General features: G+C 60.6%; 111 protein-coding genes and 2 pseudogenes (2 of these 113 running past the window's edge). 63 read left to right on the top strand and 50 right to left on the bottom strand.

The genetic code is table 11. The features are described 5' to 3' along the window. On the top strand, positions 1 to 926 hold the 3' portion of the coding sequence (locus BSK43_RS07575; protein WP_077468501.1) for an iron ABC transporter substrate-binding protein. The gene continues 100 nt to the left of window position 1, outside the view; only the last 926 of its 1,026 coding nucleotides appear in the window; the start codon falls outside the window, past its left edge; it ends in the stop codon at positions 924 to 926. A gap of 25 nt (positions 927 to 951) precedes the next feature. Further along, positions 952 to 1,476: a tRNA (N6-threonylcarbamoyladenosine(37)-N6)-methyltransferase TrmO gene (tsaA, locus tag BSK43_RS07570; RefSeq protein WP_077468502.1), complete on the top strand. Its 525-nt coding sequence runs from the start codon at positions 952 to 954 to the stop codon at positions 1,474 to 1,476. A 57-nt stretch (positions 1,477 to 1,533) separates the two neighbouring features. On the opposite strand, the gene BSK43_RS07565 is transcribed toward tsaA, so the two are convergent. The 3 genes from BSK43_RS07565 to BSK43_RS07555 form a co-directional block, all read right to left on the bottom strand. Further along, positions 1,534 to 1,743 (bottom strand): molybdopterin-binding protein, encoded by a 210-nt coding sequence (locus tag BSK43_RS07565; protein ID WP_068397781.1) that lies wholly within the window; start codon positions 1,741 to 1,743, stop codon positions 1,534 to 1,536. A 65-nt stretch (positions 1,744 to 1,808) separates the two neighbouring features. Continuing rightward, positions 1,809 to 3,323, bottom strand: a complete 1,515-nt coding sequence (betC, locus tag BSK43_RS07560) for a choline-sulfatase (RefSeq protein ID WP_077468503.1) — start codon at positions 3,321 to 3,323, stop codon at positions 1,809 to 1,811. A 19-nt stretch (positions 3,324 to 3,342) separates the two neighbouring features. After that, a complete protein-coding gene (locus BSK43_RS07555; RefSeq protein ID WP_136686806.1) occupies positions 3,343 to 4,275 on the bottom strand; it encodes a choline ABC transporter substrate-binding protein in 933 nt (310 codons plus the stop codon). 114 nt (positions 4,276 to 4,389) lie between these two features. On the opposite strand from BSK43_RS07555, the gene BSK43_RS07550 reads away from it, so the two are divergent. Then, complete coding sequence (locus BSK43_RS07550; protein ID WP_077468504.1) at positions 4,390 to 5,316, top strand: LysR family transcriptional regulator; 927 nt, start codon at positions 4,390 to 4,392, stop codon at positions 5,314 to 5,316. Here the strand turns inward: BSK43_RS07550 and otsA are convergent. Both otsA and otsB read right to left on the bottom strand, forming a co-directional pair. Further along, positions 5,288 to 6,679 (bottom strand): alpha,alpha-trehalose-phosphate synthase (UDP-forming), encoded by a 1,392-nt coding sequence (otsA, locus tag BSK43_RS07545; RefSeq protein WP_077468505.1) that lies wholly within the window; start codon positions 6,677 to 6,679, stop codon positions 5,288 to 5,290. The two genes, BSK43_RS07550 and otsA, sit on opposite strands and share 29 nt — an antisense overlap. 49 nt (positions 6,680 to 6,728) lie before the next feature. Further along, positions 6,729 to 7,523 (bottom strand): trehalose-phosphatase, encoded by a 795-nt coding sequence (otsB, locus tag BSK43_RS07540; RefSeq protein ID WP_077468506.1) that lies wholly within the window; start codon positions 7,521 to 7,523, stop codon positions 6,729 to 6,731. A 590-nt stretch (positions 7,524 to 8,113) separates the two neighbouring features. Between otsB and BSK43_RS07535 the strand changes: the two genes are divergently transcribed. Beyond that, positions 8,114 to 8,929, top strand: a complete 816-nt coding sequence (locus BSK43_RS07535; protein WP_077468507.1) for a class II glutamine amidotransferase — start codon at positions 8,114 to 8,116, stop codon at positions 8,927 to 8,929. Here BSK43_RS07535 and coaBC read toward each other — a convergent pair. Continuing rightward, on the bottom strand, positions 8,916 to 10,127 hold the full coding sequence (gene coaBC, locus BSK43_RS07530) for a bifunctional phosphopantothenoylcysteine decarboxylase/phosphopantothenate--cysteine ligase CoaBC (RefSeq protein WP_136686795.1): 1,212 nt from the start codon (positions 10,125 to 10,127) through the stop codon (positions 8,916 to 8,918). The two genes, BSK43_RS07535 and coaBC, sit on opposite strands and share 14 nt — an antisense overlap. Positions 10,128 to 10,310: 183 nt before the next feature. Between coaBC and BSK43_RS07525 the strand changes: the two genes are divergently transcribed. Beyond that, the gene (locus tag BSK43_RS07525) at positions 10,311 to 10,766 is read left to right on the top strand and encodes an ester cyclase (protein ID WP_077468508.1); all 456 of its coding nucleotides are present in this window, start codon (positions 10,311 to 10,313) and stop codon (positions 10,764 to 10,766) included. 92 nt (positions 10,767 to 10,858) lie between these two features. On the opposite strand, the gene BSK43_RS07520 is transcribed toward BSK43_RS07525, so the two are convergent. Then, positions 10,859 to 11,623, bottom strand: a complete 765-nt coding sequence (locus tag BSK43_RS07520; RefSeq protein WP_077468509.1) for an SDR family oxidoreductase — start codon at positions 11,621 to 11,623, stop codon at positions 10,859 to 10,861. Positions 11,624 to 11,742: 119 nt separating this feature from the next. On the opposite strand from BSK43_RS07520, the gene BSK43_RS07515 reads away from it, so the two are divergent. Further along, a complete protein-coding gene (locus tag BSK43_RS07515) occupies positions 11,743 to 12,645 on the top strand; it encodes a LysR family transcriptional regulator (RefSeq protein WP_077468510.1) in 903 nt (300 codons plus the stop codon). On the opposite strand, the gene BSK43_RS07510 is transcribed toward BSK43_RS07515, so the two are convergent. Next, a complete protein-coding gene (locus tag BSK43_RS07510) occupies positions 12,646 to 13,521 on the bottom strand; it encodes a LysR family transcriptional regulator (protein ID WP_068397967.1) in 876 nt (291 codons plus the stop codon). A gap of 96 nt (positions 13,522 to 13,617) precedes the next feature. Between BSK43_RS07510 and BSK43_RS07505 the strand changes: the two genes are divergently transcribed. The 5 genes from BSK43_RS07505 to BSK43_RS07485 all read left to right on the top strand — a co-directional run bounded on the left by BSK43_RS07505 (position 13,618) and on the right by BSK43_RS07485 (position 16,610). Next, on the top strand, positions 13,618 to 14,901 hold the full coding sequence (locus tag BSK43_RS07505) for an MFS transporter (protein WP_077468511.1): 1,284 nt from the start codon (positions 13,618 to 13,620) through the stop codon (positions 14,899 to 14,901). Positions 14,902 to 14,916: 15 nt separating this feature from the next. After that, positions 14,917 to 15,303 (top strand): VOC family protein, encoded by a 387-nt coding sequence (locus BSK43_RS07500; RefSeq protein ID WP_077468512.1) that lies wholly within the window; start codon positions 14,917 to 14,919, stop codon positions 15,301 to 15,303. Positions 15,304 to 15,392: 89 nt separating this feature from the next. Then, on the top strand, positions 15,393 to 15,734 hold the full coding sequence (locus tag BSK43_RS07495; protein WP_136686794.1) for a metalloregulator ArsR/SmtB family transcription factor: 342 nt from the start codon (positions 15,393 to 15,395) through the stop codon (positions 15,732 to 15,734). Further along, positions 15,718 to 16,200, top strand: coding sequence for an SRPBCC domain-containing protein (locus BSK43_RS07490; RefSeq protein ID WP_077468513.1), 483 nt, complete (start codon positions 15,718 to 15,720; stop codon positions 16,198 to 16,200). Before BSK43_RS07495 ends, BSK43_RS07490 begins: the two co-directional genes overlap by 17 nt. 5 nt (positions 16,201 to 16,205) lie before the next feature. Beyond that, positions 16,206 to 16,610: a GFA family protein gene (locus BSK43_RS07485; RefSeq protein ID WP_077468514.1), complete on the top strand. Its 405-nt coding sequence runs from the start codon at positions 16,206 to 16,208 to the stop codon at positions 16,608 to 16,610. A gap of 8 nt (positions 16,611 to 16,618) precedes the next feature. Here the strand turns inward: BSK43_RS07485 and BSK43_RS07480 are convergent, their stop codons facing one another. From BSK43_RS07480 to BSK43_RS07450, 7 genes and pseudogenes are all read right to left on the bottom strand, one after another. Continuing rightward, the gene (locus BSK43_RS07480; protein ID WP_136686793.1) at positions 16,619 to 17,287 is read right to left on the bottom strand and encodes a hypothetical protein; all 669 of its coding nucleotides are present in this window, start codon (positions 17,285 to 17,287) and stop codon (positions 16,619 to 16,621) included. Positions 17,288 to 17,356: 69 nt separating this feature from the next. After that, positions 17,357 to 19,018 carry a urocanate hydratase gene (locus BSK43_RS07475; RefSeq protein ID WP_077468515.1) on the bottom strand — a complete coding sequence of 554 codons (1,662 nt, stop codon included), beginning with the start codon at positions 19,016 to 19,018 and terminating at the stop codon, positions 17,357 to 17,359. A gap of 42 nt (positions 19,019 to 19,060) precedes the next feature. After that, the gene (locus BSK43_RS07470; protein WP_068397737.1) at positions 19,061 to 19,390 is read right to left on the bottom strand and encodes a TfoX/Sxy family protein; all 330 of its coding nucleotides are present in this window, start codon (positions 19,388 to 19,390) and stop codon (positions 19,061 to 19,063) included. 18 nt (positions 19,391 to 19,408) lie between these two features. Next, positions 19,409 to 20,509, bottom strand: a complete 1,101-nt coding sequence (locus BSK43_RS07465) for a DUF917 domain-containing protein (protein WP_077468516.1) — start codon at positions 20,507 to 20,509, stop codon at positions 19,409 to 19,411. 6 nt (positions 20,510 to 20,515) lie between these two features. After that, positions 20,516 to 21,786, bottom strand: a pseudogene (locus BSK43_RS07460) (Zn-dependent hydrolase); the annotation flags it as partial. Beyond that, positions 21,786 to 23,168, bottom strand: a complete 1,383-nt coding sequence (locus tag BSK43_RS07455; protein ID WP_077468518.1) for an amidohydrolase family protein — start codon at positions 23,166 to 23,168, stop codon at positions 21,786 to 21,788. The pseudogene BSK43_RS07460 and the gene BSK43_RS07455, both read right to left, overlap by 1 nt. Positions 23,169 to 23,209: 41 nt before the next feature. After that, a complete protein-coding gene (locus BSK43_RS07450) occupies positions 23,210 to 24,793 on the bottom strand; it encodes an aromatic amino acid lyase (RefSeq protein WP_077468519.1) in 1,584 nt (527 codons plus the stop codon). A gap of 201 nt (positions 24,794 to 24,994) precedes the next feature. On the opposite strand from BSK43_RS07450, the pseudogene BSK43_RS07445 reads away from it, so the two are divergent. Further along, a pseudogene (locus tag BSK43_RS07445) lies at positions 24,995 to 25,174 on the top strand (DHCW motif cupin fold protein); the annotation flags it as partial. A 101-nt stretch (positions 25,175 to 25,275) separates the two neighbouring features. Here BSK43_RS07445 and BSK43_RS07440 read toward each other — a convergent pair. The 3 genes from BSK43_RS07440 to ubiE all read right to left on the bottom strand — a co-directional run bounded on the left by BSK43_RS07440 (position 25,276) and on the right by ubiE (position 28,457). Beyond that, positions 25,276 to 25,779 (bottom strand): sugar O-acetyltransferase, encoded by a 504-nt coding sequence (locus tag BSK43_RS07440; RefSeq protein ID WP_246662512.1) that lies wholly within the window; start codon positions 25,777 to 25,779, stop codon positions 25,276 to 25,278. Positions 25,780 to 26,043: 264 nt separating this feature from the next. Beyond that, positions 26,044 to 27,618 carry a 2-polyprenylphenol 6-hydroxylase gene (gene ubiB / locus BSK43_RS07435; RefSeq protein WP_077468521.1) on the bottom strand — a complete coding sequence of 525 codons (1,575 nt, stop codon included), beginning with the start codon at positions 27,616 to 27,618 and terminating at the stop codon, positions 26,044 to 26,046. Positions 27,619 to 27,680: 62 nt separating this feature from the next. Beyond that, entirely contained in the window at positions 27,681 to 28,457 is a 777-nt protein-coding gene (gene ubiE / locus BSK43_RS07430; RefSeq protein ID WP_077468522.1) for a bifunctional demethylmenaquinone methyltransferase/2-methoxy-6-polyprenyl-1,4-benzoquinol methylase UbiE, read from the bottom strand. Between the two features lie 142 nt (positions 28,458 to 28,599). Between ubiE and mutM the strand changes: the two genes are divergently transcribed. The 4 genes from mutM (at position 28,600) to dnaA (ending at position 33,187) form a co-directional block, all read left to right on the top strand. Then, on the top strand, positions 28,600 to 29,490 hold the full coding sequence (mutM, locus tag BSK43_RS07425; RefSeq protein ID WP_077468523.1) for a bifunctional DNA-formamidopyrimidine glycosylase/DNA-(apurinic or apyrimidinic site) lyase: 891 nt from the start codon (positions 28,600 to 28,602) through the stop codon (positions 29,488 to 29,490). A 29-nt stretch (positions 29,491 to 29,519) separates the two neighbouring features. Beyond that, on the top strand, positions 29,520 to 30,293 hold the full coding sequence (locus BSK43_RS07420) for an enoyl-CoA hydratase (protein WP_077468524.1): 774 nt from the start codon (positions 29,520 to 29,522) through the stop codon (positions 30,291 to 30,293). Positions 30,294 to 30,485: 192 nt separating this feature from the next. Next, entirely contained in the window at positions 30,486 to 30,761 is a 276-nt protein-coding gene (gene rpsT / locus BSK43_RS07415; protein WP_068397713.1) for a 30S ribosomal protein S20, read from the top strand. 875 nt (positions 30,762 to 31,636) lie between these two features. Continuing rightward, on the top strand, positions 31,637 to 33,187 hold the full coding sequence (gene dnaA / locus BSK43_RS07410; RefSeq protein ID WP_077468525.1) for a chromosomal replication initiator protein DnaA: 1,551 nt from the start codon (positions 31,637 to 31,639) through the stop codon (positions 33,185 to 33,187). Positions 33,188 to 33,320: 133 nt separating this feature from the next. Here dnaA and gcvA read toward each other — a convergent pair whose 3' ends face one another. Beyond that, a complete protein-coding gene (gene gcvA, locus BSK43_RS07405; RefSeq protein WP_205910593.1) occupies positions 33,321 to 34,217 on the bottom strand; it encodes a transcriptional regulator GcvA in 897 nt (298 codons plus the stop codon). Positions 34,218 to 34,374: 157 nt separating this feature from the next. On the opposite strand from gcvA, the gene BSK43_RS07400 reads away from it, so the two are divergent. Further along, a complete protein-coding gene (locus BSK43_RS07400; RefSeq protein WP_068397707.1) occupies positions 34,375 to 35,301 on the top strand; it encodes a DMT family transporter in 927 nt (308 codons plus the stop codon). Positions 35,302 to 35,406: 105 nt separating this feature from the next. On the opposite strand, the gene hemW is transcribed toward BSK43_RS07400, so the two are convergent. From hemW to rph, 4 genes are read right to left on the bottom strand one after another with little or no spacing between them, the layout of a single operon-like run. Then, positions 35,407 to 36,600, bottom strand: coding sequence for a radical SAM family heme chaperone HemW (gene hemW, locus BSK43_RS07395; RefSeq protein ID WP_136686792.1), 1,194 nt, complete (start codon positions 36,598 to 36,600; stop codon positions 35,407 to 35,409). Between the two features lie 18 nt (positions 36,601 to 36,618). Further along, entirely contained in the window at positions 36,619 to 37,263 is a 645-nt protein-coding gene (gene rdgB, locus BSK43_RS07390; protein WP_068397958.1) for an RdgB/HAM1 family non-canonical purine NTP pyrophosphatase, read from the bottom strand. Positions 37,264 to 37,274: 11 nt separating this feature from the next. Further along, positions 37,275 to 37,691, bottom strand: a complete 417-nt coding sequence (locus BSK43_RS07385) for a VOC family protein (protein ID WP_077468528.1) — start codon at positions 37,689 to 37,691, stop codon at positions 37,275 to 37,277. A 12-nt stretch (positions 37,692 to 37,703) separates the two neighbouring features. Next, positions 37,704 to 38,420, bottom strand: coding sequence for a ribonuclease PH (gene rph, locus BSK43_RS07380; protein WP_077468529.1), 717 nt, complete (start codon positions 38,418 to 38,420; stop codon positions 37,704 to 37,706). Between the two features lie 172 nt (positions 38,421 to 38,592). On the opposite strand from rph, the gene hrcA reads away from it, so the two are divergent. Then, on the top strand, positions 38,593 to 39,681 hold the full coding sequence (hrcA, locus tag BSK43_RS07375; RefSeq protein ID WP_077468530.1) for a heat-inducible transcriptional repressor HrcA: 1,089 nt from the start codon (positions 38,593 to 38,595) through the stop codon (positions 39,679 to 39,681). A gap of 9 nt (positions 39,682 to 39,690) precedes the next feature. On the opposite strand, the gene BSK43_RS07370 is transcribed toward hrcA, so the two are convergent. Then, on the bottom strand, positions 39,691 to 40,125 hold the full coding sequence (locus BSK43_RS07370; RefSeq protein WP_077468531.1) for a GFA family protein: 435 nt from the start codon (positions 40,123 to 40,125) through the stop codon (positions 39,691 to 39,693). A gap of 215 nt (positions 40,126 to 40,340) precedes the next feature. Between BSK43_RS07370 and grpE the strand changes: the two genes are divergently transcribed. After that, the gene (gene grpE / locus BSK43_RS07365) at positions 40,341 to 40,979 is read left to right on the top strand and encodes a nucleotide exchange factor GrpE (RefSeq protein ID WP_077468532.1); all 639 of its coding nucleotides are present in this window, start codon (positions 40,341 to 40,343) and stop codon (positions 40,977 to 40,979) included. A gap of 137 nt (positions 40,980 to 41,116) precedes the next feature. On the opposite strand, the gene ptsN is transcribed toward grpE, so the two are convergent. The 6 genes from ptsN to lptC all read right to left on the bottom strand — a co-directional run bounded on the left by ptsN (position 41,117) and on the right by lptC (position 46,413). Continuing rightward, positions 41,117 to 41,581 (bottom strand): PTS IIA-like nitrogen regulatory protein PtsN, encoded by a 465-nt coding sequence (ptsN, locus tag BSK43_RS07360; RefSeq protein ID WP_077468533.1) that lies wholly within the window; start codon positions 41,579 to 41,581, stop codon positions 41,117 to 41,119. A gap of 90 nt (positions 41,582 to 41,671) precedes the next feature. Continuing rightward, a complete protein-coding gene (gene raiA / locus BSK43_RS07355) occupies positions 41,672 to 42,247 on the bottom strand; it encodes a ribosome-associated translation inhibitor RaiA (RefSeq protein WP_077468534.1) in 576 nt (191 codons plus the stop codon). 250 nt (positions 42,248 to 42,497) lie between these two features. Further along, on the bottom strand, positions 42,498 to 44,048 hold the full coding sequence (gene rpoN, locus BSK43_RS07350; protein ID WP_077468535.1) for an RNA polymerase factor sigma-54: 1,551 nt from the start codon (positions 44,046 to 44,048) through the stop codon (positions 42,498 to 42,500). A 195-nt stretch (positions 44,049 to 44,243) separates the two neighbouring features. Continuing rightward, entirely contained in the window at positions 44,244 to 45,023 is a 780-nt protein-coding gene (gene lptB, locus BSK43_RS07345; RefSeq protein ID WP_077468536.1) for an LPS export ABC transporter ATP-binding protein, read from the bottom strand. 47 nt (positions 45,024 to 45,070) lie between these two features. Further along, positions 45,071 to 45,730: an LptA/OstA family protein gene (locus BSK43_RS07340; RefSeq protein WP_077468537.1), complete on the bottom strand. Its 660-nt coding sequence runs from the start codon at positions 45,728 to 45,730 to the stop codon at positions 45,071 to 45,073. Further along, on the bottom strand, positions 45,727 to 46,413 hold the full coding sequence (lptC, locus tag BSK43_RS07335) for an LPS export ABC transporter periplasmic protein LptC (protein WP_077468538.1): 687 nt from the start codon (positions 46,411 to 46,413) through the stop codon (positions 45,727 to 45,729). The genes BSK43_RS07340 and lptC overlap by 4 nt, the downstream gene beginning before the upstream one ends. Before the next feature lie 325 nt (positions 46,414 to 46,738). Between lptC and sppA the strand changes: the two genes are divergently transcribed. From sppA to BSK43_RS07320, 3 genes are all read left to right on the top strand, one after another. Then, the gene (gene sppA / locus BSK43_RS07330; RefSeq protein ID WP_077468539.1) at positions 46,739 to 47,695 is read left to right on the top strand and encodes a signal peptide peptidase SppA; all 957 of its coding nucleotides are present in this window, start codon (positions 46,739 to 46,741) and stop codon (positions 47,693 to 47,695) included. Between the two features lie 26 nt (positions 47,696 to 47,721). Continuing rightward, positions 47,722 to 48,027: an integration host factor subunit beta gene (locus tag BSK43_RS07325; protein ID WP_004120746.1), complete on the top strand. Its 306-nt coding sequence runs from the start codon at positions 47,722 to 47,724 to the stop codon at positions 48,025 to 48,027. Positions 48,028 to 48,184: 157 nt separating this feature from the next. Then, positions 48,185 to 48,517, top strand: coding sequence for a LapA family protein (locus tag BSK43_RS07320; protein WP_068397669.1), 333 nt, complete (start codon positions 48,185 to 48,187; stop codon positions 48,515 to 48,517). Here the strand turns inward: BSK43_RS07320 and BSK43_RS07315 are convergent. Then, positions 48,509 to 48,967, bottom strand: coding sequence for a GNAT family N-acetyltransferase (locus BSK43_RS07315; RefSeq protein WP_077468540.1), 459 nt, complete (start codon positions 48,965 to 48,967; stop codon positions 48,509 to 48,511). The genes BSK43_RS07320 and BSK43_RS07315 overlap by 9 nt on opposite strands. Before the next feature lie 37 nt (positions 48,968 to 49,004). Then, entirely contained in the window at positions 49,005 to 49,457 is a 453-nt protein-coding gene (locus tag BSK43_RS07310) for a carbon monoxide dehydrogenase subunit G (protein ID WP_077468541.1), read from the bottom strand. A 115-nt stretch (positions 49,458 to 49,572) separates the two neighbouring features. Here BSK43_RS07310 and BSK43_RS07305 point away from each other — a divergent pair, with 115 nt between their 5' ends. The 5 genes from BSK43_RS07305 to BSK43_RS07285 all read left to right on the top strand — a co-directional run bounded on the left by BSK43_RS07305 (position 49,573) and on the right by BSK43_RS07285 (position 55,518). Then, the gene (locus tag BSK43_RS07305; protein ID WP_205910597.1) at positions 49,573 to 50,700 is read left to right on the top strand and encodes a class I SAM-dependent methyltransferase; all 1,128 of its coding nucleotides are present in this window, start codon (positions 49,573 to 49,575) and stop codon (positions 50,698 to 50,700) included. Continuing rightward, positions 50,697 to 51,557: an RNA methyltransferase gene (locus BSK43_RS07300; RefSeq protein WP_077468543.1), complete on the top strand. Its 861-nt coding sequence runs from the start codon at positions 50,697 to 50,699 to the stop codon at positions 51,555 to 51,557. Before BSK43_RS07305 ends, BSK43_RS07300 begins: the two co-directional genes overlap by 4 nt. Then, complete coding sequence (lspA, locus tag BSK43_RS07295) at positions 51,554 to 52,072, top strand: signal peptidase II (RefSeq protein ID WP_077468544.1); 519 nt, start codon at positions 51,554 to 51,556, stop codon at positions 52,070 to 52,072. The genes BSK43_RS07300 and lspA overlap by 4 nt, the downstream gene beginning before the upstream one ends. Positions 52,073 to 52,127: 55 nt before the next feature. After that, positions 52,128 to 54,410, top strand: coding sequence for a PAS domain-containing hybrid sensor histidine kinase/response regulator (locus tag BSK43_RS07290; protein WP_077468545.1), 2,283 nt, complete (start codon positions 52,128 to 52,130; stop codon positions 54,408 to 54,410). Between the two features lie 268 nt (positions 54,411 to 54,678). Further along, on the top strand, positions 54,679 to 55,518 hold the full coding sequence (locus BSK43_RS07285; RefSeq protein ID WP_246662520.1) for a GNAT family N-acetyltransferase: 840 nt from the start codon (positions 54,679 to 54,681) through the stop codon (positions 55,516 to 55,518). Positions 55,519 to 55,524: 6 nt separating this feature from the next. Here BSK43_RS07285 and BSK43_RS07280 read toward each other — a convergent pair whose 3' ends face one another. Continuing rightward, the gene (locus BSK43_RS07280; RefSeq protein ID WP_077468547.1) at positions 55,525 to 56,934 is read right to left on the bottom strand and encodes an adenylate/guanylate cyclase domain-containing protein; all 1,410 of its coding nucleotides are present in this window, start codon (positions 56,932 to 56,934) and stop codon (positions 55,525 to 55,527) included. Positions 56,935 to 57,014: 80 nt separating this feature from the next. Beyond that, positions 57,015 to 59,303, bottom strand: coding sequence for an NADP-dependent malic enzyme (locus BSK43_RS07275; RefSeq protein WP_077468548.1), 2,289 nt, complete (start codon positions 59,301 to 59,303; stop codon positions 57,015 to 57,017). 196 nt (positions 59,304 to 59,499) lie between these two features. On the opposite strand from BSK43_RS07275, the gene mutS reads away from it, so the two are divergent. The 20 genes from mutS (at position 59,500) to BSK43_RS07175 (ending at position 81,431) form a co-directional block, all read left to right on the top strand. Beyond that, complete coding sequence (gene mutS / locus BSK43_RS07270) at positions 59,500 to 62,157, top strand: DNA mismatch repair protein MutS (protein WP_246662519.1); 2,658 nt, start codon at positions 59,500 to 59,502, stop codon at positions 62,155 to 62,157. Between the two features lie 27 nt (positions 62,158 to 62,184). Continuing rightward, the gene (locus BSK43_RS07265) at positions 62,185 to 62,478 is read left to right on the top strand and encodes a hypothetical protein (protein WP_068397638.1); all 294 of its coding nucleotides are present in this window, start codon (positions 62,185 to 62,187) and stop codon (positions 62,476 to 62,478) included. A 148-nt stretch (positions 62,479 to 62,626) separates the two neighbouring features. After that, a complete protein-coding gene (locus BSK43_RS07260) occupies positions 62,627 to 65,542 on the top strand; it encodes a [protein-PII] uridylyltransferase (RefSeq protein ID WP_077468550.1) in 2,916 nt (971 codons plus the stop codon). After that, complete coding sequence (gene murJ / locus BSK43_RS07255) at positions 65,539 to 67,104, top strand: murein biosynthesis integral membrane protein MurJ (protein WP_077468551.1); 1,566 nt, start codon at positions 65,539 to 65,541, stop codon at positions 67,102 to 67,104. Before BSK43_RS07260 ends, murJ begins: the two co-directional genes overlap by 4 nt. A gap of 308 nt (positions 67,105 to 67,412) precedes the next feature. Next, positions 67,413 to 67,805 (top strand): VOC family protein, encoded by a 393-nt coding sequence (locus BSK43_RS07250; RefSeq protein WP_077468552.1) that lies wholly within the window; start codon positions 67,413 to 67,415, stop codon positions 67,803 to 67,805. A 171-nt stretch (positions 67,806 to 67,976) separates the two neighbouring features. Then, positions 67,977 to 69,041, top strand: a complete 1,065-nt coding sequence (gene trpS, locus BSK43_RS07245; RefSeq protein WP_077468553.1) for a tryptophan--tRNA ligase — start codon at positions 67,977 to 67,979, stop codon at positions 69,039 to 69,041. A 75-nt stretch (positions 69,042 to 69,116) separates the two neighbouring features. Beyond that, positions 69,117 to 69,608 (top strand): universal stress protein, encoded by a 492-nt coding sequence (locus BSK43_RS07240; protein WP_077468554.1) that lies wholly within the window; start codon positions 69,117 to 69,119, stop codon positions 69,606 to 69,608. Positions 69,609 to 69,723: 115 nt separating this feature from the next. Then, positions 69,724 to 70,290, top strand: a complete 567-nt coding sequence (locus BSK43_RS07235; protein WP_068397948.1) for a NifU family protein — start codon at positions 69,724 to 69,726, stop codon at positions 70,288 to 70,290. Positions 70,291 to 70,314: 24 nt separating this feature from the next. Continuing rightward, on the top strand, positions 70,315 to 70,971 hold the full coding sequence (gene tsaB, locus BSK43_RS07230; RefSeq protein WP_077468555.1) for a tRNA (adenosine(37)-N6)-threonylcarbamoyltransferase complex dimerization subunit type 1 TsaB: 657 nt from the start codon (positions 70,315 to 70,317) through the stop codon (positions 70,969 to 70,971). Between the two features lie 2 nt (positions 70,972 to 70,973). Continuing rightward, entirely contained in the window at positions 70,974 to 71,468 is a 495-nt protein-coding gene (locus BSK43_RS07225; RefSeq protein WP_068397615.1) for an N-acetyltransferase, read from the top strand. 38 nt (positions 71,469 to 71,506) lie between these two features. Continuing rightward, positions 71,507 to 71,935 carry a Fur family transcriptional regulator gene (locus BSK43_RS07220; protein WP_068397613.1) on the top strand — a complete coding sequence of 143 codons (429 nt, stop codon included), beginning with the start codon at positions 71,507 to 71,509 and terminating at the stop codon, positions 71,933 to 71,935. 30 nt (positions 71,936 to 71,965) lie between these two features. Next, positions 71,966 to 72,763, top strand: a complete 798-nt coding sequence (locus BSK43_RS07215) for a 1-acyl-sn-glycerol-3-phosphate acyltransferase (protein ID WP_077468556.1) — start codon at positions 71,966 to 71,968, stop codon at positions 72,761 to 72,763. Positions 72,764 to 72,823: 60 nt separating this feature from the next. Then, positions 72,824 to 74,236 carry a tRNA (N6-isopentenyl adenosine(37)-C2)-methylthiotransferase MiaB gene (miaB, locus tag BSK43_RS07210; RefSeq protein WP_077468557.1) on the top strand — a complete coding sequence of 471 codons (1,413 nt, stop codon included), beginning with the start codon at positions 72,824 to 72,826 and terminating at the stop codon, positions 74,234 to 74,236. A 30-nt stretch (positions 74,237 to 74,266) separates the two neighbouring features. Beyond that, on the top strand, positions 74,267 to 75,319 hold the full coding sequence (locus BSK43_RS07205) for a PhoH family protein (RefSeq protein ID WP_068397604.1): 1,053 nt from the start codon (positions 74,267 to 74,269) through the stop codon (positions 75,317 to 75,319). 18 nt (positions 75,320 to 75,337) lie between these two features. Next, entirely contained in the window at positions 75,338 to 75,844 is a 507-nt protein-coding gene (gene ybeY, locus BSK43_RS07200) for an rRNA maturation RNase YbeY (protein WP_077468558.1), read from the top strand. A gap of 25 nt (positions 75,845 to 75,869) precedes the next feature. Further along, a complete protein-coding gene (locus BSK43_RS07195; RefSeq protein WP_077468559.1) occupies positions 75,870 to 77,039 on the top strand; it encodes a hemolysin family protein in 1,170 nt (389 codons plus the stop codon). A gap of 78 nt (positions 77,040 to 77,117) precedes the next feature. Next, positions 77,118 to 78,719, top strand: coding sequence for an apolipoprotein N-acyltransferase (gene lnt, locus BSK43_RS07190; protein WP_077468560.1), 1,602 nt, complete (start codon positions 77,118 to 77,120; stop codon positions 78,717 to 78,719). A gap of 152 nt (positions 78,720 to 78,871) precedes the next feature. Further along, on the top strand, positions 78,872 to 79,291 hold the full coding sequence (locus tag BSK43_RS07185; protein WP_034489843.1) for a helix-turn-helix domain-containing protein: 420 nt from the start codon (positions 78,872 to 78,874) through the stop codon (positions 79,289 to 79,291). A 188-nt stretch (positions 79,292 to 79,479) separates the two neighbouring features. Then, a complete protein-coding gene (gene metK, locus BSK43_RS07180) occupies positions 79,480 to 80,733 on the top strand; it encodes a methionine adenosyltransferase (protein WP_077468561.1) in 1,254 nt (417 codons plus the stop codon). After that, the gene (locus BSK43_RS07175; protein ID WP_077468562.1) at positions 80,730 to 81,431 is read left to right on the top strand and encodes a tRNA (guanosine(46)-N(7))-methyltransferase TrmB; all 702 of its coding nucleotides are present in this window, start codon (positions 80,730 to 80,732) and stop codon (positions 81,429 to 81,431) included. Before metK ends, BSK43_RS07175 begins: the two co-directional genes overlap by 4 nt. A gap of 157 nt (positions 81,432 to 81,588) precedes the next feature. On the opposite strand, the gene BSK43_RS07170 is transcribed toward BSK43_RS07175, so the two are convergent. After that, positions 81,589 to 81,846, bottom strand: a complete 258-nt coding sequence (locus tag BSK43_RS07170; protein WP_068397582.1) for a DUF1150 family protein — start codon at positions 81,844 to 81,846, stop codon at positions 81,589 to 81,591. 45 nt (positions 81,847 to 81,891) lie between these two features. After that, entirely contained in the window at positions 81,892 to 82,323 is a 432-nt protein-coding gene (locus BSK43_RS07165; protein WP_068397579.1) for an Hsp20 family protein, read from the bottom strand. A gap of 230 nt (positions 82,324 to 82,553) precedes the next feature. On the opposite strand from BSK43_RS07165, the gene BSK43_RS07160 reads away from it, so the two are divergent. After that, positions 82,554 to 83,498 carry a nucleoside hydrolase gene (locus BSK43_RS07160; RefSeq protein ID WP_077468563.1) on the top strand — a complete coding sequence of 315 codons (945 nt, stop codon included), beginning with the start codon at positions 82,554 to 82,556 and terminating at the stop codon, positions 83,496 to 83,498. A gap of 71 nt (positions 83,499 to 83,569) precedes the next feature. On the opposite strand, the gene BSK43_RS07155 is transcribed toward BSK43_RS07160, so the two are convergent. The 3 genes from BSK43_RS07155 to BSK43_RS07145 all read right to left on the bottom strand — a co-directional run bounded on the left by BSK43_RS07155 (position 83,570) and on the right by BSK43_RS07145 (position 88,287). Next, complete coding sequence (locus BSK43_RS07155; RefSeq protein WP_077468735.1) at positions 83,570 to 85,915, bottom strand: methyl-accepting chemotaxis protein; 2,346 nt, start codon at positions 85,913 to 85,915, stop codon at positions 83,570 to 83,572. A gap of 194 nt (positions 85,916 to 86,109) precedes the next feature. Next, complete coding sequence (locus BSK43_RS07150) at positions 86,110 to 87,009, bottom strand: ribokinase (protein ID WP_077468564.1); 900 nt, start codon at positions 87,007 to 87,009, stop codon at positions 86,110 to 86,112. Positions 87,010 to 87,108: 99 nt separating this feature from the next. Next, positions 87,109 to 88,287 (bottom strand): DNA recombination protein RmuC, encoded by a 1,179-nt coding sequence (locus tag BSK43_RS07145; protein WP_077468565.1) that lies wholly within the window; start codon positions 88,285 to 88,287, stop codon positions 87,109 to 87,111. Positions 88,288 to 88,473: 186 nt separating this feature from the next. Here BSK43_RS07145 and def point away from each other — a divergent pair, with 186 nt between their 5' ends. From def to truA, 5 genes are all read left to right on the top strand, one after another. Further along, complete coding sequence (def, locus tag BSK43_RS07140) at positions 88,474 to 88,989, top strand: peptide deformylase (RefSeq protein WP_077468566.1); 516 nt, start codon at positions 88,474 to 88,476, stop codon at positions 88,987 to 88,989. 65 nt (positions 88,990 to 89,054) lie between these two features. Continuing rightward, a complete protein-coding gene (locus BSK43_RS07135) occupies positions 89,055 to 89,315 on the top strand; it encodes a plasmid stabilization protein (protein WP_077468567.1) in 261 nt (86 codons plus the stop codon). Between the two features lie 21 nt (positions 89,316 to 89,336). Beyond that, positions 89,337 to 89,756 carry a type II toxin-antitoxin system VapC family toxin gene (locus BSK43_RS07130; protein WP_077468568.1) on the top strand — a complete coding sequence of 140 codons (420 nt, stop codon included), beginning with the start codon at positions 89,337 to 89,339 and terminating at the stop codon, positions 89,754 to 89,756. Positions 89,757 to 89,832: 76 nt separating this feature from the next. After that, the gene (fmt, locus tag BSK43_RS07125; protein WP_077468736.1) at positions 89,833 to 90,780 is read left to right on the top strand and encodes a methionyl-tRNA formyltransferase; all 948 of its coding nucleotides are present in this window, start codon (positions 89,833 to 89,835) and stop codon (positions 90,778 to 90,780) included. Next, complete coding sequence (gene truA / locus BSK43_RS07120) at positions 90,780 to 91,586, top strand: tRNA pseudouridine(38-40) synthase TruA (RefSeq protein WP_077468569.1); 807 nt, start codon at positions 90,780 to 90,782, stop codon at positions 91,584 to 91,586. Before fmt ends, truA begins: the two co-directional genes overlap by 1 nt. Positions 91,587 to 91,630: 44 nt before the next feature. Here the strand turns inward: truA and BSK43_RS07115 are convergent, their stop codons facing one another. From BSK43_RS07115 to dapD, 3 genes are all read right to left on the bottom strand, one after another. Continuing rightward, a complete protein-coding gene (locus tag BSK43_RS07115) occupies positions 91,631 to 92,230 on the bottom strand; it encodes a hypothetical protein (RefSeq protein WP_077468570.1) in 600 nt (199 codons plus the stop codon). Next, a complete protein-coding gene (gene dapE / locus BSK43_RS07110; protein WP_077468571.1) occupies positions 92,217 to 93,410 on the bottom strand; it encodes a succinyl-diaminopimelate desuccinylase in 1,194 nt (397 codons plus the stop codon). The genes BSK43_RS07115 and dapE overlap by 14 nt, the downstream gene beginning before the upstream one ends. A 155-nt stretch (positions 93,411 to 93,565) precedes the next feature. Beyond that, on the bottom strand, positions 93,566 to 94,423 hold the full coding sequence (dapD, locus tag BSK43_RS07105; protein WP_068397555.1) for a 2,3,4,5-tetrahydropyridine-2,6-dicarboxylate N-succinyltransferase: 858 nt from the start codon (positions 94,421 to 94,423) through the stop codon (positions 93,566 to 93,568). A 212-nt stretch (positions 94,424 to 94,635) separates the two neighbouring features. On the opposite strand from dapD, the gene BSK43_RS07100 reads away from it, so the two are divergent. After that, complete coding sequence (locus BSK43_RS07100; RefSeq protein WP_068397553.1) at positions 94,636 to 95,508, top strand: LOG family protein; 873 nt, start codon at positions 94,636 to 94,638, stop codon at positions 95,506 to 95,508. 65 nt (positions 95,509 to 95,573) lie between these two features. On the opposite strand, the gene BSK43_RS07095 is transcribed toward BSK43_RS07100, so the two are convergent. Further along, positions 95,574 to 96,278, bottom strand: a complete 705-nt coding sequence (locus BSK43_RS07095) for an EF-hand domain-containing protein (RefSeq protein WP_077468572.1) — start codon at positions 96,276 to 96,278, stop codon at positions 95,574 to 95,576. A 113-nt stretch (positions 96,279 to 96,391) separates the two neighbouring features. Beyond that, entirely contained in the window at positions 96,392 to 97,096 is a 705-nt protein-coding gene (locus tag BSK43_RS07090) for a pyrimidine 5'-nucleotidase (RefSeq protein WP_077468573.1), read from the bottom strand. A 215-nt stretch (positions 97,097 to 97,311) separates the two neighbouring features. Between BSK43_RS07090 and BSK43_RS07085 the strand changes: the two genes are divergently transcribed. Next, a complete protein-coding gene (locus tag BSK43_RS07085; protein WP_077468574.1) occupies positions 97,312 to 98,082 on the top strand; it encodes an isocitrate lyase/phosphoenolpyruvate mutase family protein in 771 nt (256 codons plus the stop codon). Here the strand turns inward: BSK43_RS07085 and BSK43_RS07080 are convergent, their stop codons facing one another. Further along, complete coding sequence (locus BSK43_RS07080; protein ID WP_077468575.1) at positions 98,083 to 98,979, bottom strand: LysR substrate-binding domain-containing protein; 897 nt, start codon at positions 98,977 to 98,979, stop codon at positions 98,083 to 98,085. Positions 98,980 to 99,123: 144 nt separating this feature from the next. On the opposite strand from BSK43_RS07080, the gene BSK43_RS07075 reads away from it, so the two are divergent. Further along, a complete protein-coding gene (locus tag BSK43_RS07075) occupies positions 99,124 to 99,966 on the top strand; it encodes an oxidoreductase (protein ID WP_077468576.1) in 843 nt (280 codons plus the stop codon). A 54-nt stretch (positions 99,967 to 100,020) separates the two neighbouring features. Here the strand turns inward: BSK43_RS07075 and argB are convergent, their stop codons facing one another. Next, entirely contained in the window at positions 100,021 to 100,908 is an 888-nt protein-coding gene (gene argB / locus BSK43_RS07070) for an acetylglutamate kinase (RefSeq protein ID WP_068397540.1), read from the bottom strand. 181 nt (positions 100,909 to 101,089) lie between these two features. Between argB and BSK43_RS07065 the strand changes: the two genes are divergently transcribed. From BSK43_RS07065 to BSK43_RS07055, 3 genes are all read left to right on the top strand, one after another. Further along, a complete protein-coding gene (locus tag BSK43_RS07065) occupies positions 101,090 to 101,629 on the top strand; it encodes a sigma-70 family RNA polymerase sigma factor (protein ID WP_077468577.1) in 540 nt (179 codons plus the stop codon). After that, positions 101,626 to 102,339, top strand: coding sequence for an anti-sigma factor (locus BSK43_RS07060; protein WP_077468578.1), 714 nt, complete (start codon positions 101,626 to 101,628; stop codon positions 102,337 to 102,339). The genes BSK43_RS07065 and BSK43_RS07060 overlap by 4 nt, the downstream gene beginning before the upstream one ends. A 107-nt stretch (positions 102,340 to 102,446) precedes the next feature. Then, positions 102,447 to 103,004, top strand: coding sequence for a fasciclin domain-containing protein (locus tag BSK43_RS07055; RefSeq protein ID WP_077468579.1), 558 nt, complete (start codon positions 102,447 to 102,449; stop codon positions 103,002 to 103,004). Positions 103,005 to 103,078: 74 nt separating this feature from the next. On the opposite strand, the gene yihA is transcribed toward BSK43_RS07055, so the two are convergent. Then, positions 103,079 to 103,738, bottom strand: a complete 660-nt coding sequence (yihA, locus tag BSK43_RS07050; RefSeq protein ID WP_077468580.1) for a ribosome biogenesis GTP-binding protein YihA/YsxC — start codon at positions 103,736 to 103,738, stop codon at positions 103,079 to 103,081. 174 nt (positions 103,739 to 103,912) lie between these two features. Between yihA and BSK43_RS07045 the strand changes: the two genes are divergently transcribed. Together BSK43_RS07045 and BSK43_RS07040 are read left to right on the top strand one after the other, a co-directional pair. Further along, complete coding sequence (locus tag BSK43_RS07045) at positions 103,913 to 104,743, top strand: GyrI-like domain-containing protein (RefSeq protein ID WP_169055371.1); 831 nt, start codon at positions 103,913 to 103,915, stop codon at positions 104,741 to 104,743. A 110-nt stretch (positions 104,744 to 104,853) separates the two neighbouring features. After that, positions 104,854 to 105,828, top strand: coding sequence for an alpha/beta fold hydrolase (locus tag BSK43_RS07040; RefSeq protein WP_077468581.1), 975 nt, complete (start codon positions 104,854 to 104,856; stop codon positions 105,826 to 105,828). Between the two features lie 71 nt (positions 105,829 to 105,899). Here the strand turns inward: BSK43_RS07040 and yidC are convergent, their stop codons facing one another. The 3 genes from yidC to rpmH are packed head-to-tail and all read right to left on the bottom strand — an operon-like array spanning position 105,900 to position 108,269. Beyond that, positions 105,900 to 107,708: a membrane protein insertase YidC gene (gene yidC / locus BSK43_RS07035; protein ID WP_077468582.1), complete on the bottom strand. Its 1,809-nt coding sequence runs from the start codon at positions 107,706 to 107,708 to the stop codon at positions 105,900 to 105,902. Then, on the bottom strand, positions 107,708 to 108,109 hold the full coding sequence (gene rnpA / locus BSK43_RS07030; protein WP_077468583.1) for a ribonuclease P protein component: 402 nt from the start codon (positions 108,107 to 108,109) through the stop codon (positions 107,708 to 107,710). The genes yidC and rnpA overlap by 1 nt, the downstream gene beginning before the upstream one ends. Before the next feature lie 25 nt (positions 108,110 to 108,134). Beyond that, positions 108,135 to 108,269, bottom strand: coding sequence for a 50S ribosomal protein L34 (gene rpmH, locus BSK43_RS07025; protein ID WP_034488840.1), 135 nt, complete (start codon positions 108,267 to 108,269; stop codon positions 108,135 to 108,137). 456 nt (positions 108,270 to 108,725) lie between these two features. Here rpmH and BSK43_RS07020 point away from each other — a divergent pair, with 456 nt between their 5' ends. After that, positions 108,726 to 110,696, top strand: a complete 1,971-nt coding sequence (locus BSK43_RS07020; protein WP_246662511.1) for a methyl-accepting chemotaxis protein — start codon at positions 108,726 to 108,728, stop codon at positions 110,694 to 110,696. Positions 110,697 to 110,863: 167 nt separating this feature from the next. Then, a protein-coding gene (locus BSK43_RS07015) for a HAMP domain-containing sensor histidine kinase (RefSeq protein WP_077468585.1) crosses the window boundary here: on the top strand, positions 110,864 to 111,272 show its 5' portion. 1,112 nt of this gene lie beyond the right edge of the window; 409 of the gene's 1,521 nt are visible here — the first part of the coding sequence; it begins with the start codon at positions 110,864 to 110,866; its stop codon lies off the right edge, out of view.

Genomic DNA, 111,272 nt, shown 5'->3' with positions numbered 1-111,272 from the left:
CGGTGCCGGACAAGATCAACCGCATCGTCGTTGCCGGACCGCCGGCCGCCGTGCTGGTCTATGTTCTGGCGCCGGAAAAGCTGGCCGGCTGGGTGCACGCGCCTGATGATGCCGCCAAAGCCTATCTCATGCCTTCGGTCCAGGCGCTTCCCACCGTCGGTCGTCTGACAGGCAAGGGCGGCACGATCAGCGCGCAGGCCGTGATGGATGCCAAGCCGGATATCATTCTCGATGCCGGCACGGTCGACCCCACCTACAAGGCGCTGGCCGATAAGGTGCAGGTGGAGACCGGCATTCCCTATGTTCTGATCGACGGCAGCTTTGCCCGCACTGCCGATACGCTGCGTGACGTCGGGGCGCTCATCGGCGTTGGCGATCGCGCCAACAAGCTGGCCGACTACGCCGATTCGACGGTCAAGGACCTGAACGACAAGCTGGCGACGCTTCCCAATGATCCGCGGCCGCGCGTCTATTATGGTCGCGGCGCCGATGGTTTGGAAACCGGGCTTTCCGGCTCGATCAACCTCGAAATTCTTGATGTCGTGGGCACCATGAACGTCGCAGCCGCCGCCGGAAAAGGCGGATTGACCAAGGTGACGCCGCAACAGGTTGCCGGCTGGAATCCGGATATCATCATCGCCGATGATGAAAAATTCGCCGCATTGGCGAAGAGCGATCCGCAATGGGCTGCTATCAAGGCCGTCAAGGACGGCAAGGTCTTCGTGCCGCCGTCGCTACCTTTCGGCTGGTTCGATTCGCCGCCCGGCGTCAACCGGCTTCTCGGCGTGCGCTGGCTGGAAAAGCTGCTCTACCCGAAGCTCTTCAGGAGTAATTTCACCGATGACGTGAAGGCCTTCTACAAGCTGTTCTATCAGGTCGACCTGACGGACGATCAAGTGGCAACCCTGCTGAAGGGCTTGAAGTAGCCGGCATCGAAAGAGGAAGACGTTCATGGTGCGTGAGAACGAGATTCGCGAAAACGAGGTGGTCGTCGAGCCGCCTGCGGCCTCGGATGCCGGCCTCACCTTCATCGGTCGCATTTCCACGCCCTGGACATCCCGTATGGAAACGCCGCGCCAGGGGCGGCATGACGGGCCGATCTGCCGGATCGAAATCTTCGAGCCCTGGGTGCTGGCGCTGACGGGAGTGGAGGCTTTCGAGCGCCTGGAGATTCTTTATTGGCTGGATAGATCGCGTCGGGATCTCGTGCTGCAGAGCCCCGCGCGCAATGGCAAGGTGCACGGCACCTTCTCGCTGCGGTCGCCGGTGCGGCCCAACCCCATCGGCACGTCCATCGTCAAGCTGGAGGCTGTGGAAGGCGCCGTCCTGCTGGTGCGCGGTCTCGATTGCCTGGATGGAACGCCGTTGCTCGACTTGAAGCCGGACAGGACGCTGTTCAAACCGATCGCGCCGCCACAGCCTGGCGATTTCCAGACGGGTGACGGCGAGACGGCGCATTACTGCCAGAAGGCATAGGCATGATCCCGAAAAGTGCGAAGCGGCTTTCGGATAAGATCATGCCTGCTTTGGTTGTCAGTCGACGGCAACCATGACGTCGGATGCCTTGATGACGGCATAGGCCGAAGCGCCGACCGTCAGGCCAAGCTCGTCAACCGCTTCGTTGGTGATCGAGGACGTAACGATCGAGCCGTTGCCGATGTCGATGCGGACATGCGCTGTCGTCGCACCCTTGGTAACTTCGACGACCTTGCCCTTGAGGCGGTTTCTTGCGCTGATTTTCATGGATGTTTCTCCCTATTTGCGACGCGACAATATCGTCTCGACGGGCGGCGGGCTACCCCGAAACCCTATTCGCCGCGCGGAAAGCGCTGGTTTTCCTCCAGCACATTGAGATCCATGTGGTTGCGCATGTATCGCTCCGAGGCCTTCTGCAGCGGCTGATAATCCCAGGGATAATAGGCGCCGTTGCGCAGCGCCGCATAGACGACCCAGCGCCGCGCTTGGCTTTCGCGCACGGCAGCGTCGAAGCTTGCGAGGTTCCAGCGCTCCATGGCCTGCGCGCTCAACCGGTTCAGTGTTTCGGCGTAGGCGGGGTCGCCGGCGAGATTTTTGAGCTCCTTCGGATCCGCGTCGAGATCGAAGAGCATCGGCGGGTCCCTGTCGCAAAGCGTCAGCTTATAGCGACCGTCACGGAGACCAACGAGCGGGGCTTCGGACCCTTCGGCGGCATATTCCATCGGCACCGGGCTGCGGCTTCCCGTTCCGTGGGCGAGGGGAGCCAGATCCTCGCCGTCGGTCCAGCGGCGCAATGAGGTGATATCGAGCCCGGCCAGGCCCGCCAGCGTCGGTGTAACGTCGAGCGTCGACACCGGCTGGTCGATCCGCTTCGGCTGCCAGCCGGGGGCCGATATTATCAGCGGCACGCGGGCAGACCCCTCGAAGAAGTTCATCTTGAACCAGAGGCCGCGCTCGCCGAGCATGTCGCCATGATCGGAAACGAAGAGGATGACGGTGTTGTCGGCCATGCGGCCACGCTCGAGCGTTTCGAGGATCTCGCCGATCTTCTCGTCGACATAGGAGATATTGGCGAAATAGCCGCGCCGCGCCCGGCGTATCTGCTCCGGCGTGATGTCGAAGGCGGTATGATCGCACGCCGTCATCAGTCGCTGGGAGTGCTGATCCTGCTGGTCGAAGGGGATCTCACCGACCTCCGGATCGAGCGCCGGGCAATCCTCATAGAGATCCCAGAAGCGGCGGCGCGCGACATAGGGGTCGTGCGGATGGGTGAAGCTGATCGTCAGGCACCACGGCCGCCCGTCGTGCCCACGCGAGAGATCGAAGAGCTTGCGGTTCGCGTGGTAGGCGACCTCGTCGTCATATTCCATCTGGTTGGTGATCTCGGCAACGCCGGCACCGGTCACCGAGCCGAGATTGTGGTACCACCAGTCGATGCGCTCACCGGGCTTGGTGTAGTCGGGCGTCCAGCCGAAGTCGGCGGGATAGATATCGGTCGTCAGCCGCTCCTCAAAGCCGTGCATCTGGTCCGGGCCGACGAAATGCATCTTGCCCGACAACGCCGTCTGATAGCCGGCGGCGCGCAGATGATGGGCGAAGGTCGGAATATCAGAGCAGAATTCGGCGGCATTGTCGTAGACGCGGGTGCGGCTCGGCAGCTGCCCCGACATGAAGGAGGCTCGCGCCGGCGCGCAGAGTGGGCTTGCCGTGTAGCTGTTGGCAAAGCGCACGGAGCGTTTCGCCAAAGCTTTCAGGACCGGCGCATGCAGAAACTCGGCGGGCCCATCGGGAAAGAGCGTCCCGTTGAACTGATCGACCATGAGAATGAGAATATTCGGACGCGACATTCGGGTATTTCCTTGAAGATCAGAGGCCGATGGCGGCTTTGACGGCATCGAGACCGGGTTTGCCATCGATAGTGGTGACGCCGGTAAGCCAGGGCGTCAAGGCATCCGGGTGCGCCTTCAGCCAGGTGGTCGCCGCATCCTTGGCGCTCTCGCCGCCGAGGATCGAGCCCATCAGGGAATTCTCCATGCCGATATCGAAGGTCAGATTGTGGAAGAGCTTGGCGGCATTCGGGCATTGCGCCGCCCAACCGGTGCGCGCCAGCGTATAGACCTCGGCACCACCGTAGTTCGCACCGAAATAGGCATCGCCGCCCGCGAGATAGGCGATCCTGAACCGCTCGTTCATCGGATGTGGCGCCCAGGCGAGGAACACGATCGCCTGCTTGTCCTTGGAGGCGCGCTCTACCTGTGACAGCATGGCCTGCTCGCTCGATTCCACCAGCTCCCAGCCTTTCAGGCCGAAGTCGTTGGCATCGATCATCTTCTGGATATTGGCATTGGCGGGTGCGCCGGGCTCGATGCCGTAGATCTTGTGGTCGAAATCCCCGGCATGCTTCTGCAGGTCGGAGAAGTCCTTGATGCCCTTGTCGGCGACATAGGTCGGCACTGCCAGGGTGAATTTCGCGCCTTCGAGGTTGCGGTTCAGCACCTCGACAGCCTTCGCCTTGTTGAGGTCGTCAACGAAGGCCTTTTGCGCCGGCATCCAATTGCCGAGGAAGACATCGATCTCGCGGGTTTTCATCGCCTGATAGCCGATCGGCACGGAAAGGGTCTTGATATCGGGCTCGTAGCCGAGAGCGGTCAGCAGCACGCCGGTCACGCCGTTGGTCGAGGTAATGTCTGTCCAGCCCGGGTCGGACATATGGATCGTGCGGCAGCTGTCGCCGTCGGCGCGGGCGATGCCGGCAAAGGAAAGGATGGAGAGAAGGGCGCCGGCGGCGAGCCGACCCATTGCAGACATGCGCATGACGGTGTTTCCCTCTTGTTATTGGATTATTTTATTGAACATCACTAGAGTTCACGCTGTGAAGCAGGCATTTTTCAATAGATGCCAAAAGGAAATTTTATGGCTGAACGTTTGGTGGATCTTGGCTGGCTGCGTATTTTTGTAGAGGTCGGGCGCTCCGGTAGCCTCTCTTCCGCAGCTTTGGCGCTTGGGTTGACGCAGCCCGCCGTCAGCTATCAGATCCGCCGCATCGAAGAGCAGATGGGCGTTTCCCTGTTCCACCGCCAGCATCGCGGCGTCAAGCTTTCGCCTGAGGGGCGGCGCCTGTTCGAGATGGTTGAAAAAGCAGTTGGCGGCGTCGATACGCTGGTGCGCAGCTTTCGTGCCGAGGCGGAGCGGCCGTCCGTCCGGCTGAGAACGGACTATGCCTTCTCCGCTCTCTGGCTGATCCCCCGCATGCATGCCTTCCGGCTGCTCCATCCGGAGGTAGATATCCAGATCGTCGCGACGCAACGGCTGGATCGCGGTGCGCCTGATAATGGCGACATCGCCGTTTTCTTCGGATCGCGAAATGAATTCGGCCCGGGAGCGTCGCTGCTATTGCCGGAAAAGGTCGTGCCGATCTGCACCCGTGGCTTTGCCGAGCGTCACGGCCCGTTCACCGATCCCTCGCAATTGGCGCGCGCCACCCTCGTACATCTCGATTCAGAGATGCCATCGCCATGGTTCGATTGGGAAAGCTATCTCGCAGCATTCGGCATTGCCCATGACAACGCTGCCGGCCGTGGCGACCTGCGCTTCAATACCTACTCATTGGTCGTGCAGGCAGCGCTCAGTGAGCAGGGTGTGGCGATCGGCTGGATGGGCCTCGTCGATTCGTTACTCGCAGCCCGCACATTGGTGACGGCCGGTCCGATGCTGGAAGCACCGGAGCGCGGCTATTGGCTTCTGCCGCCGGCAGCGCCGAGTCCGCATGCGGAGCGGCTGGCGGAGTGGCTGCTGGCAGAAGCGGCTGCGGCTAAGCAGCCATCGCTTCCTCTGCCGTGAGATCAGCCAGGAAAGTCTCGCACCAGTGCAGGACATCGTGCTCCAGCAGATAATCCATCATGCCGCGCCAGCGTTCCTGCCGCTCCTGTAGCGGCATGTTGACGGCGCGCGCCAGGGCATTGGCGGTGCCGTCGACGTCATAGGGGTTGACCAGCAAGGCACCGTGCAGCTTGCGCGCCGCGCCGGCAAATTGCGACAGCACCAGCACACCGGGATTGTCCGGGTCCTGTGCGGCGACATATTCCTTGGCGACAAGGTTCATGCCATCACGCAGCGGCGTCACCAGTCCGACCTTGGCGAGCCTGTAGAGACCGGCCAGGATCGGGCGGCTGATCGAGCGGTTGATATAGCGGATCGGCACCCAGTCGACCGTGCCGATGGCGCCGTTGACCCGGCCGGCCTGTTCGGCCACGGCGTGCTGCATCGCCTCGTATTCCGGCACTTCCGAGCGCGATTTCGGAGTGATCTGCAGATAGGTGACGTTGCGTTGGTGCGCGGGGTTGTTGGTGATGAACCGCTCGAAGGCATCGATGCGCTGCGTGATGCCCTTGGAGTAGTCGAGCCTGTCGACGCCAAGGATCAGGTCGCGGCCCTCGATGCTCTTTCGCGCCTTTTGCACCATGCTGTGCGACGCGGCCCTGCGGGCGAAGGAGGCGAAGCCTGCCGTTTCGATGCCGATGGAATAGGCGCCGCCACGGAAGTCGTGGCCGTGGGCGCTGAAATGGCCAGGGCTTTTCTCGATACCCATGCCCTCGCGCTTCAGGCAGCCCGCGAAGTTTTCGAGGTCATGATCAGTCTGGAAGCCGAGCAGGTCGTAGGAGGTGAGGCCGCGCATGATCTCTTCATGCACCGGCATGGCCTGCACCACGTCGGCCGGCGGCCAGGGAATATGCAGGAAGAAACCGATGCGGTTCTTCAATCCCATCTGCCTGAGCTCGGCTGCCAGCGGGATGAGGTGATAGTCATGAACCCAGATGACGTCATCGGGCTCGATCAATGGCGCCAGCCTGTGGGCAAAGAAGCGGTTGACGCGGAAATAGCCGGTCATTTCCTTGCGGGCATATTCGGCAAGATCAAGCCTGTAATGGCAGATCGGCCAGAGCACGCGGTTGGCGAAGCCCTGGTAATATTCCTCGACATCGGTCTGGGTCAGATCGGTCAGGGCATAGGTGATATTGCCGTCCTGCGTCATCTCCAGAGGCTCCGGTTCGGCCTCTCCGCTCGATTTACCGGACCAGCCCATCCAGATGCCGCCGCGCTCGGCAAGGGCTGCCTGCAGCGCTACCGCAAGGCCGCCTGCAGCCGCAGCGCCCTTGTGATCAGGCACGGAAACACGGTTGGAAACGATGATAAGACGACTCACTGATTATTCCTTTCAAGAGGGCTGGGAGGGCGCCGCAATGATCGGTGGATCATTTGACGAGCGTTGCCAGCACGTCCCTTAAACGCGCGGGTGAGCCAATGGATGCACGAGCCAATGTTTTTCCGTTGCCATCGCTGATGCGCACGGATTGACCGCCGAGGCGATTGGCGGCGGCAAACATCGTCTCATCCGTCACGTCGTCGCCGATGGTCACGGGACGGCGGCCCTCGAAAGGCGCTTCGGTAAGGAATGCCTCGACAGCGCTTCCTTTGTTGGCGTGGGCAGGGCAGATCTCGACCACCATCTTGCCCCGCTGCAGGCTCCAGTCCGGCCCGGCTTCATTGAGGTAGCGTTGCATGGCCTCGACAATGTCAGCCTCGCTGCCGGGTGTTTGCCGGTAGTGGATGGTGACGGCCGCACCCTTGTCTTCGACAATGGCGCCCGGCCAGGCCAGGGCCTCACGGGCGATAGTCTGCTTCATCTCCTGGAAGGCAGGCGGGATATGCGTGCGCCGCAGCCGACCCGCCGCGTCGCGCCGTTCTGCGCCATGCAGACCAGCTACCGGAAAGCGGAAGGGTGCAAACAGCGGATCGACGAATTCGATCGACCGTCCCGTCACCAGCGCCAAGGCGCCACCGAGCTGGCGTGAAAGCGCATGGAGGGTCGCGGGAAGATCGTCGGGCACGACGATCGCCTCGGGCGTTTCGGCAAGATCGAGCAGGGTTCCGTCGATGTCGAGGAACAGGGCCCAATCGTGAGGATAAAGTGAGAGTGCGGTGAGGGCCGGCTCTTTCAGCGGCCTCGGTGTGGCTTCGCCCTGTTCGGGCTGTTCCTGAGAAGACATGCCGTCTTAGCTAAGGCGCTATTCTCATACGGCAAGGAAAAAAGCGAAATCATCATAAGTCAAAGCCAGCAGCGATCTGCTGAAATCGAGGTCCAGGAATGCAAAAGGGGCCGCGCTAGCGACCCCCCATGAGCTTTGGCCCGTAACTGGCCTGAAGCGCTGAGCGCTTCGGGAAGGTGTTGATCAGTGTGAGGGCTGCCTCACAACGTTCACGACCATTTCCATGCCATATACCAAGACCGAAATCCCACTAGACATTGGATCACCTTCCTTTCGTTACGTTTCAGACAAGCTAAACGTAGCTCAAATTTGAGCCGATGCAAGGGGTTCGTTGTTATGGAACTTCATTCTTCTTGTCGCAGCGAAATCTCCCGCATCGCCGCGTCGGCTGCCAGAGCCCGCCGCATCGGGCTTCACGAAGAAAATGTTGCGATGCGAAACGTGATCGGACGAAGCGTCAAATATCTGTCATCTTCGCCGTGAGGGCATGAAAAATTAAGAGTTTGTTACCCATTCCGCATCAACAATCGTCCAAGATTTGCCATTCTCCCGCGGGACAGGAAAACAACGGGAATCGGAGTTAGAGACGCATGTGTCGCTGGGCAGCCTATCGTGGAGACCCCCTCTATCTGGAGGAGCTGGTATCTTCGCCTGCCCACTCCCTGATCGAACAATCCCATTGCGCCACGCGCGCCAAGACGGCGACCAACGGTGATGGCTTTGGCATCGCCTGGTACGGCGACCGGCCGGAGCCGGGCCGCTATCGCGATATCCTGCCGGCCTGGTCCGATTGCAACCTCAAAAGCCTGGCACGGCAGATCCGCTCGCCGCTCTTCCTCGCCCATGTCCGCGCTGCCACCGGCGGCGGCACGCGGCGCGACAACTGCCATCCTTTCGTTCTCGAGAACTGGTCGTTCCAGCACAATGGCCAGATTTCCAACTTCGAGCGTCTGCGCCGTCCGATGGAAGCCATGCTCGATGACCGGCTGTTCCACGCCCGCAGCGGCACGACCGATTCCGAGCTCTTGTTCCTGCTGGCAATGCAATTCGGTCTGGTGAGTGATCCGGTCGCGGCGATCGCCGAGACCATCGGCTTTGTTGAAGGGCTGTCGATCGATCTGACCGGTTCGGCGCTGGTGCGCTTCACGGCCGCCTTCTCCGACGGCAAGTCGCTTCATGCGATACGCTATGCGACAGACCGCAAGGCGCCGACACTCTACGCATCGCCTGTTGGCTCAGGATATTGCCTGGTGTCGGAACCGCTGAACGATGATATCGACGCCTGGCGGGAAATTCCCGATGGCAGTGCCGTGCTGATTGACGATACCGGCGTGCATGTCACGCCCTTCCAGCCGCAGGAGCGCAGGGCCGACAAGCCCCGGATCGCAGCCGCTATCCCTGCTTGAACTGCTCTGATATCAATGCTGCCAGCCTGACAGCCACTTCGTCCTTGTCGAGATCGGGCCATTGTTCGACGCTGTCGTGACGGATGATCTTCACACGATTATGCGTGCCGCCCATGATACCGGTCGCGGGTGAGACGTCATTGGCGACGATCATATCGGCACCCTTGCGCTCCAGCTTCGCCTTTGCATTGCTCTCGACATCCTGCGTCTCGGCGGCAAAGCCGATGACAAGCTTCGGCCGTTGTGTGTGATGGCCGACCGTCTTCAGGATGTCGGGATTTTCGGTGAGTGCGAGCGTCGGGATGGATTCGCCCGGGTGCTTCTTGATCTTCTGGTCGGAGGCGGACGCCACCTTCCAGTCGGCAACGGCGGCCACCATCACGGCGATATCGGCCGGAAGAGCCGCCAGCACGGCATCGCGCATCTCATCGGCGCGTTCGACATGGATCACAAGCATGCCCGCCGGATCGGGAATGGTGACAGGGCCCGAGACCAGCGTGACGTCGGCGCCAAGGGCGGCGAGTGCTGCGGCTATGGCATGACCCTGACGTCCGGATGAGCGGTTGGCGATGTAGCGCACAGGGTCGATGGGCTCATGCGTCGGGCCTGAGGTGACGATGACTTTTTTGCCGGCAAGCGGCTTGGCGCCGTCATCCAGCCGCATCTCGGCGGCAGCGATGATATCGAGCGGTTCGGCCATGCGTCCCGCGCCCGCTTCGCCACTCTCAGCCATTTCGCCCTTCATCGGACCGATGAAGGCGATGCCGTCGCCGCGCAGCGTCTCGACGTTGCGCTTCGTTGCGGCATGAGCCCACATCTTCGGGTTCATGGCAGGTGCTGCCAGCACGGGCCTGTCGGTTGCGAGCAATATGGTCGAGGCAAGATCGTCCGCCAGCCCGTTTGCCATCTTGGCGAGCAGATCGGCCGTCGCCGGCGCGATCAGCACGAGGTCGCAGTCGCGCGCCAGCCTGATATGGCCGACATCCTGCTCGTCCTGGCGGGAAAACAGATCGGTGAAGACGTGATCGGCGGCCAAGGCACCAACTGCGAGTGGCGTGATGAACTCCTGGGCGCCCGCCGTCATCACGGGGCGCACGCTTGCCCCACGCTCGCGCAGCCGGCGGATGAGGTCGAGGCTCTTATAGGCCGCGATGCCGCCGGAGATGATGAGAAGGATGCGCTTTCCTGCGAGAACCATGGTTCAACCCGTCGCCTGTTCTTTTGGCAATTAGCCTAAGCCTTTGGCGGATAATAGGCAATCGCAGCGTGCGACTACGGGCACCCACGGGTCGGCGATCACATCGACATCAACTACTTGTCACTTGCTGTAGCTCTTCGGCTCGACAACACTGAACACGTTAACGATCGAAGGAGCAACGCCTTGAGACTGATGAAAATCGCAATGATCGCCCTGCCAATCATGGCCGCCGCCGCGCCGGCATTTGCCGAACGCGCCTATTCGCCGCAAGAGCAGAAGAACAAGGAGATCGTCCTGGATTTTTACCAGAAGGCGCTGAACGACAAGGACTTCGAAGCCGCCTCCAAATATCTCGGCAAATATATCCAGCACAATCCGATGGCCGCTGATGGTCCGGAAGGTCTGCGCGGCTTCCTCGATTACCTGAAGAAGAACTATCCGCAGTCGAAGAGCGAGATCAAACGCGTCATGGTCGACGGCGACTTTGTGATCCTGCGCGTCCACGCCATTCGCCAGCCGGGCGACCGGGGCAGTGCCATCGTCGACATTTTCCGCGTCGAGGACAACAAGATCCAGGAACATTGGGACTCGGTGCAGCCGATCCCCGAGACATCAAAGAACAACAATACGATGTTCTGAGTGAAAGGGCCGCAAGAGATCCAGCTCTTGCGGCCCGTTCTTACTCATTCAAAGCAGGCCGGCGACGATAATCGCGCCGTGAAAAGGCGCCGTCAGGTCCGCGTGATCGACAGACCGCCGTCGACGAGCGAAGCCGTACCGCTGACGAAGCTTGCGTCATCGGAGGCGAGATAGAGGACCGATCGCGCAATCTCTTCCGGACCGGCGACGCGCTTCAGCGCATGCAGGTTGGTTATAAAGGCCTGCTTTTCGGCCGTGTCGTTCATGTCGCGATACATGTCGGTATCGACGGCACCCGGCAGCACGGCATTGACGCGCACGTTCTGCGGACCGAATTCGGCGGCAAGTGTCTGCGTCAGGCCGATCAGGCCGGACTTGCTGGTGGCATAGGCCGCAACGCCCGGGAAGCTGACGGTATGGCCGACAAAGGTCGAGGTGAAGATCACCGAGCCGCCGCCGTGCTTTACCATTTCGCCAATCTGGTGCTTGGCGGCCAGGAACGATGCGGTGAGGTTGATCGCAAGTGCATCGGCAAAACCTGCCTCGGAAACCTCTGTACTGGGGCCCGATTCACCGAGCGTGCCGGCATTGTTGAAGGCAATATCGAGTTTGCCGTAGCGCTCGACCGCAAGGGCAACCAGCGCCTTGTGGTAGTCTTCCGAGCGCACATCGCCGGCCAATGCGGCGGCATCACCGCCTGCGGCTTTGATGTCGGCAACAAGGTTTTCCAGTTCCGCGCTGCGGCGCGCGCCGACGATAACCTTGGCGCCCTCTGCGGCGAAGAGCTTTGCAGTGGTGCGACCGATGCCGGAGCTGGCGCCGGTGACGATTGCGACTTTTCCATTCAAGCGGTTCATTGTTCCATCTCCTATATGAAGACCTGTCTTTGGGTCTGTACGATACACGGAAGATGGCCTTTTCCAATCGTTCGGATTAGTCTTCAAATCATGGAATTCGAATTCGGAATCACCGAACGATGCTAAAAATAGATGGAATTGTTACTTTCGTTGCCGTTGCCGAGGCGGGATCGATCAGCGAGGCGGCGCGACGTCTGCGTCTGTCGAAATCCGTCGTCAGCGAGCGCCTCTCGGAAATGGAGAAGGCACTAGGCGCAACCTTGCTTCACCGCACGACCCGCAAACTGACTCTCACTGAAGATGGGACCGCCTTTCTGGAGCGCGCGACCCGCATCGCACAGGAGGTGCGCGAGGCCGCCGCCGATCTCGCCGAACGGCGCGGCACTTTGATGGGACCGTTGCGCATTGCCGCCCCTGTCACTTTCGGCCGCAGGCATCTCGGTCCGGCTCTCTATCCGTTTCTATCCGATCATCCCGACATAGAGCTGACGCTTGATCTCGATGATCGCCGCGTCGATCCGTCATCGGATGGTTATGACGCGATCATCCGCCACGGCCTGATCGCAGACTCGCGGCTGGTCGCGTGGAAGCTTGCAAGCAGCCGCCGTCTCCTCGTGGCGTCGCCCGATTACCTGAGCCGCCATGGCAGGCCCGCCTCGCTATCAGACCTCGAGAACCATCGCGGTATTTTCTATACCAATCGCGGCGTGGCTGACTGGCGATTCCAGGGCGCGGACGGGGCTGTCGTCATCAGGGGGAGGCTGGCGCTGGGGGTCAACAATGGCGACGTCCTTCACGATGCGGCCATTGCCGGGCTCGGAATTGCTTTGTTGCCGACCTTCATCGTCGGACCCTCCGTCGGGGAAGGGCGGCTTGTCGAGATCGATATCGGCCATCGGCCCGAGCCGGAGTTCATCTTCATGGCCCATCCGGAGGGACGCAATCCCTCGGCGAAACTCAGGGCCATAGCTGAGCATCTGAAGAAGGCATTCGGCGATCCGCCCTATTGGGACCGGGGCTAGTTACGCTATCAGGCTCATGAGATTGGCAACGATGGGCGATCGCTGTGCCTTGAGGCTGGCAAGACCGAGACGTGCCACGATCGGCGGCCCATCGATCGGCCGATAGGCGACGCCGTCGAGCTTGATCTGCGCGATCGACGCGGGAACGATGGAAACCCCGAGATTGGCGGCAACGAGGTTGACGATCGACGGGATCTGCGGAGCCTCCTGCGTCACCACAAGCTCGAAACCCGCCTCGCGGCAGGCCGCGACGATATCGTCATAGAGACTGAGGCCGACCATGCGCGGAAAGAGGATAAAGGGCTCGCCGGCAAGCGCTGCAATCGGCACCCGATCTCGCGCCGCAAGGGGATGGCGGGCGGGCAGTGCAATCATCATCGGCTCGTCGGCAAAGCGCTTCAGCCGCACGTCGCGCGTATCTTCCAGGCCGGGTCGGATGAAAGCGGCATCGATCTCGCCGCGTACTAGCCGCTCCATCAGTGCATTGGTGTTCATCTCCGTCAGAGACAACAGCACGCCGGGCCAGTGATCGCGAAACTCTCGGATGGTCGCCGTGACGATACTGTTGAAGGCGGAGGAGGCGGTGAAGCCGAGCGAAAGACGGCCAATCTCGCCGCGATTGGCGCGCTGGGCCGCGAGCTTCGCTTTTTCCGCCGCATCGACAGCCGTCTTCGCCTCGGCCAGAAAGGCTTCGCCCGCGACGGTCAGTTCGGCGCCGTGGGGCACGCGGTGAAACAACTGCACGCCAACCTCGTTTTCCAGATCCTTGATCTGCTGGCTGAGCGGCGGCTGGCCGATGCCGAGATTGGCGGCGGCGCGGGTGAAATTTCCTTCCGCCGCGAGCGCCAGAAAGTAGCGGATATGACGCAGTTCCACGATATCTCCAAAACCTATTGAGATCGCCTGTTCCATATATTGGACTAATGAAGCGCTATTGAATAGATTCTGGGGGTAAGAAAGATTGGATGCCCCATGTTCCGCCCCGCCAACAGGCAAAAGACCACCGCCTCCGAAGTCCCGTCGCGTCCGGAATTGAAGCTTGTCAAAAGCGAGCCGCTGGCCGAGCCGCGCCAGTTCCTGACGCGTGGCACGCCCGCCTTCCGCCGCGCGACCATCGCCCTGTTCCTCTCCGGCTTCGCCACCTTCTCGCTGCTCTATTGCGTCCAGCCACTGATGCCGATCTTCTCGCAAGATTTCGGTGTCACGCCCGCCGCAAGCTCGCTGTCGCTGTCGCTTTCGACCGGTTTCCTGGCCTTTGCGATTTTCGGGGCAGCTGCCGTTTCCGAAAGCCTCGGGCGCCGCAGCCTGATGTTCATTTCGCTGCTGGGTGCGGCTCTTTGTACGCTTGTCTGCGCGGTATCGCCCAACTGGCATGTACTGCTGATTTTCCGCGCGCTCGAAGGCTTCCTTCTGGGCGGCGTGCCCGCCGTCGCCATGACCTATCTGGCCGAGGAAATCGAGCCGCGCGGTCTTGGCGGCGCCATGGGTCTCTATATCGCCGGCAACGCTTTTGGCGGTATGGCCGGTCGCGTTGTGACGGGTACGATCGCAGAATTCTTCAGCTGGCGGCCAGCGCTGGCAGCTGTCGGCATTCTCGGCTTGATCGCCGCCACCGGCTTTCTCTATCTGCTGCCGCCATCGCGCAATTTCACGCCGCGCAAAGGTTTCGATATTGCCTTTCATGTGAAGGCCTGGAGCGGGCATTTCAGCAATCCGGCACTGCCGCTGCTGTTCGCCATCGGCTTCCTGGTCATGGGCTCCTTCGTCACGGTCTATAATTATGCCGGATTTCGCCTCGTCGTCGCGCCGTATAATCTCAGCCAGACCGAGCTTGGCCTGATCTTCACCGCCTATCTATTCGGCATCGTTGCCTCTTGGGCCGCAGGTCTGCTTGGCGATCGCATCGGTCACTTCGTCGTGCTGCCGGCTGGTGTGTTGATTGCCGCTCTTGGCGCTGTCGTCACGCTCTCGACGTCGCTGCCGCTGATCATCCTTGGCATCATTCTGGTGACAATCGGCTTCTTCGTCACCCATTCCGTCGCCAGTGCCCTTGTGGGACGGCTTGCCCATGGCGCCAAGGGTCATGCTTCGTCGCTCTATCTGCTGGCATATTACCTGGGTTCCAGTATTGCCGGCTCGCTCGGCGGCTATTTCTGGCTTGCCGACGGCTGGAATGCCGTGGTTGCCTTCATCCTCATCATGCTGGCCATCTGCCTTGTCAGCGCCCTTGCGATCGCAAGGTTGGCTCGCCGCTAAGGCCGGAGATTGAAAATGATCCGCATCGACCATCTCGATCACCTCGTGCTGACGGTCGCAAGCATCGAGCAGAGCTGCGATTTCTACGCTCGGGTCCTTGGCATGGGCGTCGAAACCTTCGGCGAGGGCCGTAAGGCGCTGACATTCGGCAACCAAAAGATCAACCTGCATCGCGCGGGCCACGAATTCGAACCGAAGGCCAAGCGGCCGACGCCGGGCTCCGGCGATCTCTGCTTCATCAGCAAGACGCCGATCGAGGACATCATCGCTCATCTGCAGGTGGAAGCTATTGCGATCGAGGAAGGGCCGGTTCGTCGCACCGGTGCGACCGGCCCCATTCTCTCGGTCTATTTCCGCGATCCCGATCACAACCTGATCGAAGTCTCCAACGCCATCTCCTGAGATTGTGCGCCACTAGGTGCTTCTTGACATACTCCGCTTACGCGTATATTAAACCAATAGGTTAATTAACTTCTTGGTTTATGATCCTCATGGATACGTTGAGCATGACCCTCTCAGCCCTTGCTGACCCGACCCGCCGGGCAATTCTGGCGCGGCTTTCGAGCGGTGAGGCCTCGGTTTCCGAGCTGGCGGAGCCGTTCGATATGTCCTTGGTCGCCGTGTCCAAGCATCTGAAGGTGCTGGAGAAGGCCGGTCTGATCTCGAAAGGCAGGGAAGCGCAATGGCGTCCCTGCCGGCTGGAGCCCAAGCCGCTGAGGCAGGTGGATGACTGGCTGGAAACCTATCGCCAGTTCTGGAACGACAATCTCGATCGCCTGGAAGCCTACGCAGCTCTATTGCAAAAGGGAGGAGCCGATGACAGCAACAAATGATGGCGGTGACCTGCGCCCGCAGCGCGAGATCGTGCTGACCCGCGACATAGCCGCGCCGCGCGCATTGCTGTTTCGCCTCTGGACGGAGCCGGAGCATCTGATGCGCTGGTGGGGGCCGCAGACCACGACCGCCTCTTCCGTCTCCGTGGATTTGCGCGAAGGCGGCGCCTGGCGGCACTGCATTCTTACGGCAGAGGGTCGGGAATATTGGAGCCACGGACGCTATCTGGAGATCATTCCACCGGAACGCCTCGTATTCACCTTCGCCTGGGAAAACCGGGAGGGCAAGCCCGAGCATCCGATGCAGGTCACCGTGGAATTTCGTGAGCTTGGCGAGAAGACACGCCTCGTCTTCCGCAAGGCCCAACTGCCCGATGATACCGAACTGAAGCTGCAGACCGGCGGCTGGGAGCAGGCTCTCGACAAATACGTCGCTTACGCAGAAGCCACCTCAAGGGAAGGATGAGAGTGATGAAGAAGACCTATCACGGAAGCTGCCATTGCGGCGCCGTCAGCTACAAAGCCGATCTCGACCTGCAGGGCGGCACGTTCAAATGCAATTGCTCGATCTGCAAGAAGAAGCGGAATTGGTTGGCTGTCGCCACACCCGCCGATTTTCACCTGACCTCAGGTGAGGAGAGCATCGGCGAATATCAGTTCGGCCAACGCGTCCTGCATCACCTCTTCTGCAAGAACTGCGGCATCAGCTCCTTCAACTGGGGTGAAAATCCAGCGCTTGGCGGCAAGTTCTATGCGATCAGCATCAGCTGCCTGGACGATGCCAGCGACCAGGAACTGGCCTCGCTCCCCGTGGGGTACTTCGATGGCCGCGACGACCATTTTGACAGGGCGCCCGAGGAAACGCGCTATCTTTAACGTAGGACTTAGCCCTTGGTGGCCAGCCAGATGACATGACGCGCGCCGCTCTTGCCATTGGCGCGCGTATGGACCACTTCGGCGGCAAAGCCGCTCTCGCGCAGGCGCCTCGTGAAGCGCTCGTCCGGTCCGGAAGACCAGACCGCCAGGATGCCGCCTGAGCGCAGCGCGCCATGGGCAGCCTTCAGCCCCTGATAGTCGTATAGGCCGTCATTGGCCTCCGACGTGATGCCATCCGGGCCGTTGTCGACATCGAGCAGGATGGCGTCGTAACTCGCCTTGCTCGCGCGGATGAGCGGGCGGACGTCGCCCTCATGAATGGCGACGCGGGGATCGTCAAGGCAGCTGTCGAAGACCGTTGCCATCGGCCCGCGTGCCCATGCAACGACGGCCGGGACCAGTTCCGCGACAGTGACCTTGGCATCCGTGCCGAGTTCGCCGAGTGCCGCCCGCAGGGTAAATCCCATGCCGAGGCCGCCGATCAGCAGATGCGGCGCCTTGCGGCCCTTGATTTTCTCGCAGGAGAGCGTGGCAAGCGCGCGTTCAGAGCCGCTCAGGCGACTGTTCATCAGCTCGTTGGTACCAAGCATGATGGAAAATTCCTGGCCGCGCTGCTTTAGCCGCAGCTCGCCGCCGCCGGGGATTTTCGCAGTGTCGAGCAAGGTCCAGGGGATCACGGGCAACTCTCACGCTTGTTGGAATCGCCCGGGACCATAGTCTTTCAATGTCGGCAAGAACAGATGCCGCTATCCCAGCCGGATATAGGGCACATCCTTTTTCGCAACTTCATCAAGCGCTTCCTCATAGCCGGCATCGGCATAACGCATGACGCCGAGCGCCGTGTCGTTGGTCAGCGCGTGATCGAGTCGCTCATCAGCGGCTTGCGTGCCGTCGGCGACGACGGTTACGCCGCAGCTTGTCATGTAGCCGGCATAGCCGCCGCCGCCGGAATGGACGACGACGAGATCGGCCATGGACGAGCAGAGCATCATGGCGTCGATCAGCGGCCAGTCGGCAATCGCGTCGGAGCCGTCCTTCATGCCCTCGGTCATGATGTTCGGATGCGCCATGGCGCCGGCATCGAGATGATCGCGCGAGAAGGCGATCGGGCCCTTCAGCTCACCGCTTGCCACAAGCTCGTTGACGCGGCGGGCAAGTGTGGTGCGCTCGCCATGGCCGAGCCAGGCGATACGCGCCGGCAGGCCTTCGAAGGGCACATGCTCGCGGGCAAGGCGGATCCAGTTGGTGACGATCTTGTTGTCCGGGAACATTTCCAGCAGCAGGTCGTCGATGCGGGCGATGTCGCTTTCCTCGCCGGAGAGCGCCATCCAGCGGAAGGGGCCGATGGCGCGGCAGAAGAGCGGGCGCAGATAGGCTTCGGTGAAGATCGGAATGTCGAAGGCATTCGTCACACCGCCTTCCTTCGCTTGCGTGCGGATCAGGTTGCCGTTGTCGAAGACTTCGGAGCCCTTTTTCTGGAAGTCCAGCATGGCCTTCACATGTTCGACGATCGAGGCGCGGCTTGCCGCCATCAACTGGCCCTGGCCATCGTCGCGCAGGTCTTTGACTTGGGTGAGGCTCATGCCCTTCGGCACGTAACCATAGACGAGATCGTGGGCCGAGGTCTGGTCCGTGACGATATCGGGCACGATGCCGCGCCGGGCGATCTCGGGATAGATCTCTGCAGCATTGCCGACGAGGCCGACGGAAAGCGCCCGTTTCTCCTTGACCGCGGCGTCGATCATCGCCAGCGCGGAGTCGAGATCCGGCGCGATCTCCTGCAGATAGCCGATTTCCTGGCGCTTTCTGGCGCGCTCTGCATCGATATCGACGCAGAGGATCGCGGCACCCGCCATGCGGCCGGCGAGTGGCTGCGCGCCGCCCATGCCGCCAAGACCGGCGGTCAGAACGAAACGGCCGAAGAGGTCACCGCCGAAGCGGCGCTCGGCAATGCGCATGAAGATTTCATAGGTGCCCTGGATGACGCCCTGGCTGCCGATATATTGCCAGGCACCTGCCGTCAGGCCACCCCAGCAGATCAGACCCTTGCGCTGCAGCTCGTAGAACACCTCGGCCTTCGCCCACTGCCCGACGATGTTGCAGTTCGCCATGATGACCAGCGGCGCCTTGTCATGCGTGCGGATGAGGCCGATTGGCTTGCCGGATTGAATGAGCAGCGTCTGGTTTTCGTCCATCTCGGTCAGCGCCTTGACGATGCCCTTGTGTGCCGCCCAATTGCGCGCAGCTTTGCCAAGTGCGGCGTAGACGATAAGATTGTCCGGGTCTTCGCCGACCGAGAGCACGTTTTCAAGCAGGCGCAGCAGGGCTTCCTGCCGCCAGCCCTTGGCGCGCAGCTCCGGGCCGCCCGGTATAGGGAATTTCGGATGACGTGGATTGGCTTTCGGCATGGATTTCCCTTCCCTGTTTTCTTTGTTGTTTCGGTGGCCCGGCTATTTCGGCGGCAGGCCTTCGACGAAGTCCAGCGCGGCCAGAAGCAGCCGCTTGCGCAGCATGTCGTTGCCATAGGCTTCCGGCCCGGCACGCAGCCACCCCTTCATCTCGCGGCCGCCCATCAACATGGTTTTGACGTCATGCTGCTCCAGCGCCCAACTATCATTGCCCTTGCCGAGACGGATCAGCATCCCGTCGACACGGGCACCGCAGAATAGGTGGCCGTTGAGCAGAAAGGCCCAGCCGCCGAACATCGCTTTCTCGCTAAGCCCGGGGCGTTCCCCGAGCTCTTCTCTCAGCAGTTCTTCGAGACCGGCGTCGCGGGCCATTCAAGCCTCCTGCGCTCCTCAGCCCTTCTTGCCGGCGAGCGCGTATTTGGCGATCTCGATCCCCATGGCCTTTTCGACGGAAGGATAGACCGTGGGGTCGAGCACGCTGGCGGATAGCGGAATGATGTCCATCGGCACATGCAGGATGAAGACGTTCATGCCTTCGTGCAGCTGGCCGACGCTCAAGGGCTCGCCTTCCGGCGACAGCGTCGTGATGACGGAGGGGAAGGTTGCGAGACGCTTGCCGCCGATATCCTCAACGGCCATGTATTCGTTCATTACGTGCATGATGACGGCCTTGTCGCCGCTGCCGACCGTAACGGTGCCGATATCGAAGGCTTCCTTCGTGTAGAAGACTTCCTTCTTGGTGATGGTGCCTTCGGCCAGGATATGGCCGCCGGTCGTCTTGCAGATGGCGTCGATGACGGCGCTGCCGCCCTTCTTTTCCGCCTCGATGATCGCTTCGCCGAGCGAAAGCGCCATGGAGATGCCGCCGAGGGCTGCATGTGTGCGGACGTAAGAGGCGCGCAAAGGATTGCGACAGGAGGCAATGAAGCCGCCGGACTGATCGGATGCCGCGCGCAGGATCGGCGAAATCTTCGCCGTCGCACCCTTCACGACCAGCTCGATATAGCGGTTCTCGGCGCGGTTGCCGCCGACGGCGGTCTGGATCATCTGTTCAGGCGAACCGGCCATGCCGATCGAGCCCATATCACCGGTCGGATGGGCGCGGATATCGCCGACGGCATCCACGACCTTCGTTCCGAGGATGGCTGAAGGAAGCCAGCCGTTCAACGTCGAGGACTTGCCGTTCTGGCCGATGATCAGGCCGGAAAGCTTCTCGCCAAGCTCGTCCTGTAACAGCTGCGCGGCCTTGACGTAATCGATGCCCTGCATTTCCCAGGGAGTCGTGGAGGCCGGCGCGCCGATGGCGGCGGCCGTCGCGATCCAGTCGTTGTCGTTGAGCTCGTCGATCGACACCAGCTCGGGCTTGCCGACATTTACGGCTGCATAGCCGAGCATGCGGCCGTGATCGGCCCAACCGCCGCCGCCGGCGGCATAAACCGAGCCACCCTTGACGGCCGCTTCCACATCCTTGGCAACGAGTACGCGTCCCATTGGCTACTCCCGGTTCTGTTTGAGGTTCTTGTCCATGTCGCGCACCGCTTCGAAGAGCACGGCGGCACCCATGGCGATATCGTCATTCTCGGCCCATTCCTCGGCGCAATGGCTGCGGCCTTCCTTGCAGGGCACGAAGATCATGGCAGCTGGCGCGACCTTGGCGATCCAGGCCGTGTCGTGGCCGGCGCCGGAGGCCATACGACGATGCTTGGCACCAACGGTCTCGCAGGCGCGCTCGAGCGTTTCGAGCAGCACGGGAGCGCCCGGCGTCGGCATATTGTCGGAGACGCGCAGCGGCGGGTTGATCGTCACGCCATAATCGGCGGCGATGGTTTTCACCTCGCCGTCGATCCAAGCGAGGAAATCTTCCATGTCGCTGCGGATTTCGGCGCGTCCGTCGATCAGCAGCACGACCTTCGAGGGCACGACGTTGGCGGCATTCGGCTCGATGCGAAATTCGCCGACGGTTGCGGCGAAATGGCCCGGCGTCTTCGCCTGCTCAGCCGCCCTCTGCCGGATATCCAGCACGAGCTGCGAGGCTGCCACCAGTGCATCCGCGCGGCGATCCATCGGCGTTGTGCCGGCATGGTCGGCACGGCCTTCCACCGTGATCTCGATGCGGGTGATGCCGGCGATCGCGGTGACGATGCCGATATCCTTGTTCTCGGCTTCCAGCACCGGGCCCTGCTCGATATGCAGCTCCAGGAAGCCGGCGAGATCCGGGCGCTTCTGGGAGAGCAGCACGGAGGGATCACCGCCGACTTCGGCAATGCCCTGCGACAGCGTGCGGTCGCGCTCATGCGGGAGAGCCAGGCCTCGGGGATCTGCCCGGTCATGCCGCGGCTGCCGATGCAGGAGACGCCGAAGATGCTGACTTCTTCAGCCAGGAAATCGACGATCTCCAGATCATGGTCGAGTTCGATGCCGCGATCCTTCAAGGAGTGGGCGACTTCGAGCGCTGCAATGGTGCCGGCGATGCCGTCGAAGCGGCCGCCATCGGGAACGGTGTCGGAATGCGAGCCGACAAGGATCGTGCCGAGGCCGGGTTTCGCGCCGGCGCGACGGCCGATCAGATTGCCGGCGGCATCCATGCGCGTCGTGAGGCCGGCGGCCTTCATCCGCGCCTCGATATAGGCGCGGCCTTCCAGAAAGAGCGGCGAGAAGGCGCGGCGCGTCCAGGGATGGCCGGGCTCGGTAATGCCGGCCAGCGCATCGATATCCTCAGCGATACGGTCGGGGTTGACGGGCAGGTTGTGGCGCTTGGCGTCGGTCATCAGGCAGCATCTCCGGCAATGATTTGGCGAGGCAAGGGGCGCACGAAGCTGCCTGAGCCGGGCTCGGCCAGCACCTTCTGTCCCTCGGTGATCTGCTTGCCTCTAAGGTAGGCGGCCGACACAGTCCAGGGCAGGCGGATGCCATTATAGGGGCTCCAGCCGACGACATTGTTGCCGCTTGCGGCTGCGTCATAAACCATTTCGCGCGGCTCCAGCACGACGATATCAGCGTCCTTGCCGGGCGTCAGCGCGCCCTTGATGTGATCAAGACGGAAATGCTTAGCCGGATTCTCCGCCATCAGCTTTGCGGCCCAGGTGAGCGGCACACCGCGTTCGAGAGCCCCCTTGACGAAGAGCGGCACCATGACCTCCAGACCCGGCACGCCGGAAGCGTTTGCCAGCATGTCCGGATTGGTCTTGCGGTTTTCCGACCAACTGACATGGTCGGTCGAGACCAGCCAGACATTGCCTTCCGCCACCTTGCGCCACAAGGTTTCCACTTCGGCGCGCGGGCGGATCGGCGGATTGATTTTCGCCTTGCCGCCCAGACGCCGCACATCGTTTTCCTCGTCGAGCGTCAGATAGTGAATGCAGCATTCGACGGTTGCCTCGAAGCCGTCGCGGCGATAGGCGCGGGCAATATCGTAGCCGCGGCCGAGCGAGCAATGCACGACATGCGCCGGGCAGCCGGTATCCGCACCCGTCTCGAAGATCGTGTGCATGGCAAGCAGCTCGGTGATTGGCGGACGCGAGAGGCCGTGAGCGCGATAGTCGGTGACACCGCTTGCCTTCACCTGCTCCATGTAGGTGCGGACCGCCTCGTCATCCTCGTTGTGGACACCGGCCGTCAGCCCCGTCGGCGCAATCGCGGCAAAGCAGGCGTCGAGCAAGGCAGGCGGGATGCGTGGGAAGCGCTTGGGGTCGGTGCCGAAGGTCGAGAATTTGAAGGCGGCGACACCGGCCTCGACCATTTCGGCGATGCGCGCCGGGCCTTCTTCCGGGTCGATCGTGCCATAGAGGGCGAAATCGACGCGCGCCTGCGGAGAGGCGTGGTCGATCTTTTTCTTCAGGGATTCAGCCGAGCAGACGAGATTGCCTTCGTCATAGGGCATGTCGACGATGGTGGTGACGCCGCCGGCAGCCGCCGAGCGCGTCGACCAGATGAAGTCTTCCTGATCCTTCTGGGAGAGGGAGTGGGTTTGCGCGTCGATTGCGCCAGGCAGGATCAGCGCCTTGCCGAGCAGATGCCGCTCGCGCGCCGCTGGCGGCACGCCGATGCCGACTTCCGCGATCTTGCCATCGCGCACGGCGACATAACCCGCTTCCACGATGCGTTCAGGCAAAACCACGGTGCCCTGCAGAACAAGATCGAAATCGGCCATGTGCATTCTCTCCGCCGGTCGGTTGGTTCAAGTCTGTTGGTTCAGATGGCGACTGTGTCGCGATAAAGCCGCTCCTCGACACGCTCCAGCGAGCCGAGCGCGAAGAAATCATCATAGGCAAGGATCGGCTTGTGGGCGATCATTTCCGAAATGAAGGCCTCGGAAGCGAGTTCCTCTTCGATGGCCTCGACCTCGGCCGAAAGCGGGCGGTCGACCACATAGAAATCCGCATGCTTGCGCACGACGTCATAGAGCATGCGCGCCACGCCTTCCGGCTTGTCGCCGAGAATATCCATTGCCTGGGCTGAAAGCAGCGCCTCCAGAGCCGCCAGGCGCTTCAGCGCCCGCATCTGCCGCTCGAAGCGCTCGATGACCAGCGGCAGGAAGGCGGCCTCGTCTTCCATGCCGCCCGCGACGACAAGCGACTGCGCCGAGACCGGATTGGACATGGAGAGCACGCGCGAGAAGATCTCGCCCGCCAGCTTGATGATCGGCCCGAAGCCGGTGGCGATCTTGCCCTCTGGCACCAGATTAACCGGCAGGCCGCGCCGCTGGCCGTTGCCGAGCAGGACGCAGCGATTGAACGAGTTGCGGGCCGCGTGGGCCATGCAGATGACGGCAGCTTCCAGCAGAATGGTGACGTCGAGCGGCAGAGAGCCGCCTGATGTCATCACGCGTCCCTCGACGATGACGGGGTTGTCGTCGGAGCGGCCGGTTGCGGCCAAGATCTTGTGACCGGCCGTCAGCAGATTTTCGATGACGGCGCCGAAGACCTGTCCGATCATGCGCAGGCTCAGCGGGTCCTGCACATGGGTCGCGACCGGCCAGGGCCATTCGTCCGAGGCATTGCAAAGCCAAGCGCCGATCAGCGCTTCGCGGGCGGTGCCGACATGGCGCACCGCGATCCACGGATCGCGTGAGGCCCCCAGAGCGCCGGCAGCCATCATGGCAGTGGCAAGCAGCACGCGGATCGAGGAAGCGGCGTTACGGGTGGTCTCGGCTGCAGCGGCGAAGCTCACGGCATTGACGCTGAGCGAAGCTAGGCTGTCGCGCGGCAGCATCTTCACGGGAGCGATGCCGGCTGCATCGAAGGCATCGGCCGCCTGCATGCGGCGGCCGCGATAAACGGCTTCACCGACGCCGGTGAGGACCGCGCCGATCTGACCCATCAGACCGATATCGGCGCAGCCAATCGAGCCGGTGCGCCGGACCACGGGAGTGACATCGGCACGTAGCAGCTGCAGATAGGCGTCGATCAGCTCCTGCGAGCATCCGACTTGCCCCGTCAGAGCGGTGTTGACGCGGATCGCCATGGCATTGCGAACGACCGACATCGAAAAGGGGGCGCCCGTGCCGAAATGGTGGGCGCGCACCAGGCCGAGATTGAAGGCGTCGAGATCTTCCGGCGACCACTCGACATCCTTCATGGCCCCGACGCCGGTCGTGGAACCATAGACCGGCATGCCGGACTGGATGGTGCTTTCGAGGACGCCGCGCGCCAGGCGCACCCGCGCCATGCCGCTTTCCGATGCCGAAGGAAGCGCGACGCCTGCGCCGATCCGAACCAGATCGCTGAACCCCAAGGGCTGCCCGGTGAGTTCAATGCCGGCTCTCTGACGCTCCATTGTCGTTATTCTCCTTTTTCGCAAGGCTATGCGAGCCTCATCGCCAATGGGATATCCCAAATAGCGAACACCTCAATCGACGTGCATGGAAAAACACACGCAAGGCATGCTGTGGCACCAGCAAATACGCATTATAGCTGAAAACAGGTGCTGTATTGACCAATAGGTTTATCCGACTTTTCATCCCGCACCCAGTCATGCGCCGACCACTGGTGCCATCGCGGTCACATCATCTATGTGCTTGAGGGAGAATTGATCTCGGAACTGAAGGACGGCCGCGTCTCGATCCTGACGAAGGGTATGGGCTATCAGGTATCCGATTTCGGCGATGCCGCGCATCGCTCGTCGACAAAGACAGGCGCCAAGCTGTTCATCGTCGACCAGCGCCTCCGCATAGAAGTTTTAGCGATTTGGTTTGACGCACAGGCTTGCTTTCGAGCTGCTGTCCGCCGAGGCCGGTTGCGACCCCTCGCGGAGTTTCTTTAGTCCTCGGCGATGGAGCGAATGGCCCGCGCGGGATTTCCGCCGACGAGGGTATTCTCGGGAACGTCCTTGGTAACGACCGAACCCGCTGCGACGACCGAATTCTCGCCTATCGTGACGCCACCGACAACGATCGCACCGGTTGCGATCCATACGCCTTTCTCGATCACAATGGGTTTTCCGATTGTGGCGGCTCGCCGCTGCGAAGGTTCAAGAGGATGGCCCGCTGTGATGAGGCTGACGTTTGGCCCGATCATGACATCGTCGGCGATGTCGAGGCCGCCAAGGTCATAGAAAGTGCAGTTCTGATTTACGAAGACATTGTGCCCAACGCGGATTTCGTTCCCACCGGCGGTAAAAAATGGAGGAATCAGCAAAAAGCTTTCATCCACCTTTTTACCGATAAGTTCGCTGAACAGGATGCGGACTTCATCCATGTCGTTGAACGTCAAACGATTGAGTTTGGCGGTAATGGCCATCGCGCGTTTGACGTTCGCCAGCATTGCCGCCGATTCCGGCGTCCGGCCGTAAATTATCTTGGTGCGGTCGTCGTTTGGCATTCGCTATCTTCCTCAGACCACGGTGAGCTTGAGTTTCGCCGTACGATGGCGGCGATGTAGAGATTCATGAGCCTAGCCACAAAGTGGCGAGACCGGAATCCAACTTATGCCAAAACTCGACGGGCGCCAGACGCTTCAACTATGGAATGAGGAGCTCGATAATTAGCTCAAGCAAAGGCGCCTTAAGCGCCTGGCGCTCGAAACAGATCAGCTCAGATGCCAGGCGATATAGATAAGCGCCAATGCGATGACCCACAGCGCAAGGCGGCCGGAGCGGCTGTGCTTGGCCTCGGCCTTGCCGATCGCCTCGGCAGTCTGCACGTCGAAGCGCAGGCCGTTTTCGCTCATATGCAGCAATTCATGATGGAATTTCTCGGTCTTGGTGGCGATCTCAGGAATAGCCTCTGCCAGCTTCACGGCCGCCTTCAAGCCGTCCTTGAGGTCAGCTACGATGCGCTTGGGGCCGAGATTGTTGCGGATCCACTCGCCGACGACAGGTTCCGATGCCTTCCACATGTTGAAGCGCGGATTGAGCATGCGCGACACGCCCTCGACCACGACCATGGTCTTCTGCAGCATGACCAGCTCCGGCCGCGTCTCCATGTCGAAGAGCTCGGTGACCTCGAAGAGCAGCGTCAGCAGCTTGCCCATGGAGATCGTCTCGGCCGGCTGGCCATGGATCGGCTCGCCGATGGCGCGGATCGCCTGGGCAAAACTCTCGGTATTATGGTGAGCGGGTACATAGCCGGCTTCGAAATGCACCTCGGCGACGCGCAGATAGTCCCGCGTGATGAAGCCGTAGAGGATTTCGGCAAGGAAGCGCCGCTCCTTCTTTCCAAGGCGGCCGACAATACCCATGTCGACGGCGACGATCATGCCGGCGGCGTCAACGAAGAGATTGCCGGGATGCATGTCGGCATGGAAGAAGCCGTCGCGCAGCGTATGGCGAAGGAAGGACTGGATCAGCGTGTCGGCGAGCGTATCGAGATCGTGGCCGGCCGCCTTCAATCCCTCGACGTCTGACATCTTGACGCCGTCGATCCACTCCATGGTGATGACGTCGCGGCCCGTGCGCTCCCAATCGACCTTGGGAACGCGGAAGCCGGGATCTTTTTCGGTATTCTCGGCGATCTCGGAAAGAGCGGCTGCTTCCAGCCGCAGATCCATCTCGACCTTGGTGGTCTGCTCGAGCGTCCGCGTCACTTCGACCGGCCTTAGGCGCCGGCTGGAGGGGAGGAAACGTTCCTGCAGGCCAGCGACGAGATACATCGCCTTGATATCGTTGACGAAGCGCTGGCGGACACCGGGCCGGACGACCTTGACGGCCACGCGCCTGCGGCCTTCGGCGGTCTCGATTTCAGCCGGATGTACCTGCGCTATCGAGGCGGCGGCGATCGGCTCGCCAAAGCTGACATAGAGATTGTCGATCCGCCGGCCGAGCGAGGATTCGATTGCGGCAGTCGCCGTCGCCTGCGGGAAGAAGGCCATACGATCCTGCAGCTGCGACAGGTCGTTTGCCATGTCGACGCCGACGACGTCAGGCCGCGTCGCCAGGAACTGGCCGATCTTCACGTAGGAAGGTCCGAGCCGCTCGACGGCTTTTGCGAGCCGGTCGCTGCGGGCCTGGCTCTTGGCGCGCTTGCGGGCAAACATGCCGACAAAGGATTTGGCGAGGCTCACGGATGGCGGCAGGCCTTCCGATGGAAGCGAAATGACGACGCCTTCGCGCACGAGGACCCAGCCGACCCTGAGCAGGCCGAAATATGCGTTGAAGGAACTCATAGCGTCTCAAGGTCTCGGGGATGGGAGGCCGTCAGTCGCGCCGCGTCGCTGGACATCATGCTTCAGAGCTTCCAGCCGGAGTGTACTGCAGCGATGCCGCCGGTATAGTTGGTGAAGCTCACGCGTGAGAAACCAGCCCCGCGGATCATCGTCGCGAAGTCCTCCTGGTTCGGGAACTTGCGGATCGATTCCACCAGATACTGGTAGGGCTCGGCATCGCCGGTGATGGCCTTGCCGAATTTCGGGATGGCGTTGAAGGACCAGGCATCATAGACGCGGTCCAGTAGCGGCAGGTCGACTGCGGAAAATTCAAGCACGAGCAACCGGCCGCCGCGCTTCAGCACCCGATGGGCTTCCTTCAGTGCCACGTCGATATGCGGCACGTTGCGGATGCCGAAGGCGATCGTGTAGGCGTCGAACGAATTGGGCTCGAAGGGCAATTCTTCGGCATTCGCCTCGACGAAGGTCAGGTTGTCGGAGAGCTTCTTCTTTTCCGCGCGCTCAGCCCCAACGGCGAGCATCGAGCCGTTGATGTCGAGCACGGTCGCATGCGCCAGACGGTTGGAGGCCTCGACGATGCGGAAGGCGATATCGCCCGTACCGCCGGCAACGTCGAGTGTCTTGTAGGTCGCATCCTTGCGCGGATTGAGCGCCGATATCATCGCGTCTTTCCAGGCGCGGTGCATGCCCATGGACATGACGTCGTTCATGACGTCGTAGCGCTTGGCGACCTTGTGGAACACCTCGTTGACGAGGCCCTGCTTTTCGCCATCGGCTACTTCGCGGAAACCATAGGATGTTTCCATGCCGCCATCGGCGGAGGTGCGGCTGTCTGCCATCGGCTCAACTCCGTTACATAATTCAGTCGCGGACCATGGCGAAATCGCGTTTGCCACGCTATCTCATCAGCCAGATCACCATCCGCAACGCCTTGGGCTATAGCCCAGATCATAAGCGGTTGAAACATAAAGATGGATAGCCATGCCGGAATTACCAGAGGTCGAAACCGTCAGACGCGGGCTGGCGCCTTCCATGGAGGGCGCGGTTCTGCAGGCGCTGGAGCTGCGGCGCAACGATCTGCGCTTTCCGTTCCCCGCCGATTTCGCGCAGGCCGTGTCAGGCCGCGGCATCACGTCGCTGTCGCGCCGCGCCAAGTACCTGCTGATCGACCTGGAGGACGGGATGACGATCGTCTCGCATCTCGGCATGTCCGGCTCCTTCCGGGTCGAGGCTGATGTAGTGGCCGATGCGCCCGGCAACTTCCATCACCCACGCTCCAAGGACGAGAAGCACGACCACGTCGTCTTCCATCTGGCGGGTGCAAACGGTGGCGCACGCGTGATCTATAATGATCCGCGACGCTTCGGTTTCATGGATATCGTCAGGCGGTCGGATATTGGGAGCCACCCCTTCTTCCGCGATCTCGGTCCGGAGCCGACGGGCAATGAACTGGGCGCTGATTATCTGGCCGCGCGCTTTGCCGGCAAGGCGCAGCCGTTGAAGAGCGCCTTGCTCGACCAGAAGAACATTGCCGGCCTTGGCAATATATATGTCTGCGAGGCACTGTGGCGGTCTCATCTGTCACCCTTGCGCGCCGCCGGTTCGCTGGTCACCGACACCGGCGGGCCAACCGGGGAATTGCTGACGCTGGTCGCTGCCATACGCGATGTCATTGCCGATGCGATCGCTGCCGGTGGCTCGTCCCTGCGCGATCATATCCAGACGGATGGGTCGCTTGGCTATTTCCAGCATTCATTTTCCGTCTACGATCGTGAAGCCCAGCCTTGCAGTACGCCCGGTTGCAGCGGTACGGTCGGTCGCATTGTTCAGGCGGGGCGCTCCTCTTTCTATTGCGCCACCTGCCAAAGCTGATTGCCAAAGCTGATTGAAGGGAGAGAGACATGGCCTACGAAACCCTCATCGTCGAAACGCATGGGGCCGTTGGCCTCGTCCGGCTCAATCGACCGCAGGCGCTGAACGCGCTGAACTCCACCGTATTGTCCGAGCTGAAGCAGGCCTATGCCGCCTTCCATCAGGATGATGCGATCGGCGCGATCGTGCTCACCGGCTCGGAAAAGGCTTTCGCGGCCGGCGCCGATATCAAGGAAATGCAGCCGCTCGATTTCATCGATGTCTACAAGAACGATCTGATGAGCGGTTGGGACGAGGTCGCCAAGGTGCGCAAGCCCGTTATCGCGGCGGTCAGCGGTTTCGCGCTTGGCGGCGGCTGCGAGCTCGCCATGATGTGCGATTTCATTATTGCCTCCGAGACGGCGAAGTTCGGCCAGCCGGAGATCACCCTCGGCGTCATCCCCGGCATGGGCGGCTCGCAGCGGCTTACCCGCGCCGTCGGCAAGGCGAAGGCGATGGATCTGATTCTGACCGGCCGCATGATGGATGCCGCAGAAGCGGAACGTGCGGGCTTGGTGGCGCGTGTCGTACCGGCCGACAAGCTGCTGGACGAGGCACTGGCCGCTGCCGCCAAGATCGCGTCGCTGTCGCGTCCCTCGGTGCTCATGGCCAAGGAAGCGGTCAACCGCGCGCTGGAAACCACGCTTGAAGAGGGCTTGCGTTTCGAACGCCGCTTGTTCCACAGCCTGTTCGGCACGGAAGATCAGAGGGAAGGCATGGCTGCCTTCATGGAAAAACGTAAGCCTGCGTTCAAGAACCGGTGAGCGCAGGAATCCGGAATTACGAGCCTTCGGCAAGAATCCGCGTTGACGCCGGGGCTCATTCCGGTTATATGCCCGCCACAGTTTGGAAAGCCGCTCTGGTTTTCCGCAATTGCTCCCGCATTGCTGGATGAAGTGGCCGCAGGGCCCGCGCTGCAACGATGGAGTTATGTTCGAATTCTAAGAGAGGCATACATGGCCAATACTACCTCGGCGAAAAAAGCGACCCGCAAGATCGTACGCCGCACCGAAGTCAACAAGGCTCGTCGCTCGCGCGTTCGCACTTTCGTCCGCCAGGTCGAAGAAGCCATCGCATCGGGTGATGCAGATCTCGCAAAGGCAGCTTTCCTTGCCGCCCAGCCGGAACTGGCTCGCGCAGCCACCAAGGGCGTGCTTCACGCCAACACGGCTTCCCGCAAGGTTTCGCGTCTTGCCAAGCGTGTGAAGGCCCTTTCGGCCCCGACCGCATAACTTTCTATTAACGACTCGATCGTTAGACTTGAAGCCCGGCCCTTGCGCCGGGCTTTTTGGATTCTGACAAAAAAATGCCGTATTGCCAAAATCGAGTGCCTGATCATGTCATTGACGTGACAGAAATATACATTTGAAAACAAAGGCTTGCAGCAGGATATCCCAGCGCCGTGTGATCTGCATGACGCGTTGCCGGCTCACAAGTGAGTCAAGGGAATTTTTATTTTATTTGTTTTGAAAGGCGTGAGAATCGCGCTGAACGTGAATCTCTTTGATTCAACAGCGATTCTTTTTTGAAGGGCTTGTGACAGTCAAATATGGCTTCCGGAGTCAATGGCCGGCTCTTAATTTTGTGTAAAATTCATCGTTGATATCTGCCTCCGATCCTGCCTAAATGCTTTTCAACAAGGGGCGCGGATCTCACCTTAAACGGCTTCGGCGAACACCGTCACTAGCGGCGGCGTGGGTGGTTTTGTCTCTTGTGACGGAGCAGTTCAGCTCCGTTTTTTCAAACAGTTGACGAGTTAAAGCCGGAAGCGGCAACGCTTGCGGAACGAGGAAGCTTGTCTGTCCTTTGCAGCCTAAGTCAATGACGCGGCTGTGGGGAGGGGAGAAAAATTGACAGTCGTTGGAGCAGCCGGTCGGAAGACGAGGGCCGACTGATGCTCCGGTTACAGACGCCGAGACGAAGATCGCTTTAAAGAGCAGTTTTCGCCACAGTGTTCCTGTAAGGCCCATTGGCGGGGCTCGGCTGATGAACCGGTATGCGGCGCAGCTTGGGACAACGAGCGCGATAGTCATGCCATGGCGAAGACCTAGGGGCGGCGGTGCAACGCTGGTTCGCCCCATAAAGAGACTGTGGAAGGCGGCATTACATGCAGATACATACGAGGACGACGGGTGCGTTGGAAAATGGGGACAATGCGCAGGCGTTCGGTGCTGTTTGCCTAGAAGCGGCGGGGGAAAAAGGAGACGTGGCGCAAAACGTTTTGTTCGAGCGCGTCAGCGCGCGCTTGAAAGCTCAGGTCGGTCCTGATGTTTATGCCAGCTGGTTCGCGCGGCTCAAGCTGCATTCGGTATCCAAGAGCGTTGTGCGTCTTACCGTTCCGACGACCTTTCTGAAGTCGTGGATCAACAATCGCTATCTCGATCTCATCACCGGCCTGTTCCAGGCGGAAGATGCCGAGATCCTGAAGGTCGAGATTCTGGTGCGCAGCGCGACCCGTCCTGGCGTAAAGCCGTCGGTTGACGAACAGGCTGTCGTGCCGGATCAGGCTGCCGTGGCGCCGATCCGCCGTTCCGTTGCACAGCCAGCAGGCCATGCAGCTGCTCAGGCTGTCAGTGCGGCCGCTGCTGCCCGCCCGGCTTCGGCAGGTACGCCCTTGTTCGGCTCGCCGCTCGACTCCCGCTTTACCTTCGACACTTATGTCGAGGGCAGCTCGAACCGGGTGAGCCTTGCCGCCGCCAAGACCATTGCGGAAGCCGGTTCCGGCGCGGTGCGCTTCAATCCGCTCTTCGTTCACTCGACGGTCGGTCTCGGCAAGACACATCTGCTGCAGGCGATCGCCAATGCAGCCGTACAGAACCCGCGCAACCTGCGCGTCGTCTATCTGACCGCTGAATATTTCATGTGGCGCTTTGCCACTGCCATTCGCGACAATGACGCGCTGACGCTGAAGGATTCGCTGCGCAATATCGACCTTCTGATCATCGACGACATGCAGTTCCTGCAGGGCAAGATGATCCAGCACGAATTCTGCCATCTGCTCAACATGCTGCTCGACAGCGCCAAGCAGGTTGTCGTCGCCGCCGACCGTGCACCCTGGGAGCTGGAATCGCTCGATCCGCGCGTTCGCTCGCGTCTTCAGGGCGGCGTTGCTATCGAGGTCGAGGCACCGGATTACGAGATGCGTCTCGAAATCCTCAAGCGTCGGCTGGAAGCCGCCCGTCTGGAAGATCCGTCGCTGGAAATTCCGGCCGAACTTCTCTCGCACGTCGCCCGTAATGTCACGGCAAGCGGCCGCGAGCTGGAAGGCGCTTTCAATCAGCTGATCTTCCGCCGGTCTTTCGAGCCGAACCTGACGGTCGAGCGTGTCGACGAGCTGCTTGCACATCTGGTCGGCTCCGGCGAACCGCGCCGTGTCCGCATCGAGGACATCCAGCGCATCGTCGCACGCCACTACAATGTCTCGCGCCAGGAGCTGGTCTCCAACCGCCGCACCCGCGTCATCGTCAAGCCGCGCCAGATCGCCATGTATCTGTCGAAGACTTTGACGCCGCGCTCCTTCCCGGAGATCGGTCGCCGCTTTGGCGGTCGCGATCACACGACGGTGCTGCATGCTGTGCGCAAGATCGAGGAACTGATCTCCGGCGATAGCAAGCTGTCGCATGAGATCGAGCTGCTGAAGCGCCTCATCAACGAATAGGCGGCGGACAATATCCGCTCATCATTTCACGGCCGGCGTCATCGCCGGCGTTTTCGTTGACGCCTTGTTCGGCTTGATGCGGATGCTCAAGCGAGCCAGCGGCCGTCCATGCCGTGCTGAAGGCGACGTCAGCCTATGTCGGCGGCGTTGCCTGCGAGATTTCGGAAAATAGCCACGCGCGCAGCGCCGCAATCGCCGGCCGTTCGAGGGCGCCCGGCAGATAGACGAGGTGATAGGCGAATGCGCTGGCAAATCCTATCGGGAAGGGAGCGACCAGCGTGCCCTCCGCCAGCTCCTGTTCGACGAAGGAACGGCGCATGAGTGCGATGCCGAGCCCGGCCTGCATGGCTTGATAAGCCCCGGTACCGTCAGTGAAGACCGGCCCGCGCGTGGCGTCGACGCGGCTTGCACCCGCAGCCTGCAGCCAAAGTTCCCAGTCGCGCCGATAGACATCGTGGATCAGGGTGATCTCCGCCAGACTGTCGACGAGGGGCGAGGGGCCGAGTGACGCCGCCATTGCCGGCGTACAGACGGGCACATACTCGTCGTCGAGCAATCGCTCGCTTGCCAGACCCTCATAGCCGCCAAGGCCGTGGCGAATGGCGACATCTATTCCATCCCGCTGGAAATCCATGATGCGGTGAGAAGCGCTGATGCGCAGATCGATCTCGGGATGCGCCTGCTCGAAGCGGCGCAGCCTCGGCACCAGCCAATGGGTGGCAAAGCCGGCGGTGCAGGTAACCGTCAATACGCTGTCATTCGCGCGCATGGTCAGCGCCGCAGTCGCCTCGCGGATGAGGCGAAAGGCCGTCCGCATCGTTGCGAAATATTCGGCGCCGTCCGACGTCAATGCGAGGCTGCGTGTCCGGCGCTCGAAGAGCCGCACGCCGAGCGCGCTTTCGAGGTCGCGAACCTGCAGGCTGATGGCGCCGGGCGTCACATGCAGCTCGTTTGCAGCCAGCGTCATGCTAAGATGACGGGCCGATGCTTCGAAAGCCCTGAGGGCCGAAAGAGACGGCAACTGATCCATAATGATTGAGTTAAGCTAAACCATAAAATGAGAAAGAGTCGTTTGTCAGAAAGCGGATATTGAGAGATTATCCTAGTAATTCTGGTGTTTGGCAAGCAAGCGAAAATAGGCGCCTGACAAGCTGAACTCAATCATTCGAAAGTGGGGGTCGATCGTCATGCAGCAGAAATCCATGGGTGCGCTCGAGTGGGGCATGTTGGTGGCGCTATCATTGCTTTGGGGTGGCTCCTTCCTGTTCAACGGCATTCTGGTGCGGGAGTTGCCGCCCTTCACCATCGTCACGGCGCGTGTGGCGCTTGCTGCCATTGCTCTTCATGTCATCGTGCGCATGACCGGACATTCCATGCCGCGCGATCGCCAGGCCTGGCTTGCCTTCTTCGGCATGGGCTTCCTCAACAACGTCATTCCCTTCCTGCTGATCGTCTGGGGCCAGACGCATATTGCCAGCGGCCTCGCCTCGATCCTCAACGCAACCACACCGCTTTTCGGCGTCGTGGTCGCGCATTTTCTGACCGCGGACGAGAAGATGACCGGTAATCGCCTGATCGGCGTCATCGTCGGATTTGCCGGCGTGGCTCTGATGATCGGCCCGTCGGTGCTCGCAAGCCTGGGCGGCTCGAATGCACTGGCGCAGCTCGCCGTGCTAGCCGCTGCCTTCACCTATTCGCTTGCTGGTATATTCGGCCGCAGGTTTCGCCGCATGGGCTTGGCGCCGATCATTCCCGCTGCCGGCCAGGTCACCGCCTCGACCGTGCTGCTATTGCCGATCGCGCTCTTTGTCGATCGTCCGTGGACGCTGGCAATACCCTCGAGCGAAACCTGGCTCGCGCTTGCCGGCCTTGCCATCCTCTCGACTGCGATTGCCTATGTGCTGTTCTTCCGCATTCTGGCAACCGCAGGCGCCACCAATCTGATGCTGGTAACGTTCCTCATCCCCGTCAGCGCCATTCTGTTGGGCGCGCTTATTCTCGGTGAGGACCTGCAGATGAAGCATTTCATCGGCATGGCGATGATCGCGGTCGGCCTTGCGGCAATCGATGGGCGTTTGCTTACCCTCCCCTCGAGGGGGAGGGTCGGCACATAGTGCCGAGGCGGGGTGATCCGAGTAAACACTGAAGCCTCGATCGGCTCTTGAGGATTACCCCCACCCGCCGCTTCGCGGCGACCTCCCCCCTCAAGGGGGAGGTGACTAACAGGCGAGATCGGCGACGACAGAGTCGAGAACCAGCATTCCCGACGGCGTGCAGCGCAGGCGGGAATTGCCGATCCGCTCGATGAAACCGTGTTCCAGTAAAAACGCCTCGCGCTGCGGATCGGGATCGCGTCCCGAAAGCTCCTGCCAGCGCACGAGATCGATGCCTTCCTTCAGACGCAAGCCCATCAGCAGCAATTCGTCGGCCTGCTCGTCGAACCCCAGCATTTCCTGATCGACCATACCGTGGCCGTCACGCTCGACCATCTCAAGCCAGCTCTCCGGCTTGCGCTCGGTCGCTGTTGCAAGCTTTTGCGGTCCGTGAGTCAGCCGGCCATGGGCACCGGGCCCGATACCGGCATAGTCGCCATAGCGCCAATAGGTGAGATTGTGCCGGCTCTCGGCGCCCGGACGGGCATGGTTGGAGACCTCATACGCCGGCATGCCCTCGCGCTCGGTAATCTCCTGCGTCGCCTCATAGAGCAGCGCCGATTGATCGCCATCGGGCACGATCAGTTTGCCGGCCTTGTGGAGACCATAGAAGGGCGTGCCTTCCTCGATCGTCAACTGGTAGAGCGAGAGGTGATCGACGGCATAGGAGATCGCCTCCTTCAGCTCGCGTTCCCATTCCTCGACGGTCTGGTTCGGACGGGCATAGATGAGATCGAAGGACATGCGCGGGAAGATCTCGCGCGCCAGCTTGATCGCCTTCAGCGCATCGGCGACGTCGTGCAGGCGGCCGAGGAATTTCAGGTCGCGGTCGTTCAGCGCCTGCACGCCCATCGACACGCGATTGACGCCAGCCGCGCGATAGCCGCGAAACCGTTCGGCCTCGACGCTCGACGGATTTGCCTCCATGGTGATCTCGATGCCGTCAGGCATGTGCCAGGTCCGGGCGATGCCGTCGAGAATGGCGCCGACAGTCTCCGGCTTCATCAGCGAGGGTGTGCCGCCGCCGAGGAAGACGCTGGTCACCGTCTTCGGGCCGCTGATCATCCGTATCGACGCCATTTCCTTCAGAAAGGCGGCAGCGAAACGCTCCTGATCAACTGGCTGATGGCGGACATGGCTGTTGAAATCGCAATAGGGACACTTGGCCGCGCAAAACGGCCAATGCACATACACGCCGAAACCGGGCTCGCCGGTATCCGGTAGCAATTGCGCGCCGCGCATCAGCTGTTGCGAATCCATGATATCCACGAAGTAAGCTTACGCCTCCAGGCAGGTTTCGACAAAGACCTTGAAGGCCCGGGCGCGATGCGAGAGTGCCTGCGGATCGCCAGGCTTCCAGCCATGCTTCTCCTCGGCGCTCATTTCACCAAAAGTGGTGTCGTACCCTTCCGGCTGGAAGATCGGATCGTAGCCGAAGCCCTGGGTGCCGCGCGGTGGCCAGGCGACCGTGCCTTCGACCTCGCCGCGGAAAAGCTCGGTATGTCCGTCAGGCCATGCCAGGCAAAGTACGCTGACGAAGCGCGCCGTGCGGCTTTCCGGCGACGTAGCGCCGGCTTTCTCAAGAGCGGTCTCGACCTTCTGCATCGCCATCGCGAAATCGCGGGTGCCGTCAGCCGTTTCGGCCCAGTTGGCCGTGTAGACGCCCGGATCGCCGCCGAGTGCATCGATCACCAGACCGGAATCGTCAGACAATGCCGGCAGGCCGGAGGCATGTGCGGAGGCGAGCGCCTTGATCGCAGCGTTTTCCTCGAATGTTGTGCCGGTCTCGTCCGGCTCGATGAAGTTGAGGTCGGCAGCCGATTTGGCGGTGAAGCCGAAGGGGCCGATCAAGTCCTCGATTTCGCGGATCTTGCCGGCATTGTGGCTGGCGACGACGATGGTTTTGGTATCGAGCTTACGCATGTCCTGTTCCGTCATAGGCCCCAGATGCGGGGTTCTGCGCATTCCAGGCTGTTGCCGGCCGGATCGCGGAAATAGATCGAGCGGCCGCCGTTCGGCCAGTGAAAATCGGTTTCTATGGCAATGCCGGCAGCTTTCAGCCTCTGCGCCATTGCCTCGATGTCGTCACCGCCGACACGGAAGCACACATGACCATGGCCCGTCGTCCCATGCGAAGGCACGGGAAGGGCGTCCGGTTCCGCTGGCTTCATCGTCTCGGCCGGATTGAAGATCAGCAGCACGCCTGATCCGCAGCGGTAGAAGATATGGCGGTTGCCGCCGCGCGAGATCTTCTGCAAACCGAGAATGCCGCCGTAAAAAGCTTCGGCGGCATCGAGATCATCGGCATAGAGAGCCGTTTCCAGGATGCTTTCGAGGGCCGTGTCTGCCATTGCAAGATGTCCCTAGGCGATTGCCTGCTTCTGCAGATCCACCAGTTCGGCAATACCATTCTTGGCAAGGCCCAGGAGCGTGGCGAATTCCTCTTCGCTGAAAGGCGCACCCTCGGCGGTTCCTTGGATTTCAACGATGCCGCCCTTGCCCGTCATGACGAAATTGGCGTCGGTTTCAGCCGAAGAATCCTCGAGATAGTCGAGGTCGATGACCGGCTGGCTGGCGAAGATTCCGCAGGAAATGGCCGCGATATGATCCTTCAGCACTCGATCCACCTTGACCATGTTGCGGCTTTCCATCCACTTCAGGCAGTCGTAGAGCGCGATCCAGCCGCCTGTGATCGAGGCCGTGCGCGTGCCGCCGTCGGCCTGGATGACGTCGCAGTCGACGGTAATCTGGCGTTCGCCGAGCTCCTTCAGATCGACGACCGCGCGCAGCGAGCGGCCGATGAGGCGCTGGATTTCCTGCGTGCGGCCGCCCTGCTTGCCGGCAGCGGCCTCGCGCTTCATACGCTCGCCGGTGGCGCGCGGCAGCATGCCGTATTCGGCGGTGACCCAGCCCTTGCCGCTGTTGCGCAGCCATGGCGGCGTCTTGTCCTCAAGGCTTGCCGTGCAGAGCACATGCGTATCGCCGAACTTGACCAGGCAGGAGCCTTCGGCATGCTTGGAAAAATTGCGCTCGAACGACACTTTGCGCATCTGGTCGGTTTTTCTGCCTGAAGGCCGCATTCCACTCTCCTGAAAGTTTGTCGACCGCTTCTACGACCCGTAGGCGGCTTTTGCAAAGGAAAAGCAGGTCGAAAGGCCCGGCGGCGACGGCAGCAGCATTTTTCCCTTTCGCCATTGCTAACTGAATGATTATATTTTGGCCAAGGCTCAACGAAATGGATTAGACAGCGAAATGGTATTCACGACATCGTCGGTTTCGGATGTCATTGCTGCACTGGACGAACGATCCAAGGAAGTTTTCCGCCGTATCGTCGAGGGCTATCTTGAGAATGGCGAGCCGCTTGGATCGCGCAACCTCTCCCGCCTGCTGCCGATGTCCCTGTCGCCGGCCTCCGTGCGCAATGTCATGAGCGATCTGGAAGAGCTGGGGCTTATCTATTCGCCGCATATCAGCGCCGGCCGGCTGCCGACCCAGGTCGGGCTGCGTTTCTTCGTCGATGCCTTCATGCAGGTCGGCGATCTCTCGGCCGAGGATCGTGCCACCATCGACCGCCAGGTCCGCGGCAGCAATCGCGATCAGCCGATGGAATCTGTTATGACCGAGGCGAGCCGTATGCTCTCCGGCATTTCACGCGGCGCCGGGCTGGTGATTACCTCGAAGAACGACCCGGTGCTGAAGCACGTCGAATTCATCCGTCTGGAGCCGACCAAGGCGCTCGCCGTGCTCGTGGGCGAGCATGATCAGGTGGAAAACCGCATCATCGAACTGCCGGCCGGCGTCACCTCCTCACAGTTGACGGAGGCGGCGAATTTCCTCAATGCCCATATGACGGGTCAGACCCTGCCGGATCTGCGCCGTCAATTGCAGACGTTGAAGGAGAGCGTGCGTCACGAGCTTGATACGCTGTCGCGGGAGCTGGTCGAGCGCGGGATCGCCGTCTGGTCTGGTGGCGAGGACGAAGGCAAGCCGACGCAGCTCATCGTCCGCGGCCACGCCAATCTCCTGTCCGAAATCGCCGGCGCCGAGGATCTGGATCGGCTGCGCCTGCTCTTCGACGATCTCGAAAAGAAGGACAGCCTGATCGAGATACTCAATCTGGCCGAAAGCGGGCCGGGCGTGCGCATCTTCATCGGCTCGGAAAACAAGCTCTTTTCACTCTCCGGCTCGTCGCTGATCGTGGCGCCTTATCGCGACGACGACGATCGCATCGTCGGTGCTGTCGGCGTCATCGGCCCGACGCGGCTGAACTACGCCCGTATCGTGCCGATGGTCGATTATACGGCCCAGCTGATTTCAAGGCTGTCACGCTCAGGCATCTGACGCACGCGCCTAATCTGGAAGCAACGTTCCAGATCCGCCCATCTCGGCCGGAAAATCCTTCTGCTTCGGCAGTCCGTCCCGCAGATGCAGCACCGTCGTTTCATAATTGACGTGCAATGCCGGCTGAAAGTCGAGGGCGGGAAGGGTGGCCGCGTACACGTCGGTCACGCCCCACAAGGGATGCTCCGTCAGCAGATGGCCGCCACAGACAGTGCACCATTTGCGCACGCTCTTCTCGGTCTTCTGATAGCTGCCGATATGATCGGCACCCTTGGTGATGTGAACGGCTTCCGGTGGCCAGAGCGAAAAGGCGTTAACCGGCCCCGCCGACCACTCCCGACACGAGTCGCAATGGCAATAGCCCATCGCCATCGGTTCGCCGTCGACCGCGATCTCCACTGCGCCGCAAAAACATTTTCCTGAAAGGGATTTGCCACTAGACATGGATCTCACCTCGCATTGTGCTGAGATGAACCTCATCATATCACCACGAGAGAGCTCTGGATAGGCAAGGTTCCGATCGGAGTCTTTGATCGACGGGCTTTCTGATGCCGCGGCAATATCGGGAATTGGCTGTTCTTCTCGACAAAGCCTTGATTTTTTCCGGGTAAACCTCGATATCGGGCACATCCAAAAGACAAAGCAATTCGGAGACCGTCATGACCGACGAAACAACGAAAACCGGACCTGACGCCACGGCGGCCGACGCTGCTGCGGATTTCGCTCAAGAAGCAGCGGAAACCGTGGATGCGACGGAACCGTCTCAGCCCGACCCGGTTGAGCTGCTGAAGGCCGAAAACGGCGAACTGCGTGATCGCTATCTTCGCCTCGCCGCCGATATGGACAATCTTCGCCGGCGTACCGAGCGCGAGATAAAGGACGCAAAGTCCTACTCCGTGGCAAGCTTCGCCCGCGATATGCTGGCGGTGGCGGATAATCTGCGCCGTACGCTGGATGCCATTCCGGCCGAGGCCCGTGCCGGCGGTGATGCCGGCCTGACGACCCTGATTGAAGGTGTCGAGATGACCGAGCGTTCCATGCTCTCCGCCCTGGAGCGTCATGGCGTGCGCCAGATCGAGCCGGTCGGACAGAAGTTCGACCCCAATTTCCATCAGGCGATGTTCGAAGTGCCGAACCCAGAAGTGCCGAATAATACGGTGGTGCAGGTGGTGCAGGCTGGCTTCGTCATCGGCGAGCGCGTTCTGCGCCCGGCCATGGTCGGTGTCGCCAAGGGCGGCCCGAAGATCGTCGAAAATGCCGAGGGCGCCAATAGCCCGCTCGACGAAAAAGACGCCTGATCCACACACGGAAACAAAAAATAAGAGCCGGATGATTTCAGATCATCCGGCTCTTATTTTTGCCTTGGTCCGATGCGATCCAAACCGTCAGAGCATGACGCCGAAAAGTGTAAGCGGTTTTCGGGCGACATCCGGCTCTAGGCGGCGTTGGATGCCTGTTCCTCATTGAGGAATGAGTAGATTGCCGATGCGGAATCGGTAGCGCGCAGCTTGGCGACCAGGTCCTGGTCACGGAGCACGCGGGCAATACGAGACAGCGCCTTCAGATGATCAGCGCCTGCGCCTTCGGGCGCGAGCAGCAGGAAGACGAGATCGACGGGTTGATCGTCCAGAGCCTCAAAATCAACGGGCGCCTCGAGGCGCGCGAAAATGCCGGCGATGGACTTGATGCTGGCGAGCTTGCCGTGCGGGATGGCGATGCCGTTGCCGACGCCGGTGGAACCCAGGCGTTCGCGCTGCAGCACGACATCAAAAATCTCGCGTTCGGGAAGTCCGGTCAGTTTCGAGGCTTTGGCCGCCAGTTCCTGAAGCAATTGTTTTTTGGAATTTGCCCTCAAGGCGGGGATGATCGCATCTTGGTGTAGCAAATCTGCCAATGCCATTCTCTTTATCCTTCGTGTCGCCGAGAGCCGGTAACGGGAAAAAGCGGCGGCCGGGTGCTGTTACGCGCCGCCGCCGCTTATCTTCTATTCTCAGCTTTTGATATTGGCCGCGTCGATCCAGCCAATGTTACCGTCCTGGCGGCGGTAGACGATGTTCAAATGTTCCTTGCCGGGGCTGCGGAAGAGCAGCAACGGTTCATCGGTCATATCAAGCGCCATCACGGCGGTCGCTACCGACATGGTCTTCAATTGCTTCGTGCTTTCAGCAACGATCACCGGCGCAAAATCGGCGGCAATTTCCTCGTCGTCATCCGGCACGCCATCCATGACGGTATAGGCAACTTCCGCCTGACCGTTGATGTGGTTGCCGGCCTGATGATCCTTAAGCTTGCGTTTGTAGCGTCGCAGGCGTTTCTCGATGCGTGCAGATGCTGCGTCGAACGCCAGCTGCGGATCCATGGCTTCACCGGCAGCATGCAACACGACACCACTGTCGAGGTGAAGCTTGCAATCGGCCGCAAAGCGAGAGCTGGATTTCTGCACCGTTACCTGACCCGAATACCCCCCGTCGAAGTATTTCGTCACGGCCATACCGATCTGGTCCTCGATCCGCTGCCGGAACGAGTCACCAATTTCCATATGTTTACCGGAGACACGCACACTCATGGAGTTTCCCTTCTTGTAGTGGTTATTGCGCGTATCAGTTTACGCCAAGCCTCAAGCTCATCCAAGCACTTCACGCGGTCAAAGACAAATTGCGTATTTCGACCGCCTTCGGGATGATGGGGATAAGTTTCATGGTCGTGCTGTCCTGCAGCGATTGCGGCGGGCTTCTAGCCCCACCACATGGGAAAGTCAACTGCATCTTAACGGACTGTTAGGAGATCCGCACCCTGTGGTTGAAGATCGACAATCGTCAGAAACTGGCGACTTTTGCCAAGGCCCGCTTCTCTCGGCGTCGTTGCACGGACGATGGGATGTTCATGGCTTCCCGGTATTTTGCAACCGTGCGGCGAGCCAGCTCGATGCCGCCGCTTTTGAGCGTATCGACGATATCGTCGTCTGACAGAACCGCATCCGGGCTTTCGTTCGATATCAGCAGGCGGATCTTGTGGCGCACGGCTTCGGCCGAATGACCGTCGCCACCCTCGACAGCGCTGATCGAGACGGTAAAGAAATATTTGAGCTCGAACATTCCGCGCGGCGTCAGCATGTATTTGTTCGAGGTGACGCGGCTGACGGTCGATTCGTGCATCTTGATCGCGTCGGCCACGGTCTTCAGATTGAGTGGCCGCAGATGATCGACGCCATGGATCAGGAAGGCATCCTGCTGCCGCACGATCTCGCTTGCCACCTTCATGATGGTCTTGGCGCGCTGGTCCAGGCTGCGGGTCAGCCAGTTGGCGTTCTGAAGGCATTCCGACAGAAAAGCGTGGTCCTGGCTGGTTTTGGTGACGGAAGCGAAATAGGACTGGCTCACCAGCACCCGAGGAAGAGCATCGGGATTGAGCTCCACCAGCCAGCTACCGTCAGTGGAGGGGCGCACGACGATATCAGGCATGATCGCTTCGGACACGCTGGTCTCAAAGCAGCTGCCGGGCTTTGGGTTCAGCTGGCGGATTTCCGCCATCATGTCGAGCAGGTCTTCCTCATCGACGCCGCAGAGCCGCTTCAGCGATGCGAAATCGCGCCGCCCCAGAAGTTCCAGATTCTGGATCAGCCGCTCCATGGCCGGATCGAACCGATCCTTTTGCCGAAGCTGGATTTCCAGGCATTCGCTGAGGGAGCGGGCGAAGATGCCAGGGGGATCCAGCAGCTGCAAGGTAGCCAGCACGCGCTCCACATCCCCGATCGCCGAGCCAAGGCGCTCCACCGTCTCATTCAGGTCGGCACGGAGATAGCCGGCTTCATCGAGTTGGTCGACGAGGTGCTGTGCGATCAGCCGATCACCCATGGCGGGAAACGAAAATGGGATCTGTTCGTTCAGATGGTCGCGCAGCGATACCTGGCCGGCGACGAAATCGTCCAGATCAAAACTCTCGCCCGCTTCTCCGCCAGGCATGGATTTCCATTGACTTAGCAGCTCAGGCGCGTCGGCCCGCTGCGGGCTCCCGTCGTCGGGGAAGACATCGCTGAAATTGGTGTCGAGCTCGTTGTTCAGCCTGTCGGCATTGCCGGTATTTTCGTTCTCGTACCAGTCGCTCGCAAGGTCGCTGCTGTCGAAAGTCTCGTCGTGGCTATCGCCTACGGCCTCGAAGGAATCGTCCTTCGTCTCGCGATCGCCATGACTGCCCATATCTTCGTCATTTGACGCAAATTCCAGCAGCGGGTTTTTCTCGACTTCCTGGCCGATGAATTGTGTCAGTTCGAAATGCGTCATCTGCAGCAACTGGATGGATTGCATCAGTTGCGGTGTCATCACCAGGCTTTGGCTTTGGCGCAGGAAAAGATTGGCCGATAGTGCCATGGCGGACGCGAGACTCCCCTTGAACTCCTCGGGAATTCGCGTTTTCCGTCACTAAAATCTTCGCGAAATTCCAACTGGCCCAAAAATTGCTTTTTTATAAGATTTGGTCAAGTGGAACTGTGAAGCAAAGGTAAATTTCGGCCGCGCGGCAGTTTTATATAATATTAAAGCGCGAGCGGATCGAATTTCAGCCTATCAAAGGCTGAAATTGTCACCGAGATAGAGTTTCCGAACTTCCGGATTGCTGACGATATCGTTGGCTCTGCCATGGGTGAGCACTTCGCCGGCATGAATGATATAGGCGCGGTCGATCAGGCCAAGCGTTTCACGGACATTGTGGTCGGTGATCAAGACACCGATGCCGCGCGCCGTCAGATGGTGGACGAGGTTCTGAATGTCGGCGACCGAGATCGGATCGACACCGGCAAAAGGCTCGTCGAGCAACATGAAGGTCGGATCGGTCGCCAATGCGCGGGCGATTTCAAGGCGTCGCCGCTCGCCGCCCGAAAGAGCGATCGCGGGCACGGTGCGCAGATTGCGAATGTGGAATTCCTCCAGCAATTCGTCGATCTTGTGCTCCCGCTTTGCCTTGTCCTTTTCGTGAACCTCCAGCACGGCGCGGATGTTCTGTTCCACCGTCAGGCCACGAAAGATCGAGGCTTCCTGCGGCAGATAGCCGACACCGAGCCGCGCGCGACGGTACATCGGCATCGAGGTGACATTGTTGCCGTCGATCTCGATCGTGCCTTCGTCCACGGGCACCAGCCCGGTGATCATATAGAAACAGGTCGTCTTGCCGGCGCCGTTCGGTCCCAGCAGACCCACTGCTTCGCCACGCCGTACGACCAGCGAAACGCCGTTCACGACACGGCGTCTACCGTAGGTTTTGGTGAGGCCGCGCGCAATCAGGGTGCCCTGATAGCGCGCTTTATCCGCGGCCGGCGCACCGGATGTCGCAGAAGATGGCCCGGGCATACCGGGTAAGGTGGTGGTGGTCGATGTGGTCACGAGGGGGGCCAGTATCAGTTCTTGTTCTGTTGTTGCTGCACTTGCTGCGACTTCGGATCGAGCTGGATCTGGACGCGGCCCCCACAGGCATCCAGCTGTGCTTCACCCGTCGCCATATGCACGGTGAGCTGGCAACCCGTGAAAACATTCGGTCCGTCCGTCAGCACAACCTTCTTGCCCTTGAGGATGGCGAGCTGGTTTGCCATGTCGAAGGAACCGTCTTCGGCGGTCGCCGTCTGCGTGCCAGAAACGAGGTAGACCTTATCGGTGACCAGAATGTGGTCGATGTTCGCATCGCCGGAGACCAGAGATTCGTTCTGTTCCTTGGCGACCTTGGCGACGGGATTGTCCGCCGGCTTGGGCGCGTTGGCATCGGCCGGCTGCTTCTTCTTGTAGAAGACAGTCATCTTTCCAGCCTGCATCGTCGTGGTTCCCTGAACCACCTTGACGTTGCCGGTGAATACGGCCTGGCTCTCCGCATCATGGATTTCCAGCTTGTCGCTTTCGATCTGGATCGGCTGATCCTTCGAAATGGCGAGACCGGGCATCTTGCTTGTCGTTGCCTGCGCACCGGCTTCGGCGGCTGCAAAGAGAGCAAGCGCGCCGATGGCGCAGAAAAGGCCGGCTCTGCGCCGGCGGGAGTTGAAAATTGAATGTGTCCAATCGTTTATCATGAACCGCCCGGCTTCTTTTCGCTAGCTGAATTGTTGAGTGCGGACGGTTCGATATGCACCTGAACCTGCCCGTCGAGTTCGATTACGCTCCCCTTATCCGTCATCTTGAGCGAACGCGCAACAACCGACATGCCACCTCGAAAGATTGAAACCTGATCTTGGCTCGACAGGTCGCCCTTCTTGACGTCGAGGAACGCCGTCCTGAATTCGGCGCGCAAGCCATTGTCCATCACGATGGTGAAAGGTTCGGTCAGCTTCAGCGTATCGGCCTGTCGGTCGAAGTCCGCGCTTTGAGCGGTAACATGTGCGATCACGTCCGTATTGACGGGCATGGATGCCTTGATGGTCTTGAGCGTGATCATATTGGGGTTCTTGATATCCTGCAGCGCCTTTTCGGCGAGCAGGGAGTAATTGATGCCGTCCTTGTTGCGGCCGGCGATGGCCGGGCGCTCCATCACGACCTTGCCGTCCTCGATCTTGGCGCCTTCGATCTGGATCTCGGCCGGCAGATAGGCGCGGATCACCGAGACGCCAATGAAGATCAGCGAAATGATTATCGCGATCAGCGGCAGCAGCACCCTCAGTCTTCTCACGCGCGTCGAGTGGAAGATCGCGTCCTTATAGTGGCTTCGTTCCGGCAAAGCGCGGACGGTCTCGCCGGGGGTCTCGATCGTATTCAGCATGCAACAGGTCCGTCTTTTCTGATCCGGAGAACCGCATTGACGTTATGCGAGGCTGTGTCAAAAAGCCCATCGGATCGTTTCGCATTATTGCACTTGCTTGCCAATATGGATTTTTTTCTGCAACCAAGCAAATTTGGCGGAGAAATATGCCATAAGCCGGTTTCATCCGATCGGGCGATGCCCTATCTCATGAGCCAGCAGAGCGACGTGCCGCTGACGACATCGAAAACGGGAACAGCTTTTCTCTGAGGATTGTGCCTGTTTCAAGGTGTCATATATCCGGTTCGTATCGCATTCAGTTTGTTGCAGGGAGAAATAAGGCGTGATGGACAGTTCTGCAATCGCGGATCGGCGACAATTACGCCGCAGGCTTGGTTTCTGGCGCATTGTTGCCGTTTTGCTCCTCGTGGCCCTTGGTTTTGCGCTCTATCGCTTCATCGCCGGGGACTTGCCGGATGCGCGAGGACCACAGGTCGCTCGCGTTACGATCTCCGGGCTCATTCAGGATGATCCAGAGCTTCTGGAGCGATTGAAGAAGATCCGCGACAACGACCAGGTCAAGGCGCTGATTGTCTCGATCTCGTCGACCGGCGGAACGACCTATGGCGGCGAGCGCATCTTCAAGGCGATCCGTGCCGTCGCCGCCAAGAAGCCTGTCGTCTCCGATATCCGCACCGTTGCCGCCTCGGCCGGCTACATGATTGCCGCCGCCGGTGATGATATCGTCGCCGGTGACACCTCGATCACCGGCTCGATCGGCGTCATCTTCCAGTATCCGCAGGTCAAGGATCTGCTCGACAAGGTCGGCGTTTCCCTCGACGAGATCAAGTCGGCGCCGTTGAAGGCCGAGCCTTCGCCGTTCCATCCGGCCAGCGAAGACGCCAAGAACATGATCCGCAACATGGTCATGGACAGCTATGGCTGGTTCGTCGATCTCGTCGCGGATCGCCGCAAATTGCCGCGCGAAGACGTGTTGAAGCTCGCCGACGGCAGCATCTTCACAGGCCGCCAGGCGCTTCAGAACAAGCTGATCGACACGCTTGGCGGTGAAGACGAGATCCGCACCTATCTCGAAACGCGCAAGGTCAGCAAGGACCTGCCGATCGTCGATTGGAAGCCGGAAGACAAAAGCTCGTCCTTCTTCTGGCCAAGTGCTGCGGCCTGGTTGCTAAATGGCCTTGGTTATGGTGATTTTCTGAAGGCAGATGGCTTTCAGAAAGTCATGACAGAGAAGTTGTTTCTTGACGGCCTGCTTTCTGTTTGGCAGGGTGCTGCCAACTGATAAATCAATGATTTAAGGGGGTAGCCGTGATCAAGTCGGAATTGGTGCAGATTGTTGCCGCCCGCAACCCGCATCTCTATCACCGCGACGTCGAAAATATCGTCAACGCAGTCCTCGATGAGATCACCGATGCCCTCGCCGCCGGAAACCGGGTTGAACTTCGCGGCTTCGGTGCCTTCTCCGTGAAGAACCGTCCCTCCCGCTCCGGTCGCAACCCGCGCACGGGCGATACGGTATTTGTCGAGGAAAAGTGGGTTCCCTTCTTCAAGACCGGCAAGGAGCTGCGCGAGCGGCTTAATCCAGGCGCCGGCGACGAGGAAGACGACAACTGATCGTCTGGCTTCGGCCGAACTTTCCCGGGATGGCCCTTCGGACATGATTGTGCCGCGACGCGGTGGCACTTGAACTCGGCCGCGTCTTTTCTATTCTGCGGCTTAAGGCGGTGCGTGTGCGATCTACACGGCTACGCCCGGATAAAGGAGCTGCGCAATGGCCAAGAAGATCGTCAACCTGCTGATATTGCTGCCGCTCGGCATCATTTTTATCGTATTCTGCGTTGCCAACAGACAGTCGGTGACACTTGCGCTCAATCCATTCCGGCCGGACGATCAGGTGTTGTCGCTGCATGCGCCGCTTTTCGTCCTGCTGTTCGTGGCGCTGATCGTCGGCATGCTCGTCGGCGGCGCGGTGACCTGGTTCAGCCAGGGAAAGCATCGCAAGCGCGCCCGCAGCCAGTCGCTCGAGGCGGTGCGCTGGCAGGCGGAGGCCGATAAGCACCGCACGCGCGCCGAGCAGATTGCCGGGCAGCTTCCGTCAAAGTGACTGGATGCCGCGAAGCCGCATTTCCTTGTAGTCGCCTTCCGGCGAAGCTCCGTCGCCGATGATTTCGAAGCCGAGCGCCTGATAAAAAGCCATGGCATGCGTGTTTTTGACCAGGCATTTCAATCGATATCGGCGTTTCGGCCAATCCGGCAGGGCGGCAAGCAGGGCTTTGCCGGCACCGCGGCCCTGAAATGCCGGGAGAATATAGAGCATATGGATGAAGTCGTCCGCGTCCCATAGCGCCGCGAAGCCTGCGATCACACCATGCAGGTCCTCGCAAACCAGCAGGCGCTCGCCCGCCGAATGAACGGCGAAATCCTCAAGGTTGAAATGGCTGGGATCGACCCAGAGGAACGTCTGCCGGCGAACGCTCAGATAAATCTCGGCAAGAAGCGGCATATCCTGCTCGCGTGCCGGACGGATGGTCCAAGTCTCGGGTATCGTTGTCATGACTCGATTATATGGGCGCCAAATGTGATCGTGGCAATCAGGCTTTGGCTTGGCCGTTGATCGCTGCAGTGAGATCGGAAAAGAACTGCTGTGTAATCTTCTTGGCGCTGGAATCGACCAGCCACGAGCCAAGCTGCGCGATCTTGCCGCCGACCTGCGCATTGGCTTCATATTGCAGGATGGTCTCGTTGCCGTCTTCCTTAAGGACGACGTCTGCACCACCCTTGGCAAAGCCGGCAATCCCACCCTTTCCCTCGGCATAGATCGTGTAGCTTATCGGAGGGTTGATATTGGAGAGCGTCACATCGCCGTTGAAGGACGTCGAGAAGGGGCCGATCTTCAGCTTCACGGTCGCGGTCAGTTCCGTCGAGGAGACCCATTCGAGGCTCTCACAGCCGCGAATGCACTGCTTGAGCATATCGGGGTTGTTCAGAGCCGCCCAGACTGCGTCCCTGGGTGCCGCGATCCGCTGTTCGCCGGTCATGTCCATACGCAATCCTTCCAATGCGACATTATGAACATGGATCATCGCAGATCGGAAAGCGCTTTGCCAAGTGGCGGCCAGATGCTATTTGCACGCTCATATCAATTTTGAGACAAGCATGGTGAAACATAGGGAAAACCGGCCCGGCCAGAAAGCAGCGGGCGGTCTCGGGGCAAAACCCCGGCGTGACATGCCCGGCAAGCCGCCGGCAAAGCCCGCGCATGCCTTGCGGCCTGCCAAACCTTCGCGCGATCACGGCGAGCGGGTAACCGAGCCGCGTGTTGCCGCACCGGCGGCCGCCGCGCCCGAACGTCCGCTGATCGCCCGAACCGGCGAGCGGTCGGCAGAGCGCGTGCCAGTCATTCTCGAGTCGCTGGGCGCCGGGGATTTTCACCTTATCGACACTGGCAACGGTCTTAAGCTTGAGCAATACGGCCCTTATCGCATCGTGCGCCCCGAGGCGCAGGCGCTGTGGCCGCCATCGCTCGCCGCCCATCTGTGGGACAATGCCGATGCCATCTTCACCGGCGATACGGACGAGGACGGCATGGGCCGCTGGCGCTTTCCGCGCGAGGCGCTCGGCGAAACCTGGCCGCTGCAATTGCTCGGCGTCGATTTTCTCGGTCGCTTTACCGCGTTCCGCCATGTCGGCGTCTTTCCCGAGCAGATCGTCCATTGGGCGTGGATGAAGGGACAGGTCGAGGCGGCGAAACGGCCGCTGAAGGTGCTGAACCTCTTCGGCTATACCGGCGTGGCGTCGCTCGTCGCTGCCGCCGCCGGCGCGGAAGTGACCCATGTCGACGCCTCCAAGAAGGCGATCGGCTGGGCGCGTGAAAACCAGGCCCTGGGCCGCATGGAAAAGCTGCCGATCCGCTGGATCTGCGAGGATGCGATGAAGTTCATCCTGCGCGAAGAGCGCCGCGGCAGCAAATATGACATCATTCTCACCGACCCGCCGAAATTCGGCCGTGGCCCGAATGGCGAGGTCTGGCATCTTTTCGAACATCTGCCTTCCATGCTCGATATCTGCCGAGAGATCCTGTCGCCGAAGGCGCTTGGACTGGTGCTGACGGCCTATTCGATCCGCGCCAGCTTCTATTCGATCCATGAATTGATGCGCGAGACCATGCGCGGGGCCGGCGGTGTCGTCGAATCCGGCGAGCTGGTCATCCGCGAGGCCGGCCTTGATGGCCGCACGCCGGGCAAGGCGCTTTCCACCTCTCTCTTCAGCCGCTGGGTGCCGAAATGAATCAGGATTTCCGTAACGACGGCCCGCGCAGGGTCGGGCAGGTCAAGGAGGTCACCTCGCTTGCCAATCCGATCGTCAAGGACATCAAGGCGCTGACAGTCAAGAAATCGCGCGAGGAGAGCGGTGCTTTCCTGGCCGAAGGCCTGAAGCTGGTCATCGATGCCCTCGAGCTCGGTTGGACCATCCGCACGCTGGTCTACGCAAAGTCCGCGAAAGGCAAGCCTCTCGTCGAACAGGTGGCGGCAAAGACCGTGGCATCCGGCGGGCTGGTGCTGGAAGCGAGCGAAAAGGTCATTGCGTCGATCACCCGTCGCGACAATCCGCAGATGGTGGTCGGTGTCTTCGATCAGCGCTGGCGGCAGCTGAGGGACGTCAAGCCGCAAGTTGGCGAGACCTGGGTGGCGCTCGACCGCGTGCGCGATCCCGGCAACCTCGGCACCATCATCCGCACCGCCGATGCGGCCGGTGCCTCCGGTGTCATCCTCGTCGGCGAAACGACCGATCCGTTTTCGCTGGAAACCGTGCGCGCCACCATGGGCTCGGTCTTCGCGATGCCCGTCGTCAAGGCGACGCCTGAGGAGTTTCTGGCATGGAAGAAGAAGGCCGATGTCTCGGTCGTCGCCACCCATCTGGCCGGCGCGGTCGACTACCGGACCATCGATTACAAGAAGAAGCCCGTCGTCATTCTGATGGGCAACGAGCAATCCGGCCTGCCGGATGTCCTGGCGAAAGAGGCCGATGCGCTTGCCCGCATTCCGCAGGCCGGCCGTGCCGACAGTCTCAATCTGGCGGTTGCGACGGCGGTCATGCTGTTCGAAGCCCGCCGCCATATCCTGACCCTTAGCGAGAGCCGATGACCGAAAGCGAGACCAATCCACAGCCGCCTGTAAAGCCGGCGCTGTTTTCCCGGCCTTTGCCGATCCTGATCTTCATCGTCATCGCCGTCATCCTTGACCAGATCGTCAAGATCACGGTCGATCACTGGCTGCCGCTGCAGGAAATGGTTCCGGTCATTCCGATGCTGGCGCTCTATCGCACCTATAATCTCGGTGTTGCCTTCTCGATGCTGTCAGGCATGGACGGCTGGTTCATTGTCGGCATGCGGCTTGTGATCGTCGCCTTCGTGCTCTGGCTTTGGCGGCATACGCCCAATCATCGCTGGCTCGCCCATCTCGGCTTTGCCCTGATCATCGCCGGCGCTCTTGGAAACCTGATCGACCGCTTCCTCTACGGCCATGTGATCGACTATATCCTGTTCCATACGGAAACCTGGTCTTTCGCGGTGTTCAACCTGGCCGATAGTTTCATTACAGTCGGCGCGGCCTGCGTGATTCTCGACGAGCTTCTGATGCCGAAAAAGGCGAAAGCTTAAAATTCTAGCGAATCCCTGAAGGCATCGGGAACGTTGCCCATGCTAGCCAGATTGCATGAGCACGCTGGCAAATCTGCAGGAAAAGCTTGCCGCTGACATTACGCGCGGCCAAACCGGATCGATCGAAGGGCTGACCGGGAACGGGCCGCCCTTTGCCGAGCCGACCGAGACGCTGCAGGAAGCGGAGCGGCGCCTGACACCGTCGGCGCGTTGGCTGCAACGCCATTGGCTGAACGGCGGCGGTCTGATTGTCGGTATCATCTTGCTCGCGATCGGCTTTGCCGGAGGCCCGCTGACCCTGGCCGGCGTTCTGGCCCTCGTGGCGATTACCCTGATCGCTATCAGCGTCTTCAATATGTGGAAAGACGCGCACAAACCTGCCGCTGTCGCCGCCGATCTCAGCGAGAGCGAACATGACCGTCTTTGGGAGCGTAAGGAAAGCAACAGTCTGCTCGCCACCATTCATGATGCGCTCGGCGATATCACGGTCACCCGCAGCATCGATCGGCGGATTCTGGACGCCAACGCCACCTTCCGCAAGCTGACGGGCAAATCCAATCCCGAAGGTCTGACGCTGGAGGAGACCGGCCTGGTCTTCCGCGCCGTTACCGACGCAAAGCATCAGGATGCCGAGATATCGACGCCCGAGGGTCGTCGCATCTTTGCCTGGCATGATGTCATATTTCGCGATCCGTCGACGGGACAGTTGTGCATACAGAGTGTGGCGCGCGATGTGACGGAAGAACGCCAGACGACCCGCCTTCGCGAGGATGCGAGGCTGAAGGCCGAATATAACAGCGCCGCCAAGTCGCGGTTGCTGGCGACCGTCAGTCATGAAATCCGCACGCCCCTCTCGGGCATTCTGGGCATGAACCATCTGCTTGCCCAGACGCCGTTGACGCTGGAGCAGGCCAATTACCTGACGGGCATCCGCCAGTCGGGTCATGCGCTGGTGCAACTGGTCGAAGATCTGCTCGACTTTTCCACCATCGAGGTCGGTCGTTTCCAATTGCATCCCCGCAAGGAAGCTTTCCGGCCATTGCTGGAAGGCGTCGTCGAGATGCTTGCCCATCGCGCCCATGAAAAGGGCATCGAAATCGCCGCGACCGTTGCCGCCGATGTACCCGAGGCGATGGAGTTCGATCCGGCCCGACTGCGCCAGGTCTTGTTCAATGTCCTCGGCAATGCGGTGAAGTTCACCCAGACGGGCGGTGTGCTCGTGCGTGCCAGCCTGCAAGGGCGTAATCTCGCAATCTCGGTGCAGGATAGCGGCCCGGGTATGACGGAGGAGGAGCAGGCTCGTATTTTCGGAGAGTTCGAGCAGGCTGGCACCATCGTCGAGAGAAGCTCCGGCACCGGGCTCGGGCTTGCCATTTCGGCTCGTATCCTGCGCGAATTCGGCGGCGGACTGAATGTCGCCAGCGAACGCGGCAAAGGCAGCGAATTCACCGTCAGCTTCCCCATCGGGTTGGTTGCCGAAGAGGACGGAAACCTCAGGCGCGATGCCGTGCTCAAGGGGGCGCACGTCCTGCTGCTTGCCCCGGAGGGCGCGGCAAGCACCGCCATCGCGCAGACCATTCGCACGCTCGGCGGCCATTGCCGCCTGATCGGCGCCGACGATATCGATGTGCTGAAGCGGTCCTCTTCGACGCAGGAAGGCGGTGCCTGGACCGATCTCATCGTCGATCATCGCATGGCGCCCCTATATTTCAGGGAGGGCAACGAGCTCGCGATGCCGGCGCTGCGCAAGATTTTCCTCGTTAATCCCGAGGAGCGCAACACCCATCCGCTCGATCTCTTCGATGCCTGGCTCATTCGGCCGTTGCGCGAGCAATCGTTGATCGATGTGTTGAGCGGCCGCATGCGCGGCATGGAAAAGCGCGATGCCTTGATCGAAGCCGTGTCCGAGATCGGCATAACCACGCCTGAGGCTGAAGATCCCGCCCTCGAAATCCTGCTCGGCGAGGATGATCCGGTCAACGCCATGCTCATTCGCGCCATGCTTGCCAAGGCAGGCCACAGGGTCTGCCTGGTCGAGGATTTCGATGGTCTGCGTGCCCGCACGGAAAATGCCGAGCCGCGGCCTGATGTTATCGTCACCGACTTCAATATGCCCGGCGGCGCCGGTGCGGCCGTGCTGGCGCAGCTGCGCGCCCAGGAGCGCCGGCATGGGTTGCCCGCATTGCCGATCATCGTGCTGACGGCCGACAGCCGCGATGCGATCCGCCGCCAGGCCTTGCTTGCCGGCGCCGATGCCGTCATCGTCAAGCCCGTCGACCCCCAGCGATTGGTAACGACGGTGCAAAGCCTGTCGAAGCTGAGCTTCGAACGCGCCTAGCCGGCTATTTCGTTTTCGAAGGAAGATTGCGGCCCGGATTCATCAATGCCCGATAGCAGGCATTGATGGTGCTCAACCACAGGCAATCGGTGCTGTTAAGTTGGGGACTGTGCGTTCATTCGAAAATTGCAACGGGCACGCTTCTTGCTTTTAGGAATGCTGCATGTCACTTTCCTGTCGCATGAATTTGGTTTATGGCGCTATATCGGCCCGCAGGGGGAGAATCGCCATGTCCATCGAAATTTTGAATCGCGAAGCTCAGGGCGAAATGGTTCAGTCTTCAAAGGCAACGGTTGCGCCGGTTGCCAGCGATGTGCTTGGACGCATCGGAAATCTAGAAACTCGCCTTGCCCGTACGGCGAGCGAGATCGATGCCGCTCAGGCTGTCCGCTATCGTGTTTTCGTCGAGGAGATGAAAGCGCAATTGCCGGCTGACGCCATGCGTCGTCAGCGCGATATCGACGGCTGGGATGCCATCTGCGACCATCTGCTCGTCCTTGACCGGTCGCTCGAAGGCGATCCGGAGGACCAGATCGTCGGCACCTATCGCCTGCTGCGGCAGGAAGTGGCCATGGCCAATGGCGGTTTCTATTCTTCCTCGGAATTCGATCTGGATGCGCTGCTTGCCCGTCATCCCGACAAGCGTTTCATGGAGCTTGGCCGTTCCTGCGTGCTGCCGGAATACCGCAACAAGCGCACGGTCGAGCTTCTGTGGCAGGGCAATTGGGCCTATGCGCTGAAGCACGGCATGGGCGCGATGATCGGTTGCGCCTCTTTCCCGGGCGTCCTTCCGGAACAGCATGCGCTGGCTCTGTCCTTCCTCTATCACAATGTCCTTGCCAAGGATGAGTGGACCGTCGGCGCCTTGCCGTCGCTTGCTCGCAACATGGACCTGATGCCGGTCGAAGCCGTCAATCCGAAGAAGGCGTTGATGGCGCTGCCGCCGCTGATCAAGGGCTATCTGCGCCTCGGCGCCATGGTCGGTTCGACAGCCGTCGTCGATCAGGCTTTCAACACGACCGATGTCCTCATCGTTCTGCCGATCGCCAGCATCTCCGACCGCTACGTCAATTATTACGGCGCGGACGCGGGTCGCTTCGCCAGCTGACGGATCTCAAGGGATCGCGAAAATATCCATCGCATCCGTGATACCTCGAAGCGCGACATGGTGAGATTGCGGGGTGAGGCCGCGCGTTGTCATCAGCTCGGCGGCGCGCGGATTGTCGAGCACTGAGCTGGTTGCGAATATCTCGCGTGATGTGGCGAGGTGCTGGACGCGGGATGCGATATTGACCGTTTGTCCGAAATAGTCCTGCCGTTCGTTCAGACTGACCGCGATGCACGGTCCCTCGTGGATGCCGATTTTCAGAAGAAGATCGTCGCTGCCGCGCTCTTTGTTGAGGCTGAGCATGGCCTCGCGCATCCGCATCGCCGCGACCAATGCCCGATCCGGCGTCGGGAAGGTGGCCATGACGGCATCGCCGATGGTCTTGACGACTGCGCCGGCTTCTGCCGCCACGATCTCATGCAGGATGCCGAAATGGGTCCTGACCAGATCGAAGGCAGCGAGATCACCGACCCTTTCGTACAGCTCCGTCGAGCCGCGCAGATCGGTGAAGAGAAAAGTGAGGCTGGTAATCTTCAGCCGCTGGTCGATATCGATCGTGTCCGTGCGATAGATGTCGCGGAACGTCTGGTTGGAGAGCAGACGCTTGGCGGTCAGGAACGGTCGGCGTTGGCCGAGCAGGGTGTGGAGAGCCTCGTTGGCCACGCAGATCGATGGCAGCACGCGAAGATCCGTGTGATTCTCCATCATAATCCGCAGTGGGCCTGGTCGCATTTCGATCGCCTCGCTGTGTCGGTGCATGCGGTCGAAAACAAGCGAGAGAGTTTGCCTTTCCTTCGATGGTTCTCCCTTCACATCGAGGAATTGCGCGGCGTGCGTAACGGGCTCGAAGATGATGGTAAACTCCGCCGGCAACTGAAGCGATATGACGGCCTTCTCGCCGGGCGGCAGTTCCAGGGATTCCAGGACGAATTGATCGACCTTCTCTTCATAGCCCTCATCGGGAAGGTCGATACCCGAGCCCCAGTAGATCTGGCGGAAATATTCGAGAGGCGGCAGTTCATGCGGATTGTGAGCCTCGATGTGGCGTACGCGCGGACTGACGGTGAAAGTGACTTCGACCATCTCGTCGAGCGTTGGCTCGTAGCCGGCAGCGCAAAGCGTACAATTGTAGGTGTCGCTTTGCACTGTTTTCAGCGATGTATTGGCATCCAATACCCCGCCGCAACCTGGGCAGAGAACATTCCACGACATCTCGAACAGGCCGAGGCGCGAGCCATGCAGGAAGGTGTTGATGACCTGCTCTTCGTCGAAGCCTCGATCGGCCGCGAAGGCAAGAACATTCACGCGGTTGAGATTGCGGTCGGGTGCCTCAACAACGAGCCGCTCGATAGCATCGACAATATCCGACTGCGCTGAATGGCGCAGTATTCCGAACAGGACCTGAGCTTCACCCATTCTTACAGTCTACACCGAATTGATACGGCAGCCCATAACCTTTGTTGGTCATAGGCTCCGCAATCTGGTCGGCCTAGAGGCTAGGATCCCGCGCCGTAGGCAGCGATTGCGGCCATGTTGACGATATCGGAATCCTTCGCGCCCATCGAGGTGATCTGCACCGGCTTGTCGAGCCCGACGAGCAGCGGTCCGATCACGGTGGAGCCACCGAGTTCCTGCAGCATCTTGGTGGAGATCGCGGCCGAATGGAAGGCCGGCATGACAAGTACGTTTGCCGGTCCGGAGAGGCGCGAGAACGGATAGAGGCTCTCCAGGATCTTGCGGTTCAACGCCACGTCGGCTGCCATTTCCCCGTCGAATTCGAAATTCACATAGCGCTTGTCGAGGATGTTTACGGCCTCGCGCACCCGCTCGGAACGCTCGCCCGAGGGGTGGCCGAAGGTGGAATAGGCAAGCATGGCGACACGCGGCTCATAACCCATGCGTCGCGCGAACCCCGCTGCTTCCTCAGCGATATCGGCCAGCTCCTCGGCCGTCGGCATGTCGTGCACGGCTGTATCGGCGACGAAGACGGTGCGGCCGCGGGCGAGCACGATCGATACGCCGATGACCCGGTGCCCCGGTTTGGCGTCGATGCAGCGGCGCACGTCGCCGAGTGCCGTCGAATAGTTGCGTGTCACGCCCGTCACCATGCCATCGGCATCGCCCAGTGCCACCATGCAGGCAGCAAAGTGATTGCGGTCGTTGTGGATCAGGCGCGTCACGTCGCGGTGCAGGTAGCCCTGGCGCTGCAGGCGGGCATAGAGATAGTCGATATAGGCATCGACCCGCTTGGAAATGCGGGCGTTGACGATTTCGAGGCCGGGACGATTGAGGTCGATGCCGGCGCGTTCGGCGGTGGATTGGATCAGATCCTCGCGGCCGAGCAGGACGGCGGTGCCGAGACCCTGATTGGCGTAGGAGAGGGCGGCGCGCATGACCTGTTCTTCTTCGGCCTCGGCAAAGACGATGCGCTTCTGGTGCCGGCGCACGCGTTCATAAAGCTGCGACAGCGTCGAGGCGATCGGATCGCGGCGTGCGGAGAGCTCGCGGGCATAGGCGTCCATGTCGGGCATGTCGCGGCGGGCGACGCCGCTTTCAATCGCCGCCTTGGCGACTGCTACCGGGATTGCCGAGATCAGACGCGGATCGAACGGCACGGGAATGATATATTGTGCGCCGAAGCGCGGCCTTGCGCCTTGGTAAGCGGCGACAACGTCGTCGGGAACATCCTCGCGCGCCAGGCTCGCCAGCGCCCTGACGGCGGCGATCTTCATCTCGTCGTTGATGGTGGTGGCGCGCACATCGAGCGCACCGCGGAAGATATAGGGAAAGCCGAGAACGTTATTGACCTGGTTCGGATAGTCCGAGCGGCCGGTCGCCATGATGGCATCGTCGCGGATGCGGGCGACTTCTTCCGGCGTAATTTCCGGATCGGGATTGGCCATGGCGAAAATGATCGGCTTGTCCGCCATCGAGCGGATCATGTCTTCCGAGAAGGCGTCCTTCTGCGACAGGCCGAACACGACGTCAGCCCCCTTCATCGCCTCTTCCAGCGTCCGCTTGTCGGTCTTGACCGCATGCGCCGATTTCCACTGGTTCATGCCCTCGCTGCGGCCCTGATAGATCACGCCCTTCGTGTCGCAGAGAATGATGTTTTCCGGGTTGAAGCCCATGGCCTTGATCAGCTCGATACAGGCGATCGCGGCAGCACCCGCACCGTTGCAGACGAGCTTGGTGGTCTTGAGGTCGCGGCCGGTCAATTCCAGCGCGTTGATCAGGCCGGCCGCGGCGATGATGGCGGTGCCGTGCTGGTCGTCATGGAAGACCGGGATATCCATCAGCTCGCGTAGCCGCTGTTCGATGATAAAGCAGTCCGGCGCCTTGATATCCTCGAGATTGATGCCGCCGAAGGAGGGGCCGAGATAGCGCACGCAATTGATGAATTCATCGACATTCTCGGTGTCGATTTCGAGATCGATCGAATCGACGTCGGCGAAGCGCTTGAAGAGGACAGCCTTGCCTTCCATGACCGGCTTGGAGGCGAGCGCTCCCAGATTGCCGAGGCCGAGAATGGCCGTGCCGTTGGAGATGACGGCGACCATGTTGCCGCGTGCGGTATAATCATAGGCAGTGGCCGGATCGGCGGCGATCGCCTTCACGGGAACGGCCACGCCGGGCGAATAGGCAAGGGAAAGATCGCGTTGCGTCGCCATCGGCTTGGTGGGGTTGATCTCAAGCTTGCCGGGGCGGCCCTGCTTGTGAAAGTCCAGTGCCTCCTGATCGGTGATCCCGGTTCCCGGACGCGACTTGCTCTTGCTGTCAGCCATTTTTCCTCCAAACCTCCTGTGGGCGACCGGTCCCTCTTGCCCGATAGCTGTTGTCTTCTATACCGGCGCGCGGATAGGGTGACACCTCATTTTTTGGAAAAACTGCACCTCCGTGAACGAACGTAAAACCCACAGCGTCGATGCTTTCTCGGCCGCCGAGCTTGCCTCGGAGGAAAGTCGCGCATCCGCGACTCCGATGATGGAGCAATATATCGAGATCAAGGCGAACAATCCCGGTTCGCTCCTGTTTTACCGCATGGGCGATTTCTACGAATTGTTCTTCGAGGACGCCATCGATGCGTCGCGCGCGCTCGGCATCACGCTGACGAAGCGCGGCCAGCACATGAGCCAGGATATCCCGATGTGCGGGGTGCCGGTTCATGCCGCTGACGACTATCTGCAGAAGCTGATTTCACGGGGCTTTCGCGTCGCCGTCTGCGAGCAGGTGGAAGATCCGGCCGAGGCGAAGAAGCGTGGCGGCAAGTCGGTGGTTCGGCGCGATGTCGTGCGTCTGGTGACGCCGGGTACGATCACCGAGGAAAAGCTGCTCTCGCCCTCGGAATCTAACTATCTGATGGCGCTGACGCGCATTCGCGGCGGTGCCGAGCCGCAGCTGGCGCTCGCCTGGATCGATATTTCGACGGGCGTATTCCGGCTGGCGGAGACCGAGGCTTCGCGGCTGCTTGCCGATATCCTGCGCATCGATCCGCGCGAGCTGATCCTGCCGGATACGATGTTCCACGATCCAGAGCTGAAGCCGGTCTTCGACATTCTCGGCCGCACCGCCGTTCCGCAGCCTGCCGTGCTATTCGACAGCGCCAGCGCCGAAGGCCGCATCACGCGCTATTTCGGCGTATCGACGCTCGATGGGTTCGGCACGTTCAGCCGCGCCGAGCTCGCCGCTGCGGCAGCGGCTATCGCCTATGTCGAAAAGACCCAGCTTGCCGAACGGCCGCCGCTCGGACTGCCGGAGCGGGAAAGCGGTGCATCGACGCTGTTCATCGATCCCGCCACTCGCGCCAATCTGGAACTGGTACGCACGCTTTCCGGCGATCGCAACGGCTCGCTGCTGAAGGCGATCGATCGTACGGTTACCGGCGGTGGCGCCCGGCTTCTCGCCGAGCGGCTGATGTCGCCGCTCACCGATCCCCAGCGGATCAACGAGCGACTGGATTCGATCGGCTTTCTTGTGGAGGAGCCTTCGCTGAGCGGCGATCTGCGCTCGGCGTTGAAGCATGTGCCCGATATGCCGCGCGCCCTGTCGCGCCTGGCGCTCGATCGTGGTGGTCCGCGCGATCTCTGGGCCATCCGCCAGGGTCTCGGTGCCGCCGGCGATGTCGCCCGCATGCTCGGCTCGGCCCTCCTGCCTGAGGAATTGAAGGCTGCATCGGCAGGGCTCAGCGGCTTGCCCGCCGATCTCGAAGCACTGCTCGCCGCCATGCTCGCCGACGAACTGCCGCTGCTGAAGCGCGACGGCGGTTTTCTGAGGGAAGGGGCGAATGGCGAGCTGGACGAGGTGCGGGCGCTGCGTGACCAGTCACGCCGGGTCATCGCCGGCCTGCAGCTGCAATATGCCGAGGAAACCGGCATCAAGTCGCTGAAGATCAAGCACAACAATGTGCTTGGCTATTTCATCGAAGTCACGGCCGGCAATGCCGGTCCGATGACCGATACGTCCGAGGCCAAGGCGCGCTTCATTCATCGCCAGACCATGGCGAATGCCATGCGGTTCACCACGACCGAACTTGCCGATCTCGAAAGCCGCATCGCCAACGCCGCCGACAAGGCGCTCGCCATCGAGCTGAAAGCTTTCGACGAGATGGTCGCGGCCGTCGTCGCCAATGCAGAAGCGATCAAGGCCGGCGCTCGTGCGCTGTCGGTGATCGATGTCGCGGCCGGCCTTGCGCTGCTGGCCGAGGAGCAGGCCTATTGCCGCCCGCTTGTCGACGCGAGCCGCATGTTCGCCATCGAGGGCGGCCGCCATCCGGTCGTCGAGCAGGCATTGCGCCGTCAGGCCGGTGGACCCTTCGTCGCCAATAATTGCGACCTTTCGCCGACATCGGACGGCAAGGATGGCGCCATCTGGCTTTTGACCGGCCCGAACATGGGCGGTAAATCGACCTTCCTGCGCCAGAACGCGCTCATCGCCATTCTCGCGCAGATGGGTGCCTTCGTGCCCGCCGCTTCGGCCCATATCGGCATTGTCGACCGGCTGTTCTCGCGCGTCGGCGCATCCGACGATCTGGCGCGTGGCCGATCCACTTTCATGGTCGAAATGGTCGAGACGGCGGCGATCCTCAATCAGGCGACCGAGCGCTCGCTGGTCATTCTCGACGAGATCGGCCGTGGCACCGCCACGTTCGACGGCCTGTCGATCGCATGGGCCGCCGTCGAGCATCTGCACGAGGCCAATCGTTGCCGCGGTCTCTTCGCCACGCATTTCCATGAGCTGACGGTCTTGTCGGAAAAGCTCGGGCGGCTCTCCAATGCGACGATGCGCGTCAAGGAATGGGATGGTGACGTCATCTTCCTGCACGAGGTCGGGCCGGGGGCTGCCGATCGCTCCTATGGCATTCAGGTGGCAAGGCTTGCCGGCCTGCCGGCATCGGTGGTGGCGCGAGCCCGCGACGTTCTGACGCGGCTCGAGGATGCGGACCGTAAGAATCCGGCAAGCCAGCTCATCGATGATCTGCCGCTCTTCCAGGTCGCGGTTCGCCGCGAGGAGGCCGTCGGCCGGCGCGAGCCGTCCAAGGTCGAAGAGAGGTTGAAGACGCTCGACCTCGACGACCTTACGCCGCGCGGCGCCCTCGATGTGCTCTACGAGCTGAAGAAAACTGTGACCAAGGCCGGCTGACCGAAAGCGATTTCCAGGGACATTAGGATGCATATCGAAAATCTTCTCTCCGAGGTCCGCGTATTGGCCGATCGCTTTTCTCCCATCGCCGCTCGCGGCAAGATCTGCGGCGAGGGCGAGCCGCCGGATTGCGAGTCCGATCGCGGTCTTCTGAACATCGCTCTGTCCTGCAGCCGCATTTCCGACATCTGTTCGAAGATCGCCAAGGCCGGCTATTGGGAATGCGAGCGCGAAATGGTCATGCAGATTGGTGCCCAGTCGCGAAACATACTACATAGCTTGAACGAGCTTAGACGGGCGCTGGATATGCCGAGGCCCTAAAACTGCCGGTTTCTGCATCGATTGCCGTCACGCTTCGTCAACCTTGACCCGATAGAAATCCTGAGATCATGGATTCGGCTCAGGCTGGATTATGGGAATTTCGGTGCAGATTGCCTGTGTCAATCGCCGGGCAAAGAGGCTATAGCGCATGCAGACGAAAAGACAGGCGCGCCGCCAGTGGCCCGTGGTCAACGAACAGGAATCCGGTCGGCAGAGCATGGAAATGCATGACATCGATTTTCCGGCTATTCTCGACGTTCCCTCGCTGAGAGCGGAATGCGAGGCTCTTGCCAAGCGCAATCTGGATAAGAACGAGGAGCGGTCCGCTCTGCTTGCCCTGTTGAAGAAGGCAAGTCAGGAGGGACGAGAAGAGGCGCGCCGCCTGCTGGCCTTCCAGGGCAGTGGGCTCGATTGCGCCCACCGCATTTCCTGGCTGCAGGACCAGATCATCACGGTCATCTACGATTTCACCGTCCAGCACGTTTTTCCGAAGCGTGCCGGTAGCTTCTCCGTCACTGCCGTCGGCGGCTACGGCCGCGATACGCTGGCGCCGGGCTCGGATATCGACCTTCTGTTTCTCTTTCAGCCGAAACCGGACAGCGAAACGCATAAGGCGGTCGAGTTCATTCTCTACATGCTCTGGGACATGGGCTTCAAGGTTGGCCACGCCACGCGCACCGTCGAAGAGTGCATTCGCGAGGCCAAGTCCGACATGACGGTGCGCACCGCCATTCTCGAGACCCGCTATATTTGCGGCAATGCGCCGCTTGCCAAGGAATTGGAGGCGCGCTTCGACAAGGAGATCGTCACCAATACTGGTCCGGAATTCATCGCCGCCAAGCTGGCCGAACGCGACGAGCGCCACCGCAAGGCCGGCGACACCCGCTATCTGGTCGAGCCCAACGTCAAGGAAGGCAAGGGCGGCCTGCGCGATCTGCACACGCTGTTCTGGATCTCGAAATATTACTATCACGTCCGTGACCCCGTCGAGCTGGTGAAGCTTGGCGTGCTCTCGAAGCAGGAATATCGCCTGTTCGAAAAGGCCGAGGACTTCCTCTGGGCCGTGCGCTGCCACATGCACTTCCTGACCGGCAAGGCCGAGGAGCGGCTTTCCTTCGATATCCAGCGCGATATCGCCGCCGCGCTCGGCTATCACGCCCGCCCCGGCCTTTCCGCCGTCGAACGCTTCATGAAGCACTATTTCCTTGTGGCCAAGGATGTCGGCGATCTCACCCGCATCCTCTGCGCAGCACTTGAGGATCAGCAGGCCAAGGCGACGCCGGGGCTTACCGGCGTCATCAGCCGCTTTGCCAATCGCTCGCGCAAGATCCCCGGCACCGTCGAGTTTGTCGAGGATCGCGGCCGCATCGCGCTTGCCAATCCTGATGTCTTCAAGCGCGACCCGGTGAGTCTCATCCGCCTGTTCTTCGTTGCCGACATCAACGGACTGGAATTCCATCCGGATGCATTGAAGCGCGTCACCCGCTCACTCGGCCTGATCGACAACGATCTGCGCGAGAACGAGGAGGCGAACCGTCTTTTCCTCTCCATCCTCACGTCGAAGCGCGATCCGGCGCTGATCCTGCGCCGCATGAACGAGGCCGGTGTGCTTGGCCGCTTCATTCCGGAATTCGGCAAGATCGTCTCGATGATGCAGTTCAACATGTATCACCACTATACGGTGGACGAGCATCTGATCCGCGCCGTCGAGGTGCTGTCGGAGATCGACAAGGGCAAGGCGGAGGATATTCATCCGCTGACTAACAAGCTGATGCCCGGTATCGAGGACCGTGACGCGCTTTATGTTGCCGTGCTCCTGCACGATATCGCCAAGGGCCGCGAGGAGGATCACTCCGAAGCCGGCGCCAAGGTGGCCCGCAAGCTCTGCCCGCGCTTTGGCCTGTCGCCCAAGCAGACCGAGCTGGTGGTGTGGCTGATCGCCGAGCATCTCACAATGTCGATGGTTGCGCAGACGCGTGACCTGACCGACCGCAAGACCATCATCGACTTCGCCGATCGGGTGCAGTCGCTCGACCGCCTGAAGATGCTGCTGATCCTGACCGTCTGCGATATCCGCGCAGTCGGCCCGGGCGTCTGGAACGGCTGGAAGGGCCAGCTGCTGCGCACGCTCTATTATGAAACCGAGCTGCTGCTGGCTGGCGGCTTCTCCGAAGTGTCGCGCAAGGAACGTGCCGAGGCCGCTGCCCACGCGCTCGAACATGCGCTTGCGGACTGGAGCGAGAAGGATCGCGAGGCCTACGTCAAGCTGCACTACCAGCCCTATCTCCTGTCCGTGCCGCTGGAAGACCAGATCCGTCATACCCAGTTCATTCGCCAGACCGACAAGTCGGGCAAGGTGCTGGCGACCATGGTGCGCACCGACAGCTTCCACGCCATCACCGAGATCACCGTGCTCTCGCCCGACCATCCGCGTCTCCTGACCGTGATTGCCGGCGCTTGCGCGGCTGCCGGCGCCAATATCGCCGACGCGCAGATCTTCACGACGGCCGACGGTCGAGCCCTTGACACCATCCACGTCAGCCGCGAATTCGCCGATGATGCCGATGAGCTTCGTCGCGCGGGCACCATCGGCAAGATGATCGAAGACGTGCTGGCCGGCCGCAAGCGGCTGCCGGAAGTGATTGCGACGCGAACGAAGAACCGCCGCAAGAACAAGGCCTTCGTGATCCCGCCATCGGTGATCATTTCCAATAGCCTCTCCAACAAGTTCACGGTCATCGAGGTCGAGTGCCTTGACCGCACCGGTCTGCTGTCGGAAATCACGGCCGTTCTCTCGGATCTCTCGCTCGATATCCAGTCGGCCCGCATCACCACCTTCGGCGAGAAGGTCATCGACACTTTCTATGTCACCGATCTCGTCGGGCAGAAGATCTCCAACGAGAACAAGCGGGCCAATATCACCGCGCGCTTGAAGGCTGTCATGGCGGGCGAGGAGGATGAGATGCGCGAACGCATGCCCTCCGGCATCATCGCGCCTGCCGCCACGCGCTCGGCTGCCGCCGAGAAGTCAGATATCGAAAAGAAGGCCGGTTCTGCCGCATGAGCCTCGTTAAGAAATTCATCACCGTCGGTGGGGCGACGCTTGGCAGCCGCATCTTCGGCTTTGCCCGCGAAACCCTGATGGCCGCAGCGCTTGGCACCGGGCCGATGGCTGACGTGTTCTATGCCGCCTTCCGCTTTCCGAACCTCTTCCGCCGCCTGTTCGCAGAAGGCGCCTTCAACGCGGCCTTCGTGCCGCTCTTTGCCAAGGAGATCGAGGCGAACGGCATCGAGGGCGCGAAGCGCTTCTCCGAGGAAGTGTTCGGCGTTCTCTTTTCCGTTCTGCTGCTGATCACCATCGTCATGGAGCTGGCCATGCCGCTCCTGGTGCGTTGGGTCATCGCGCCCGGCTTCGCCGACGATGCCGAGAAATTCGACCTGACGGTCCGGTTGGCCGCCGTCATGTTCCCCTATCTGATGTCGATGTCGCTGACGGCGATGATGAGCGGCATGCTGAATTCGCTGCATCATTTCTTCGCTGCCGCCGTGGCTCCGATCTTCCTCAACCTGGTGATGATCAGCGCCCTGTTTTACGCAATCTATTACGGCGCCGACCCGCTGACCACTGCTTGGTACCTGTCCTGGTCGGTGCTGGTGGCAGGCGTGCTGCAGCTGGCCGTCGTCTATATCGGCGTGCGCCATGCCGGCATCAATATCGGCCTGCGCTTTCCGCGCTTCACGCCCAATGTCAAACGGCTACTGCTTCTTGCCATCCCGGCGGCCATCACCGGCGGCGTCACCCAGATCAATCTGGTGATCGGCCAGGCGATCGCCTCGGGCAAGGAAGGCGCGATCGCCGCCCTGCAATATGCAGACCGCATCTACCAGCTGCCGCTCGGCGTCGTCGGCGTTGCGGTGGGTATCGTGCTTCTGCCCGAACTGGCCCGCTCGCTGAAGTCAGGCCATATCGAGGAAGCCGCCAATACCCAGAACCGCTCGATCGAATTCGTGCTGTTCCTGACCCTGCCGGCCGCTGTTGCCCTCTGGCTTCTCTCTGACGATATCATCCGCGTGCTTTACGAGCGCGGCGCCTTTAATGCGGAAAATACAAAGCTGGTCGGCTCCATCCTCGCCATCTTCGGCCTTGGCCTGCCGGCTTTCGTGCTGATCAAGGCACTTCAGCCCGGCTTTTATGCCCGCGAAGATACGAAATCGCCGATGCGCTACACGGCCGTCGCCGTCGCCGTCAACTCGGTGCTATCAATCCTGCTTTTCCCGGTGCTGGCCGAACGAGGCATTGCGGTCGCCGAAGCGGTTGCCGGTTGGCTGAACGCCGTACAGCTCTTCGTCACGCTCTATCGTCGGGGACACCTTTCCTGGGAGTGGTCGCTGGCGCGCCGCACTGTGATGCTGCTCATCTCCTCCGCCGTCATGGGCGGCGTCATCGTATATCTGGCTGATCGCTGGGAACCGCTTCTGGGGGGGAGCTCGTCGCTGCTGACCAAAACCGGCGTTCTGGGCTTGCTCATATTGATTGCGATGGTGGTGTATTTCGTTGTCGCCTTCATCATCGGCGGCGTGGATTTGGGCATGATACGCCGCAAATTGAAGCGCAAGCCGGCATAGCCCGTTTCGGACACAGAGATCGTGAGCGGGGAGTAGGGGCAAATTAGAGGGCGGCTTATGCCTCGGCTATGGTACCCCCCTCTGTCACTTTCGTGACATCTCCCCCACAAGGGGGGAGATTGGTAACACGTTACAGCCTCGCGTAATCAGCTAAGGTCGCATCTATCGAATCTGAGCCTATTGTTTTTGTAGGATCTGCGGCAAACTCCCAACGATCTCCCCCCTTGTGGGGGAGATGTCACGAAAGTGACAGAGGGGGGTACGCACTCTCCGCATACTCAAAATCTATTTGCTCCCGGAGTCCTCCAATGCCCCAATCCCTCTTCCTCGTCGCCCTCGTCGTTGATGATTATGATCGCGCCAAGTCCTTCTATTGCGACGGCCTGGGTTTCGAGTGCCTGCAGGACGAAGTGCAGCCGGAGGGCAAGCGTTGGGTTGTCATCAAGCCGAAGGGCACGGAAGGGGCGGCGCTGCTGCTCGCTCAAGCCGCCGATGAAAGCCAGCGCGCTGTGATCGGCAACCAGACCGGCGGCCGCGTCGGCTTCTTCCTCAAGACCGATGATTTCGCCCGTGATCATGCCGCGATGCTTGGCAAGGGCGTGCGGTTCCGGGAAGAGCCGCGCCATGAAGTCTATGGCACGGTGGCGGTCTTTGCCGATCCCTACGGCAATACCTGGGATCTGATCCAGCATTCTTCGTGAGCCTCCAAGACATAGCCTCTTGATCCCGGCCTGTCTGCCGTGCATAAGCCGCTCGAAACCAAGGGTCGAGCGCGGCTCTGGAATCAAATAGTGGAGCATGATGTCGTCCGAAAACCGCTCACACTTTTCGGCATCATGCTCTAGGCCCTCCACAAGCCTTTCGAGGACGACATGACCGAATTCAAGCCGCTCGTATTCTCCGGCGTCCAGCCCACCGGCAACCTTCATCTCGGCAATTATCTCGGCGCGATCCGCAAGTTCGTGGCGCTGCAGGCCAACAACGACTGCATCTATTGTGTCGTCGACATGCATGCGCTCACCGCCCAGCTGGTGCATGAGGATATGCCGGGCCAGACGCGGTCGATCACCGCTGCGTTTCTGGCTGCCGGCATCGATCCGGAAAAGCATATCGTCTTCAATCAGTCGGCCGTCCCGGGTCATGCCGAACTTGCCTGGATCTTCAACTGCGTCGCCCGCATCGGCTGGATGAACCGCATGACGCAGTTCAAGGACAAGGCCGGCAAGGACCGCGAGCAGGCCTCCCTTGGCCTTTATGCCTATCCGAGCCTGATGGCCGCCGACATCCTGCTTTATCGCGCCACGCATGTTCCTGTTGGAGACGACCAGAAACAGCATCTGGAACTGACCCGCGACATCGCCATGAAGTTCAATCTGGACTACATGGAGCATATTCGCCGCACGGGCTATGGCATCGACATCACCGTCGGCGACGAGCCGGTGCATGCCTATTTCCCGATGGTCGAACCGCTGATCGATGGCCCCGCGCCGCGCGTCATGTCGCTGCGTGACGGCACAAAGAAAATGTCGAAGTCAGACGCTTCCGACCTGTCGCGCATCAACCTGCTCGACGATGAGGAGAATATCTCGAAGAAGATCCGCAAGGCCAAGACCGATCCGGATGGCTTGCCGAGCGAAGCCGAGGGTCTTGCCGGCCGCCCGGAAGCCGACAATCTGGTCGGCATCTATGCAGCGCTTGCCGACAAGTCCAAGGCGGAAGTTCTGTCCGAATTTGGCGGTCAGCAATTCTCGGTCTTCAAGCCGGCTCTGGTTGATCTTGCCGTGCACGTGCTTTCGCCGATCACCACCGAGATGCGCCGCCTGATGGCCGATCCTGGCCATATCGATAGCGTTCTGCGCGACGGCAGCGCCCGCGCCCGCGCCCGCGCCGACGTGACGATGAAGCAGGTGCGGGATATCGTCGGCTTCATCTACTGATGATCTTGTAGGGCAGGGCTCCCGTCGAAAAACGGGGGCTTGCAAAACGCCGTCTCCGGGTGTTTGAGTCGCCTCATGGTTTCAAAACGTCTCTCACGGCTCGAAGGTCATCGCCGCAAATTCATGGCGGTCATCGACGGCACACCGGAATGCCAGCGCGCCGTCCATTATGCCGGCCGGCGTGCCAAGAATTCCAATGGCGGCCTCGTACTCCTCTATGTGATCCCCGATGGCGACTTCCAGCAATGGCTTGGCGTCGAGGAGATCATGCGGGCGGAGGCACGCGAGGAAGCCGAAGCGGTGACGGCAAAGGCGGCCCAGACCATCCGCGAGACGGTCGGCATTGATGCGGAAATCGTCATTCGCGAGGGCGCGGCGGCCGAGCAGATCAATGCGGTGATCGAAGAGGATCGCGATATTGCGCTTCTCGTTCTCGCTGCCGGTTCTGCCAAAGAGGGCCCGGGTCCCCTGGTTTCGTCGGTCGCCGGGCGAGCGGCAGCTTTCCCGATCCCCGTGACGGTGCTGCCGGATACGTTGACCAACGAAGAAATCGACGCACTCAGCTGATGCGCCAGACGATTTCTTGAGAAACACTCTCTTGAATAAACTGGCCAAAAAGCCTATCTTCTTTTGAAATATTCTAAAGTCGGGACCGGGTTTTGCCCGCCGCATGGAGATCAAGATGTTCATTCAGACCGAAGCGACGCCGAACCCCGCGACCTTGAAGTTCCTGCCGGGCAAGGTGGTGATGGAAACCGGTACGGCCGAGTTCCGCAGCGCCGACGAAGCTGAGGCTTCCCCGCTTGCGGCTCGCCTCTTTGAAATCCCTGGCGTCACCGGCGTTTATTTCGGTTACGATTTCATTTCCGTCTCCAAGGAAGAGCAGGAATGGCAGCATCTGAAGCCCGCCATTCTCGGTTCGATCATGGAACATTTCATGTCGGGCAAGCCCGTCATGGGCTCGGCTTCGGTTCTGTCCGAAGTACAGGATGCCGGCGGCGAATTCTTCGATGAGGGCGACGAGGCGATCGTGCTGACCATCAAGGAACTGCTTGATACGCGCGTGCGCCCGGCCGTTGCCCAGGATGGCGGCGACATCACCTTCCGTGGCTTCCGCGACGGCAAGGTCTACCTCAATATGAAGGGATCCTGCGCCGGTTGCCCGTCTTCGACAGCGACGTTGAAGCACGGCGTGCAGAACCTGCTGCGCCATTTCGTGCCGGAAGTGCAGGAAGTCGAAGCCGTTTAATCCCGACGTTTCGGATAAGTTGACATGATCGTACTGGCGCTCGACACCGCAGGTGTGGATTGCGCTGCCGCAGTGTATGATAGCGGCAGTGATTCTGTGATGGGGGAGGTCACGGAAACGATCGGGCGGGGACATGCCGAGCATTTGATGCACGTGGTCGACGAGGCGCTGGCGAAAGCCGGTACAGCGCTCTCGGCAATCGAACGCGTCGTCGTGACCGTCGGGCCCGGTTCCTTCACCGGCATCCGCATCGGCGTTGCCGCCGCACGCGGTTTCGCACTTTCCCTCAATGTTCCTGCGGTTGGTGTTACGACCCTCGAGGTCATGGCAGCGACTGCACGAGATCAGAATCCTGGCAAGCCGGTTCTGGCCGCCATCGACGCGAAGCGCGAGGAGATCTATCTCCAGGGCTTCGACGCCAATGGCGACCCGCTGGACGAGGCGCGGGCCGTGACGATCGACGAGGCGCGGATAGTTGCCGGCGCTTTCGACGGTATCGTCACCGGAACCGCCGTCGCCCGGTTGAGCGACGCGCCGCCAGCGGAGCGGCCAGACGCATTTCCGATTGCCGTCATCGCCCGGCTGGGCGCTGCCAAACCTGTCAGCGAAAAGCCGAAGCCGCTTTATCTTCGCGGACCCGATGCCAGACCGCAGGCCGGATACGCAGTTGCCAGGCAATAGAAATGCTCGAATCCTATCTCACCTTGAAAGCCGAATACGAAATCATCCCCATGGAGCTGAAGGATTGCGTCGAGGTGGCGCTCCTGCACGGCGAAAGGTTCTCCCGCGTCTGGGACGAAAGTGAATTTCAGGATCTTCTCTCGCAGGAGACGACCTTCGGCTTCGTCGCCCGCCAGACCAATGCGATCCTGAAAAAGGCGCTTCCCGGCTTCGTACTGGCAAGGCATGTGGCGGGTGAGGCCGAAATCCTGACGATCGCCGTCAACGCCAAGCTTGGCCGCTCGGGCCTCGGCTGGCGGTTGATGCAGGCAGCCCTCCGTGAAGCGGGCAATCGCGGCGGCGAAACCATGTTTCTGGAGGTCGATGGCGGCAACCAGCCGGCTCTCGGCCTCTACCGCAAGCTTGGTTTCGAGACGGTCGGTGAGCGCAAGGCCTATTACGTCAACGACAATGGTACCAAGTCGACGGCGCTTGTCATGCGGCGCGTTCTTCGCTAGTCCGTTGTCACAGTCCAATAGACCGAAGACAGCAATCGATGGATGATGCCGTAAAATCCCTTGAGGAGCTTTGCGCCGAGCGTGGCATGCGCATGACCGAACAGCGTCGGGTCATCGCGCGCATTATCGAGACATCGGAGGATCACCCGGATGTCGAGGAGCTCTACCGGCGCTCCGTGCTTGTGGACGCGAAGATCTCGATCTCGACCGTCTATCGCACCGTCAAGCTGTTCGAGGATGCCGGGCTGCTCGCCCGCCACGATTTCCGCGACGGTCGTTCCCGCTACGAAACGGTGCCGGAAGAGCATCATGATCACCTGATTGATCTCAAGAGCGGTGAAGTCATCGAATTTCATTCGCCGGAGATCGAGGCGCTGCAGGAGCGCATTGCCCGCGAACACGGCTTCAAACTCGTCGACCACAGGCTGGAGCTTTACGGCATCCCGCTGAAGAAAGACGAAGGTTGAGGTGAAGGCTGTCGTGCAGGAGCGAATGATTTGATGACCTGGCTGCGCGTCGGCTGTGCCGCCATTGTCATCTGTGTCGTCAGCCTCGTGCTGGTGCCGCTGCAGATCCTTTGCCTGCGCTTCGACTGGAAACTCAGGCGGTATCTGCCGCGCTACTGGCATCGCATCGTCTGCTATTGGCTTGGCGTCCGTATTCATGTCGTCGGTAAGCTCGAGGCTGACAGGCCCTTGATGCTCGCCTCGAACCATTCTTCCTGGCTCGACATTCTCGTGTTGTCGGCGGTTGCCGATGTCGCCTTCATCGCCAAATCCGAGGTGAGGGACTGGCCGATCTTCGGCCTCTTCGCGCAATGGCAGAAGAGCGTCTTCATCGAGCGCCAGCAGAAGCAGAAGACCGGCGACCAGGTGAACGAGATCGCCGAGCGCATGGCCGCCGGCGAAATCATGGTGCTGTTCCCGGAAGGCACGACCTCGGATGGCAATCGCCTGCTCGAGGTCAAGTCCTCTCTGTTCGGTGCCGCCGCTGCCGCACTGCCGAAAACGCCGGATGCCGTCGTGCATGTGCAGCCCGTCGCGGTTGCCTATACCCGCATTCACGGTATCGCCATGGGCCGCTATTATCGCCCGATTGCGGCCTGGCCCGGCGATATCGAACTGGTGCCGCATCTGAAGGATATCGTTGCCTGCGGCGCAATTGATGTCGATGTCTGCTTCGGCGAGGCGCTGGACTACCGGGCCGGCTCCAACCGCAAACAAGTCAGCGCCACCATCGCCCGGCGCATCCGCAATATGCTCGCCAGCCGCCTGCTCGGCCGCGAGATCGCCTGATTTCCAGGTGGTTTCAACTTTTTCATTTTCTCCGCCAGCAAAAGTCACTACATAGCGGCCATGACCAAGGACAGCTTGACCCTCGACGCCCCGGCGACCGCTGCATTGCAGCTCGGTCTCCGCGATGGCTCCAACAGCCGCAAGGTTTTCATCAAGACCTACGGCTGTCAGATGAACGTCTATGACTCCACGCGGATGAGCGATGCGCTTGCCCGCGACGGCTATGAGCCGACCGAAGACATGGAAGAGGCCGATCTCGTCCTGCTGAATACCTGTCATATCCGCGAGAAGGCGGCCGAAAAGGTCTATTCCGCGCTTGGCCGCCTGCGCGACATGAAGAAGCGCAAGGCTGCCGACGGGCGCGAGATGATGATCGGCGTTACCGGTTGCGTCGCGCAGGCCGAAGGTGAGGAAATCCTTCGTCGCGCGCCCGCCGTCGATGTCGTCGTCGGCCCGCAGACCTATCACCGCCTGCCCGACGCGCTTCGCCGCGCCAAGGAAGGCCAGCGCGTCGTCGATACCGAATATGCGATCGAAGACAAGTTTCAGCATCTGCCGATTGCCGAGAAGGCAAAGATCCGCGCCCGCGGCGTCACCGCCTTCTTGACGGTGCAGGAAGGATGCGACAAGTTCTGTACGTTCTGCGTGGTGCCCTATACGCGTGGTTCCGAAGTCTCCCGTCCGGTCGCCCAGATCGTCGAAGAGGCCGAGAAACTTGTGGATGGCGGCGTGCGTGAAATCACGCTGCTCGGCCAGAACGTCAATGCCTGGCATGGCGCGGGGCCTAAGGGCGAAGCCTGGAGCCTCGGTGATCTGCTCTATCGGCTGGCGGAGATACCCGGCCTTGCGCGGCTGCGCTACACGACCAGCCATCCACGCGACATGGACGATCGGCTGATCGACGCGCATCGCGATCTCCGCACGCTGATGCCCTATCTGCACCTGCCTGTTCAGTCCGGTTCGGACCGCATCCTCAAGGCGATGAACCGCCGGCACACGGCTGTCGAATATCTGGCACTGATCGCAAAGATCCGCGCTGCACGGCCGGATATCGCACTCTCTGGCGATTTCATCGTCGGCTTCCCGGGGGAGACAGATCAGGATTTTGAGGATACATTGAGACTGGTCGAGGAGGTGAATTATGCACAGGCCTTCTCGTTCAAATATTCGACGCGTCCGGGCACGCCCGGCGCTGACTTGAAGGACCAGGTGGCCGAAGAGATCAAGGCGGAACGGCTGGAACGATTGCAGGCCCTGCTGTTGAAACAGCAGCATGCGTTTGCCGACACTTGCGTGGGCAAGGTTGTGGATATCCTCCTGGAAAAGCCGGGCCGCATGCCGGGTCAGCTGATTGGACGCTCTCCTTGGCTGCAATCTGTGAATGTTGATGCAAAAGCATCGCAAATCGGTGACATTATTAACGTACGAATCACCGGGACCAGCACCAACAGCCTTTTTGCTGAGCTGCTCTAGGTTCCGGACGGGCAAAAGGAGCCACACCGCTTGAACGGACAGGAATTGGTTTCTTCTTCATCGCGCCAGCCCCGCACCGCGAGCGACGCCAATCACTTCATCCTGACGTTCGAGAACAATCGGTTCGCCAGCGAGCTTTTCGGGCAGTTCGATCAGAACTTGAAGCTGCTTGAAGAGCGTCTCGGCATCGATGCCCGCGCCCGCGGAAACTCCGTCGTCATCACGGGCGATGTGCCGGCCACCAACCAGGCGCGCCGCACGCTCGATTATCTCTATGACAAGCTGCAAAAAGGCGGCAATGTAGAACCTTCCGACGTGGAAGGGGCAATCCGCATGGCGGTTGCCGCCGACGACCAATTGACGCTGCCGACCATGGAGAGAAAAGCCAAGTTGACGATGGCGCAGATTTCGACGCGCAAGAAGACGATCATTGCTCGCACGCCGACGCAAGACGCCTATATGCGGGCGCTGGAGCGCTCCGAGATGGTCTTCGGCGTCGGTCCGGCCGGTACCGGCAAGACCTACCTCGCCGTCGCCCACGCTGCCCAGCTTCTGGAGCGCGGCGCCGTCGAGAAGATCATCCTCTCGCGCCCCGCTGTCGAAGCTGGCGAGCGCCTCGGCTTCCTGCCCGGCGACATGAAGGAGAAGGTCGATCCCTATCTCCGTCCGCTTTATGACGCGCTTTACGACATGATGCCGGGCGACAAGGTCGAACGCGCCATCACCGCAGGCGTCATCGAGATCGCGCCGCTCGCCTTCATGCGCGGCCGCACGCTCGCCAATGCAGCTGTCATCCTCGATGAGGCGCAGAACACAACATCCATGCAGATGAAGATGTTCCTGACCCGTCTCGGCGAAAATTCGCGGATGATCATAACAGGCGATCCGAGCCAGATCGACTTGCCGCGTGGCGTCAAGTCCGGCCTGGTGGAGGCGCTGCAGCTGCTGAACGGCGTTGAGGGCATCACCATCGTCCGCTTCAAGGATACCGATGTCGTCCGTCACCCGCTGGTGGGACGCATCGTCCGGGCTTACGACTCGATGTATCCCGCCCCGGGCGAGGAAAACGACCCGCAGATCTGATCTGCGGTCTCAAAGCTCATGGCGGAACTCGATATACAGATCAGCGTGGAGGAGGGCGATTGGCCCTCCGAAGCCGACTTACAGGCCCTTGCCGAGCGCGTGCTCGGCGAGGCTGCGGCCTATCTCAAGAAACATGAGAAACAGCCCTTTCCGAAAACGGCGCCCGAATTGTCCTTGGTCTTTACCGACGACGCCTCCATCCGCGAGATAAACGCGGAATGGCGCTCGCAGGACAAGGCGACGAATGTGCTGTCCTTCCCCGCCTTTCCGCTGGAGCCGGGTGGCAAGCCCGGCCCGATGCTCGGCGATATCATCATCGCCAGGGAGACGGTGGAGCGCGAGGCAGTCGACCTCGAGAAGAGTTTTGACGACCATTTGACCCATTTGATGGTGCATGGTTTCTTGCATCTCTTCGGCTACGACCATATGAATAATAGCGAAGCCGAAAGAATGGAGGGGCTGGAGACTCGCATTTTGGCTGGTCTTGGCCTATCTGATCCCTACGCGGGACAAGATCCCATTTGACTTGAACCCTGTCTGACCAGGAACAATGAGCGACTTTACGACAAGATCGGCCCCCGAGGCCAAAGACAGCGCCGATGCGGCCTCCTCCGACGAGGTTGGCAGTAGTAGCAACGGCAAGCGATCCCAATCTTCATTCTGGGCGCGCGCTGCGCGCATTCTCCGCCCGGCGCAGGATGCCACGCGGCTGCGCGAGGATCTCGCCGACGCGTTGATGACCAACGCCACCGGCGACGATGCCTTTTCTCCCGACGAACGGGCGATGCTGCACAATATCCTGCGCTTCCGCGAGGTACGCGTCGAGGACGTCATGGTGCCGCGCGCCGATATCGAGGCGGTGGACCAGAATATCACCATCGGCGAGCTGATGATCCTGTTCGAGGAAAGCGGCCGTTCGCGCATGCCCGTCTATGCCGATACGCTGGATGATCCGCGCGGCATGGTGCATATCCGCGACCTCCTGTCCTATGTCGCCAAGCAGGCCCGCAACAAGCGCCGCAGCGGCACCGCCAAGGCTGCAGCAGCCGCGACGGCCGTGGCGACAACTGAGAAGGCGCCGCGCTCCGCCAAGCCGAATTTCGATCTTTCTCGTGTCGATCTGCAAAAGACACTGGCGGAAGCCGGTATCATCCGCAAGATCCTGTTCGTGCCGCCCTCCATGCTGGCCTCCGATCTCCTGCGCCGCATGCAGGTCAACCGCACGCAGATGGCGCTTGTCATCGACGAGTATGGCGGCACGGACGGTCTGGCCTCGCACGAAGACATCGTCGAAATGGTCGTTGGCGATATCGATGACGAGCACGATGACGATGAAGTCATGTTCAAGCGCGTCTCCGAAGACGTCTTCGTTGCCGATGCTCGTGTCGAGCTGGAAGAGATCGCTGCGGCGATCGGTCCGGATTTCGACGTCATGGAGCAGGTGGATGAAGTCGATACGCTTGGTGGCCTGATCTTCTCCGCGCTTGGCCGCATCCCGGTGCGTGGCGAACTCGTGCAGGCGCTGCCGGGCTTCGAGTTTCATATTCTCGATGCTGATCCACGCCGCATCAAGCGGGTGCGCATCACCCGCAAGCGGCATGCTGTCCGTCGACGGCCGTCAAAGGCAGATGGCGATGCCGGTCTATCCGAGCGCGGCCTGCCGTCGCCGGAAGCAATTGCCGAAGAAACTTCGACCGAACGCAACGCTGCCAGCCAATAAACGGCGCTTCAGCGGGACAAATCGCTGCTTTTTTGAAAGACTGCGGCCAGTTGATTCGCAGTTGAACGGAGCGGGCGTATGGAATGGCTTTCGGGCAGGGTGATCCTCGTCTGGGGTTTCAAACGCGCGTTGCTTGCGATTTTGGCGGGTGCGGTCGGTGTACTTGCGCTGCCGCCCTTCGGTTTCTTTGCAGCAATGTTCATTTCCTTCACGCTGCTCGTATGGCTGCTTGATGGTGTTGCCGCCGGTCCCGACAGCGGCTTTCTCGGTCGGCTATGGCCGGCCTTTTTCACCGGCTGGCTGTTTGGCTTCGGTTATTTCGTCGCCGGCCTGTGGTGGCTCGGCCATGCGCTGCTGATCGATGCCGACGAGTTTGCCTGGGCATTGCCGCTGGCGATCCTCGGCCTGCCGGCCTTTCTCGCGGTCTTCTATGGGGTGGCGACCGTCCTTGCCCGGATACTGTGGTCCGACGGCATGGGCCGCATCGCGGCGCTTGCCTTCAGCTTCGGGCTGCTAGAATGGGTGCGGAGCTTCCTCTTCACCGGCTTCCCCTGGAATGCCATCGGCTACGGCGCCATGCCCATACCGCTGATGATGCAGTCGGCGCATCTGATCGGCGTGCTCGGGGTCACCGTGCTCGCCGTCTTCGTCTTTGCGGCGCCGGCCCTGCTCGGCACGCGCCAGGGACGAGTGCCGGGGATCGGTCTTGCGATCATCATCGCTGCCGCCCATGTCGGTTATGGCTATTATGCGCTGAATCTGCCGGCCGCCCCGCCTGTCGAAGGCAAGGCAACGCCCGTCATTCGCATTGTCCAGCCGTCCATCGACCAGGAGACGAAGATGGATACGGCCGCCGACCGCACCGCGATTTTCGACAAGCATCTGGCGCTTTCCGTGCAGCCGCCTGCAAACGGCGGCAAACGCCCTGATATCATCGTCTGGCCTGAAACGGCCGTGCCGTTCATCCTGACCGACAACCGGGATGCGCTCGCCCGCATCGCCGATCAGCTTGATGATGACCAGATCCTGATCACCGGCGCTGTTCGCGTCGAGGACATGGGTCCGGGTGTCGATCCGCGCTATTATAATTCGATCTATGTCATCGATGGCCGGGGCCAGATCATCGGCGCATCCGACAAGACCCATCTCGTGCCCTTCGGCGAATATGTGCCGTTCGAGCATATTCTGAGTTATCTCGGCATCGACAATGTCGTGGAACTGCCGGGCGGATTTTCCGCAGCCACACGGCGGCAGCTGCTGACCATGCCTGACGGCATCAAGTTCTACCCCTTGATTTGCTACGAGATCATTTTCCCGAACGAGATGACCTCGGAGATCCGGCAGGCGGATGCGATCCTGAACGTGACGAATGATGGCTGGTTTGGCGATACGCCAGGTCCCTATCAGCATTTCCTCCAGGCAAGGGTGAGGGCAGTGGAGCAGGGGCTTCCTCTGATTCGCAGCGCCAATACCGGCATCTCCGCCTTCGTCGATCCGCATGGGCGTGTGCTTTCGGGAATTGACTATAATCAGCAGGGGTTTATCGATACTACCTTGAGTGGTGCAACTGTATCGCGTGTCGACGATAAAGCCCGGAAAACATACTTTTGGTTGATTGTCGGCTTAGTCGGCGTGGCCGCTGCCGTTTCACGCATGGGTTTTATTTCGAGGGTGAATTGACCAAAAAACCCTAAAATTGCATAGTGCTCGTTATCCGCCTTTTGAACGTAGACTGGAGGCCTTGGGGGCGTCGGCTGCAACGTGGCGTTATAGGGGGTGGAGAAAGGTACCGGGTGGCAGGTCCTGAACTCAACCTATGTTAGGGTAAAATGATGATTGAGAACAAAAAAAAGCCGAACCCCATCGACATTCATGTCGGTAGCCGCATACGCCTCCGCCGCACCATGCTTGGCATGAGCCAGGAAAAACTCGGCGAAAGTCTTGGAATTACGTTTCAGCAAATCCAGAAATACGAAAAGGGCACCAACCGGGTTGGCGCCAGCCGCCTCCAGAACATCTCCAGCATCCTTAATGTCCCGGTCTCCTTCTTCTTCGAAGATGCCCCGGGTGAGCACACAGCCACAGCGGGGGGCTTGGCCGAAGCATCCAGCTCTAATTACGTCGTCGATTTTCTGTCCTCTTCCGAAGGGCTGCAGCTCAATCGCGCCTTCGTGAAGATCTCCGACGGCAAGGTACGCCGCAAGGTGGTCGAACTGGTCAAGGCGCTCGCCGCCGAGGCGGATGCCGAGTAGACCTTTCGGGGCTCTGCAAAGCCGATGAAGTCGAGAGGCGGTCATTTTGGCCGCCTTTTCTGCATTTACGGCAAAAATTTATCCCTTCGACCGGGATATAAAGATATATTTATGTCCTTGTTCGGCTTGTTTTTCGAGCCGGAGACGAATATCAAAAGCAGAGATTTGTTCTTTGAGGGGAATCCCGAATGCGCGCGAATTATCTGTTTACGAGTGAGTCTGTTGCCGAAGGTCACCCGGATAAAGTTTGTGACCGTATCTCCGATGAAATCGTCGATCTGGTTTACCGCGAAGCCGCAAAGACCGGCGTGAATCCATGGGGCGTGCGCATTGCCTGCGAAACCCTTGCCACCACCAACCGCGTCGTCATCGCTGGTGAAGTCCGCCTGCCGCCGAGCCTGATGAAGAAGGACAAGGACGGCAACGACGTCATCAATCCTTCGAAGTTCAAGGCTGCGGCGCGCCGCGCCATCAAGGACATCGGCTACGAGCAGGACGGCTTCCATTGGAAGAAGGCACGCATCGATGTGCTCCTGCACTCCCAGTCCGCCGACATCGCCCAGGGCGTCGACAACGCTGCCGACCAGCAGGGCGACGAAGGTGCCGGCGACCAGGGCATCATGTTCGGCTACGCCTGCAAGGAAACGCCGGATCTCATGCCGGCGCCGATCTACTATTCGCACAAGATCCTGCAGCTGCTCGCAACCGCCCGCAAGAAGGGTGATGGCGAAGTCGCAAAGCTCGGCCCCGATGCCAAGAGCCAGGTGACCGTTCGTTACGTCGACGGCAAGCCGTCGGAAGCGACCTCGATCGTTCTCTCCACCCAGCACCTCGACGATAGCTGGGATTCGAACAAGGTTCGCGCCGTTGTCGAACCCTATATCCGCGAAGCGCTCGGCGACCTGAAGATTGCTGCCGATTGCAAGTGGTACATCAACCCCACCGGCAAGTTCGTGATCGGCGGCCCGGACGGCGACGCTGGCCTTACCGGCCGCAAGATCATCGTCGACACCTACGGCGGTGCAGCCCCGCATGGCGGCGGTGCCTTCTCGGGCAAGGATACGACCAAGGTCGATCGTTCGGCCGCCTATGCTGCACGCTATCTGGCAAAGAACGTCGTTGCCGCCAGCCTGGCCGACCGTTGCACGATCCAGCTGTCCTACGCCATCGGCGTTGCCCAGCCGCTCTCTGTTTACGTCGACCTGCACGGCACCGGTAAGGGCGTCAGCGAAGATGACGTCGAAGCAGCGATCCGCAAGAGCATGGATCTCTCTCCGACTGGCATCCGCCGTCACCTCGATCTCAACAAGCCGATCTATGCCAAGACTTCGGCATACGGTCACTTCGGCCGTAAGGCTGGCCGCGACGGTTCGTTCTCGTGGGAGCGCACTGATCTGGTCAAGGCTCTCAAGGAAGCAGTGAAGGTCCGGGAAGCCGCATGATCGACGTCGAGCGCCGGTCGCGGGCGACGGAAGCATTCTTCGGCCGGCGCAAGGGTAAGGCCTTGCGCGGCCAGCAGGCTGAAAAGCTCGAAGCATTGCTGCCGCAGCACATTGTCGATCTTGCCGCTCCGGCGCCACAGCCACTGAATGACCTCTTCCAGGTGCCGACCGAGCGTCTGCGCCTGGAAATCGGCTTTGGTGGCGGCGAGCATCTGATTCACAGGGCGCTGGAACAGCCGACCACCGGCTTCATCGGCGTAGAACCCTTCATCAATTCGATGCAGAAGCTGCTCGCGCGGGTCGACGAGACTGGTGCGCGCAATGTCCGCGTCTATAATGATGACGCCACTCAGCTGCTTGACTGGTTGCCGGATGGCTGTCTGGATCAGATCGATCTGCTTTATCCGGATCCCTGGCCGAAGAAGAAGCACTGGAAACGCCGTTTCGTTTCGCAGGTCAATCTCACACGCTTCCACCGCGTGCTGAAGCCGGGCGCGCTGTTCTGCTTTGCGTCCGACATAGACACCTATGTCAACTGGACACTGCAGCATTGCCACGCCCATGGCGGCTTCGAATGGACCGCACGGAATGCAGCTGATTGGCTGATGCCCTACGAGGGATGGCCGAGCACGCGCTACGAGGCAAAGGCCCGGCGCGAAGGGCGCTCTTCGGCCTATCTGACATTCAAGAAAATCTGATTGCTGGTTTCACGGCTTGAGCAGGTGATCGCTGCTTCCGCATCATCCCGTCAGGACCGCCATGCCGGGCGGTCTGGATCATGCGCATGCGCCACGGCTGGGCCGGTCGGCGCGGTCCTTGCAAACGGTGAGCCTCACCGTTGAGCGGCGTCTATGGTCAGTGCAGGCTGACCGTCTTCAGTTCATCTTCGGCGGCGCGATAGAACGTGCTGGAACGGTTGTCCGTCAGCAGTATCGGCGTACCGTCGGCACCGAAAAGCGCCCATAGATCGACGTCCGGGTCGATATCGGGAGCTTCGGGAAAGCAACGGGATACTTCGTTGCAATCCATCTTTCTGATGTAGGCAACCTCGCCGGTGCCGATATTGGCAAGCTCGGATTGCGTCAGGCGGGCGTTAGCTTCTTTCAAAAGCATATTCGTACCTCCAGTATGAGGGACCAACGGCACTAAGCCGTTGTCCTACTGTGAGACCGAAATGTTAATTTTCTTTACCATACGATCCGGTTCGGGCCGAATGAGATCGACCGAGAGCAAGCCATTCTTCAGTGCTGCGCCAAGCACTTGCATACCGTCGGCAAGGACGAAGACGCGCTGGAATTGCCGGGCCGCAATGCCACGATAAAGATAGTCACGCTCGCTCTGTTCAACCTGACGTCCGCGGATCAGCAACTGGTTTTCCTCCGTGCTGACATCGAGCTCGTCCTCGGAGAAACCCGCTACCGCAAGCGTGATGCGCAAACGCTCCGGCTCGCCCGAAAGGCGATCGGCACCCATGCGCTCGATATTGTAGGGAGGATAGCCGTCACTGGTTTTGGAAATCCGCTCTAGCGTCTTTTCCATGGTATCGAAGCCCAGAAGCAGCGGGCTGGCAAAGGGAGTCATCCGGCTCATCGTCTCAAAGTCCTTGGGTAGCAAGCGACTGTTCCGGACCTGATCTTCAGCACCCGGTTGTCCCTAATATGGGAGTACGTGCCCATGAGTGCAAGGCATCATCTCTTCGCATCTGCGAGATCAAAAGCCGCTACGGATGAATCGTTTGTGACAAGGCGAGGCAGTGCTTGACAAAGCCGGACCGAACTCGCGACAAAGCCTCTCGATCTGTCCGGAGGAAAATTACAAACATGACCGAACCTAGAAAAATCATCATCGATACCGACCCTGGTCAGGATGACGCCGCGGCGATCTTTCTCGCTTTCGGCAGCCGCGAAGAGATCGATGTCCTCGGTATCACCACCGTCGCCGGAAACGTGCCGCTGCGGCTGACGAGCCGCAATGCCCGCATCGTCTGCGAGCTTTGCAATCGTCGCGATGTGAAGGTTTTCGCCGGCGCCGACGCGCCGCTCAAGCGCAAGCTGGTGACCGCCGAGCACGTTCACGGCAAGACCGGCCTTGATGGTCCTGCTCTGGCCGAGCCGACCATGGAATTGCAGCCGGGCCATGCGGTCGATTTCATCGTCGAAACGCTGCGCAGCGAGCCTGAGGGAACTGTCACGCTCTGCACGCTCGGCCCGCTGACCAATATCGCGTTGGCCTTCCAGAAAGCACCTGAGATTGCCGGTCGCGTGCGCGAGCTGGTGATGATGGGCGGCGGTTTCTTCGAAGGCGGCAACATCACGCCGGCTGCCGAGTTCAACATCTATGTCGACCCGGAAGCGGCCGATGTCGTCTTCCGCTCCGGCGTGCCAATCGTCATGATGCCGCTCGACGTCACCCACAAGCTGCTGACGCGCAAGGACCGTGTTGCCCGCATCGCTGCTGTCGGCACCCCGCCGGCCAAGGCCATGGTCGAAATGCTGGAGTTCTTCGAGCGCTTCGATATCGAAAAATATGGCTCGGACGGCGGACCATTGCATGATCCGACTGTCATCGCCTATCTCCTCAAGCCCGAGCTATTCAAGGGCCGCGATTGCAATGTCGAGATCGAGGTGACATCGGAGCTGACCGTCGGCATGACGGTGGTGGATTGGTGGCATGTTACCGAGCGCAAGCACAATGCCAAGGTCATGCGCGATGTTGATGCCGACGGTTTCTTCGCGCTGCTGACAGAGCGTTTCGCCCGCATCTGACAGGTGAATACAGAAAAGGGGCCGCCGGAGTGATTCGGCGGCCCCTTTTTCGTTTAAACTGTTAAGCCGGCTCAGAATTCTTCCCAGTCGTCCTGTGCTAGGGCATTGGCACCATGTGTCTGGGGAATAGGCTTGCGTGCCGGTGCTGCCGCAGGTGAGGCAACCCTTCGGGCAGACACAGGCGCCCGCATCTGCTGGGCCGTTGCCCTCAGTGCTCCGGCGTTGTCCTGTACGCTGCGCGTGGTGCGGAAGCGTGCCACCAGGGTCTTCAGGCTCTGTGCTTCTTCAGCAAGCGTGACGCTGGAGGCCGTGGTCTCCTCGACCATCGCGGCATTCTGCTGCGTCACCTGGTCCATCTGGTTCATGGCCGAGTTGATTTCCTTCAAGCCGACCGCCTGCTCGCTTGCGGAGGCGGAGATCTGGCGGATAAGGCCGTTGATCTCCATCACCTGCTGGGCGATTTTGTGCAGCGCGTTGCCGGCGCGGCCGACGAGGTCGACGCCTTCCTTGACCTGACCAGCGGACGTATTGATCAGCGTCTTGATTTCCTTGGCCGCATTGGCCGAGCGCTGAGCCAGTTCGCGCACTTCCTGGGCGACGACGGCAAAGCCCTTGCCGGCATCACCCGCACGGGCAGCTTCGACGCCGGCATTGAGGGCGAGAAGGTTTGTCTGGAAGGCGATCTCATCGATCACGCTGATGATGCGCGAGACTTCCTGGGACGACTGCTCGATGCCATGCATGGAGGCGATGGCCTTCTGGACAATCTCGCCGGAATGCTCGGCATCCTGGGAGGCAGCGTTGACGCTGCTTGCCGCTGTCCGCGCATTTTCAGCACTCGAGTTTACCTGCGCGGTGAGCTCGTTGAGGGCTGCCGCGGTCTCTTCTAGGCTTGCAGCCTGCTGCTCCGTGCGCCGGGCAAGATCCGAGGCGCTGGTGCTAATCTCGCCGGTACCGCTGCCAATGTTGCCGACGCTGGCATTGACGGTTTGGACGGTCTCTTCGAGGCTGATCAGGGCCGCGTTGAAATCCTGCTTGAGCTGCGCGTATTCGCCGGGGAAGTCGTCGGTGATCCGATGGCTGAGATTGCCCTTCGAAAGCTCCGCCAGACTGTGGCCGAGAATGCCGACGATGTGGCGCTGCAGGGTGACGCTGTCGTTTCGCTCGGTCTCGGAGCGGCGGCGTTCGCCTTCGGCGGCCAGGCGCTGATCATTGGCTTCGCCTTCGAGGCGCTTGGTGTCGGCAAGCGCGAAACGGAAGCCTTCCAATGCCTTGGCAACCGAACCGACTTCGTCGGCCCGCGCCTGACCGGAGACCGGTTCTGCGTAGTTGCCGGCGCTGAGGCCGTTGACGCTCGCTACAAGACCCGCAAGCGGCTTCTGCACGAAGCCGCGAACGGCGGCGTAGAGGGCCAGCATGACGGCGATGAGCACCAGGATGCCGGCGACGATCATCGTATAGGTCTGGTCGCGCACAGGCGCTGCGATTGCGCTATGCGGCACGTCGATGAGCACGACCCATGTGGCGTTGAGGCCCGGAACCGCAAAAGGATAGACGACGCGGTCGAATTCTTCGCCACCGTCATCCGAAAGGTTTTTCATGATGCTTGCGGAGGAAGAGGTGAGTGCCGCCTTGATGGTATCGGCGCCAGCACCATTATAGTCCTTCATCAAAAGGGCGGCTGTCGGTGCGACCAGCCACTTGTTGTCCTGGGAAACCAGCAGCACGCGGCCGGAGCCGAACGGCTGCAGTTTCTGCAGCTTCGTGGAAAGCGAGGCGAGAGAGATATCGACGCCCGCGACGCCGATCATCTTGCCACCAGACATCACGGGGTAGGCGATCGAGCTCATGGTCGTGGGAACGTCGGTGCCTTCGGCCATATAGGGCGGAGTGATCGAACCCTTGCCGCTATCGGCGGCGAGCTTCCACCACGGAGCCGTATAATCATTGTTGAAGGTGGAGAATTGGATGCCGCCATCCTTGGTCTTCGACCAATAAGGGGTGAAGGCACCCTTGTCGTTGACGCCCTGGTCCTTGTTGTTGGCAAGCTCCATTGTCTTGCCGTCGAAGGCGCCGAGCTGCTCGCAGAACCAGCTGCCGAAGGCAAATGCGTTTTGTTCGACATTCGCCTTGAGGATGTTGATGATACCCTTGCGGTCGAAAGTGTGGCCCTCGTGGCCACGGCCGATGATGGCGGCCATGGAGCGCGCGGCACTGGCCATCTCGCCGATATTGGCGACAATTTCATTGGAAATGGACTTGGCCTCGGTATTGGCCTGATCCATCGTCAGGGTCTGGACGCGATCGCGGGTCTGGGAAATCAATAGAAAATTGGAAACCAGCAAAACAAGTGCGATCGCTAGCCCCGTGACCAAGATGAGCTTGGCCGCAAGCGACTTCATACGAAAGATGAACATCATTTCCTCGAAAAAGCGATGCGTCGGATAGGCATTATCCAGATGCAAAGTCGGCGCAGGATGGCCCTGTCATGGGGCCGCCGTGAGAATTCCTGCCGCAGCCGCAAGGCCATGCACGCCAGGCCAGAGGAGAATGATATGGAAGCGCAAAAATTTAATTAATTGCGCTTCGAGATGCCTACGATTTGTTGAGTTTAAAGCCGTTCGGCGACTTCGCTGGCAACGGGAATGGACGGCTGCGCGCCCGCCTTGAGGCAGGCGAGCGAACCGGCGACTGCGGCGCGGCGCAGGCTGGCATGAAAATCCAGGCCCTCGTCGAGGCTTGCGGCAAAATAACCGCAGAACGTATCGCCCGCACCGACGGTATCGACAGGCTCGATCACGAGGCCCTTGGCACTGGAAAGCTCGCCGTCGCGGATGGCGATGACGCCGTCACCGCCAAGCGTCACGATCAGCGTCTGACCGGTTTCGCCGTGCAGGCGGACAAGAGCAGTTTCACGTTCGGCGGCCGACATGTTGTCCTGGCCAGCCAGCCTCTCGAATTCGGTCTCGTTGGCGATAACGATATCGGCGAGCCTGCCGAGGCGTTCCGCTTCCGGGATCAGCGGCGCGAGATTGAGCACCGTGCGCACGCCTTTGGCCTTCGCAGCGTTCAATGCCGTCTCGACGGCGTCGACCGGAATTTCGAACTGAAGCATCAGCGTATCGCCGGAGTTCAGCGCCGCGACGGCGGCGGCGGCGTCTTCGGCGGTATTCGTGCCATTGGCGCCGGGAACGACGGCGATCATGTTTTCACCGTCGCCACCCACCAGGATCAGGGCTGTGCCGGTTGGCTGCGAAACGCGGCGGGTGGTGGAAAGGTCGGTGCCGGCAGCATCGAGCAGCTCGAGCGCGGGTGCAGCAAAGCCATCATTGCCCACAGCACCGCTCATGCGCACCGTTGCGCCGGCGCGGCGCGCGGCCAGTGCCTGGTTGGCGCCCTTGCCGCCAGCGGCCGTGGAAAAGCCGTTGCCGGCGACGGTTTCGCCCGGCTTGGGCAGACGGTCTGTCGTGGCGATGAGGTCCATGTTGATGGAGCCGAAAATGGTGATCATGCGGTATCCTGCCCTGCGAGTTGTGCATGATCCCACCCGAAGGCTGCCCTATGTCTTTTGGGATCACGCGCCGATTTCGCGCGACACTGCCCGAAGCGATCAGTCCTCGTCAACTACTCTCAGCTTGAGTTGGCTGGTACGGTTGTCGATCGGCTTCGGTCTGTCCTCCGCACGCCCCTTTGTCGGCTCTTTCGCGGTCTCGAATTCCAGCGCTTCTATCCTCTCGCCACGCCTTGCCAACTTGTCGGCAGAGGTGACGATCATGTCGACATCCTTCTGCGCCATGGCGAAATGTCCCTGGAGCTTGCGCACCCGTTCGTCCAGGCGCGAGAGATCGTCCATCAGATGCGCCACTTCGCTCTGGATGACATGGGCTTGTTCGCGCATGCGCTGATCCTTCAGGATCGCCTGGATGACCTGGATGGACAGCATCAGCAGTGACGGCGAGACGATGACGATGCGCGATCGCTGCGCCTTCTGCACGATCGCTTCGAAATTCTCGTGGATCTCCGCAAAGATCGATTCAGAGGGCACGAACAGGAAGGCTGTGTCCTGCGTCTCGCTCGGTATGAGATACTTCTCTGAGATATCGCGGATATGGAGTTCCAGATCCCGGCGGAATTGCTGTGCAGCGATCTTGGCATGCTCGGGACTGGCCGCGCTGCGAATGACATTCCAGGCTTCGAGCGGAAACTTGGCATCGATAACCAGCGGCGGTGCACCGTTCGGCATCCGAACGGTGCAGTCGGGCCGCGAGCCGTTCGAAAGCGTCGGCTGAAAAGAATAGGCACCCATCGGCAACCCGTCGGCGATGATGGTCTCCATGCGCGCCTGGCCGAAGGCGCCGCGCGTCTGCTTGTTGGAGAGGATGGCCTGCAGGCCGACGACGTCCTTTGCCAGTGATTGGATATTGGTCTGGGCCGTATCGATGACGGCAAGCCGTTCCTGCAGCCGGCGCAGGTTCTCGTGCGTCGAGCGCGTCTGTTCGCCGATCGTCGCGGTGACCCGTTGCGACATGCCGTCCAGGCGCTGGCCGATGGCCTGGTTGAGCTCCGCCTGCCGCGAGCCGAACACCTCGGCCATGGTCGCGAGCCGGCCCTGCATCTCCGCCTGCGCCCGCAAAAGCGTTGCCATGTTGTGCTCTGATTCCAGCATGTCGTCCTCGGATCGTCCGCGACCGCGCATCAGAAGAACGAGGACGGCGATCACGAGCAGGATGACGAGGCCGGTCAGAACCTGGATCGCGGAGATGGCTTGGCCGAAGAGGATGAAGGACATGGAACCGAGTATGCTCGTGGAATTCTTACGGACACCATAACAAAAACATCATGAATAGCTAGATCAAAACGTGAACAGGATTTTTCGGCCGTTTAGTCAGATCCGATGCGTCGTCGGTGAAAAAACACCTCGATACGGTCATCTTGGCGATTCCATCGCGGTAAAAGATGCGTTATGGGAAACGTCATGACGATCAAGCCACTCATCATTTTACCCGATCCGCTGCTCCGCCAGGCTTCCAAGCCGATCGAGCGCATCGATGCCGAAACGCAGCGCCTCGCTGACGATATGCTGGAAACCATGTATGACGCGCCGGGCATTGGCCTTGCCGCCGTCCAGATCGGCGTTGCGCGCCGGATGCTTGTCATCGACGTATCGCGCGAAGGCGAAGAAAAGAAGCCGCTGGTTTTCATCAACCCGGAAATCGTCACCTCTTCGGACGAACGTTCGGTTTACGAGGAAGGCTGCCTGTCCATTCCCGATTACTATGCGGAAGTAGAGCGGCCGGCCCGGGTCACCGTCAAGCATCTCGATCGCGACGGCAAGGAACAGCTGACAGAGGCTGATGGCCTGCTCGCAACCTGCGTGCAGCACGAAATCGACCATCTGAACGGCGTGCTGTTCATCGACTATATCTCCCGCCTGAAGCGCGAGATGGTGATCAAGAAGTTCACCAAGGCCGCCAAGGCGAAGGCTCTCTAATCTCGAGTCATTGAAAGATTGGGCTGCAGCGCCTATGATATCATTGATATCAAATGGAGGCACCGATGAGCGATCTTTTGCTGCGCGGCATCGATGACACGCTGAAGAAGCAATTGCAGGCGAATGCTCATCGGCATGGCCGCAGTCTATCTGAAGAGGCCATTGATCTGTTGCGCCAGTCGCTTGGGCGGCAGCAGAATTCCAACAGTTCCGCAGGGCAGCGGCTGAGAACCATTCTCGGCCGTGAGAAACTGAGCGAAGAAGAGATCGATGCAATCGCCGCCTTCCGGCATGCACCTGATCGCGAGCCGCCGCGGTTTGAGTGATCGTTCCTTGGGATACTTCAGATGATTGTGCTCGACACCAACGTCGTGTCGGAACTTCAAGGGCGGTTGTATACCGATCGGATATTGTCATGGCTCGATGGTTTCGCCGCCGAGACCATTTTCGTGACGACGGTTACGATAGGTGAGATTCGCTTCGGTCTGGAGCTATTGGCCGATGGAAAGCGTAAGGCCGCGTTGATTGCTCAGTTGGAGGCGATAGAGGCCGAATTTTCCGGCCGTGTCCTTGGATTTTCCAGCAGTGCGGCGCATCAGTATGGAATAGTTTCTGCCCTGCGGCACAAAATGGGGCGGCGGATGGAAACGAAGGACGCCATGATCGCTGCCATCTGTCTCGCGCATGGCGCCACATTGGCGACGCGCAATACAAAAGATTTCGAAGGGCTTGATCTCAAGCTCATAAACCCGTTTGAAGACGGCTAACCTGTTGACCCCTGACAACGCGCAGCGTTTTCGGCGCCAGTCACACGAAACCTGATATCTTAGTCGGATGGATCGCATGTCGCTCAACATCATTTTCATGGGAACGCCCGAATTCTCCGTGCCGACATTGCGGTCGCTGATCGATGCGGGCCACAGGGTTCGGGCCGTCTATACGCAGCCGCCGCGCCCCGGTGGGCGGCGGGGGCTGGACCTGCAGAAATCGCCGGTGCATCAGGCGGCCGAATTGCTCGGCCTGCCGGTATTCACGCCTGTGAATTTCAAGGACCCCGACGAGCGCCAGCGGTTTCGCGATTTGGATGCCGATGTTGCCGTGGTCGTCGCTTATGGCCTGCTGCTGCCTGAGGCCATTCTGACCGGCACGCGGCTCGGCTGCTATAACGGACATGCTTCGCTGCTGCCGCGCTGGCGCGGAGCCGCGCCAATCCAGCGGGCGATCATGGCCGGCGACAGCAAGACCGGCATGATGGTGATGAAGATGGACAAGGGCCTCGACACCGGCCCCGTCGCCCTGACACGCGAAGTCGAGATCGGCGGCACCATGACTGCGGGCGAGCTCCACGACAGGCTGATGCTTGTCGGCGCAAAGGCCATGGCCGAGGCGATGAACAAGCTCGAGCATGACGAGCTGCCGCTGACCGCGCAGCCGGCCGACGGCGTGCTTTATGCCGCAAAGATCGACAAGGGCGAAACACGCATCGATTTCAACAAGCCTACGGCCGATGTTCATAATCACATCCGCGGTCTCTCGCCTTTTCCCGGCGCCTGGCTCGAGGCCGAGATTGCCGGTCGGCCGGAGCGCATCAAGGTGCTTGGTTCGGAACTGGCCGAAGGCAGCGGAGTTGCCGGCACTGTGCTGACGGACGATCTCATCATTGCCTGTGCCTTAGGTGCGGTCAGACTGACGAAGCTGCAGAAGGCCGGCGGCAAGCTGCTGGCATCGGCCGATTTCCTGCGCGGCACGCCGATTGCGCCGGGCACCGTGCTTGCTTCGGAGCAGGCCTGATGCCGCGCTACAGAATGACCGTCGAATATGACGGCACGTCCTATGTCGGCTGGCAGCGTCAAACCAATGGCCGCTCCGTACAAGGCGCAATTGAAGGCGCCATCCTGTCGCTGACGGGGGAGACGGTTTCCATCCGTGGGGCGGGACGCACCGATTCCGGCGTCCATGCCATGGGCCAGGTCATGCATGCCGACCTTGCCAGAAAGTGGGAGCCCTTTACCCTGTGCAAGGCGGTGAATGCGCATTTGAGGCTTGCGGGCGAGCGCGTTGCCATTCTTGATGTTGCCGAAGTCGACGCTCGCTTTGATGCTCGTTTTTCGGCCATCCGCCGCCATTACCTCTATCGCATCATCACCCGCCGTGCGCCCCTGGCGTTGGAGGCCGGGCGCGCCTGGTGGGTGCCGAAGGAAATGGATCACGTGGCCATGCATGCCGCCGCGCAGACGCTCGTCGGCCGGCACGATTTCACGACATTCCGCTCGGCGCATTGCCAGGCAAACAGCCCGGTGCGTACGCTCGACCGGCTCGATGTCACGCGCAGCGGCGAGTTGATCGAGATCCGAGCTACAGCACAGAGCTTCCTCCACAATCAGATCCGCTCCTTCGCCGGAACGCTGAAGCTGGCCGGCGAGGGCAAGTGGACGCCCGACGACGTGCGCGCCGCTCTTGAGGCGCGGGACCGCAAGGCATGCGGCCCGGTAGCCCCACCGGACGGACTTTATTTCATGCAGGTCGACTATCCGGATGATGCCGGTTTGCCCGGCGAACCGAAGGAGTGTGCCGATGATGATGACGATCTGTCATGATCCCGCAATCCGGTGAAGTCGTCCGTGGGTAGGATACTGCCGGCTTAGCCCGGTGGATATATGCCAAGGAAGCGCTGCAGGAAATCCGTCAGCAACAGGTTTGGGATGAGCAGCATCAGCGTCAGCGTGCCGACAAAAAGCGGATGCGTGCCGCAAATCATCCTCAGGATGCGCGCCAACGAAAAAATGGTGGCCATGGCCAATGCCAGCGAAAGAATTGCTGCCAAACCCGTTGAGCCGGGGATAAAGACGATCATCGCCAGGACCAGTGCGTTCAGATAGTTCGCCGGCACGAAAAGCCAATTTACGGTAACGACGATTGGCGTAAACTTGTCGCCGAAGCGAAAGATCAGAAGCAGTACGCCGGCGAGAATAGGCGGTATCAGCCAGCTCGCTGCTTCAACCAACGCCAGCCTCATGAAGAACGCCATGCCGGTCGATGTTTCCGGCGGCATGGCGGAGAGATAGGCCTGCTGCAACCATAACCATGAAATGCCGATCGACGGCAGGCTCCAGAAGATGGCCCAGAAGGAGCGCAACATGCCGCGATCCGATATGTCTAGATACTGGAAGCCGCGTGCATCCATCCGGATCAGCAGCCAGAGGCCGGACAGATAGTATTGGACTTCCTTAAATGTCGGCATTCTCGAACCAGCGCTGGATAAAGGTCTGGTAGATCTCGGTCAGCGTTTCGAGATCCGAGAGTGCCACGCGTTCGTCGACCATATGCATGGTTTGGCCGACAAGGCCGAATTCCACGACCGGGCAATAGTCCTTGATGTGGCGGGCATCCGATGTGCCGCCGGTCGTCGAGAGTGCCGGCCTTTGGCCCGTAACGTTTTCGACAGCTGAAGACAGAGAGGCGATCAGCGCATTGTTGCGCGTCAGGAAAACCTGGCTCGGGCGATCGGACCAGGCGATGTCGTATTTGGTCGGCGGGCGTCCCGGGCGCAGAGTCTGGTCGGTTGCAGCGGCATCCAGGCGGGCAATGATTTCGGCTCTCAGCGTGTCGACCGACCAGGTATCGTTGAAGCGGATGTTGAAGGCGGCGGTCGCCTTGGCGGCGATGACGTTGGTGGCGGCATTGCCGACGTCGATGCTCGTGACCTCAAGGTTCGACGGCTGGAAATTATCCGTGCCGACGTCGAAGGGACGCTCGAGCAGCGCTTCGGTCAGCTTGATGATGCTGCGCACGGGGTTGTCGGCGAGGTGCGGATAGGCGGCGTGGCCCTGAACGCCGTGAACGGTAATGAAGCCCGAGATCGAGCCACGCCGGCCGATCTTGATCATGTCGCCGAGGCGGTCGGGGTTGGTCGGCTCGCCGACAAGGGACGCATCCCATTTTTCGCCGCGCTCCGCCGCCCATTGCAGCAGCTTTACCGTGCCGTTGATCGCCGGTCCTTCTTCGTCGCCGGTGATCAGGAAGGAGATCGAGCCGGCAGGCGGCCCATGCTTCTCTATATGGCGGGCCACGGCCGCCGCGAAACAGGCAATGCCGCCCTTCATGTCGACGGCGCCGCGGCCGAACATCTCGCCATCGGCGATGTCGGCGGCAAAGGGCGGATGGCTCCAAGAGGCGGCATCGCCGACCGGCACAACATCCGTATGCCCGGCAAACATCAGATGCGGCTCCTCGGTGCCGAGCCGTGCATAAAGGTTCTCGATGTCGGGTGTTCCCGGCTCACTGGCCGTCATGCGCTCGATCTTGAAGCCGAGCGGCAGCAGCATGTCGGCAAGCGCGGTCAGCGCGCCGCCCTCGGCCGGCGTCACGGAGGCGCAGCGGATCAGGGTTTGCAGGTTGGTGACGGGATTTGTAACGGTCATCGGAGGCAACTTATCCGGCGGGAAATGGCAAAGCGATGGCAAAGGATCGACAACGAGTCGAAAATCTTTGCAGCGATTCCAGCAATCGCACGGGCATGCTCACCCGGCAAGCATGAGAGGAGCGCGATGTGGCCACCACGCTCCCGAATTCAGATTTAGTCGCGCAGCAGTTCGTTGATGCCGGTCTTGGAACGGGTCTGTTCGTCGACGCGCTTGACGATAACGGCGCAATAGAGGCTGGGAGCCGGCTGGCCATTCGCCATCAAATTGCTGTTCGGCAGCGAGCCGGCGACGACGACCGAGTAGGGCGGTACTTCGCCATAGGTGATCTCACCGGTGGCGCGGTCGACGATCTTGGTGGACTTGCCGATGAAAACGCCCATGCCGAGCACGGAGCCCTGGCGAACGATGCAGCCTTCGACGACTTCGGAACGGGCGCCGATGAAGCAATTGTCCTCGATGATGGTCGGGCCGGCCTGCATCGGCTCCAGCACGCCGCCGATGCCGACGCCGCCGGACAGGTGTACATGCTTGCCGATCTGCGCGCAGGAACCGACGGTCGCCCAGGTGTCGACCATGGTGCCTTCGCCGACATAAGCGCCGAGATTGACGAAGGACGGCATCAGGATGGCGTTCGGAGCGATATAGGCGGAATGACGCACGACCGCGTTCGGCACGGCGCGGAAGCCGGCTTCACGGAAACGGTTCTCGCCCCAGCCTTCGAATTTCGAGGGAACCTTGTCCCACCAGGTCGCACCGCCGGAGCCGCCTTCGACGATTTTCATGTCGTTCAGGCGGAAGGAAAGCAGCACGGCTTTCTTGAGCCACTGGTTGACAGTCCAATTGCCGTCCGAACCACGCTCGGCCACGCGGACCTTGCCGCCGTCGAGCAGATTCAGTGCCAGTTCCACGGCGTCGCGAACTTCGCCGCGCGTCGACGTGTTCACATTGTCGCGATTGTCGAAGGCAGCCTCGATGGTCTTTTCGAGAGAGGCGAGATCGGTTGCGCTCATGGGAATTCCTTAAAACGTCAGTGGCTATCGTGGTTTCCGGCAGCGGGTCCGGAGAGGGTCGATTGGTCCTATAGCATGGATGCCGAAAATGGAATGTCTTTTCCGCGCCGATTGAGCTTGGCATCGGGCCGCTGTAGGGACATATGCAAGGGCTTGGCCGTCACTGCCACAAGCAGAGCGGCCGGCATGATCGATTTGAAAGGCAAGATTAAATGAGCAAGGCGAAGAACGGCAAGCTGCGGCGCAAGGATGGGGTATGGGACCCCTTGAAGACGAGTTCGGCGGACAAGAAGCGAGCTGAATCCGTGCCGCGCACACCGCAGTCGATGTCGCCTTCCTACAGGCTTGCCTATGCGGATGAGGATTTTCTCTGCCGTGAGGAGTTGCGGCCGATCCGCCTGCAGCTGGAATTGCTGAAGACCGAAATGTCCCTGACCGAACGCGGCATCAAGTCGACCGTCGTCATGTTCGGCGGTGCGCGTATCCCCGCACCCGGCACCAATGCCTGGGCGGCGCGCAACGACGTGCAGCGCGCCAATCTCGAGGCCGCATCGGTCTATTACGAGGAAGCGCGCAAATTCGCCCGGCTTTGCTCGCGCTATTCGGCGGGCTTCGATTTCCATGAATATGTCGTGGTCACCGGCGGTGGCCCGGGCGTGATGGAAGCGGGCAATCGCGGCGCGTCCGAAGAGGGTGCGCCTTCGATCGGCCTCAACATCGTCCTGCCGCACGAACAGGCACCGAATGTCTACGTTACGCCGGAGCTCAGCTTCAATTTCCACTACTTCGCGATCCGCAAGATGCACTTCATGGTGCGCGCCAAGGCGATCGCCGTGTTTCCCGGAGGCTTCGGCACGCTGGACGAGCTGTTCGAATGCCTGACGCTCATCCAGACCGGCCGTATGGAGCGTCTTCCGTTGATCCTCTTCGGCGAGAAGTTCTGGCGCAGCATCATCAATTTCGACGCGCTTGCCGAATTCGGCACCATTGCGCCCGACGATGTGAACCTGATCAGCTTCGTCGACACCGCAGATGACGCCTGGAAGATCGTTACGGACTTCTACGAGCACGAAAACGGCCACTGAGCGAAGAAAGACCCGCCTCGAAGCGCGAAGGCGGGTCCTTTGATCGGCGGGGAGTGTTGCTTGATTTAGAGCAACGGTCGGCCCGGCATGTCGTCCAGGTTGACCACGCCATCGTGGTTGCGGTCCAGACGATCGAAGAGCTTGTTCATGGCGTCTTCAGCTTCCTTCTTGCTGATCTGGCCGCTCTGGTCGGTATCGGCAAAGCGGAAGATCATGGCGCCGCGCATGAAGCCACCTTCGTGCGCGAAGCGGCCATGCGGACGGTGATGACGATTGCCGTTGTCACCCTTGTTATCGTCATTCTGGGCCTGATCGCCCTTGGACTGATCGGCGGCCGGAGCCTGGCTGTTCTGAGCCTGGTCACCTTGGGCCTGATTAGCCTGCGGCTGGGCATTTTGGGTCTGATCGCCGTCGGCCTTGGCGTGCTCGGCCTTCCACTGCTTGATCTGCGCCTGGCGATAGGTCTTGTATTCGCCGGGGGTTATCTGGCCGTCATGGTTGACGTCGATCTGGTCGAAGATCTTGTCGACGCCGGCCTTGACCTCATCCTTGGTCAGCTTCGTGTCGCCAGGATTGCCGAATTCCTTCAGCATGCGCACGTAAAGGACTTCAGGCGAAAAATGCGGCCTGTGCCAGCGGCCCTGGTGATGACCGTGATGACGGCCGCCCCAATCATTGCCATCGTGAGGAGCGGCAAGTGCGACCTGCGCCACAGCACCCAGAAGAAGGGTTGCGGAAAGCCCGGTCAGAAGAAGTTTTTTCCCGTTCATCGCTTTTCCTTTCGTGTCGAGGAATGGTCAAACGATACGGCTGGCGGCCCAAAACAACCAATTAAACCTCTGTAAGGCGGATGAAACTTTCGTAACCCCATCCTAAGGAATGGTTAAGCCAGGGCCTTGAGGAAGGTCGTGAGATCATCGGTGACGTAGTCGATGTGATCGTCCTCACCGGTTGTCTGCTCCCACCATTCGACAATGGCGGTTTCGAGATTTTGGGGCACCAGAAGCACGGTCTTCATGCCGAGCGCCTTGGGCACGGTGAGGTTGCGCGGCAGGTCCTCGAACATGGCAGCCTTCTTCGTATCCACGCGATTGAGGCTCATGAACTTGTCATAGGTGCTGCCGGCCGGTTTCGGCACGAAATCGGCGGCGACGATATCGAAGATGTCATCGAAATTGTCGAGGATGCCGAGTGCACCGGCAGTCGCCTCGGCATGCTTGACGCTGCCGTTGGTGAAGATGAACTTGCGTCCCGGCAGCGCCTTGATGGCGGCGGCCAGTTCCGGCTGCGGCGTCAGCGCCGAATAGTCGATCGCATGGGCCTTTTCGAGGAACTCATTGGGATCGATGCCGTGATGGATCATCAGCCCCTGCAAGGTTGTGCCGTGCTCGAGGTAATATTGCTTCTGCAGCTTGCGGGCGTCTTCACGCTCCATCTGCAGCAGGGCCGAGACATAGGCCGTCATGTTCTTGTCGATCTGCGCGAAGAGATCGACATGATGCGGATAGAGCGTGTTGTCGAGATCGAACACCCAATCGCGGATGTCGGAGAAGTCCGAAGGCTCGGATAGCGTCTTTGTCTGGCTCATGGCCGCCTTATGACATGCCGCTCGATACAAGGAAAAGGAAATATTCATGCCGCGATATGTGAGCTTCTTCGCAGATATTGTCGCGCGATCTAATGCCGGCTATGATTCTACCATTGATTTCCGGGGTTTTGCTCTATTTGCAAAGTGAGGAAAAGCTTACGTTCTTTGGGGTCGTGAAGAAAATTCGCCCGCCTGGGCTTTTCGGAGGGGATGCGATGAGTGAGGTGGAAAAGGCGCTGGAATTCGCGCGGCTGCACAAGAAGGGTGAGCCGCTCATTCTTTTCAACATTTGGGATGCCGGGTCCGCCAAGGCGGTCACGGAGGGGGGCGCCAAGGCGCTCGCGACCGGAAGTTGGTCCGTTGCCGCGGCCAACGGCTTTGGCGATGGCGAGGCGATACCGCTATCGTTGCTGGCGGTGACGACCCGGCTGATTTCGGTGACGAGCCCGCTGCCGCTCTCCGTGGACTTCGAAGGCGGCTACGCGGTGGAGCCCGAGGCGGTTGCGGCCAATGTCGAGAAGATCATGGATCACGGTGCCATCGGCATCAATTTCGAGGATCAGGTAGTCGGCGGGCATGGCGTCCATCCGATCGAGCTGCAGGCGGCACGCATCCGCGCCATCAGGGAGATGGCTGATCGGCGGGAAATACCCTTGTTCATCAACGCCCGCACCGATCTTTTTCTTCAGGAAAGCGATATGGCACACCATCAGATCCTGCTGGACGAGGCCTATCGCCGCGCCGATGCCTTTGCCGAGGCCGGAGCGAGCGGCTTCTTTGCACCGGGCCTTGTCGAGCCTGAGCTGATCGCCGCGCTCTGCGAACACTCTTCCTTGCCTGTTAACATCATGGTGCGCCCGACAACCCCGGACAACATGACCATGGCCGGCTTGGGCGTCAGCCGCATCAGCTATGGCCCGGCGCCCTACCGCTCGGTCATGGGAATGCTGAAAAGCGAAGCCGAGGGGATTTATCGTCCGTCCTGATCACACGAGCTCGGCTTTGGTCGCCAGCACGCGCGCGATGAAATTCTGCACGACGGCGGAGCGCTCATCGCGGCGTGTCGCGAGCGTCAGCCGCGCCACCGGTCCGTTCCCCGCAATCGGAACATAGGTAACGCCGGGAACCCGGATTTGCGCCACCGCCGATGGCACCACCGAGACGCCGAGTTCCACGGCGATCAGATTGGCGATCGAGGTGATCTGCGGCGCGATCTGGCCCAGGATCGGTTCGAAGCCTGCCTGTCTGCAGGCCGCAATGATCCCGTCGAACAGACTGGGGCCGGCGGTACGCGGAAAGAGCACGAAAGGCTCTTCGGATAGGGACGACAGCGACAGGCTCTCCGCCTCCGCCAGAGGATGACCAGAGGGCAGGGCGATCACCATGGCTTCCTCGCCGAGCGCATGCGAACGGAAAGCCGGCGGATCGGCGTGGCCCGGCCGGATGAAGACGGCGTCCAGTTCCTCGGCGCCAAGCCGCTCCAGCAGCCGCGTCGTATGTGCTTCCTCCAAAGTCAGATCGATTTCCGGATAGGCGCGGCGAAAGCTGCGCACCGATGACGGCACGATGGGGCTGAAAGCCGCCGAGCCAGTAAAGCCGACCCGCAATCGCCCGAGCTCGCCACGCGCCGCTCGCAGTGCCAGCGTCTTTGCCTGTCCGGCCTTCGCCACGATCGCGCGTGCTTCCGGCAGGAAGACTTGCCCCGCCTCCGTCAATTCCACGCCATGCGGCATGCGGCGAAACAGCGGCGCTCCGATTTCGTCCTCGAGATCTCTAATCTGATTGCTGAGCGGTGGTTGGCCGATACCGATGCGGCGCGCGGCACGGGTGAAATTCAGCTCCTCCGCGACGGCGAGAAAATATCTGAGGTGTCGCAGTTCCATCGGTCCATTTCCAATTCGAGGGCGAAATATCTTTAAGATATGAACAAAGCCACTGCAATATATTGGACTGCTGGCCAGGCCGGATCCACTTAGGGGAACGCGGCTGCTCATCGGGTGTGCTGCGCCAACAGCCAGGAGTTTTCCATGAGTTCGAAAGACAGCAAGATTTTTCTCATCACCGGCGTCAGCTCGGGCTTCGGTCGTGCCTTCGCCGAAGCGGCGCTTGGCGCCGGCCACCGTGCCGTCGGCACGGTTCGCAATGCCGAGGGCAAGACGCAATTCGAGGCCATGGAGCCGAGCCGAGCCAGGGCCGTTCTGCTCGATGTGACCGATTTTGCCGCGATCGAGCCCGCCATTACACGTATCGAAGAGGAGGTGGGTGCGATCGATGTCTTGATCAACAATGCCGGCTATGGCCACGAGGGCACTCTGGAGGAATCTCCGCTCGACGAGATGCGGCGCCAGTTCGATGTCAACGTCTTCGGCGCCGTTGCGATGATCAAGGCGGTATTGCCCTTCATGCGTCGCCGCCGCACCGGCCACATCATCAATATCACCTCGATGGGCGGTTTCATTACCATGCCCGGCATCGCCTATTATTGCGGCAGCAAGTTCGCGCTGGAGGGCATCAGCGAGGTGCTGGCGAAAGAGGTAAGGGGTTTCGGCATCCATGTGACGGCGGTCGCGCCCGGCTCGTTCCGCACGGATTGGGCGGGCCGTTCCATGGTGCGCTCCGGCCGCAGCATTTCGGATTACGATCAACTGTTTGATCCGATCCGAAAGGCGCGCGAGGAGAAGAACGGCAATCAGGCCGGCGACCCGCACAAGGCGGCGGCCGCGATACTGGCGCTGGTAGCTTCAGAAAATCCGCCCGCCCATCTCTTGCTCGGGACGGACGCGTTAAACCTCGTGCGCGGAAGAATTGCCGCCTTCAGCGAGGAGATAACCGCCTGGGAAGATCTCACCCGCTCGACCGACTTCGGCTGATGCCATCTGCGACGGCAAAACGCGCCCTTTCCTGCAAAGGAAGGGGCGTTTTTCCTATGGAACGATCAGCGTGCCGGCGCCGTGTTCGGTGAAGATTTCGAGCAGGACCGAGTGCGCCGTCTTGCCGTTGAGGATGACGACGCCCTGAACACCGGCCTTGATGGCGTCGATGCAGGTTTCGACCTTCGGGATCATGCCGCCTGAAATCGTGCCGTCGGCGATCAGCGCATGCGCCTGGGAGACGGACAGTTCCTTGATGAGCTGGCCCTGCTTGTCGAGCACGCCCGGGACATCCGTCAGGAAGAGCAGGCGCGTGGCGCTGAGCGCGCCGGCGATCGCACCGGCAAAGGTGTCGGCGTTGATATTGTAGGTGGCGCCATCACGACCGGGAGCGACCGGAGCGATGACTGGGATCATTTCCGACTTTGCAAGCAGGTCGAGCAGCGTGCGGTCGACTTCGACCACTTCGCCGACAAAGCCGAGATCGAGCACGCGCTCGATGTTGGAATCCGGGTCCTTGATGGTCTTGTGCGCCTTTTCGGCGAAGACCATGTTACCGTCCTTGCCGCAAAGGCCGATCGCCCATTCGCCGGTCTGGTTGATGAGCGCGACGATTTCCTTGTTGATCGAGCCGGCGAGCACCATTTCGACGATCTCGACCGTCTTTTGGTCGGTGACGCGCAGGCCGCCTTCGAATTTCGATTCGATGCCCATCTTCGTCAGCATGGCACCGATCTGCGGGCCACCGCCATGGACGACGATCGGGTTGACGCCCGATTGCTTCAGAAGTGCGATATCCGCCGCGAACGCCTTGCCGAGCTCGACATTGCCCATGGCGTGGCCACCGTATTTTACGACGATGGTCTTGTTTTCGTAGCGCTGCATGTAGGGCAGCGCCTGTGCGAGCAGGCTGGCTTGAAGTTCGCTGTGGGCTTCGGACATGGTGCACCCTTCGAAATTGTTCGCGGCCTTTTATCTCAAGTTTTTGACAGAGGGAATAATGATGTCAGGATTAGTTTGCTCGGCGTCATATTGGAACTGGTGAAATTGATTTCGCTGCCGCGCTTGCCAGCGGAGACTTTTCTCTTAAAGATTGTCGAATGTGCCGCAAGCGGGGAATCGAATGGCGAGCGAGGAGATAGAAACGCTTATCGGCCGCGTCGCCATGCGTGACCAAAAGGCTTTTGCCGCCCTTTATAAGAGCACGAGTCCGAAACTCTACGGCGTCTGCCTGCGTATCATTGCTAACAAGACGGACGCAGAAGAGGTTTTGCAGGAGGTTTTCGTGAAGATCTGGCAGCGAGCCGAGCAATTTGCCGTGTCCGAAGGACCGGCAATGCCTTGGCTGACGGCGATCGCCCGTAACAGATCGATCGATTTCATTCGTGCCCGCAAGCCTGTTGCTGATGAAATCGATGCCGCATATGACCTTGCCGACACCGAACCCGACCCGGAAGAACAAGCAATCGTCAAGGGAGAGGGCAGGCGCATTGACAGGTGCATGGAAGAGTTGGAAGCTGATCGTGCGCGGGCTGTTCGTGGTGCCTATGTCGAGGGCTTGAGCTACCAGGAACTCGCCGATCAACATTCGGTGCCTTTGAATACGATGCGCACCTGGCTGCGCCGAAGCCTGATCAGACTAAGAGAGTGCATGGACCGATGAGTATGCCCGATCAAAGCAAGGGAGGCCGCTCCCGCGACGAAGTCCTGGCCGGAGAATACGTGCTTGGCGTGCTCTCGCTGGAGGATCGGCAGAAGGTCGAGCGGCGCATGCGCAGCGATCGCCAGTTTGCCGCCATCGTCAACCGCTGGGAACAGAACCTCTCTGAATTCAATGAGGAATACGAGAGAGTAACACCTGCCGCTTCGGTGTATCCGAAGATCGAAAAGCGCATTTTCGGGAATTCCGCACTTGGCGCCAATCTCTGGAATTCCCTCACGCTCTGGCGTTACGTCGCGTTTGGGTCGCTGTTTCTGGTCGCGGGCGTCCTGGTCTTTACGATCACCAATGAGGCTGCCTTGCGGCCGGCAGCTGGTAAGCAGCTCAGCGCTTCGCTGGCCGGCCAGAACAGTGCCATCAATCTTTTGGCTAATTATGATGTCGCCAACGGCCGCTTGAAGGTGACACCCGTCGCCGCCGGCAAGCCGGAAGAGAAATCGCTGGAGCTCTGGCTGATTCGTGGTAGCGATCCGGCTGAGGCGCTGGGTATCCTGCCGCAAACCGGCGAGGGCGAAATCACCCTGCCGCCGGAACTTCACGGTAAATTGACCGAGGGCGCCATCATCGCGGTCAGCGTCGAGCCCTTTGGCGGCTCGCTGACCGGCAAACCCACGGGCGAAGTGGTGGCATCGGGCACCATTCATCTTCCCTGACGAAACCTTCCCTCGAAAAACAATCGCGGCTGAAACTCTTTTCCGCACCCACCGTATCTTCTTCTGACCCCGCCTGATCGGGGCAAAAAAGAGGAAGAGGAAAAGTCATGATCAAGTCCGTGATTCGCATCGGTGCTGTGGCTGCAATGGTTTCGGCCGGCGCGAGCCTGGCTTACGCCAAGGACCCGATGGTCGGTGGCGCAGCGATGTATGCAAGCAAGAACATCATCCAGAATGCCGTCAATTCGAAGGACCATACGACCCTCGTTGCGGCCGTGAAGGCAGCAGGCCTTGTCGATACACTCGAAGGCAAGGGCCCGTTCACCGTCTTTGCTCCGACCAATGAAGCCTTCAAGAAGCTGCCGGCCGGGACCGTCGAAAATCTGCTGAAGCCCGAAAACAAGGCAACGCTGACGAAGATCCTGACCTGCCATGTCGTTTCCGGTGACGATATGGCTGCCGCCATCAAGAAAATGTCGATGAGCAATGGCGGCGAATACGACCTGAAGACGGTCGGTGGTTGCGTTATCAAGGCCATGGACAAGGGCGGCAAGCTCACCCTGACCGACGAAGCCGGCGGCACGGCCCACATCACCATCGCCGACGTCAAGCAGTCGAATGGCGTGATTCACGTCGTCGACAAGGTCTTGCTGCCGAAGATGTAATCATCAAAGATAACGTGGTCGCCGCTCCCCTCGCAGAAGCTCGGGGCGGCGACCACATTCGATCGATATGATGTTCAGACGGGAATTCCAACCGTCAGCCTGATCGCCTCGCGCAACTCCTCGAGGCCATCGCCCTTTTCCGAAGAGGTGGAGAGAATGCCGGGATAGGCGGCCGCGCGCTTGCGGGTCTTTTCGGCGGTTTCGGCCAGCAGCCTCGGCAGGCCGGCTTCCTTGATCTTGTCGGTCTTGGTCAGCACGATCTGATAGGAAACAGCGGCCTTGTCGAGCAGGCTGAGCACCTCCTCATCGTTCTTCTTGATGCCGTGACGGCTGTCGATGAGCACATAGACGCGCTTCAGCGTCGTGCGCCCTCGCAGATAATCGAACACCAGCTTTGTCCAGGCGTCGACCTGTTCCTTCGGGGCCTGCGCATAGCCATAGCCGGGCATGTCCACCAGGGCCATAGGCGGCAGATCGCCATTCTCGCCCGAAAAGCCATCAGGAACGAAGTAATTGAGCTCCTGCGTGCGGCCTGGCGTGTTCGACGTCCGTGCCAGGCCCTTATGGCCAACGAGCGCATTGATCAGCGACGATTTCCCGACATTCGAGCGTCCGGCAAAGGCCACTTCCGCCGGTCCTTCCGGCGGCAGGAACTTCATCGCCGGCACGCCGCGGATGAAGATCCACGGACGCCCGAAAAGCGGCTTGTCGTCTTTTATCGTCTGGTCTGCCATGCGCTCGCGGTCTTTTGCTTGAATGAGTGGTCTGGCTTCGGGGTTTTATCCGTGAAAGTCAAGTTTTGATCGCCGGATTGGCGCTGGAGCATCTCTTCCATTTCGAGAGCGACGAGGCAAAATCCGCAATTGCTGCACCGCTTAACCACGCAGATCGTGCTAAAGCTCGGTACCATGAAAACAGTCACCGAACAGAGCTATCGTCGGCGCATAGCACGGGTCATCGAGGCGATCATGGTCGATCCGTCGGCACCGCATTCCGTCGAAAGCCTGGCGGCAGTCGCGCACTTTTCCCCCTTTCATTTTCACAGGCTCTATCGCGCAATGACAGGCGAAAGCGTTGCCGCCACCATACGGCGGGTGCGGCTTGCGCAGGCGGCATATCAGCTGGCCGCAAGCCCCGCTTCGGTTACCGAGACGGCTTTGGAGGCCGGCTATGACAGTTCTCAGAGCTTCGCGCGCGCCTTCCGCAGCCTGACGGGCCTGAGCCCGACCGCTTTCCAACAGCAGCAGCAGGCGATCGCGGCAAACCTGCAATCGGTGACGATTGAAGATCGACCACCGGCGGCGCTATTCGGCTTGCACCACGAAGGCCCGGCCCAGACCATCCCTCATACTTTCCGTCGCCTCGCGCAAAAACTATCGGAATCCGGACTGGCGTGGACCGATCTCGTCCGTGTCGGCGTTGGTTCCGGCGATCCGGAACAGGGTGAGGGGTTCCGGTATTTCGCGGGAGTGGTTCTTCCGGACCATAGCAACGCGACAGAAGGGCTTGAGCGATATGATGTGCCAGGCGGACGCTATGCCAGCTATCGACTCATGGGACCTTACGCCCTGATTTCCTCGACCTTTCAGACGCTCTTCGGCAGCTGGCTGCCGCAGAGCGGTTTCGAACCCGACGACCGCCCGGTCATCGAGCTTTACCTCAATCATCCGGCCAAGGTGATGGAGCATGAAATTGCCACCGATCTGCTAATCCCAATTCGCGGCGCCGACAGCGCCTAAGCGCCCAATCATCTCACATCTCACATCTCAATCTCGAACGAGCGGCTGAGCCTGAGGGGATTCGCCGAACTCTATCTCTTTGTGTTTTTCGATATTCTCTGGAGAAGGAAATGCACCTTATCAAAATTGGCTTTCTCATCGCCCTCGGATTTGTGGCAACAGCGGTTCAGGCGGCGGGTCTGGCGCCGATCGAGGTGCCGGCCAGCGCCGACGATCCTGCCTTGAACGGCTTTGTCTGGTCGCCCTGCGCGACCCAGGCAAACGACCTCCAACTCGGGCCGATCATCGTCCCGGCCGTGCGTGGCTGCGCCATTGCAGGCGAGAAACTGCCACTGGTCGTCATCTCGCATGGCCATGGCGGCGGTTCCCTCAATCATCACGACGTTGCCGAGACGCTTGCGGATAAGGGCTTCCTGGTGGTCGCGCTCAATCATCCCGGCGACAATTTCTCCGATCCCAGCCGGGCCGGCGATATCTCAATCATGTTCCAGCGACCGCAGGACGTGAAGCGCCTTATCGATTTTCTGCTGACAGGGTGGAAAGAGAGAGCCAAGATCGATCCGGACCGCATCGGCTTCTTTGGCTTTTCCCGCGGCGGCTATACCGGTCTGGTGCTTGCCGGCGCCGTTCCGGATTTCCGCGATCCCACCGTTCCATGCCCCGAACCGGCGCCGATCTGCGGCGAAATCCGCCGAAATGAAATACCGGTAACGCCGCTTGCGCGTGACGCGCGCATCAAGGCTTTTGTCCTTGCCGATCCGCTTAGCTTCTTCTCGATGAAGGCGAGCCTGCGGGCCGTCAAAGCCCCCATCCAGCTCTGGAGTTCCGAGCAGGGAGGCGACGGCGTGCTGCCGAAGAGCGTCGCAATGCTTGATGATAATTTGCCGAACAAACCCGACTTTCACATCGTGCCTGGTTCGGCGCATTTCGCCTTCCTGGCGCCATGCCCGCCGGCCTTGGCCAAATCACTGCCGGAGATTTGCTCCGATCAGGCAGGTTTTGACAGGGCTGCGTTCCACAAGTCCTTCGATGACGAGGTTCTGGCGTTCTTCCGTCAGCATCTCAACGCAGGCCATGCGCCATGAGACGCCGACCTCATTGCAATATCAAATACTTCCCGAAAAAGAAAAGCCCCGCCGAAGCGGGGCTTTTTGGTTCATTTCGATGGCGCCGGTTTTCGTTTGAACAGGCCCTTTAGATTGTCGAAGAGCTCCACCTTCACGCCGTGGCGTCTCATGATGATCGACTGCTGGATGACCGAGAGCGTGTTGTTCCAGGCCCAGTAGATGACGAGGCCGGCCGGGAAGCTTGCCAGCATGAACATGAACACCAGCGGCATCCAGGTGAAGATCATCGCCTGGGTCGGATCCGGCGGTGTCGGGTTCATGCGCATCTGCAGGAACATGGTGACGCCCATGATCATCGGCCAGACGCCGAGATGCAGGATGGTGGGAGCCGCGAACGGCAGCAGGCCGAAGAGATTGACGATCGAGGTCGGGTCCGGAGCGGAAAGGTCCTGGATCCAGCCGAAGAACGGCGCATGGCGCATCTCGATGGTGATGTAGATCACCTTGTAGAGCGAGAAGAAGATCGGAATCTGCAAGAGCACCGGCCAGCAGCCCGCGATCGGATTGATCTTCTCTTCCTTGTAGAGCTGCATCGTCGCCTGCTGCAGGCCCATTCGGTCGTCGCCGAATTTCGCCTTCAGCTCTTCCATCTTCGGCTGCATGCGCTTCATGTTCGCCATCGAAGCATATTGCTTGCTGGCGAGCGGGAAGAACAATGCCTTGACCACGATGGTGGTGCAGAGGATGGCGACGCCGAAATTGCCGAAGTAGCGGAAGAAGAAATCCATCAGCTTGAACATCGGCTTGGTGATGAAATAGAACCAGCCCCAGTCGATCAGGCGGTCGAAGCGCGGGATCGAGTAGCTGGTCTCGTAGCGGTCGATGACCGGTACTTCTTTCGCGCCGGCGAAGACGAGGTTCTTCAACTCGATCGACTGGTTGGGAGCAACCGTGATGGCGTCCTGCTTATAGTCGGCCTGATAGCGCGGCGTGCCCTCGCTGAAGTGCGAGAAGCGGGCATCATAGGCCGTCGTCTGCGGCGGCACGATGGTTGCGGCCCAGTACTTGTCCGTCATGCCGAGCCAGCCGCCGGTCGACTTGGCAGGCGTCGTGGCTTCTTTCTCGGTTGCCGCATACTTGGTCTCGATCAGGCCGTCATCGCCGATGACGCCGATGAAGCCTTCGTGCAGAACGTAGGCAGATGGCGTCTCCGGCTTGTTGTAGCGGGTTACGCGGCCATAGCTCGACAGCGAAACCGGTGCCTGGCCGCTGTTAGCGATCTTGTCGCTGATCGTGAACATGTAGCGATCGTCGACGGAAATCGTGCGCGAGAAGGTGATGCCTTTCTCATTGGTATAGGTCAGCGTCACCGGCGTCTTGTCGGTCAGCTTGTCGCCGCTCGAAAGGGTCCAGACGGTCGAAGGGCCGGGGACTGCGCCGGTGGCGTCGCTGCCGACATAGCCGAGCTCGGTAAAGTAACCATCCTTGGTGTCGGCCGGGCTGAACAGCGTGATGATCGGGCTGCTCTTGTCGACGGTCTCGTGATAGGTCTTGAGCCTGAGGTCGTCGAGGCGCGCGCCCTCCAGGTTGATGGAGCCGGCGAGTGCAGGCGTATCGATCGTGATGCGCGAGGAAGCGGTCTTGGCAACCGATTGGTCGCGTGACAGCACCGTCGGCGCGGTCTGGCCGCCTGCCGGTAGCGAACCGTTGACCGCAGCGCCTGCGCCAGCGGCTGCTGGCGTCGTCTGCTGGGCCTGCTGCGACTGCTGCTGCAGCTTGGCGGCCTGTTCGGCCTGGCGCTGCGCTTCAAGGCGCGGGTTCATGTAGAAAAACTGCCAGGCAAGAACAATCAGCACTGACAGTGCAATTGCAATGAAGTAATTGCGTTTGTTTTCCATCATACTTTCCTGGAGCGGTCCGTTTCCGACCGCCGATGTTTCGGCCTGGTTTCGATGCGGCTTACGAGTTCGCTTGCCAATTTTTCGAAAGGTGCGGTCAGCACATCGCGCCGCGCGACAACCACATAGTCGTGTCCGGGCTGCATTGCAAACCCGGCATGAAGCCGCACGGCTTCTTTCAGCCTGCGCCGCATGCGGTTACGCTCCACTGCGTTGCCATGTTTTTTTGTAACGGTAAAACCAACGCGGGGGTCGGCGTCGGTGAGCTTGCGGTCCAGCATCTCTAGGAGGAAGAAGCCGCCTCTGCGCTTCTCACCTTCGCGGACTGCAAGGAACTGCGGCCGGCTTTTCAGCCGCCCGACAGTCTTATTGGGTCGTTCATTCGTCAATTTGCCCGCCATCCTCGACTATCGGGCATTTCGGCCGTTAGGCCGAAAGACGCTTGCGGCCGCGGCTACGGCGAGCGGAAAGAACCGCGCGACCGCCCTTGGTGGCCATACGCGAACGGAAGCCGTGGCGACGCTTGCGAACAAGCTTGGATGGTTGATAGGTACGCTTCATTTATTTAAACACCGCGGAGTGCGGCCCTTCTTGAGCTTTGCCTTAACAGCAAGCAGCGTTGTTGATTATGGCGAACGGACTTGGCCCGCAAATGCAGGCTCCGTGACCGGACGTGCGCGGGCTTATACGGATCAAGGCCCGGAGAGTCAATTATACCGCCGTAAATTCCTTTGAATCAGGGATTTCAGCCGGTCGATCGCCCATTGTTGCAAGCTGATCCATCATTCCGTCTGCTCGATTACCAAGCTAGCAATATAATTCAGTAGTCACTGAAATATAAAGACGAAATAGCTCCGGATAGGTCTGTTTTGATTAAAATTACCGCAATATAACATTAATCAATTTAGCCGATATCTAGGTAAATGCTGGGAAAACCCATCGATTTCTGGGGGATGGGCTCGGCGCCGGAGGTATATTGTGAAAATTCGCGGCAAAATAAATCTGCTTGTATCAGTTATGACTGGCGCGGCGCTCTTGATCGGCGGCACCGCTCTTTATGCTCTGCATCAATATGACCAGAAATTACAGAGTTACGAGCAGACTGCCAGCCGCGCCTATATGGGTGAGCACCTCAATCGCTACGTGACCGCAGTCGTCATGGAAGCGCGCGGTATTTACGCCGCCGCTTCGGCGAAGGATTCCAAGAGCTTCGCCGACGGGCTGATGGGCGATCTTGATGAGATCGACAAGGTACTTGCGGCCTGGGCGCCTCTGGTCCCCGACGACCAAAAGGCGGAATTTTCCAAATTGCAGACCCGCGCCCAAGAGTTTCGTGGCTTCCGCACGGAGACGGCGCGCCTCGGCGTAACGGATGGTCCCGATGCAGCCAGCAAACAGGGCAACAACGAGGCGAACCGCGCCAATCGCAAAGCCTTTCAGGCTGAGATCGATGCCGTCGTCCAGACCGACAAGGCAGAGCTTGCCAGGGCTGAAAGCGAAATCACCACCTTCCACGGCAATGTTCTTTGGGTCGTCCTTGGCATCATGATCGCCGGCATCGGCGCCGGCGTTGGTCTGGGCGCCTATATCGGCACGGTTCATTTGAGCCGCCCGATCCGCAAGGTAACGGACGCCATAAAGCAGGTTGCTGACGGCAAATTCGATATCGACGTGCCGTTTGCCGGTCGTCCTGACGAAATTGGCGAGATGGCTGCGGCTGTCGATGTCTTCAAGGAAAACGGCAAGGCCGTTCGCCGCATGAATGCCGAGGAAACGGCCATGCGCGCCAGAAGCGATGAGCTTCAATCGAGCATGTCGCTGGCCGTTTCAGCTGCGGCCGCCGGCGACTTCAGTCGTCGCATCGATAGGGATTATGGTGACGCCAACCTCAATCGCTTTGCAAGCAATGTGAATGAATTGCTGGTCAGCGTCGATGTCGGCATCGGCGAGGTTCGTCGCGTCATCGCAAGCCTGGCCGATGGCGATCTGACGCAGGCCATGAAGGGCGAATTCCAGGGCGCTTTCGCGGAATTGCAGCAGAACGTCAACGCGACGCTTGCGACGCTCAAGGGCACCATGCGCGAGGTGCGCGAGACGACAAGCTCGATCAACTCCAATACCAACGAGATGCGCCACGCCAGCGACGACCTCTCCAAGCGCACCGAGCAGCAGGCCGCCGCTCTCGAGGAAACCTCGGCGGCGCTTGATGAGATCACCTCCGTCGTCCAGAACTCGACGGAACGGGCGCGCGAGGCGAGTGTCATGGTCAGCGAAGCCAAGGACGATGCCGCGCGCTCCGGCACGGTGGTTCGCAACGCCATCGACGCCATGGGCCGCATCCAACAGGCGTCCGGCGAAATCAGCCAGATCATCGGCGTCATCGACGATATCGCCTTCCAGACCAATCTGCTGGCGCTGAACGCCGGCGTGGAGGCTGCGCGCGCCGGCGAGGCGGGCAAGGGCTTTGCCGTCGTTGCCCAGGAAGTACGCGAGCTCGCCCAGCGCTCCGCCACCGCGGCCAAGGACATCAAGGCGCTGATCGGCAAATCGGGAGATCAGGTGCAGGTCGGCGTCAAGCTGGTGCAAGACACCGGCTCGGCGTTGGCGACCATCGAAGCCCGCGTGCTCAAGATCAACGATCATATCCATTCCATCGCGACGGCGGCGCGCGAACAGGCAACAGGCCTGTCCGAGGTCAACAAGGCCGTCAATCAGATGGACGAGGTCACGCAGCGCAATGCGGCGATGGTCGAGGAGACCTCGGCCGCGACGCATCGTCTGGCGGGCGAAGCCGATGGTCTGGTGCGGCTTGTCTCCCGCTTCAAGGTTGATGGCGGCACCCTGTCCGCACCGGTACCGGCACGCGCCGAAACCCATCGTCCGGCAGCCTCGCCGGCACGCCGGATGATCGACAAGGTTGCTACCGCCTTCGGCGGCAATGCTGCCCGGTCGCCAGCCGCCACGACGCAGAATTGGGAAGAATTCTGATCTCTTCGGCAGGGCGGTGCGGCCTTGCTTGAGTGCCGCCACCACCCTTGCCGAGCCTGTTGCGGTATCAAAGCCGGGAAGCGATTGGAAAAAAGCCCATAATCACCTATTATCTAGTTTCGATACGTCGCCATCAGGTCGCTTAGCGGCGAAGCGGGACAATTGAAATGGATAGTGAGCAGGGCAGGGATACCGCGAAGGCCGGCAAGGCCGAGAAGGGTCGACTGTCCCAGTTTTGCAGGCCTACCGGCATTTTCGGCGGCCTCTCCGGCAAGCTTCTCATCCTCACCGTCGGCTTCATTCTTATCGCCGAAGTGCTGATCTTCGTGCCCTCCGTTGCCAATATGCGGCTGCGCTGGCTGGAAGACCGCCTGAACACGGCCGCCGCTGCCGCAATCGTCATCGACGGCCTGCAGCCGGCGGAGCTACCCCGCGCGCTGCAGAAGGAAACTCTGATGGCCACGGGCACCCGGGCCATCGTTTTGCGCAAGGACGGCACATCTCGCCTGCTGGCGACGGCCGAGATGCCGGCTTCCGTCGACGACATGTACGATCTGAGCGATGTGTCGCAGCTGA

Origin of the sequence: Rhizobium sp. P44RR-XXIV (genome assembly GCF_001999485.2) — a bacterium.
Classification (GTDB): domain Bacteria; phylum Pseudomonadota; class Alphaproteobacteria; order Rhizobiales; family Rhizobiaceae; genus Rhizobium.
Note: the sequence above shows the minus strand (reverse complement) of the source record. Positions and strands in the feature narration are given on the sequence as shown.

What these genes read in the sequence shown, in the direction of transcription:
- tsaA (WP_077468502.1), top strand. Translation starts at nt 952, where the DNA reads ATGGTGCGTGAGAACGAGATTCGCGAAAACGAGGTGGTCGTCGAGCCG.
- BSK43_RS07565 (WP_068397781.1), bottom strand. Translation starts at nt 1,743, where the DNA reads ATGAAAATCAGCGCAAGAAACCGCCTCAAGGGCAAGGTCGTCGAAGTT.
- betC (WP_077468503.1), bottom strand. Translation starts at nt 3,323, where the DNA reads ATGTCGCGTCCGAATATTCTCATTCTCATGGTCGATCAGTTCAACGGG.
- BSK43_RS07555 (WP_136686806.1), bottom strand. Translation starts at nt 4,275, where the DNA reads ATGGGTCGGCTCGCCGCCGGCGCCCTTCTCTCCATCCTTTCCTTTGCC.
- BSK43_RS07550 (WP_077468504.1), top strand. Translation starts at nt 4,390, where the DNA reads ATGGCTGAACGTTTGGTGGATCTTGGCTGGCTGCGTATTTTTGTAGAG.
- otsB (WP_077468506.1), bottom strand. Translation starts at nt 7,523, where the DNA reads ATGTCTTCTCAGGAACAGCCCGAACAGGGCGAAGCCACACCGAGGCCG.
- BSK43_RS07535 (WP_077468507.1), top strand. Translation starts at nt 8,114, where the DNA reads ATGTGTCGCTGGGCAGCCTATCGTGGAGACCCCCTCTATCTGGAGGAG.
- coaBC (WP_136686795.1), bottom strand. Translation starts at nt 10,127, where the DNA reads ATGGTTCTCGCAGGAAAGCGCATCCTTCTCATCATCTCCGGCGGCATC.
- BSK43_RS07520 (WP_077468509.1), bottom strand. Translation starts at nt 11,623, where the DNA reads ATGAACCGCTTGAATGGAAAAGTCGCAATCGTCACCGGCGCCAGCTCC.
- BSK43_RS07515 (WP_077468510.1), top strand. Translation starts at nt 11,743, where the DNA reads ATGCTAAAAATAGATGGAATTGTTACTTTCGTTGCCGTTGCCGAGGCG.
- BSK43_RS07505 (WP_077468511.1), top strand. Translation starts at nt 13,618, where the DNA reads ATGTTCCGCCCCGCCAACAGGCAAAAGACCACCGCCTCCGAAGTCCCG.
- BSK43_RS07500 (WP_077468512.1), top strand. Translation starts at nt 14,917, where the DNA reads ATGATCCGCATCGACCATCTCGATCACCTCGTGCTGACGGTCGCAAGC.
- BSK43_RS07495 (WP_136686794.1), top strand. Translation starts at nt 15,393, where the DNA reads ATGGATACGTTGAGCATGACCCTCTCAGCCCTTGCTGACCCGACCCGC.
- BSK43_RS07490 (WP_077468513.1), top strand. Translation starts at nt 15,718, where the DNA reads ATGACAGCAACAAATGATGGCGGTGACCTGCGCCCGCAGCGCGAGATC.
- BSK43_RS07485 (WP_077468514.1), top strand. Translation starts at nt 16,206, where the DNA reads ATGAAGAAGACCTATCACGGAAGCTGCCATTGCGGCGCCGTCAGCTAC.
- BSK43_RS07475 (WP_077468515.1), bottom strand. Translation starts at nt 19,018, where the DNA reads ATGCCGAAAGCCAATCCACGTCATCCGAAATTCCCTATACCGGGCGGC.
- BSK43_RS07470 (WP_068397737.1), bottom strand. Translation starts at nt 19,390, where the DNA reads ATGGCCCGCGACGCCGGTCTCGAAGAACTGCTGAGAGAAGAGCTCGGG.
- BSK43_RS07465 (WP_077468516.1), bottom strand. Translation starts at nt 20,509, where the DNA reads ATGGGACGCGTACTCGTTGCCAAGGATGTGGAAGCGGCCGTCAAGGGT.
- BSK43_RS07455 (WP_077468518.1), bottom strand. Translation starts at nt 23,168, where the DNA reads ATGGCCGATTTCGATCTTGTTCTGCAGGGCACCGTGGTTTTGCCTGAA.
- BSK43_RS07450 (WP_077468519.1), bottom strand. Translation starts at nt 24,793, where the DNA reads ATGGAGCGTCAGAGAGCCGGCATTGAACTCACCGGGCAGCCCTTGGGG.
- BSK43_RS07440 (WP_246662512.1), bottom strand. Translation starts at nt 25,779, where the DNA reads ATGCTGGCGAACGTCAAACGCGCGATGGCCATTACCGCCAAACTCAAT.
- ubiB (WP_077468521.1), bottom strand. Translation starts at nt 27,618, where the DNA reads ATGAGTTCCTTCAACGCATATTTCGGCCTGCTCAGGGTCGGCTGGGTC.
- ubiE (WP_077468522.1), bottom strand. Translation starts at nt 28,457, where the DNA reads ATGGCAGACAGCCGCACCTCCGCCGATGGCGGCATGGAAACATCCTAT.
- mutM (WP_077468523.1), top strand. Translation starts at nt 28,600, where the DNA reads ATGCCGGAATTACCAGAGGTCGAAACCGTCAGACGCGGGCTGGCGCCT.
- BSK43_RS07420 (WP_077468524.1), top strand. Translation starts at nt 29,520, where the DNA reads ATGGCCTACGAAACCCTCATCGTCGAAACGCATGGGGCCGTTGGCCTC.
- rpsT (WP_068397713.1), top strand. Translation starts at nt 30,486, where the DNA reads ATGGCCAATACTACCTCGGCGAAAAAAGCGACCCGCAAGATCGTACGC.
- dnaA (WP_077468525.1), top strand. Translation starts at nt 31,637, where the DNA reads ATGCAGATACATACGAGGACGACGGGTGCGTTGGAAAATGGGGACAAT.
- gcvA (WP_205910593.1), bottom strand. Translation starts at nt 34,217, where the DNA reads ATGGATCAGTTGCCGTCTCTTTCGGCCCTCAGGGCTTTCGAAGCATCG.
- BSK43_RS07400 (WP_068397707.1), top strand. Translation starts at nt 34,375, where the DNA reads ATGCAGCAGAAATCCATGGGTGCGCTCGAGTGGGGCATGTTGGTGGCG.
- hemW (WP_136686792.1), bottom strand. Translation starts at nt 36,600, where the DNA reads ATGGATTCGCAACAGCTGATGCGCGGCGCGCAATTGCTACCGGATACC.
- rdgB (WP_068397958.1), bottom strand. Translation starts at nt 37,263, where the DNA reads ATGCGTAAGCTCGATACCAAAACCATCGTCGTCGCCAGCCACAATGCC.
- BSK43_RS07385 (WP_077468528.1), bottom strand. Translation starts at nt 37,691, where the DNA reads ATGGCAGACACGGCCCTCGAAAGCATCCTGGAAACGGCTCTCTATGCC.
- rph (WP_077468529.1), bottom strand. Translation starts at nt 38,420, where the DNA reads ATGCGGCCTTCAGGCAGAAAAACCGACCAGATGCGCAAAGTGTCGTTC.
- hrcA (WP_077468530.1), top strand. Translation starts at nt 38,593, where the DNA reads ATGGTATTCACGACATCGTCGGTTTCGGATGTCATTGCTGCACTGGAC.
- BSK43_RS07370 (WP_077468531.1), bottom strand. Translation starts at nt 40,125, where the DNA reads ATGTCTAGTGGCAAATCCCTTTCAGGAAAATGTTTTTGCGGCGCAGTG.
- grpE (WP_077468532.1), top strand. Translation starts at nt 40,341, where the DNA reads ATGACCGACGAAACAACGAAAACCGGACCTGACGCCACGGCGGCCGAC.
- ptsN (WP_077468533.1), bottom strand. Translation starts at nt 41,581, where the DNA reads ATGGCATTGGCAGATTTGCTACACCAAGATGCGATCATCCCCGCCTTG.
- raiA (WP_077468534.1), bottom strand. Translation starts at nt 42,247, where the DNA reads ATGAGTGTGCGTGTCTCCGGTAAACATATGGAAATTGGTGACTCGTTC.
- rpoN (WP_077468535.1), bottom strand. Translation starts at nt 44,048, where the DNA reads ATGGCACTATCGGCCAATCTTTTCCTGCGCCAAAGCCAAAGCCTGGTG.
- lptB (WP_077468536.1), bottom strand. Translation starts at nt 45,023, where the DNA reads ATGCCCGGGCCATCTTCTGCGACATCCGGTGCGCCGGCCGCGGATAAA.
- BSK43_RS07340 (WP_077468537.1), bottom strand. Translation starts at nt 45,730, where the DNA reads ATGATAAACGATTGGACACATTCAATTTTCAACTCCCGCCGGCGCAGA.
- lptC (WP_077468538.1), bottom strand. Translation starts at nt 46,413, where the DNA reads ATGCTGAATACGATCGAGACCCCCGGCGAGACCGTCCGCGCTTTGCCG.
- sppA (WP_077468539.1), top strand. Translation starts at nt 46,739, where the DNA reads ATGGACAGTTCTGCAATCGCGGATCGGCGACAATTACGCCGCAGGCTT.
- BSK43_RS07320 (WP_068397669.1), top strand. Translation starts at nt 48,185, where the DNA reads ATGGCCAAGAAGATCGTCAACCTGCTGATATTGCTGCCGCTCGGCATC.
- BSK43_RS07315 (WP_077468540.1), bottom strand. Translation starts at nt 48,967, where the DNA reads ATGACAACGATACCCGAGACTTGGACCATCCGTCCGGCACGCGAGCAG.
- BSK43_RS07310 (WP_077468541.1), bottom strand. Translation starts at nt 49,457, where the DNA reads ATGGACATGACCGGCGAACAGCGGATCGCGGCACCCAGGGACGCAGTC.
- BSK43_RS07300 (WP_077468543.1), top strand. Translation starts at nt 50,697, where the DNA reads ATGAATCAGGATTTCCGTAACGACGGCCCGCGCAGGGTCGGGCAGGTC.
- lspA (WP_077468544.1), top strand. Translation starts at nt 51,554, where the DNA reads ATGACCGAAAGCGAGACCAATCCACAGCCGCCTGTAAAGCCGGCGCTG.
- BSK43_RS07290 (WP_077468545.1), top strand. Translation starts at nt 52,128, where the DNA reads ATGAGCACGCTGGCAAATCTGCAGGAAAAGCTTGCCGCTGACATTACG.
- BSK43_RS07285 (WP_246662520.1), top strand. Translation starts at nt 54,679, where the DNA reads ATGGTTCAGTCTTCAAAGGCAACGGTTGCGCCGGTTGCCAGCGATGTG.
- BSK43_RS07280 (WP_077468547.1), bottom strand. Translation starts at nt 56,934, where the DNA reads ATGGGTGAAGCTCAGGTCCTGTTCGGAATACTGCGCCATTCAGCGCAG.
- BSK43_RS07275 (WP_077468548.1), bottom strand. Translation starts at nt 59,303, where the DNA reads ATGGCTGACAGCAAGAGCAAGTCGCGTCCGGGAACCGGGATCACCGAT.
- mutS (WP_246662519.1), top strand. Translation starts at nt 59,500, where the DNA reads ATGATGGAGCAATATATCGAGATCAAGGCGAACAATCCCGGTTCGCTC.
- BSK43_RS07265 (WP_068397638.1), top strand. Translation starts at nt 62,185, where the DNA reads ATGCATATCGAAAATCTTCTCTCCGAGGTCCGCGTATTGGCCGATCGC.
- BSK43_RS07260 (WP_077468550.1), top strand. Translation starts at nt 62,627, where the DNA reads ATGCAGACGAAAAGACAGGCGCGCCGCCAGTGGCCCGTGGTCAACGAA.
- murJ (WP_077468551.1), top strand. Translation starts at nt 65,539, where the DNA reads ATGAGCCTCGTTAAGAAATTCATCACCGTCGGTGGGGCGACGCTTGGC.
- BSK43_RS07250 (WP_077468552.1), top strand. Translation starts at nt 67,413, where the DNA reads ATGCCCCAATCCCTCTTCCTCGTCGCCCTCGTCGTTGATGATTATGAT.
- trpS (WP_077468553.1), top strand. Translation starts at nt 67,977, where the DNA reads ATGACCGAATTCAAGCCGCTCGTATTCTCCGGCGTCCAGCCCACCGGC.
- BSK43_RS07240 (WP_077468554.1), top strand. Translation starts at nt 69,117, where the DNA reads ATGGTTTCAAAACGTCTCTCACGGCTCGAAGGTCATCGCCGCAAATTC.
- BSK43_RS07235 (WP_068397948.1), top strand. Translation starts at nt 69,724, where the DNA reads ATGTTCATTCAGACCGAAGCGACGCCGAACCCCGCGACCTTGAAGTTC.
- tsaB (WP_077468555.1), top strand. Translation starts at nt 70,315, where the DNA reads ATGATCGTACTGGCGCTCGACACCGCAGGTGTGGATTGCGCTGCCGCA.
- BSK43_RS07225 (WP_068397615.1), top strand. Translation starts at nt 70,974, where the DNA reads ATGCTCGAATCCTATCTCACCTTGAAAGCCGAATACGAAATCATCCCC.
- BSK43_RS07220 (WP_068397613.1), top strand. Translation starts at nt 71,507, where the DNA reads ATGGATGATGCCGTAAAATCCCTTGAGGAGCTTTGCGCCGAGCGTGGC.
- miaB (WP_077468557.1), top strand. Translation starts at nt 72,824, where the DNA reads ATGACCAAGGACAGCTTGACCCTCGACGCCCCGGCGACCGCTGCATTG.
- ybeY (WP_077468558.1), top strand. Translation starts at nt 75,338, where the DNA reads ATGGCGGAACTCGATATACAGATCAGCGTGGAGGAGGGCGATTGGCCC.
- BSK43_RS07195 (WP_077468559.1), top strand. Translation starts at nt 75,870, where the DNA reads ATGAGCGACTTTACGACAAGATCGGCCCCCGAGGCCAAAGACAGCGCC.
- lnt (WP_077468560.1), top strand. Translation starts at nt 77,118, where the DNA reads ATGGAATGGCTTTCGGGCAGGGTGATCCTCGTCTGGGGTTTCAAACGC.
- BSK43_RS07185 (WP_034489843.1), top strand. Translation starts at nt 78,872, where the DNA reads ATGATTGAGAACAAAAAAAAGCCGAACCCCATCGACATTCATGTCGGT.
- metK (WP_077468561.1), top strand. Translation starts at nt 79,480, where the DNA reads ATGCGCGCGAATTATCTGTTTACGAGTGAGTCTGTTGCCGAAGGTCAC.
- BSK43_RS07175 (WP_077468562.1), top strand. Translation starts at nt 80,730, where the DNA reads ATGATCGACGTCGAGCGCCGGTCGCGGGCGACGGAAGCATTCTTCGGC.
- BSK43_RS07170 (WP_068397582.1), bottom strand. Translation starts at nt 81,846, where the DNA reads ATGCTTTTGAAAGAAGCTAACGCCCGCCTGACGCAATCCGAGCTTGCC.
- BSK43_RS07165 (WP_068397579.1), bottom strand. Translation starts at nt 82,323, where the DNA reads ATGAGCCGGATGACTCCCTTTGCCAGCCCGCTGCTTCTGGGCTTCGAT.
- BSK43_RS07160 (WP_077468563.1), top strand. Translation starts at nt 82,554, where the DNA reads ATGACCGAACCTAGAAAAATCATCATCGATACCGACCCTGGTCAGGAT.
- BSK43_RS07155 (WP_077468735.1), bottom strand. Translation starts at nt 85,915, where the DNA reads ATGTTCATCTTTCGTATGAAGTCGCTTGCGGCCAAGCTCATCTTGGTC.
- BSK43_RS07150 (WP_077468564.1), bottom strand. Translation starts at nt 87,009, where the DNA reads ATGATCACCATTTTCGGCTCCATCAACATGGACCTCATCGCCACGACA.
- BSK43_RS07145 (WP_077468565.1), bottom strand. Translation starts at nt 88,287, where the DNA reads ATGTCCTTCATCCTCTTCGGCCAAGCCATCTCCGCGATCCAGGTTCTG.
- def (WP_077468566.1), top strand. Translation starts at nt 88,474, where the DNA reads ATGACGATCAAGCCACTCATCATTTTACCCGATCCGCTGCTCCGCCAG.
- BSK43_RS07135 (WP_077468567.1), top strand. Translation starts at nt 89,055, where the DNA reads ATGAGCGATCTTTTGCTGCGCGGCATCGATGACACGCTGAAGAAGCAA.
- BSK43_RS07130 (WP_077468568.1), top strand. Translation starts at nt 89,337, where the DNA reads ATGATTGTGCTCGACACCAACGTCGTGTCGGAACTTCAAGGGCGGTTG.
- fmt (WP_077468736.1), top strand. Translation starts at nt 89,833, where the DNA reads ATGTCGCTCAACATCATTTTCATGGGAACGCCCGAATTCTCCGTGCCG.
- truA (WP_077468569.1), top strand. Translation starts at nt 90,780, where the DNA reads ATGCCGCGCTACAGAATGACCGTCGAATATGACGGCACGTCCTATGTC.
- BSK43_RS07115 (WP_077468570.1), bottom strand. Translation starts at nt 92,230, where the DNA reads ATGCCGACATTTAAGGAAGTCCAATACTATCTGTCCGGCCTCTGGCTG.
- dapE (WP_077468571.1), bottom strand. Translation starts at nt 93,410, where the DNA reads ATGACCGTTACAAATCCCGTCACCAACCTGCAAACCCTGATCCGCTGC.
- dapD (WP_068397555.1), bottom strand. Translation starts at nt 94,423, where the DNA reads ATGAGCGCAACCGATCTCGCCTCTCTCGAAAAGACCATCGAGGCTGCC.
- BSK43_RS07100 (WP_068397553.1), top strand. Translation starts at nt 94,636, where the DNA reads ATGAGCAAGGCGAAGAACGGCAAGCTGCGGCGCAAGGATGGGGTATGG.
- BSK43_RS07095 (WP_077468572.1), bottom strand. Translation starts at nt 96,278, where the DNA reads ATGAACGGGAAAAAACTTCTTCTGACCGGGCTTTCCGCAACCCTTCTT.
- BSK43_RS07090 (WP_077468573.1), bottom strand. Translation starts at nt 97,096, where the DNA reads ATGAGCCAGACAAAGACGCTATCCGAGCCTTCGGACTTCTCCGACATC.
- BSK43_RS07085 (WP_077468574.1), top strand. Translation starts at nt 97,312, where the DNA reads ATGAGTGAGGTGGAAAAGGCGCTGGAATTCGCGCGGCTGCACAAGAAG.
- BSK43_RS07080 (WP_077468575.1), bottom strand. Translation starts at nt 98,979, where the DNA reads ATGGAACTGCGACACCTCAGATATTTTCTCGCCGTCGCGGAGGAGCTG.
- BSK43_RS07075 (WP_077468576.1), top strand. Translation starts at nt 99,124, where the DNA reads ATGAGTTCGAAAGACAGCAAGATTTTTCTCATCACCGGCGTCAGCTCG.
- argB (WP_068397540.1), bottom strand. Translation starts at nt 100,908, where the DNA reads ATGTCCGAAGCCCACAGCGAACTTCAAGCCAGCCTGCTCGCACAGGCG.
- BSK43_RS07065 (WP_077468577.1), top strand. Translation starts at nt 101,090, where the DNA reads ATGGCGAGCGAGGAGATAGAAACGCTTATCGGCCGCGTCGCCATGCGT.
- BSK43_RS07060 (WP_077468578.1), top strand. Translation starts at nt 101,626, where the DNA reads ATGAGTATGCCCGATCAAAGCAAGGGAGGCCGCTCCCGCGACGAAGTC.
- BSK43_RS07055 (WP_077468579.1), top strand. Translation starts at nt 102,447, where the DNA reads ATGATCAAGTCCGTGATTCGCATCGGTGCTGTGGCTGCAATGGTTTCG.
- yihA (WP_077468580.1), bottom strand. Translation starts at nt 103,738, where the DNA reads ATGGCAGACCAGACGATAAAAGACGACAAGCCGCTTTTCGGGCGTCCG.
- BSK43_RS07045 (WP_169055371.1), top strand. Translation starts at nt 103,913, where the DNA reads ATGAAAACAGTCACCGAACAGAGCTATCGTCGGCGCATAGCACGGGTC.
- BSK43_RS07040 (WP_077468581.1), top strand. Translation starts at nt 104,854, where the DNA reads ATGCACCTTATCAAAATTGGCTTTCTCATCGCCCTCGGATTTGTGGCA.
- yidC (WP_077468582.1), bottom strand. Translation starts at nt 107,708, where the DNA reads ATGGAAAACAAACGCAATTACTTCATTGCAATTGCACTGTCAGTGCTG.
- rnpA (WP_077468583.1), bottom strand. Translation starts at nt 108,109, where the DNA reads ATGGCGGGCAAATTGACGAATGAACGACCCAATAAGACTGTCGGGCGG.
- rpmH (WP_034488840.1), bottom strand. Translation starts at nt 108,269, where the DNA reads ATGAAGCGTACCTATCAACCATCCAAGCTTGTTCGCAAGCGTCGCCAC.
- BSK43_RS07020 (WP_246662511.1), top strand. Translation starts at nt 108,726, where the DNA reads ATGACTGGCGCGGCGCTCTTGATCGGCGGCACCGCTCTTTATGCTCTG.